Consider the following 114,337-nt stretch of genomic DNA (forward strand, 5'->3'; position numbering starts at 1 on the left):
CTCAGCGGCTTTCGTCGCGCTCGTGGCCTCCCTCGCCCTGCCCCTGCGTGCTCTGGTCGTGGCTCGCCGTCCGCGGATCGAGCAGCGGGCGGACCTGGTAGCGGTGCTGCCGTCGCGACGGCGGACCGTGGCCGAGCTGACCGTCGCCGTCGTCGTGGCCGGCGCGGTGGTCACTTTGCGCCAGCGAGGCACCGCCGCCGGCGGCGCGGACGTGCTCACAGCGGCGGCCCCGGTCCTGATGGCGGTGATCGCCGCGCTGGTACTGCTGCGCGTGTATCCGCTGCCCCTGCGCTTCCTGGGCCGCCCCGCCGCACGCCTGAAGGGTGCCGTACTGCAGATCGGTGTGGCCCGCGCCGGCCGTGCCCCCTCGACCGCCGCGCTGCCGCTGCTGGCCGTGTTGACCGCGCTGACCGTGACGTCCTTCGGAGGCTCGGTCCTCGCGGGCGTCGAGAGCGGACGCGACCACGCCGCCGTGGTCAAGGTGGGAGCGGACGCGCGGGTGCAGTCCACCGTGGGCGTCGCCCTGCCGAAGGGACTGGAGGAGCGCGTCCGACAGGTCCCGGGTGTCCGCGGCACCCTGGGTGTCCGCGTCGAGACAGGGCAGCTGCTGCAGGCGACCGGCACCAGGTACGACGCCCTGATCGTGGATCCCGAACGCTACGCACGTCTGGCCGAGGACACCGGTGTGGGTTCGCCGTTCCCGGCCGCGGCACTGGCCGATCCGGGCAGGGGCCCGGCGCCGGTCATCGCCTCACCACGCCTCGCACGGCAGATCGGGGACGGCACGCTGACCGTCTACACGGCCGCGAGTGCCTTCGAGGGGCGTGTGGCGGCCACGGTGACCGAGACACCGGCGGTCGCGGGTCGTGAGTTCATCATCGTCTCGGAGGCGTCGGTGCACCGTGCGCACCCTGGTGCGGTGCCCGCGGCGACTCGTCCACTGACACTTCTGATCAGCGGCGAGCACATCGACGGCAGGGCGTTGCGTGCCGCCGTCCACGCTTCCGGGGCACGCGGCGTCCAGGTCCTGCTCCGCTCGGAGGAGCGGGCCGCGTTCGGGAACACGACGGCGCTGCAATCCGGTGCGCGCGGTGTGTATCTGGCGGCGGTGGCGGCCGGCGCGGGTTACAGCGCGCTCGCGTTGCTGCTGTCGTTGCTGCACAACGCACCGCAACGGCGGGCCCTGCTGGCCCGGCTGCGCACCATGGGAATGACCAGCCGGCAGCGGCAGAGCCTGGCCGTCCTGGAGATGCTGCCGCAGGTCCTGCTGGGCGCGGTCGGCGGCATCCTGGTCAGCGTCGCCACGGTGCCGCTGCTGCGGCCGGGCGTCGACCTGACGGCACTCGCCTTCAGCACCAGCACACCCGCCACCGACGTCTCGGCAGCGGTACTGCGCACCGACCCCGCCTCCCTGCTCCTGCCGTCGGCCGCGCTTGTCGCGCTGGCCTGCGCGGTGCTGGCGGTACAGGCATGGGTCACCGGACGGCGCGGCGAAGGAACGGAACTGCGGATCGGGGACCGATCATGACCGACAACACAACCCAGACCAGTAGCACCACTGCGGCCGGGGGCGGCGTCTCCCTGGCGGAACTCGAACGGCGCGCCACTGCGCACCGCGAGCGTCCCGCCTACGGACAGGACGCGCTCATCGCCTGCGACCGCCTGGTGCGCATCTTCACGGCCCAGGGGGTCGAGGTCCAGGCCCTGCAAGGACTGGACCTGCTCGTCGAACGGGGTGAACTCATGGCCCTGGTCGGCGCGTCCGGCTCCGGAAAGTCCACCTTGCTGAACATCCTGGCCGGGCTGGACACGCCCACCGCGGGAGCGGCCTCCGTCGCCGGCTTCGACCTGCTCGCCCTGGACGGCAGTGCCCGCCTGCGCTACCAGCGCGAGGTCGTCGGCTTCGTCTGGCAGCAGACCTCCCGCAACCTGCTGCCCTATCTCACCGCCCTGCAGAACGTCGTCCTGCCCATGCAGCTCGCCGGAAGCGTCAAGCGCCGCAAGGAACGCGCCACTCGCGCAGCCGAACTCCTGGAGCTGGTCGGCGTCGCCCACTGCGCCGACCGCCGCCCCCAGCAGATGTCCGGCGGCGAACAGCAGCGCACCGCCATCGCCGTCGCCCTGGCCAATCACCCCGCGCTCGTCCTGGCCGACGAGCCCACCGGCCAACTCGACTCCGCCACCGCGGATCAGGTCTTCGGCGCCTTCCGCGCCATCAACCAGGAACTGGGCACCACCGTCGTCATCGTCACCCACGACCAGGCCGTCGCCCAGGCCGTCGACCGCACCGTCGCCATCCGCGACGGCCGCACCGCCTCCGAGGTCCTGCGCCACACCACCGTCGACGACGAGGGCAACACCACCACTCACGCCCGCGAGTACGCCACCGTCGACCGTGCCGGGCGCCTTCAGTTGCCCCGGGACTTCACCACCGCCCTCGACATCCAGCACCGCGTCCTGCTCGACCTCGAACCCGACCACATCGAAGTCCGTCCCGACCGCCACGACACCCCCTGACGGGGCGTCCGCCTGTCACAACGCTCCGCTCTGTCCGGTCGTCCTGGTGACGAACCGAAAACAGAGGAAACCATGCGTGAGATCCTGATCGTCGGTGGTGGCTATGCGGGCTTTTACACCGCTTGGGGCCTTGAGAAGAGATTGCGCGCCGGGGAAGCGAGGATCACGGTTGTCGACCCGCGCCCGTACATGACCTACCAGCCCTTCCTGCCGGAGGTGACGGCCGGTTCTGTCGAGGCCCGCCACGCGGCCGTGTCGCTGCGCCGGCACCTGAAGAAGAGCCGGCTGATCGCGGGGAGCGTGACCGAGATCCGCAGTGCGGAGCGGACGGTCACCGTCCGGCCGGTGAACGGGGCCGACCACGAACTGCGGTACGACGTCCTCGTGGTCACCGCCGGTGCCGTGACCCGCACGTTCCCCATAGCCGGCCTGGCGGAGCACGCGATCGGCCTGAAGCACGTGGAGGAGGCGGTGGCCATCCGCGACCGGCTGCTCACCGCGTTCGACCAGGCCGCGTCACTGCCCCCCGGTCCCGAGCGGCGCAAGCTGCTGACCGTCACGGTCGTGGGCGGCGGGTTCTCCGGAGTCGAGGGCTTCGGTGAACTGCTGTCCCTGGCGACCGCGATGCTCAAGGCGTATCCCGAACTGAGCTTCGACGAGCTGTCCTTCCATCTGGTCGAGGCCCGGGGCCGCATCCTGCCGGAGGTGACCGACAAGCCCGGCGCCTGGGTCGTGCGCTCCTTGGAACGCCGTGGTGCGCACGTGCACCTGAACACGCAGCTCACCTCGGTCAAGAACGGGCACGTGGTGCTGTCCAGCGGGGAGGAGTTCGACTCGGAACTGGTCGTCTGGACCGCAGGCAACGCCTCCAATCCCGTGGTGCACAACCACACGGACCTGCCGGTCGACGAGCGCGGCCTGATCACCGTCCGCGCCGACCTGCGGGTGGGCACCGACGCCGACCCGCTGCCCGACGTGTGGGCGGCCGGGGACGACGCGGCGGTACCCGACCTGGCGTCGCCGGTGCCGGGCGCCCGGACAGTGCCCAACGCCCAGCACGCGGTGCGGCAGGGCAGGCGCCTGGCGAAGAACATCCTCGCCGACCTGCGCGGGGGCACCGTGCGGGACTATCGCCACAGCAGCCTTGGAGTGGTGGCCACGCTCGGTCTGGGACGGGGCATCTTCCAGTACAAGGGGATCGTCATCAAGGGACTCCCCGCCTGGCTGATGCACCGGGGCTACCACGTACTGGCCGTGCCCACCTGGGAGCGGAAGGTCCGGGTGCTCACCGTCTGGCTGACCGCGGCCGCCTTCGGCCGGGATCTGGTCTCCCTGGCCTCCGTGCAGCACCCGCGGGACGCGTTCGTCACCGGCAGTGATCCGCGGCGCGCCGTGGAGCACCCGGCAGGCGATCGCACGACCGTCTGAGCACTCCACCCCACCGCGTTCCACGACATCCCCGGCCACGCACCTGCCGGCCGCTCCGGCGGCCCGCAGGTGCGTGTCGCCGCCCCGGCCCGAAGCCGTCACGGGGCAGGGGCGGGGGACTGGTTCCAGGGGCGGAGTTTGTCGGGGTTGAGGACGACCCAGACCTGTCCGACGCGGTCGCCGGTGAGGCCGAGGCTGATGACCGCGGCGACCTGGTCGTCGTGGCGCACCACGAGTCCGGTCCGGCCGTTGACGGACTGGTTCCGCACTGTCGTGCGCGGCCGTCCGGCCAGGAGCGCGACCAGGCTGCGTGCGACCTGCCCGCTCCCGTGCACGGGTCTGACGAGTGCCCTGACCTTGCCGCCGCCGTCGAAGACCGCCGTGGCATCAGGGCACAGCAAGGACATCAGCAGCCTGACATCCTCCGCCGCGCAGGCCTGACGGACAGCGGTGGCGAGCGCGTCGTGCCGCAGGGGCGACCCGGGACGCGCACGCCACAACCGGCGCCACCGGCGCGCGCGAGCGGTGAGTACGACGCACTCCGGACGCCCTCGCCCCACGACCTCCGCCACCGCGGGGGGCGCCACCCCGAAGGCGTTGTCGCCCACGAACGCCGGCGTCCGCTCGGAGTCCGGGCCGGCACCCTTCTCCCTGCCGGGCTGAGCCAGCCGGGCCAGGCAGATGCCATCCGCGGTCGTCGCGAGCCAGGCACGCGGGGTCGTGATCCCGGCACGCACCGTGTCCGACAGCGCGTACCACCGGCGGTAGGTCTCGACGACGACGTCTTCCGCCTGGTCGCCGCCCATCATCCGGTGTGCGACGTCCAGCAGATGCCGGCGCTCGTCGAGCAACTCCGCGATCGGCACCGCGTCACCGGCGTAGTCCATACCGCATCCTCCCTCGAGTACGGCACCACACAGCGCGGCCGCGGGCTCGACCTCGTCGAAGTGCAGGAGGTCTGCTCACAAGGGCACATCGCGCTTGCAAGCACTCTTCGGCTCCGAAGATGAGACCGGACAGGCACGGATCCTGTGACGTGGCGTCCGTGATCCACCGCCTGATGTCACATTTGCGCCGTTCCATCGGTCCTAGTGGTGCAGGCATGGGCGATCCACGAATGGTGGTAGGAAAATGGACAGCGAAGGCCGGCCGGACGCACCGCGACGAGATTCCAAGGGGAGCACCTTCGCCACATGGGCCGGCGGGCGGCTGGGCATCAGCGGCCTGCTCAAGGACAGCAGACGCAAGGTGTTCCCGGACCACTGGTCCTTCATGCTGGGGGAGATATCCCTGTACAGCTTCCTCGTGCTCGTCCTCACGGGCGTGTACCTGACGCTGTACTTCCACCCGTCGATGGAGCAGGTGCCGTACCAGGGAAGTTACGCACCGCTGCGGGGGCAGACGGTGTCGGAGGCGTTCAACTCGACCCTGCACATCTCCTTCGACGTGCGCGGCGGACTGCTGATCCGGCAGGCCCATCACTGGGCGGCGCTGATCTTCGTCGCGAGCCTGTTCGCCCACATGATGCGGATGTTCTTCACCGGTGCCTTCCGCAGGCCGCGGGAGCTCCACTGGGTGATCGGCTTCCTGCTGCTGGTGCTGGGCATGTTCGAGGGGCTGACGGGATACGACCTCCCGGACGACCTGCTCTCCGGGACCGGGCTCATGGTCGTGCACGGCACCATTCTCTCCGTTCCGATCGTCGGCACCTACCTGTCGATGTTCCTGTTCGGAGGCGAGTTCCCCGGGAGCGAGCTGATCTCGCGCTTCAACACGATCCACGTGGTGGTGCTCCCCGCCCTGATGGCGGGGCTCTTCGCCTACCTGGCGTTCCTGACGTTCCGTCATAACCGGGCACAGTACCCGGGACCCGGGCGCACCGAGCGGAACGTCGTCGGCATCCCCCTCCGGTCGTACGCCGTGCGGGCGGGAGGCTACTTCTTCCTGGTCTCCGGGGTGATCCTGATCATCGCCTCGATCGCCCAGATCAACCCCGTCTGGCTGTACGGCCCCTACCGCCCCGACCAGGTCACGGCGGGTTCGCAGCCCGACTGGTACATGGGCGTGGCCGACGGACTCCTGCGGGTCATGCCCGGCTGGGAGATCGTGATTCGGGGCCACACCCTCGCCCTCGACAACCTGATTCCCCTGGCGGTGGGCGGCGGCCTCTTCCTGGTCATGGGGGCGTACCCCTTCATCGAGGCCTGGGTCACCGACGACGACCGGGAGCACCATCTCCTCGACCGGCCGCGGAACCGGCCGGTGCGGACGGCGCTCGGCGCAGCGTGGATCAGCGTGTACGCCGTGGCACTGCTCGGTGCGGCCAACGACGTGATAGCGACCCGTTTCCACGTCTCCGTCAACGCGGTGACATGGGCCGTGCGGGCCGGGCTCTTCGTCGTGCCTTTCGTCGTCTACGCGGTGACGAAACGCTGGGCTCTGGGCCTCCAGCTCGGCGACCGCGAGAAGGTGTTGCACGGTCGCGAGACCGGCATCATCAAACGCATGCCGAACGGTGAGTACGTCGAGGTCCACGAGGCGCTCGGCCCGGAGCAGCTCCGCGTCCTGACCGAGCACGAGCAGTACCGGCCGCTGAGCGCCGACACGGCGGGCCCCGCCCGGCGGCTGCGGGCCAGGCTCAGCCGGGGTCTGTACGGCGAGGGCACCCAGATCCCCAAGCCCGTCGTCCACGAGCACGAGGAGATCACCGACCAGCCGCGTCACGCGGCGGGCAAGGGGCCGTGTCCTCCGGTCGGCAGGCTCGGGAGTGGAACCGCGGACAGCCGTCAGGCGACGGACGGCTGACGGGATCGCCGTCGGCTGCCCCTGGCGCCCTCGGCATCGGATGGTCTTCTCGGCCGGTGGCGCTCGGCGGCGGTCGGCACTACGGACACGCCACCATTCTGCACCCGAGGTTGTGTCCGAATGTGTCATGGCAATCGGCCGGGTGTGGTTCGCTGCCGGGGTGACTCAGGACTTGGAAACCGTTGCATTCGAATCCGCCGAGGCATTCCAGGCATGGCTCGGCACGAACCACGCCGTCTCGTCCGGTATCTGGCTCAAGCTTCGCAAGAAGGGCCCCGGAATCGTCGCGCTGGACTACGCCCAGGCGCTCGACGTGGCACTCTGCTACGGCTGGATCGACGGCCAGAAGGCCGCGTTCGACGACCAGTGGTGGCTCCAGCGGTTCACCCCGCGCAAGCCGCGCAGCAAGTGGTCCAAGGTCAACCGGGACAAGGTGGCCGCCCTGATCGAGCAGGGCCGGATGCATCCGCCGGGGCAGGCCGAGGTCGACCGTGCCAAGGCGGACGGCCGCTGGGAAGCGGCCTACGACGGCGCGAAGACCGCCACGGTGCCGGACGACCTCACGGCGGCGCTGACCGCGGACCCGGCCGCGGCGGCGTTCTTCGAGACATTGGACCGGCAGAACCGCTACGCGATCCTGTACCGGGTCCAAGACGCCAAGAAGGCCGAGACCCGGGCGCGCCGGATCGAGAAGTACGTAGCGATGCTGGCGAAGGGCGAGAAGCTGTACCCGTAGTCACGGAGAGGGACCGTGGCCGTGTGGCGCCCTGGAATCCCGGCACGTCGACGGGCCCCGGCAGCAGTCACCAGGTGCCCGGATTGAGCGTAACGAGACGTCAGAGGGACCGAGCAGGCGCACCGCTCAGGATCGGGAGACCCCCCGAGAGCGGGGAGCGATCCCGTACGACCCCTCATCAGCACTGGGCAGCGACCAAGGTCGCTGCCCAGACTGCAAGTGGCCCTGCACAGCCACACCGATCACGTCAGCCAGCGAAGGACTTCGAGTGCAGACCACCGGGGCCTGTCCGGGGAGGGGATGCCCTCACGTCTCGGTGCGGCGGAACTTACGGTTTGTGGGTGACCCAGAGCAGTTCCGCCGGCCAGCGGTGTGCCCAGTCGGGTGGGTCGGTTTCGTTGTAGCCGTTGGTTGTTCCGAGTTCGGGCCGTGGCTCGATGAGGTCGTCGATGATGAGACCCGCGCCGCGCAGGACCTTGACCCAGTCGCCGTAGGTGAGCTGATAGCTGGTCGCGCCGTCGCCTTCGCCGATGGTGTTCAGCCCGAAGTAGTCCTGCTGCAGCGTCGTGGTGACGCGGCCGGCGGCTTCGTCGTAGCAGGCTTCGAACCATGGGCTGGCGACGTTGAACACCAGGCGCCCGCCTCGGCCCAAGACGCGTGCGGCCTGCGGGACAGCCAGATGCGGGGGCGCCCAGCTGAGCCCACCGAAGTCGCAGAACACCAGGTCGAAGCTGTCGGCGGCGAAGGGGAGTCGTTCGGCGGCGCCTTGCACCAGCGGGTAGCGGGCGGCTCCCATCGCCCCGGCCGCTGCGGCGAGTTGGGCTTCGGACAGGTCGAGCCCGACCACGGTGGCGCCCTCGGCGGCGAGCGCCCTGGACCACTGGCCGGCGCCGCAGCCGAGTTCGAGGACGCGCTTGCCGGTGACGCCGCCCAGGGCGTGCAGGTGCGCGTCGGGGATGGAGTACATGCCCCACAGCCGGGGTGTGGCGCCGATTTGCGGGTCGTGCTCGTGCTGGTAGGCGCTGCTGATCCGGTTCCAGAGCCGCCGGTTGGCGGAGATGCTGTCCACGTGCCGACTCCAGCACTACGTGCCGGGGGCGGTCAACACCTTTAGGACACTGGCCGGCCCGCGCCTCGGTCCGGCCCTGGCTCGGCTCATGATCCGCGGGACGAACCCTGAGCCGGCACGCGGCCCCAGGCGAGGGCGTACGCGCGGGCCGCGGCACGGGGGTCCTCGGCGGCGCAGATGCCGGACACCACGGCCGCCCCCGCGGCCCCGGCCTCCCTCAAGCGGGGGAGGTCGTCCGGGGTGACGCCGCCGATGGCCACGGCGGGCAGCGTGCTGAGCCGGGCGAGGCGGGCGAAGCCGTCGAGGCCGAGCGAGGGCGGAGCGTCCGCCTTGGTCCGGGTCGCGTGCAGCGCGCCGATGCCGACGTGGTGGACGCCCGCCGGATCCCGGGCGGCGGCGCGCAGTTCCTCGGGGGTGGCGGCGCTGAGGCCCAGAACCGCGTGCTCCCCGATCAGTTCGCGGACCGCGGCAGGAGGCAGATCCGACTGGCCGATGTGGACGCCCGACACACGCACACCGGCGGAGCGAGCGGCCAGGAACACATCCACCCGGTCGTTGACGATCAACGCCACGTGCTCCGGGAGGACCGCGGCCACCTCTGTGACCGTCCGCAGGAAGTCCCCGCCGTCCGCGTGCTTCTCACGGATCTGCACCGCGGTGACGCCCCCCGCCACCGCCGCGGCGACGGTCCCGGCCACGCCGCGGCCCCGGGACCCGCACTGGGCCGCGTCCGTGACCAGGTAGACCGACAGATCGACCGGGGCCGGTGTCACGACAGCGCCGCCCGCTCGGTGATGTCCGATTCCCGGAGCGCGGCGAGCGCGTCCAGGAAGGCCACGGCGAAGCTGCCGGGCCCGGAGGCCGCCTTCGCGGCCGGCTCGGCGGCGACCGTGTACGCGGTCACGGCGGCCACCGTCGAGGCGAACCGGTCCTCGTCCACCGCCGCGAAGGCCGCCATTACGGCGCCCAGCGCACAGCCACCACCCGTCACGCGGGTCAGCAAGGCGTCACCGTTGGCGATACGGACCGTGCGCCCGCCGTCGGTGATGAGGTCCACGGGCCCGGAGACGGCGACCACGCCGCCGGTCGCACCGGCCAGGCGCCGCGCCGCTTCCTCCGCGGCCTCGACGCCGTCGGAGGAGTCCACCCCACGGCCGCCGCCACCCGCTCCCGCGAGCGCGATGATCTCCGAGGCGTTGCCGCGTACGACCGTCGGCCGCAGTTCCAGGAGCTCTCGCGCCAGCGCGGTGCGCACCGGCAGCGCGCCGACGGCCACCGGGTCGAGCACCCACGGAGTGCCGGCCGCTACGGCCGCCTGCGCGGCCTCGACCATGGCGGACCGCTGCTCGGCGTGCGGGGTGCCCAGGTTGACCAGGACGCCCGAGGCGATCCCGGCGAACGGACCGGCCTCCCCGGGAATGTCGACCATGGCGGGCGAAGCGCCCAGCGCCAGCAGGACGTTGGCGGTGAACCCCGTCACCACCGAGTTGGTCAGGCAATGGACCAGCGGGGAGTGGGCCCGTACACGCGTCAGTGCCTGCGCGGCGAAGGCGATGTGATCGGCGGCGGAAGTCGGCGGCATGGGGTGTCGCTCCTTGGGGGGACGGACGATGGCGCGTACGCGGTCGGCGGCCGCTTCGGGCGCCGGCTCGTGAGGGGGCGCGGGCGAGCGGGCGGCTCAGCGTTTCGGGCGGTGGCGCAGCCGCAGCGGCGCGTACACCGCGAGGGCCACGAGGAACGCCACGTAATACGAGAGGTCCGCGCCGTGCAGGGACTCCGCCACCGGGCCGACGTACAGGCTGGTGTCCATGAACGGCACGGCCGCGGCGAAGGCGGCGGCGAACGCGAGCACGGCCGGCAGGCCCGGCTGCGGACGGTCGGTCTCGGCGGCGAGGTCGATGTCGGCGCCTTCCCGTGCCCGTGCCCGGGCCAGCCAGTCGACGATGACGATTGCCACGAACCCGGGAATCCAGTAGCCGACGAACAGCAGCACGTTCTGGAAGCGGGCGGTGGTGTCCGCGGCGTGCATCCACAGCACCAGGGGGAAACCGAGGGCGGCGGCGAAAGCGGCCGCCACGGGGCGCGGAACGCGCACTCCGACGGTCTGGAGGGCCAGGGATCCGCTGTAGTCGTTCATGGCGTTGCTGCACAGGGCCGCCAGGGCCACGGCGAGCAGTCCGAACGCGCCCAGCGGTCCACCGCCCAGCAGTTCGGCCACGCCCGCGGCGGTCTGGTCGGTCAGGACGGACGCGCCCCACAGCCCGAGGGCCTGGACGGCCACGAAGGACACCACCAAGCCGGTCACGGTGTACCAGAACATGCGCGGGCGGGAGGTGGCGCGTGGCAGGTAGCGGCTGAAGTCACTGGCGTACGGAGCCCAGGACAGGGCCAGACTCAGCGCGATGGTGCTGGTCAGGACGAACGCGCCGCCCCGGTCCGCACCGTGGGCGGAGCCGGTGGCAGCCGGGTGGACGCCGTCGAGCAGCTTCCAGGCGATCAGCGCGAACGCGGCGGCGAGCACGAAGGTCATGACGATCTGGAGCCGGTGGATGGCCTCGTAGCCCAGGACGCCGAGAGCGCCCTGCCCGAGCATCATGACCAGGACCCCGAGCCAGAACGGCAGGCCGCACAGCCGGGCCAGCGCGTCACCGCCGAAGAGCCCGATCAGCGCGTCCCAGGCGACCGAGGACAGCCACTGCAGGATGCCGGGCAGCGCGACGGCCCGGCCGAAGGCGAGCCGGGCCAGCGGCAGCTGGCCCGCACCGGTCCGGCTGCCCCAGGTGCCCAGGTAGGCCGTGGGTACCGCGCCGATCACGGTGCCGAGCACGACGGCGGCGAGCGCGGTGGCGAAGTCCAGGCCGAGGGCTATGCCGATGGTGCCGGTGAACACACCGGTCATCGTGAGATTGGGTGCGAACCACACGGTGAACAGGCGTCCCGGGCCGCCGTAGCGGTTGCTCTCGGGGACCGGCCGTATGCCGTGCGCTTCGATGCGGAGATCGCCGGCGGCCGCCGGCATGCGTCCGTCGAAGACGGTCTGCCGGCTGTCGGCGGGCAGACCGCCGGGAACATGCGTCAAAGGCATGGAAGACATCCCTCCGCCAGTGCGAACTGGTTCAGGTTCGACGGGTGTGATCTCAGCCCTGGATGGGGCACCCCGTGTCCGGTACGACGGACAGACTAACCCGATCACGCTGCTCAGCGCGTTGATAGGAGGGCATGACAACAGAAGGGCCAACGGTCAAAGCGGTCGTATGCCGTCACATCGCAGCGGCAGGCCGGCACGGCGGGCGGCCGCGATCCTCGTCAAAGGGCGTCCGGCAGCTCGGGTCGCACCGCGCAGATGCCGAGGGTCAGCGTGACCGTGTCGCCGATCAGCAGGTCCCGCGCGCCCAGTGACGTGTTCCGGTTGAGTCCCCAGTCGGAACGCCGCAGCGTCGCCGTCCCCTGGAAGCCGACGCGGTGCGTCCCGTAGGCGTCCCTGCCGACCCTGCCGGATGCGAGGTCGATGTGCAGGGGCAGGACGACGTCCTTGATCCGCAGGCTGCCGGACATACGGAACCGGTCCTCACCGAGGTGCACGATGCCGGTGGACCGGAACGCCATGAGGGGGAACATCGCGGAGTCGAGGTAGTCGGGGCCGGTGAGCTGCGCGTCCCGCTCGCGCATGCCCGTGCTCAGGCTGCCGGTCTGCACGCTCATGTAGGCCCTCGACCGGTGGGGACGGCGTCCGTCGAGCGCGAGGAGCCCCTCGAAATCGGTGAACCTTCCGCGCAGGTTCGCGATCATCGCGCGCCGGACGGAGAAACCGATCGTGGTCCTGAGGGGGTCGATCAGGTAGACGCCGCTCAGCGCGTCGTGCGGACCCCTGCCGGAAATACGCCATTCCACGAGGTTCCCGGGCAGGGCGGGCCGGGTCCGGGGCCATCGTGCCGTGGGCGCCCCGTCGGCACACCGCCCGGGCCTGCCGGTGGGGACGCGCACGTGCCGCGGGGTGAAGCCGCGGCCCAGATGCCGGTGGCCCCTGCCTCCCGGCGGGCAGGGGCCATCCGTGAACGTCACTTCTGCTGCGCGAACCAGTCGGCGAACCGGGTCTCGGCGAGCTGCGCGCCGGCACCGGGCACGAGCGAGGCATCCTCCAGCTCGGACCCGAAGTACGGGGCGTGCGGGTCCGCGACGACCTTGCGGGGGTCGTTCTGGGCGGTAAGCACGTCGCGGACCAGCTCGTCGAACCGGAACGTGTCGGGGCCGGCGATCTCCACCATGCCGTCGAGGGGGGTGCCGGCCGCTGTGCGGGCGACGGCGGCGGCCACGTCGTCGGAGTGGATGGGCTGGAACTTGACGGGAGCGACGCGCACCGTGTCACCTTCGGTCGCCGAGTCCGCGATGCCGTTCATGAACTCGAAGAACTGCGTGGCGTGGACGACGGAGTACGGGAGGCCCGACGCCTTGATCAGCTCCTCCTGGGCCAGCTTGGCACGGAAGTAGCCGTTCTCCGGGAGCCGGTCCGTACCGACGATGGAGAGTGCGACGTAGTGGGTGACACCGGCCTCCGCAGCCGCCCTCAGGAGGTTGGTGGTGGCGGTGCGGAAGAAGTTCATCACGGCCTCGTCCTCGAACGAGGGCGAGTTGGAGACGTCGATCACGGTCTGCGCGCCCTGGAGAGCCTCGGCGAGGCCCTCTCCCGTCAGTGTGTTGACGCCCGTGTTGGGCGAGGCCGCGACGGCTTCGTGCCCGTGTTCGCCGAGCTTGCGGACGACCTTCGAGCCGATGAGCCCGGTACCGCCGATGACGACGACCTTCATGGGGGATCCTCTCGGAGAAATCTGTGGCTAGGGAAAAGACCGGGCGGGAACCCTGCCTGTGACAGGTGCCCGGCGGGCTCGCGCGGGAACCCGCGCGAGCCGGGCGTCACTCGGCGAGCTTGCCCTCGGTCGAGACGTCCTCCATCAGGGAGGCGATCTCCTCCGGGATGGCCGGAATGCTCTCGCGGGTGACTCCCGTGGTCGGGGACCAGACGAGATTCACCTGGAAGGCGGCGTCCAGGTGCGGGTAGTCGCTGCGGTTGTGACAGCCGCGGGTCTCGCGGCGTTCGAGCGCCGATTCGAGGGTGGCCCGCGCCGCCAGGGCGGCGGCCTTCATGTCGAAGGCGTGCGCGAGGTCCTGGAAGCCGGCGATGTCGGGGTGGACGCCGACGTCCGCCATCCGCTTCTCGATCGCGGAGAGTTCCTCCAGCCCGGCGAGGAGTCCCTGTTCGTCGCGGACGACTCCCGCGTGCTCGGTCATGGTGTTGCGGATGGCGCGCTGGAGTGCGCGGACGTTCTCGGGGCCGTCCGCCGCCAAAAGGCCGTCGATCTCGGCACGGGCATGCGCCACGGCGGACGCCGACCGCGGCTGCGAGGTCAGCGCCTGGGAGTAGGCGGCGGCCGCCTGACCCGTGAGACGCCCGAAGACCAGCAACTCGATGAGACTGTTTCCGCCCAGCCGGTTGGCACCGTGCAGCCCGCTCGAGGCCTCGCCGATGGCGTACAGACCGCGGACGTCCGTGCTGTGGTCCTCGGGCCGCACCCAGACACCGCCCATCGAGTAGTGGGCGGTGGGCGCGATCTCGATGGGTTCGCGGGTGATGTCCAGCATCTGAAGGTCCAGCAGGGTCTGGTAGACCCGGGGGAGCCGCGTCATGATCGTCTGCCGCGGCAGGTGCGAGACGTCGAGCCACACGCCGCCCTTGGGGGTCCCGCGGCCTTCCTTGATCTCCGTGTAGGAGGCCAGTGCCACACGGTCGCGCGTGGACAGTTCCATGCGTTCGGGGTCGTAGCGGGTCATGAAGCGCTCGCCGAGCGCGTTGCGGAGGATGCCGCCCTCTCCGCGCGCCGCCTCGCTGACGAGCGTCCCGGCCGCGTTCTCCGGTTCGATGATGCCGGAGGGGTGGAACTGCACCAGCTCGGCGTCGCGGAGGCGGGCACCGGCCTCCACGGCCAGGCGGAACGAGTCGCCGGTGTTCTCGTCGCGACGAGAGGACGTGCGACGCCAGATCCGCGTGTGGCCACCCGCCGCGAGAATGACGGCGTCGGCGTGGATGAGGTAGCGCTTCCCCGTGCCGACGTCGAACCCGTACGCGCCGAAGACGGCGCCGTCGTGCACCAGGAGCCGGGTGATGTAGACACCGTCGAGCACCGGTATGTCGAGCTGGTCCGCGCGCCTGATCAGCGTGCGCTGGATCTCCAGGCCGGTGTAGTCGCCGGCGAAGGCGGTGCGCCGGAACTTGTGTGCGCCGAAGAAGCGCTGCGAGATCCGGCCGTCCTCCTCCCTGGCGAACGCCATGCCGTACCGCTCCAGGTCGTCGATGCCGAGGGCGGCACCGTGGGTGACGGTCCGTACGGTGCGGGGATCGGCCAGCAGATAGCTCTCCTTGAGGGTGTCGGCGGCGTGCTGCTGCCAGCTGTCCTCGGGGTCCATCGTGGCCAGCGCCGCGTTGATGCCTCCGGCGGCGAGTGCCGTGTGGGCGTCCTCCTTGGGCCGCTTGCCGACGGCGAGGACGTCGACACCGGCCTCGGCCAGTTCGATCGCCGCTCGCAGTCCGGCTCCACCGGTGCCGATCACCAGCACCATGGTGGAGATGCGCTGTTCAGTGAGTGCCACGGTCCGCTCCGATCACCTTGGTTGTCACTCACTACGACCACGCGCTCCAGCCGTGTGTGACACCGCGTCGTCGCCGGCCAGGGCTTTCGCACCGGCTGCGGACAGCACGACGGGCGGGGGACGGCCGGTGGTCCGGCCGTCCCCCGCCCACGCGGAGGGTGTCAGGAAAGGACGCGGCCCAGGGGCACGTCCGGGTCGGCGAGACGCGCGTCGTCGACCTCGGCGCGGGAGGTGATCAGCGACCGGACCGGCTCGACCACGTCCCACACGTTGACGTTCATGCCCGCCAGCACCCGGTTCCTGTCGCATGCGGCAAGGCGCGGCGTGCGAGTCACTCCCCGGACCGGGCGGTGCCCGGGCGGGGTGGGGCACGCGTCACTGCCGCAACACTGCGCGTCCCCCGGTCATAGCACCGGCCGTGCGAACGACGCGCGGCAACGTGCGTGTCGCGGCGGCAGCTTGTCCTTCGCATGCGCATGCGCACGCGGGGTCGTGAACCGGCCGCCCGTCCGCCGGGGTCCCGGCGGGTTCCGGCGGGGCGTTCCCGGTCCGGCTACTCCACGAAGTACGAGTCGTGCTCGTCGAGGAACCTGGCGCGCTGCTCATCCGTGGCGTGGGCCAGATGCGACAGCCCCTCGAAGTACTTCTCGCGCGGTGCGCCCGGCGCGAAGAGCAGCAGCATCTGGGCCGGCGCGTCGGAGTCGTTGCGGTAGGCGTGAAGTCCGCCCTGCGGCACGTGCAGGAAGTCGCCCTTCCGCGCCTCGACCCACTCCTCGCCGTTGAACAGGCGCACGGTCCCGTCGAGAATGAAGAACGACTCCGAGATGGAACGGTGGAAATGCGTCTTGGGACCGCCCGCCCTCGGACTCATCTCGACCCGGTAGAGTCCGAATTCGCCTCGTGTGGTGGCTGTGGTCGCCAGATAGTGGATGGCGTCCTTGCCGGCCTCGCCGAGATCCGGTCCGTTGCTCTCCGGCCGGAAATTCGCGCTGACCTCGCCGCCCTCTCCGAAATACACCTGCTTCGGGTACGACATGTACACCATCCCCTATGTGTGCTCGGCGCAACGATGCATGGAGGGGCATGCGCAAGCCCCTCACATGACCGACCGGATACGACCACCATCTGTGACACATCGCGCCCTCATGTGTCCGGGAACTCGCACGCGAAGCCGCTTGTGCCGCTGCGTGGGCGGTCGTCGGCGGCACTTGTCACAAAAACGGTGTGTCCCCGGTCCTCCCTGTACAGCAGTCATGCAAGCCTGGGACGGACGAGTACGGCCATAACGGACGGAGGCAGTCGGTGCTCCCGCTCGACGGGCGGCGCTCCGACGTCACGCGGTCGATCCGGGCCGATCTACGGAGGTGCAGCGCAATGTCGGACAAGGACTCAGCGGGCAAGGCCGGCGGGCAGGCGCAGTCCGGGACGTGGCAGACGGCGATCACGATGCTCCAGAACGTCACGCCGCCCCACATCCCGGAGGGGGCCTCGGGGATGACCATCCTCGTCGAGTGGCCGCCGGGGGACCCGGGGACTCCGCCGCACCGCCACACGGGCCCCGCCTTCGGGTACGTGCTCGAAGGCGCGGTGCGTTTCGAGCTGGAAGGCGAGCCCGAGCGCGTGGTCAGGGTCGGTGAGACCTTCTGGGAGCCGGGCGGGGACGTCATCCACTATCAGGACGGCAACGCGCTCACGGATGCGCGGACCCGTTTCGTCGTCACCATGCTCTGCGAGCCGGGCCGGCCGATGCTCACGCTGGTCGACCAGGAGGAGCTGGCGCAGCGGACCCATCTGCGTGCGCCGCGTCCCGCCGAGAGGTGACCTGAGGTTGCCGGAGCGGTGGAGGCTCCGCGGCCCGTCAGGGCAGCGCCGCGGCATAATTTTGACATTGAACATCCAGGATATGTAGCGTCCTGAATAGGTCGACGAATGCTGCCGGGCGCGCCGACTTCTCCGGGGGTAACTTCGGTGCCGTAGGGGCATACCGGACATCACTATCGAAAGATGGGTCGTGTTATGAAGCTCGCGGTCGTCGGTGGTACTGGGCTCATCGGCTCGAAGGTCGTGGAGAAGCTCAACGCGGCCGGTCACGAAGCCGTCCCGCACTCCCTGTCCACGGGTGTGGACCTCCTGACCGGCAAGGGCCTCGACGAGGCGGTGGCCGGAGCCGACGTCGTGATCAACCTGACGAACTCTCCGACCTTCGACGAGGCCTCGGCGGCCTTCTTCCGGACGTCGATGGACAACCTCCTCGCGGCGAGCGAGACGGCGGGCGTCCGGCACTTCATCATCCTCTCCATCGTCGGCGTGGACCAGGTGCCCGACCTCGACTACTACCGGGCCAAGGTGCTTCAGGAGGAGATCCTCAAGGCCGGTCCGGTCCCGTACTCCATCGTGCGCGCGACGCAGTTCATGGAGTTCATGGAGGCGACCATGTCGTGGACGACCGACGGCGACACCGTCCGGCTGCCCGTGACACCGATCCAGCCGATCGCCGCCGCGGATGTCGCCGGCGCTGTCGCCGACGTCGCCGTCGGCAGCCCGCTCGGTGGTGTCCTCGACGTCGCGGGCCCCGACGTCTACTCCCTCGACGAGATCGGCCGGCTGACCATCGCCGCCAACGGTGACGGGCGCTCCGTCGTCGTCGACGACACCGCCGGCATGTTCGCCGCCGTCCACGGCGACGTCCTCACCCCCGGGGCGGGCGCCCGCATCGCCCCCACCCGCTACACCGACTGGCTGGCGCGGGCCTGAGCCGGCCCGGCGCGGTCCCCGGCGGGGTTCGAACGGATCGGTGAGCTGCCGCCGGCCCTCGGTGGCGGCGCGCCGAGCAGCGAGAATAGGCAAGGAATGCCGTCGAAGAACAATCCAGCGGATGACTCCCGAAGTCTTCAGGAGGCCGAAGAGGCATTCCGTGAGGCCCGCGGCAGCATGTTCGGCATTGCCTATCGCATTCTCGGCAGCGCCAGTGACGCGGAGGACATCATCCAGGAAGCCTGGATCCGCTGGCAGACCTACGACCGGTCGAAGGTGAAGAACACGCAGGCATTTCTCGCCACGACCGTGACGAGGCTCGCGATCAACGTGTTGCAGTCGGCCCGGGTTCGCCGTGAGACCTATGTCGGACCCTGGCTGCCGGAGCCGGTCGACACCACGAGCGACCCCGCGCTGGGGGCGGTCAACGGGGAGGCGCTGGAAGTCGCGGTGCTCATGCTGCTGGAAAAGCTCACGCCGACCGAACGTGCCGCCTATGTGCTCCGGGAGGCGTTCGACTACCCGTACCAGCAGATCGCGGAGATCATCGACCAGACGCAGGCCAATGCGCGGCAGTTGGTGAGCAGGGCGCGGAAGCATCTCGCCGCGGAGAAACGCGCGCGTGTGGAGACGGCCGAACACCGCCGGTTCCTGACGGCGTTCGTCGCGGCCGCGCAGTCGGGGAACGTGGCCGTGCTGGAGAAACTGTTCGCGGCGGACGTCATCTCGTACTCCGACGGCGGAGGAGTCGTCCGGGCGTCGAAGTTCCCCGTCGTGGGCCGGCAGCGGGTGGCCAAGTACTACCACGCCTTCGCCCCCCGCTTCTGGGCCGGTGTCACGGTGGAGCCGGCCGACATCAACGGACTGCCCGCGGTGCGCCTCTCCCACGACGGGGCCGTGTTCGCCGTCCTCTCGGTACGCGTCACCCCCGACGGCATCGACCGGCTGCTGTGGGTGATGAACCCGTCGAAGCTGGCCGGCGTGGCCGCCTGAGCGCGGCCTCGCCGGTGACGGTCCGGCATTCCGCGTGACCGTCAGCGGAGTTGGCGGGCCGGCGCCGCCGGTCCTGTGTTCAGGGCCACAGGAAGGGGTCGGCATTTTTTGTTATGTTCGACGTACGACGAACATCGAATAAAGGAGAGTCATGACCAACTCTGCGGACCAGCACTTCTCCGGTCGGGTCGCGATCGTCACGGGGGCGGGATCGGGCATCGGCCGCGCCACCGCCATCGCCCTGGCGGAGTCGGGGGCGCATGTGCTCGGCGTCGGGCGCCGCAAGGAAGCCCTGGAGGAGACCGCTCGCGCGCATTCGCTGATAGCGATCCTGCCGCTCGACATCCGCGAGGACGGCGCCGCGGCGACGATCGTCGCCGCTGCCGTGGAGCGGTGGGGGCGGCTCGACGTCCTCGTGAACAACGCGGGCGCCACGGCCGTCATGCCGCTGTCGGAGACGGACCGTTCGGTGATCACGGAGCTGTTCGAGCTCAACGTGACGGCGCCCAGTATGCTCGCCCACGCGGCACTCCCGCACCTGCGGGAGTCCTCCGGTTCCATCGTCAACGTGTCGAGCACCTACGGCCACCGCCCCTTGGCGGGCGGAGCCCACTACGCCGCGACCAAGAGCGCCATGGAGCAGCTCACGCGGAGCTGGGCCCTCGAAGTCGCCGCGGAGGGCGTGCGGGTGAACGCCATCGCCCCCGGCCCCACCACGACGGACGTCCTCGTCGCCGCGGGACTCGCCCCCGAGGCCGTCAACTCGATGCTCGCGTACGAGCGCGGACGCATTCCGACGGGCCGCCTCGCCGATCCCCAGGACATCGTGGAGTGGATCCTGCGCGTCGCCGATCCCGCCGTGACGCAGGTCACCGGTCAGGTCATCACGATCGACGGAGGACTGGAGCTCGTCTGACCGGCACGAGTGCGAAGTGACCGTATTGCCCGTCTGTGACGTCGATCGGGCCAAGGATTTCCACGAGGCCGTGGGATTCGGTCTGGATCTCGACAAGGCAGTGGGCGAGGAGTGGCGCTGTGTTCACTTCACGCCACCCGGTCCCGAGTGCTCGATCATGTTCGGCCGGCGGATCACCTCTCCCGCGCCGGGCTCGGCCCAGGGCCTGTACCTGATCGTCTCCGGCAACGAGCAGGCCCGCGCGGATCTGGTCGACCGTGGCATAGAGGTGGGCGAAGTGTTCCACGACGCCGGGGGGACTGCTCTACCACGGCCATGAGGCCGGAGAGATCACCCACCGGGTCGAGGGCCAGGGACGGCTTCACGGCTCGCATCCCGATCGTGCTTCCTACGGCTCCTTGCCTTCAGCGACCCGGACGGCAATGGCTGGGTAACTGCGGGAGACCACGCAGCGGTTCCCCGGACGCTGACGCGACGTCAGCAGTTCGCTCGGCCCCGCCCTTGCCCGGCCGCACCGGCGACGCCGCACTGTACCTGTGCGCTGCCGCCCGGTCGTGCCCGCGGCTGTTCCGCCGGAGAGGACGGACGATCGTGCTGTGACAGAGGCGGGCCGGTCCCGAAGGACCGGCCCGCCCCCTGGCCGCCGTCGACCGGCGGTTACTGCTTCTTGAGCGTGAAGTCGCCGGTGACGGTCGCCCCCTTCTTGATCTTCACGGTGGTGGCCACCGGCCGGTAGCCGTCCTTGGCGACGATGACGCTGAGCGGGTTGTTGCGGGAGTCGAGCCACAAGGAGTACGTGCCGTCCGCGGCCGTCCTCAGGGAGTAGCTCGCCGCCCAGCCGTCGATCTCGACGGTGGCGCCGGCCAGCGGCTTGGCCGTGCCGTCGCTCTGGATGCCCCGGACGGTGCCCGTGATCTTGCCCCAGGTCTTCGGCGGGTCGACGTGCAGGGACACCGCGACCTTCCGCATCCCGTACGGGGTGTCGTTGTCCAGGGCCAGTTGTGCGGTGAAGTCACCCGGCTGCGCGATCTCCGGCACCGAGGCGTCCAGCGTGACGGTGACCGTCGTGCTCGCCCCGGGCTGCAGGGTGAAGTGCTGGGTGCTCGTCCCCAGCCATGTGACGTCGGTCGAGCCGCCCTGGTCGTATCCGGGCAGTAGTTCCACGGTGCTGCTCGGGGTGTACGGCTCGCTTCCGCCGCCGATCTTGTAGAGGCCGAGGGCGGCGCCGCCGCGGTACGTGGCCACGTTGGCGTTGGGCAGGGCGGTCCAGGCGCCGGCCTGCGGGTCGTAGGCGAAGCCCTGGTTGGTGAGGGACTCGCGGCTGATGCCGCTGGAGATCACGAGCCGGTCGTTCGCCGCGGTGGACGACGCACTCCACAGCGGGATCGGCAGGTCGGGAAGCGCCGTCCAGGCGTCGGCGACCGGGTCGTAGACGTAGGCGTGCTTGCTCTCGCCGAGGGAGTCGGCCTCACCGCCGGCGCAGTAGAGCTTGCCGTTGACGCCACCGCACGACTCCCAGGAGACCCTCTCCGGGTAGTCGGCGATCCGGGACCACGCGTCGGTGTCCGGGTCATAGGCGTACGCCTCGACGGTGCCGCAGCGTTCGTCGCAGCCGCCGACGGTGTACAGCTTGCCGTCGAGTGCGGCGTTGCCCTGGCCCGCGTAGGCCGCGGGCGCAGGTGCGCCGGTGCTCCACCGGTCGGTGACGGGGTCGTAGATCTCCAGCTTGGGATCGGTGGTGTTGTCCGGCAGCCAGCCGCCGACGGTGTAGAACCTGCCGTCGACGAACTGGCCCGAGGGCGCCTCCCGGCGGTCCGCCGCACTGGCCACCTGGCTCCAGCTGCCGACGACGGGGTCCAGGGCGTACATCGCGTTGGTGACGTCGAAGCCGGTGTAGCCGAAGGCGGAGTAGACCTTGCCGTCGTAGCTGCCGACCGCGTTGCCGAGGACCGTCTCCGGGAGGTCGGGGGCGGTCTGCCAGGCGTCGCCCGACGGCGCGGCGGTGGGCTTCGCCCCGGCCGGGGCCGAGCCGGTCCTGCTCGCGTGCGGGGAGAAGTGCCCCTTGACGGTCTGGAGGGGTGCGCCGCCGAGGGCCTGGGAATGGAAACCGCCGGCCCGTTCGCCGACCGCCACGGTGACGGGCGCGCCCCCGGTGTTCTTGACCGTCAGGTTCCGGGTGGCGGACTTGCCCCAGCCGACGGTGGCGCCGACGGAGTCCGGCGTCACGGTCAGTTGCCCGGCCTTGAGCTTGTAGGAGGCGGAGACGGCGCTGTCGGCCGCGATGGTGACGGTCTTGGTCAGCTCCGTGTAGCGGGGACTCGCCGCGCCGACCTCGTGCTTGCCGAGACCGGGCGAGAACATGAGGTAGAGCCCGTCACCGAGCGAGGGGTCCTCGGGGGTGGCGACGGTCGTGGCGGTCGCCCCCGGCACGTCCTTGACGGTGACACCGGAGCCGACCAGACCCTTGCCGGTGTTGGCGTCGGAGACCGTACCGGTGACGAGGCCACCGGGGGTGGCCGTGTAGTCGCGGTTGCCGACGAAGACGTCGTCGACGCCCCACCACCAGGCGAACTCGGTGACGAAGTGGAAGCGCACCCGGACATCCCGCTTGCCGGCGAGGCCGGTGAGCGGGATCTCCGCCCTGGCGTGGTCCACGAAGCCCGCCGGCGCGGTCCACAGGTACTTCCACGTGGCGCCGTCGTCGGAACTGGCGTCGACCGAGATGGCCTTGCTGTCGGACACCCAGTACATGGCGTCGAAGGCGAGTTCCGGGTCGGACGCGTCGGTCAGGTCGAAGGCGGGGCTGATCAGCTGGGTGTCGTAGGCAGAGCCGATCGTGGGGTTGTCCGCGATCGCGAAGGCGCCGTCGCCGCCGGTCTGGTTGCCGCGCCCTCCCGGGTCGTCGAAGGTCCACCCGCCGGTCGTGCCGTCGGCGTTGACGACGCGCCAGCCCTCCGGGGCCGAGTCGGTCGAGGCGAAGTGCTCGGTGGCGCCGGACAGATGCGCGGCGTAGCCGGGCGCGGTCGCCTTCCAGGGGTCGGCGGGCAACGACAGTTTCAGCGACTGCGGGGCGTCGGTGACGGTGACCGACCTGGAGGCGGGTGTGTATCCGGGCAGTGAGGCCTCGGCGCGCAGGGTGTACCGGCGTCCCTGGGGGAGGGAGAGGGTGAAGGCGCCGGTGGCCGGGTCCGTCCACACCGGGCCGCCGGGGACACCGTCCACGGTGATCCTGGCGTACAGCGGCCAGCCGTGGCCGGAGCCGTCGGTCACCGCGCCGGTGACGGTCTGGCTGGGGACCGGGCTCAAGGAGAAGTCCCGCGTGAGGCCGCCGTCTTCGGTGACCGTCACGTCCTCGGCGGTGCCGGTGGCGTAGCCGTAGGCGTCGACGGCGACGTCGTAGGTGGCCACCGGGAGGCCGATGGTGTAGCGGCCGTCGGCGCCGCTGTGCGTGACGTTGTCACTTCCCGCGCTGATGGTGGCACCGGCAAGGGGCTTGCCGGTGGCCTGGTCTGTGACGGTGCCGGACAGCGTCCCGTGCGGGCCGGTGCGGAAGGCGCGCAGGCCGTCGGGGGTGCCCAGACCGGTCGGGCCGTCGTAGCCGGCGGCGCCGGTGCACAGGTAGGCCGGGGCGCAGGAGCCGTTGCTGCCGTCGGTCACGTCGTGGAGGCCCCCACCCGCGGCGTAGGGGTAGGAGTTGGGGTAGGTGCCCGCGACGGGGGCGCCGGCGTTGGCGTAGACCGCGGCGATGATGGGCGAACCCGCGCTGGTGCCGCCGAACTGCGCCCAGCCGTTGCCGCCGTAGGTCTGGTACACGGCGACCGGGGTGGCGGGGTCGGCCACCGCGGAGACGTCGGCGACGGACCGGTTCGCGCAGCCCGTGTCGGTCTGGAAGGCGGGCTTGGGCTCGTAGAGCGAGCATCCGGAACCGGCGCCGTCCCAGGCGGACTCGGACCAGCCGCGGCCCGTGCCGCCGTCGGCGGTCAGGGAGGTGCCGCCCACCGCGGTCACGTACGGCGAGGCGGCCGGGTAGGACACGCCGTAACCGTAGTCACCGGAGGAGGCGACCATCGCGACCCCGGGGTGGTTGTAGTGGACGTCGAGCCCCACCGTTCCGGAGGGGTCCTCGCCGCTGCCGAAGCGGTAGTCGGTGCCGTACGAGTTGGAGACGAACTTGGCCCCCATCGCCACCGCCCGGTCGACGGCGGCGCCGAGGTCGTCGAAGGCGGGGCTGTCGGCCTCGACGAGCAGGATGTGGGCGTTGGGAGCGATCGCGGAGACCATGTCGAGGTCGAGGGAGATCTCCCCGGCCCAACCCGGGTCGGGCTGCGGGTAGTCGGTGCCACCGCGCTGGTCGACCTTCTTGAAGCAGCCGCTGTCCGCGGTGCAGGCCGGCAGGCCGTACTGCTCGCGGTAGACCGCCAGGTCCTCCTCCGCGGTCGGATCGTCGAAGGCGTCGACGATGGCGACGGTCTGCCCGGCGCCGCCGCCCGCCGGGAGGTTGTAGGCCGAACGCAGGTCGTCCGGCCCGAACCCGCCCGGAGCCGCGGCCCTCCGCAGGCCCTTGGCCGCGGTGACATCGGTGCGGCGCAGGGCGTAGCAGGTGGCCTCGCCCTTCCTGGCGGCGCCGCAGGCGGCCTCGTAGGGCGCGTCGACGCCCGCCGTGGCGGCGGGTGAGGTCGCGGCGACGGCGGCGGGCGCCGCGGCCTGGGACGGTGTCTGGACACCCAGGACGGCCATCGCGGCCGCGCTGAGCACGGCCAGCACGGTGGACACCGGCCTCCGGAGTGGTGGACCGGATATGTGTGGTATGCGCAACGTCCGACTCCCCAGTCATCACAGGAAACGTCGACTCATGAAGGCTCGACGGGCGAACTTCTGCGGTCGCCGGGAGTCCATTAGCGGAGAGATCTTGTGTTCATGTCAACGCTGAGAGAGCGCAAAAGAGGTGCCGATTTGCATTCTCCGGTGAGTCCACCACGGATGTGTCCGGAATCCGGAGAGCCGCCGTGGATTTAATGGCGCCAGGTGTGACAGGTCGCACCATGAGGGGTGTTGGACCTATCATCACCCGATGTCCGGCCCCGTATCGCGCAGTTGGCGCCGGGCGGATCGCCGGCCACCGGCGTCATCGATTGCGGCTCCTTATGGTGGGACGTACTGGGGTATGTACCGGCAATGCCGGTAGCCTGCGGAACGTGGTCGAGTAGGTGCCGATCGCGCTGCGAGCGGCGGAGAGGGTGATGGTGCCCGCGCGGACGGTGTTCCCCAGCCTCGTCTCTACGCAGTGGTCACACCAGGCACGTTGAGATCATGTCATCGCGACCTCGCGGCCCTTGTGAGTGGTGGGACTACAACGTGATCCGCCCGGTCAGCCACCATTCGAGGTACTTGGTCAGGCTCGGAGCGACCCAGGTGCGGCTGTCGTCCTCGTGGTTCCAGGCGAAGACATGACCTGCAGGTCGTCCGGACAGTCCTCGACCTGCGCAAGGACCACCAACGGAACCTGCTGGGCCCCGGCCTCGGCGCCGGCTCGCGCACCGGCCCGGCAGGCCTGGGCGCCGGCCTGCCACCGGTAGAAGCGTGCGGAACTCGGCCATCGGCGGACTGCGGCCGCTGGGAGCCGACGACATCGCCAGGACCACCCGAGCGATCCGGGACGCACCCGAACACGCCATCTGGCTCTGGGCGTCACCAACAGCCCACTCCTATAGGGAACTTGAAGCTGCCCCGCGCCAGCGCGGGGCGCCGTGAAGACGCAGCCCGTTCACTCTCTGGACACCCCCGGAACCCGGCACGTTTGCCGGTTGCCGTATCGCCGGGTGAGCGCACGTCAACTTGCCTTGTTTCGCGCATGTTTCATATACATGCAGGGTTTGTTCGACATCTTGAGCGTGTGATCGAATCCGCCCATCACACATCGCAAGGAGGAAGAGTGTTCTTTCCCACGGCTCGAACAAGGAGCTGGGCGGCTCTGTGCGCCACCGCCGCCGTATTCGTCACTCTCCTGACCCCCGCCACAGCGGGGGCTACCGTGCCGGCCGGGCGGCTGGAGGGCCCGTCTGCCCGTTCCGGTGGTCCGGCGAAGACGGTGACGCTCATTACCGGCGACAAGGTCACCGTCACGCCTGACGCGGGAGGCGGACCCGACACGCTGAGCGTCGAACGCCGTCCCGGAGGCGCCGGTTCGGTGCGCATCGTCACCGAGGGGGGCGACACCTACGTCTACCCGGACGAGGCGCTCGCCTACCTGGCCGCGGACCGACTCGACAAACGCCTCTTCGACGTCACCGGCCTCATAGCCCAGGGCTACGACGACGCCCACGCCCCGCAGTTGCCCCTGATCCTCACCGGACGGGAGACCAAGGCTAAGCGCACCACGGCCACGCCCCTGCCCGGCGCGGAGAGCGTACGCGCACTGCCGTCCGTCGGCGGCGAGGCCGTCGCGGCCGACCGTTCGAAGGCGGCGGACGCCTGGACGGCGCTCACGGCGGGCGGCACCGGCACTTCCGCGCAGGCGGCGGCCGGGTCCCGGAAGGCCGCTGCCGAGCCGTCGTTCACCGGCGGCATCGACAAGATCTGGCTGGACGGCAAGACGAAGGCGACACTCGCCGACACCACCGCCCAGATAGGCGCCCCGCAGGTCTGGGAGTCGGGCGACACGGGTTCCGGGGTCAAGGTGGCGGTGCTCGACACCGGCGCCGACACCGCACACCCGGACCTGAAGAACCGTATCGTCAGCACCCAGAGTTTCGTCCCCGACCAGGACGTGCAGGACCGCGTCGGCCACGGGACGCACGTCGCCTCCACTGTCGCCGGGACCGGCGCCGCGTCGGGCGGTAAGGAGAAGGGCGTGGCCCCCGGCGCCGACCTGGTGGTCGGCAAGGTGCTCGGAGACGAGGGTGAGGGCCAGGAGTCCTGGGTCATCAGCGGTATGGAGTGGGCCGCGCGCACCCAGCACGCCCGGGTCGTCAACATGAGCCTCGGCAGTCCCGAAGCCAGTGACGGCACCGACCCGATGAGCCAGAGCCTCAACGCTCTGAGCGCTGAGACGGGGACGCTGTTCGTGGTCTCCGCAGGCAACACCAGCGCCGCCCACCCGCAGGTCGCGCCGTACACCATCGGTTCCCCCGCCGCCGCTGACGCCGCGCTGACCGTGGGCGCGGTCGACACCGCGGACCAGCTGGCGGTCTTCTCCCTCATCGGCCCGCTGGTCGGCAGCGAGGGTCTCAAGCCCGACCTGACGGCGCCCGGCGTGGGAGTCCTCGCGGCCCGGTCGCAGTACATGAGAACCGGCGAGGGCTCCTACACCACGATGAGCGGGACCTCGATGGCCTCCCCGCACGTCACCGGAGCCGCGGTCCTGCTCGCGCAGAAGCATCCCGACTGGACGGCTCGCCAGTTGAAGGACGCTCTGATGAGCACCAGCAAGCCCACGCCGTACCTCACCGCGTACCAGGGAGGCAGCGGACGCGTCGACGTGGCGGCCGCGGTCCGCTCCCAGGTCACCGCGACCGGCTCGGTCTTCCGCTTCCTGCCCTGGCCGAACGAGGCCACCGGCTCCGTCGAGCAGGAGATCACGTACACCAACTCCGGGGACGCGCCGGTGTCGCTGCGGCTCGCCGTAGAGCCGGACGCGTCCGGCGACCGCTCGTTCTCCCTGTCCGCCGGCCAGATCACCGTGCCCGCCCACGGCAGCGCGGGGGTGGAGGTCGGCGTGGACCTGTCCAGCCTCGCCCGGGGCAACCACACCGCCCAGGTCGTCGCCCGCGACGCCGACGGCGCAATTGTCGCCCACACGGTCGCCGGCGTGGGCATGGAGCCCGAGAGGTACAACCTCGACATCACCATGAAGGACCGCTCGGGCAAGCCGACGGCCGGCTGGATCCACCTCAAGGGCGCCCGCCTGTCCTCGACCCCGTACGAGATCCCCGAGAGCGGCAAGCTCTCCCTGCGCCTGCCGCCCGACACCTACACGGTGGTGTCCTACGCGGACGTCCAGGGCACCCACGGCCCGAACTCCCGGGGCATCGCGCTGCTCAGTGCCCCCGAGGTCGACCTCACCGCGGACCGGAAGGTCGACCTGGACGCGTCGAAGGCGCGCCAGGTGACGGCCGACACGCCGAAGGACACGACGCTGGTCGACACCCGGCTGGACTTCTTCCGGTCCTTCACCTCCGCGGAACCCAGCCCGGTTGACTACACCGCCGTCCGGGAGAACGTCATCGTCGGCAAGGGTTACGACAGCGTCTGGGCCCAGCCGACCGCCAAGGTGCGGCACGGCGGGTTCGTCTTCACCACCCGCCTGCGGGCGGTGGAGACGCCGCTCGAGCTGTCCTACGACGGCGAGCGGATCGACGACGCACTGGTGCAGGACGGAGGTGCCGTCCTCCCGGACGGCAAGACCAACCTGAGATCGGTGTTCGCCGGAACCGGTTCTTTCGAGGACTTCGCGAAGGTGTCCGCCCGCGGCAAGGTCGCGGTGGTGCGCCACAGCGACGAGGTCACGCCCGCGCTTCAGGCGCACGCCGCGAAGGCGGCCGGCGCGGAGCTGCTGATCGTGGTGAACGACGGGGTGGGACGACTGTCCACCTGGTACGGGGAGCCGGACAACCACACCCTCGTCGACGTGCCCGTGGTCTCCGTCAACAAGGACGAGGGCGAGGCGCTGATCGACCGGATCACCGCCAAGGGCAACGGCAACGGCAAGACGCGCGTGAAGGCGACGGCCCATCCGTATCCCTCGTACCTGTACGACCTGGTCAAGTACCACAAGGGTGCCGTGCCCGAGGACGTGACCTACCACGCGGAGAAGGAGGGCCTGGCCCGCATCGACCTCGACTTCGCCCAGCCGCAGGGCTTGATGGCCACGGAGCGTCGCACGGACTTCCCGGCGTACGAGTGGAGCACCGGGTACACCTTCGCCGAGGACCTGGCCGTCCCCGGAAAGCGCACGGACTGGGTGACCGCTGGGGACGACGTGCGCTGGCAGCAGGGCGTGAGTACCGACGGCTGGGTGGGAAACGGCAACACTCCCACGTCCTACCGGCCGGGCAGCACCCAGCAGGAGCGCTGGCTCGGCCCGGTTCTGCGGCCGCGCATGTCCGAGGCCGCCTCCGAGGTGCGTGACGAGACAGGGCTCTCGCTCTACGTCCCCGCCTGGGGCGACTCCGAGAGCTCGCACAGCGGTAACTCGGCGAGCGAGAGGATGACCGCGCACACGTCGCTGCTCCAGGGCGGCACCACGCTGGTCACGACCGACAGCCTGTACGTCAACCTCTGGGACCTGCCGACCGAGTCGCTGCCCTACCGGCTGGTCGTCGACGCGGCCGGCGACCCGGCGCTGAGCCCGTACTCCTCGAAGACCCACTCGGAGTGGGACTTCGTGTCGGGCAAGGCCCAGGTGGGGACCGTGCCGCTGGTGCAGCTCGACTACGGCACCGATCTCGACGCCGAAGGCAGGTCGCGCCGCAAGGGGGAGGTCTCCATCACCCCCTCGGTGCTCGGCAGCTCCGAGAAGGACGCGGTGTCCTCGGTCCGGCTCGAGGTCTCCTACGACGACGGGGCGTCCTGGAAGCAGCAGGACCTGAAGAACCGTAAGGGCACCTGGAGCACCACCCTGAACGCCCCCTCCTCGGCCGCGTTCGTGTCGCTGCGCACCACCGCCACGGCACTCACCGGGGGTTCGGTCTCGCAGACCGTCATCCGGGCCTTCGGCCTGAAGTGACGCCCTGGGAGCCGGTGCCACGGCGTGCGCGTGGCACCGGCTCCCGGGAGCATCCGCCGGCAGTTCCCCCAGCACGATCGAACGAACGCCCGGCGGCGCCATACGGCGGTGCATCCCGGTCTGTCGTGCGCGGCTTACGGTTTCGGGGGAAATCGAGCTCCGGGCGTGCCGACCTGGCGGTCCGGCCGGCGGGGGATCAGAGGGCGTTGTCGCGGACGCGGCCCGGTCCGCCGCTCGCCGGGCGGCGGGTGGGCCGCTGCTCGGTCGGTCGGAGACGAGTGAGGCGATCGCGAGATGGGCCTCGCCCCAGGCATCGCCCGTCCCTGCGACCCTTCTCATGGCACGGCCCGACCGGGACGACCATCGTGTCCGCCGGGGCCGTAAAGCAGTGGACAGCCCTCCGGCGATGCGTGAACATCTCCGCGATGAACAACGAACCTCTCCCCGTACCCAAACGCGTCCGTTTCGTCGAGCTCAGCGCGAAGGCACTGCGGGCGCTTGCCGACGGTGACCTCGCCGGCGGAAGCGCCGAGGCCGGGGTCGCCCTTGACGAATACTTCGTCTGCGACCGGGCCCGCTCAATCTTCGGCTATCGGGCCGACCAGCTCGCCGAAGACCCGTCTGCCGCGCCCTGGGTCACCCGGGCCGCGGTGTCCGAGCCGGACGGGGCCGTCGTCGGGGACGCCGGCTTCCACGGACCGCCGGACGAGGCCGGCATGGTCGAGGTCGGCTACACAGTGGTGCCGGGGTACCGCCGCCAGGGCTATGCCCGCGCCATGTTGAGGGCGCTGCTCGCCCGGGCCGCCGCCGAACCGGGTGTCAGGACCGTGCGGGCCACTGTCCGATCCGACAACAACGCCTCTTTGGCCACCGTCACGGGCTTCGGTTTCACACGCGTTGGCGAGCAGGGCAACGAGCGCGACGGGCTCGTGATCGTCTTCGAGGTTCCAGCAGACGCGATTCTGGCCGAGTAGCCGACGACCTCGGCGGACCTGGTGATGGGTGCGAGGGTCGCCCTGACGGACCAGACCGACGCGGCGAGCGCGGGCGCCGCCGGCAGCAGCCGGCTGAAGGGGACGTCCTGCGGGGTGAACACCGCGAGGAGGCCGATCACCACGGTGAGGGCCACTGGAGACAGGAGCACCGGGTCGCGCCGCCCGTAGAGGCCCCCATGCATCCGAAACCGTCTCAAAACGTGCATGGGCGGATCGTACGGGATGTGTGATCGGCTTCCCGGGCGCGCGCTGCGGTGCGGCCTGGGCCCCGCTCGGGGCCGTCCGGTGCGGCGGCGGATCAGGTCAGCGCGTCCAGGAGCCCCTGGACCGCCTCGACGTAGGCCGCGTTGTCGAGTTCGGGGTCCCAGGCGGTCTGCAGCGCCAGGCCCTGGTAGACGGCGATGAGGACGCGCGCCAGCCCGTCGGGCGGCAGGTTCGACGGCAGGTCGCCGCGTTCCCGCGCGGCGTGGAGGAGGCCGGTGATGGTTTCGCGGGGCGCGTCCACGCCCTGACGTGCCACCGCGTGGACCTTTGGTGAGCGCAGCGCCTCCGCCCAGATCTGGACGCCGAGTTGCACGCGTTCCCGTTCGGCCGGGCCGGCGAGCGCGCGCAGGAGGTCCAGGTATCCGGAGGTCACGCGGCCGAGGGCGTCGGCGTCGCGGTGGCCGGGTTCGTCCAAGTGCAGTTGCCGGGTCTGCCGTTCGTGCCACTGGTCCGAGATGGCGACGACCATGGCGTCCTTGTCGGCGAAGTAGCGGTAGATCAGGCCCGCGCTGAAACCGGATTCCTTGGCGATGTCCTGGATGGTGGTGCGATGGAAGCCCGCACGGGCGAAACAGCGGGCCGCGGCGTCGAGGATGTCGGCGCGCCGGTTGCGGAGGTGCTCCTCGCTGACCTTGGGCATCACTTCACCTCCGCCTGGGCGATCCGGTAGAAGGGCGCGGCCGGCTCGTGGCGCCCCAGTGGTTCGAGGTAGCGGGCTGCGGCGTCCCGTGCGGAGAGATCCAGGGTGAGGGTGAGCCCGCGGGCCGTGAGGTAGCCGGGGAGCTCGTCCGGGAGGAATCCGAAGGTGAACGGTTCGCCCGCAGCGCGCACGCTGGCCGCCCACTCCTCCACTCCGGCGAAGTCGCCCGTGCCGTCGAGGGCGCGGCGGTCCATGTACGTGAAGACGATCCTGCTCCCGGGTGCCGTTGTGGCGGCGAGTGCGGTGAGCGTGGTGTGCACCGAGGCCGCGTCGAGGTAGTTCGTGACGCCCTCCCACACCACCACCGTGGGGTCGTCCCGCAGGCCGGCGCGGCGCAGGGCCTGGCCCAGGTCCTGCCGCATCAGGTCGGCGGGTACGAAGCGGATGTCGTCGTGGGGGCGGCCGGTCCTGGCCCAGCCGGTGACCAGCGCGTGTTTGACCGTCTGGGTCGCCGGGTGGTCGACCTCGAACACGGTGGCGGTCCGTGCCGCGTCGAGGCGGAAGGCGCGGCTGTCGTATCCCGCGCCCAGGAGCACCAGCTGGCGGGTGTCGTGGGTGAGGGCGTCCCGCACCAGGTCGTCGATCAGCCGGGTGCGGACCACGGCCGAGGCGCGCGGTCCGGCGGGCCAGCTCTTGTCGATCCGCCGTTCGAGGGCGTTCGTCAGCCCGGTGTGCCGGGCGAGCGCGACGGCCAGTCGGTAGCCGGGGCCGAGCGACGAGGCGGCGTAGGGATCGGTGAACAGCCGCGGTCCCCGGCGTACCGACTCCAGGGCCCGGAAGAGCGCGACGTGCTGCGCGGTGCGGCTGGGTGTGTTCTGCATGCCGCCCATCATAATGAATGGACATCCATTTTTTATCCCGGCCATGGCCGGCCGTGGATCCTCACCCGACCGCTCCCGCGCTGCCTGGTGTGGGTGCCGTCGCGCCTTCTCGGACGTATGGTCCCGTTATGGGTGGCAGGCGCTGTGGCCGGGCGGCGTGGCACGCCCCTGCAGCCGCTTCGAAGCGGGGCCCGGGGGTGAGGCCCGGTGCACCGCGATGACGTACGGACCGCCACGGGCATGGGACCCCTCGTCGGGCTCTTCGGCCGCCTGGGGCGGGACCTCGACGCGTCGGTGGGCATGCTCTACGTCCTGCCGCAGGGGGAACGGGTCCTGCAGCTCCTGGCCCTGTCCGGGACGTCCCGGCGGATCGCCGCTCCGTGGGTACGGGTCGGGGTGGAGGACGCGGCGCCGGGAGCGGAGGCGATACGCGAGCGGCGCCTGGTGTGGGTGAACAGCCCCACCGAGCTGGCCCGCCGCTACCCCCGGATCGGGCTCCTGGCCCCTTACGACATCCTCCTGGCGGCCGCTCCCCTCACCACCGAGGAGTCGGCGTGGGGCGCCATCTGCATGGTGTGGCCCATCTGGCACCCGCCGCAGTTGAGTGCCGCCGAGCGCGAGACGATCGCCACATTCTGCCGCCGGGCCGGCCGGCTGCTGGACCGGGCAGCCCGGCGCGGCAGGCCGCTGCTGCCCGGTGCCGAGCCGCTGGTGGTGCCGGCCGTCCGCACCCGCACCCCGGACCCGGCCGAAGCGGTGGCTGCCTACGACTTCGCCGAGCGGCTCCCGACCGGATGCGCGTCGCTGGACCTGGAGGGCAGGATCACCTTCCTCAACAGCGCCGCCGCCGAGCTCCTGGGCACCGGGACCGCCGACCTGCTCGGCGCCCGTCCCTGGGAGCGGCTGCCGTGGCTCGACGACCCCACGTTCGAGGACAGCTACCGGGCCGCTGTGATCAGCCGCCAGCCCACCGCGTTCGTCGCCGTGCGGCCACCGGACCGGCGGCTGTCCTTCCAACTCCAGCCCGCGGCCGACGGAATCAGCGTCCGGATCGCACCGGTCGCCGAGGCGAAGGCCAGGGAGACCCGCGTGGCACCGCCGCGCGGCCAGGGCCCGATGGGTGCGTCGACCCTCTATCAACTGATGCATCTGGCGGCGACGTTGAGCGAGGCCGTCGGGGTCAGGGATGTCGTCGACCAGGTCGCGGACCAACTCGTCCCCGCCTTCGAGGCTCAGGGACTGGGCCTGCTGATGGCCGAGGACGGCCGCCTGCACGTCGCCGCCCACCGGGGTTACACCGCCGAGTTCATGGCCCGGTTCGAGGGCATCCCGTTGACCGCGGCCACCCCGCCCACCCAGGCCCTGGCCACCGGGACGCCCAGGTTCTTCGCCAGCTTCAGCGACTTCCAGCGCGCCTACCCCGAGGCTCCGCGCTACAGCGGCCGGGACGCCTGGGCCTTCCTCCCGCTGATCGCCTCCGGCCGGCCCGTCGGACTCCTCACCCTGTCCTACGACCATCCGCGCCCCTTCCCCTTGGCGGAGCGCGCCATCCTCACCTCACTGGCCGGGCTGATCGCGCAGGCACTGGACCGCGCCCATGTCTACGACGCCACGCGCCACCTCGCCCGTACGCTCCAGACGGGCCTGCTCCCTCAGGAACTCCCCCAGATCCCCGGCCTCGAGGTCGCCGCACGCTACCGTCCCGCCGGTCACGGTCAGGACGCCGGCGGGGACTTCTACGACCTCATCCACTGCGGCACCACCTGCGCCGCCCTCACCATCGGCGACGTCCAGGGCCACAACGTCCAGGCCGCCGCCCTCATGGGACAGGTGCGCACCGCCGTCCACGCCCACGCCACCGCCCACACGACTCCGAGCAGGACCCTCACCCGCACCAACCGGCTCCTTGTCGACCTCAACCCGGGACTGTTCACCAGCTGCCTGTACGCCCACCTCGACCTGAACCGTCACCGCGCGCGCCTGGCCACGGCGGGACACCCCCCGCCCCTGATCCGCCATCCCGACGGACGCGCCGAGGTCCTGCGCATGCCGCCCGGTCTCCTGCTCGGTATCGCCCCGGGCGGCGACTACCCCATGACGCAGATCCCGCTCTCAACGGGAACGGTGCTGGTCCTGTACACCGACGGCCTGGTCGAGGCCCCGGGGGCCGACATCGAGCACAGCACCCTCGCCCTCGCGCAGCACCTCGTCCCGGCCGGCGACCAGAGCCTGGACGACCTCGCCGACACCCTCGTGGACCACGCCCTGCGGACCACGCCCGGCACCGATGACATCGCGCTCCTTGTCGCCCGCGTCACGGGGTAGCTACCCGGCGGGGCTCCTCGGCCGGAGGCCAGGACGAGGACGTCGCTGTCACGAGTGTGAGGTCCGGGATCCGGCCCGCCGGTCCCGTGCCCGCCAGCATCTTCGGTCAGCCCTGACTGCCACGCCCTCCGTGACCCGGGTGCGCGACTCGTGCGGGGATCACGTGGAGCGTCAGGTGCGCAGGACCGCGGCGATCCTGGCCGCCGTGCAGGCGGGGTCGAGGAGGACGTTGGGCAGGGCGACGGCGTCCCCTGTCACCAAGGCCGAGCGAGAGGGCTTGGCCGCGGCGGTACCGTGCGGGTGCGGCGAGCGGCATCCTGGACGCCTGTGGACGCAACCTTGCGGGGGAGGCCGGCGTGGTCACGTTTGCCAGGTGCGAGCAGGAAGCGGACGACATCCTCGCGGAGTGCCTGCGGGACGCGGCGTTCCACCGGCGGCTGATGAACAGCAGTTCGACGTGGGGCTGGGAGTTCACGTCCTTCCTGCGACGCGTGCGACTCGTCGTCGCGATAGCCCTGTTCTGCGCCTGTCGCAGCCGAGCGGAACAGACGCCCGCCGAGGCCGCCGCGGCCGGGTTGCGCATCCTGCGGGAGGGTGATGCCGTCGCGCTGTTCGGTGTTCTTCCCGCAGCCGAGGGGCTGGGGGAGTCCGCTGCCCTGGTCCAGTGGCTGCGGCTGATCTCGATCGGACTGACGGGACGCTCCGCCATCTCGTGGGAGCGGCTGGCCGTGACCGCGACCTCCGTGCTGGATCCCGATTCGCGCAGCCGCCCCGAATGGCTGCTCATCACCGGCGTGCAGAAAAGACCCTCCCGTTGGGAACGCGAGGCGGGCGGGATATCCGGGGAGGTCACCGTGCGCCTGGAGGATCCTTCGCCCGGCGGCCGCCCGGACAGCGAGGGGCCCCGCGCATGTGCCGCGCGGGGCCCGGAAGGCTCAGGTGGTGAGCAGGCGGTTGAAGAATGAACGGTACTGCCGCAGCGCCGTCCGCAGGTCCTCGGTGTTCACCTGCTCTCCGCGGTCCCACTGGCCCTCCAGTTCCTGCTTGTGGTGGGCGAACGTCGCCGCCAGCTTCTGCATGACGTCGGCTACCAGGGCGTCGGCGGTGTGGACGGCGTCCCGGGGGTCGTCCACGAACTCGCTCTGGATCTCCTGCCAGCGGGCGCGGAAGCTCTCCTCGTCCTGCGTGGTCAGCAGTTGCGGAGCCTTGTCCGCGCGGGCGTTCTCCACCGGGGCGCCGGCGGCCGTCTCCGCCGGGGGTTCGGACGGCTTGCGGGCCGGTGCGGTGCCCTCGCCGGGGTAGGCGGGGGCGCGGGACGACGGGTCCGGCCGGTCGGGGGGTGCGTCGAGGCGTTCGCGTGGCTGTGCGAGTTCCTCGGTGGTCAAGGCGCTCTCGCGGGAGTGTCGTGCGCGGTCGCGTTCCATTGTTCCCCTGCCTCGTATCGTGGTTGCGGCGCGGTGGCCGGAACTCCGGTCAGGCCCGGACGTGGCGCGATTCGCCGCCGTCGGTGAGCAGTTCGTCGAACAGGGCGCGGTAGTGCACCATGGCACCGCGCAGTTGCTCGGTCGTGGCCTGATGCCGGGAGCTGAGGGCGTTGACCTCATGGGCGTCCCGGTAGTGCTCCAGTGTGTGACCGTGCTCCACCGAAAGGTCCTTGAGCTGCTGGTCGAAGTCCTCGGTCGGGTACCCGCGCTCGTGCATGAGGGAGGTCACCAGGCCGTCCGCGTCGTGGACGGCATCCTCCGGGCGGTCCACGAACTCTTCCTGGACGCCGGTCCATTCCCGCGCGTAGCGGTCGCGGACGCCGCTCGGCAGCGGCTTGATGTCCAGGGAGTCGTGCCGCTTCGCGCGGGCGTCGAGATCCCGTTCGGCTTCCCTCCGGCTGCCGGTGCCTTCGACGGTCCGGTCGTACTCCGGGCCGAATTGCCGGCGCAAGCGCCGGCGCCGCGAGATCAGTACGGCTGCCACCGCGATGATGGCAAGCACCACCACGATGGGAATGATGATCGCCAGAAGTGTCCCTGTCGACATGGGGCCGGACTCCCTTGCAACTTCGGGAACCCCCCTCGTCCGACCCCTGCCCTCTGCTCTCGGCCTGAAACACCCACCTCAGCGGCCGCATGTCAGGCGGCCCGACGCGCCTCGTGCTTCCAGAAGCCGGAGAACATGATGCGGTCCTTGGGGAGGCCGGCGCGGTGGAGGTGCCGCCGGCCCTTGGTGGAGAGGCCGGATTCGCCGACGACGAAGGCGTAGGCGGTGGTGGCGACGGTGGTGCGCCGGCGGAGTTCCTCGAGCGCGGCGCGGCCGGGTACGGCGTGTGCGTCCTCGCGGACGACCCAGGTCACGGTCATCGCGGCGGGGGCGTCGAGGCCGCGCCGGTCGCCCTCGGTGGGGATCTCCTGGATCACATGGCCGACGCTGTCGCGGCGGAGTGAGCGCAGGATGCCGGTGACGGCGGGCAGACCGCTCTCCTCGGCCACCACGACGACTTCGGACGCGTCCTGCGGTGGGTCGAACATGATGCCCTGGTCGAGTACCGCGAGGCCGTCCCCGGGTCGGGCCGCGCAGGCCCAGATCGCGGCGCGGCCTTCGAGTTCGCCGGTGGGGCCGCGGTGGACGACGAAGTCGATGTCCATCTCGGCGGCCTCGGGGCGGTGGCCGGCCACGGTGTAGTTCGCGTAGTGCGGCCGCTCGTGCTCGGGGATGGCCAGGTAGGGGTGCCACCACCGGTCTCCGGTGAACTCCGGCAGGCGCAGGGTGGATTGGTGCGGCAGTTGCATGAAGAGGCGGAACCAGTGGTCGTAGCCCCGCCACGGGAACCCGGCGAGATCCGCGCCCGTCACGGTCACGCGCTGCATGGAGGGGGAGACCCGCTCCGTGCGGACGACCTCGGCCCGGAACAGTCGGGGGTTCTGCGGCATGAGCCGCGAGATCTTCGCCATAAGGGAAGGCTAGCCTAAGTTTACCGAGCTACCGGGAGGTGGTCGGGGGCATAGCGCCGTGGCCGTCACCGCAACGACCTCCGCCACCCGTCCGCACGCGGCCACCTCCAAGGCGGGCGCGGCCGCGGTGACGGCCATGCTCGTGCTCCTGGTCGCGGTCCTCGCGGTCGTCGACATCACCCAGGGCACGGCATCCGTCGGTCCGGCCGAGGTGTGGAAGGCACTCGCCGGCCGGGCCGACCCCGCCGACGCGTCCGTCGTGATCGCCTCGCGCCTGCCCCGGGCGGCCGCGGGCCTCCTGGTCGGTGCCGCACTGGGCACGGCCGGGGCGGCCCTTCCGGCCGTCAGCCGCAACGTGCTCGCCGCGCCCGACACCCTGGCCGTGAACGCCGGTTCCTCTCTGCTGCGCGCCCGGCGGTAGGCCGGGCGGCGGGCGGGGAGGCCGCCCGCCGCCCGGTGGTCACCCCGTGGGTGCCAGAGCGGTCGTCCGTCCTCCGAGTGCGACGGAGAAGCGGTCGGTGACCTGGACCAGGGCTTCGGCTGCGGCGGGTGCGACGGTCAGGGTGCCGTCGTCGGCGACGGTGATGTCCTTGTCGAGCGTGAACCAGCCCGGCACGATGTGCGCGGCGCCCATGGAACTCAGCACCGGACGCAGCGCGTAGTCGATGGCCAGGACGTGGGCCGTGGTGCCGCCCGTGGCCAGGGGCAGCACGGTCTTGTCGGCCAGCGCGTACTGCGGGAGCAGGTCGAGCAGCGACTTGAGCAGTCCCGAGTAGGCGGCCTTGTAGACGGGGGTGCCGATCACCACGCCGTCGGACCGCTGGAACAGGGCCGCGGCCCCGGTGATGGCAGGGTGGCGGACGTCGGCGCCGAGCAGCGCCTCGGCCGGCAGGGTGCGTACCTCCAGGGAGACCACGTCATGGCCCTGGAGCCGCAACCGGTCGTCCAGATGACGCAGCAGTCGTGCGGTGCGGGAGGTGGCGGAGGGGCTTCCGGAGACGGAGAGAATGACGGCCATGCGGACCTTCCGGGTTCGGGGTACGGACGTACCGGGGGCGGGGCAGTTCGCCGGCGGGGCGGGAGGCCGGTCTCCACGGCGCCTGCGGGCACCGGGTGTTGAGCCGGTGGTCGTCACCAGGCGCTCGACTCCACCGTGATCACGGGCACCAGGTGGCCGCGGAGTGCCTCCAGGAACGTGACGACCTCGGCCGCGACCGAGCGGTGCTGAAGGTCGTTGAGGACGTCGTGGTGGGCGCCGCGGACCACCGCCAGGCGGGCTCGCGGCAGGGACTTGGCGGTACGGGCGAGTGCGCCCCTGTCAGCGAGCGGATCGGCGTCGCCGACGAGGAGCAGTGCCGGGACGTCGGCTTCGTTGTCGTAGGCCGCTGTGAGCAGGGCATCCGGAATCGGGTCGCCGAGCGAGCCCCGGCGCACCCGCTGGTCCTGGGTGAGCGTGCCCCGGTGCGCGGGGCAGGAGGTGCGGACGTCCAGCTCGTCCGCCCAGCTGCCGGGGGCGGTGGCCGCCCGGCCCGGCAGGCCCGCCAGGACGACGGCGTCTGGCCGCCGCCCGCCGGTCTGTTCGGCGTTGCCGAGGAACGCGGCGACCGCAGCGGCGCCCGAGTCGGCTCCCACCAGGACGAGCGGACCGACGACGCCGTCCTCGGCGGCGGTGCCCTCGACGGCCGCGGTGAGACGCCGGCCGAACGCGGCCGACGAACCGGTCGCTTCGTCGGTGCCGACGGCCGGGGCGTCGATCACGCGGACGCGATAGGCGTCGGCGGCCAGGCGCCTGCCGAACCGGGCATAGGTCGCCCGTGTCTCCCCGCGGCCGGGCACCACGACGACCGTGCCGCGGGTGCGGAGGCCTTCGGGGGCGTGATGGTCGGTGTATTCGGTCATGTCAGACTCCCGCGGGCTCTGGCTGGGGTGCGCCGGCGCGCTGCCATCCCAGGGCGGGCGCGACCTGCGTCGCGATGAGTTCCAGGGCGCGGAGCGCCGCGTCGTGGTCGGGGACGGCGGGGTTGAACTGCGTGATCAGATCGGTTGCGACGGGCAGCACCTGCTCCTGCCGCAGGGCGGCGACGATCTCCTCGGGCGCACCGTGGAACGAGTGGAAGCGACGCAGTGCCTCGTTGACGTCCAGGCCCTTGGGGAAGGCGCCGCTGTCCGCCATGCGCAGCGCCGCCCGGTGGACGTCGTCGCCGATCTGCCGGAGCGCGGTGCGTTTGTCCTTCGCGGGGAACACGAACCGCGAGAGGCCGATCCGCGGGCGGCGCGGCCCGTCCCAGGCGGCGAGGAAGGCGTCCGCCCACGGGCGCTGCACGGCGTCGGTCGGGGCGTCGAACCCGTACGCGGCCCGGTTGAGCAGCAGGTTCGAGCCGGCGGCCGCGGCGTACGCGGCTCCCTGCGCGCTGAAGACGCCCTGCCAGAGGCGGTCGGTGAAGTCGCCCGCGGTCGGCTGGACCCGGAAGCCGGGCGCCCGTACCTCCTCGCCGGCCAGGGCCCGGCGCAGGAGGTCGAGGTGCTCGCTGGTCAGTTCGCGCTTGCGGGAGACGTCCTTGCCGAACGCGGCGTACTCAAGGCCGTTGTACCCGCTGCCCACGCCGATCTCGACGCGGCCGCCGCTGAGCGTGTCGACGGTGGCGACGTCCTCGGCCAGTCGCACTGGGTCCTCCAGGGGGAGGACGGTGATGGCGGTGCCGAGCCGGATGCGGGTGGTCCTGGCCGCGGCGTGGGCGAGGAACGTCCACGGCGAGGACAGTCCGCCCCCGCCGGCGGGGACGTGGTGCTGGGCGACCCAGCCGACGTCGAAGCCGAGTTCGTCGGCGGCGACGAAGAGTTCCTGGGCGTTGCGGTAGGTGCGGGCCGGGTCGTGGTCGCGGCTCTGGACGTGGGTGAGGAAGCCGAGTCTGAAGCGCGGTGTCGCGGAGGTCATGGGCGGGTCCTCAGGAGTTGACGAGGTCGTCGAGAAGGCCGCCGGCGAGCCGGCCTTCGGCGGTGTGGCGGTTGGCCGGGACCGGCAGGCCGAGGTTGCCGCGCAGGGTGTCGGCCTCGTACTCGGTGCGGAACAGGCCGCGCTTCTGCAGGAGCGGGACGACGCCGTCGACGAAGAGCTCGAGTTCGTCGGTGGTGCGGAAGGCCAGGTTGATGCCGTCGAAGGTGTCGGCCCGGAACCACCGCTCAATGGTCCCGGCGACGGTCCCCGGCGCCCCGACGAAGGGTGAGGTGCGGAACTCGTTGGCGGAATCGGCCACTTGACGCAGGGTGAGGTTCTCGGTCCTGGCGCGCTCGACGATCCGCGCGGCGCCGGTCCTGCCGCCCTTCTCGGCGAGGTGGGCGACGTCGGGGAACGGCGCGTCCAGGTCGTGCCCGCTGAAGTCGTACGCGCCGAAAGCGCGGCCGAGCAGCGCGAGGTTGCGGTCGAAGTCGTTGTCCTCCTCGAAGATCTCCCGCTCGCGGCGCCGGGCGGCCTCGTCGGTGGCGGCGACGACGGGACTGCCGTGAATGAAGATCTTGATGTGGCCGGGGTCGCGGCCGTAGGACGCCGTGCGCCTCTTGATGTCGGCGTAGTAGTCGTGGGCCTGCTCCAGCGAGCCGCCGGGCGCGTAGATGCCCTCGGCCACCCGCGCCGCCAGGTCGCGGCCCTCCTCGGAGACACCGGCCTGGAAGATCACGGGCTGGCCCTGCGGCGATCGCGAGAGGTTGAGGGGGCCGGCGACCTTGAAGTGCTCGCCCACGTGGTCGAGCGCGTGCAGCTTGGCCGGGTCGAGGAAGAGGTTGCGGTCCACGTCGGCCGGGAACGCGTCGTCCTCGTAGGAGTCCCACAGCCCGCGGGCCACCTGGACGAACTCCAGGGCCCGGCCGTACCGGGTGGCGTAGTCGAGGTGCTCGTCGAACCCGAAGTTCCTGGAGGTGCCGGTGTCGAAGCTGGTCACGACGTTCCAGCCGGCGCGGCCCCCGCTGATGTGGTCGAGGGAGGCGAAGCGGCGGGCCAGGTTGAACGGGGAGTTGTACGTCGAGCTGGCGGTTCCGACCAGGCCGATGTGCCGGGTGTGCGTGGCGACCGCCGACAGCAGGGTGAGCGGTTCCAGCCGGTTGAGGTAGTGGGCCGGGTAGGTGGCGTTGATGAACTGGCTGTCGACGATGAAGAGGGCGTCGAAGAGGGCGTGTTCCGCCGCCTTGGCCTGTGCGATGTAGTAGTTGACGTCGATGCTGGCGTTCTTGGCGACCCGCGCGTCCCTCCACAGGCCGTGCTGGCCGGGGCCGCCGACGCCGTAGGGGTGGAGCGCGAGGTGGATCCTGCGGGACATGGTGGCTTCTTTCTGTCTGTCGGGGGCTCAGGCGTGGAGCAGGGCGCGCAGGGCTTCGCGTTCGGCACGGTCCGCGGGGGAGGAGTGCAGCGTGGGCGCGGAGCCGACGAGCAGGCGCGTGTAGAGGTGCCGCGGGCGGCCCACGACGTCGCGGGCGGCACCGACCTCGACCAGTTCACCCTGGTAGAGCACGGCGATGCGGTCGCAGACGCCGGCCACCGAGCCGAGGTCGTGGGAGATGAAGACCAGGGCCACGCCGGAGGCACGCAGCTCCTTCAGGATCTCCAGGACCTGCACGCGGTTGGCCGAGTCCAGGGCGCTGACCGGCTCGTCCAGGATGACCAGCCGCGGGTCGGTGACCAGGGCCCGGGCCACCGCGACCCGCTGGCGCTGGCCGCCGGAGAGCTCCCCGGGCAACCGGTCCAGGAGCTCCTCGTCCAGGCGGACGCGGGGCAGGAACGCGCGTACCCGCTCGGCCGCTGCGACGCGGGCGACTCCTTGCAGGAGCAGCGGTTCGGTCAGCGAGTCCTCGATGCTGACGTCCGGGTCGAGGCTGCGCAGGGGGTCCTGGAAGACGTACTGGACGACGCCGCGGCGGCGCAGGTCCCGCCATTGCCGCCGGCTGTAGGTCCTGACGTCCTCGCCGTCGACGAGGATCGAACCCGCCGAGGCGTGCACCAGGCCGAGCACGGCCCGGGCGAAGGTGGTCTTGCCCGATCCGGTCTCGCCGATGACGCCGACGGTCTCGCCGGGTGCGACCGTCAGCGAGACCTCGTGCAGGGCCCGGCGGCGCCGGCGGCGGGAACCGTAGTGGACCTGGAGTCCGGTGACCTCCAGGACAGGACTCGCGGAGCCCCGGGTGCCGGAGGAGTGCACCGCGGGCGGTTCTGTGGTCACGCTTCCTCCTTGGGCGTGAGGAACTTCTCCAGGCCGTACTGCTGGTGCTCGGCGATGAGCAGCCGGGTGTACTCGTGCTGCGGGTCGTGGAGCACCGCGCGCGTCGGGCCCTGTTCGACCACCTCCCCCTGGCGCAGGACGAGCACCTCGTCGCACAGCTGGGCGACGACGGCCAGGTCGTGGGAGACCAGGACGAGGGCCAGTCCGGCCCGTTCGCGCAGTGCGGCGAGGACGTCGAGGATCTCGGCCTGGACGGTGACGTCGAGGGCCGTCGTGGCCTCGTCGGCGATGAGGATCCGCGGGTCCGCGGCGATCGCCGCCGCGATCAGGACCCGCTGGAGCATGCCTCCGGAGAGCTCGTGGGCGTACAGGCTGTAGACGAGTTCCGGGTCGCGCAGTTGCGCCGCCCGCAGCAGTTCGACGGCACGGTGGCGTGCTTCGCGCCGCTTCAGCCTCTTCTTGGCCCGGACGACCTCGGCGATCTGGGGACCGACCCGGATCGAGGGGTTGAGGTAGGAGGCGGGGTCCTGGAAGACCGCGCTGATCGTGGCACCGCGAAGGGCCGTCCACTGCGGGGGCGTCAGGGTCGCGATGTCGGTGCCGAGGATCTCGATCGAACCACCGGTCACCTCGAAGTGCGGGGGCAGGATGCCCAGCGCGGCACGGCAGGTGAGGGTCTTTCCGCTGCCGGACTCGCCGACGATGCCGACCGCCCTGCCGGGGGTGAGCTCGAAGCTGACACCGCGGACGATCTCGCGGTCCCCGGCCTGGTCCCTGATGCGCACGTCGCGGACGGACAGCACCGGTGTCGCCGGGCCGGTCTCGTTGCCGGCCGTGTCGTCGGGCGCGGCCCGTCGGGCCTGCCCGGGGACGAGGTTCTCGGACACGGTCGTCATCGCGCACCTCCGGCGGCGTCGCCCTGGTCGAGACGGTCGAGACGGTCGAGGCGCTTGGCCCGGTTGAAGCGCGCCTTGCGGCTGTTGACCAGCGCGCGGCCCGCCTCGCCCGAGACGTCGCGGATCGCGTCGGCGAGCTGGTTGCCGGCCCACACGGCGACCATGATCAGCAGGGCGGGTGCCAGCGGCGCCCACGGCTGGTGGCTGAGGTAGCCGAGGTCGTAGGCGAGCAGCCCGCCCCAGGTCGGTGCGGGCGGCTGGACGCCGATGCCGAGGAACGTCAGGCTCGACACGATGACGAACCCGAGACCGACGGTCTGGGCGAGCGCGACCGCGATGGGCGGGAGGACCTTGACCCAGACGTGGCGGCGGACGATCCAGCCGGTGGACGCGCCGGAGATGAGCGCCGCCTCCACGTACGGCGAGCGGGCCACGGCGAGGGTGGCCGCGCGGGACACCCGGTAGAACAGCGGCGACACCAGAGCACCTGTCACCAGCATGGCCTGGGTGATGCCGTTGCCGAGGAGGGCGATCACGGCGACGGCGAACAACAGGAACGGCAGGGCGACGAGCGTGTCCGCCAGGCGGAGGGTGATCCACTCGAAGACCCGGCCGAGGTGTACGGACAGGATGCCGGGGATCGCACCGACCACCAGGGCGGTGAGTGCGACCTCCAGTGCGCCGAGCACGCTGACGCGGGAGCCGTCGAGGAGCCGGCTCAGCACGTCACGGCCGAGGTAGTCGGTGCCCAGCCAGTGGGCGAACGAGGCGCCGGCGAGCGTGTTGTCGCTGGTGGCCAGGGGATCGCGGGGAGCGAGGACCGGGCCGAGGATCGCCAGAGCTGCGATCACGGCGAGGACGGTCACGGCGACCCGTCCGGAGGGGAGAGCGAGGACGCGGCGCACCATGGTCAGACCCCCCGCTGGGCCGCCGGCGTCACACGCGCCAGGACCAGGTTGACGATGAGGTTGAAGGCGACGACCAGGACGATCGACACCACGAGGACTCCCTGCACGGCGGGCACGTCGCCCGCCTGGGCGGAGTCGTTGGCGAACCTGCCGAAGCCCTGCAGGCCGAAGATCCACTCCGTGACGACGGAGGCACCGACCAGAGCGGGGAACTTCAGGCCGAGGGTGGCGAGTGCGGGCCCGATGCCGTTGCGCAGGACGTGTCCGAAGAAGACGCGCCGTGGGCTCAGTCCCCGTACCACCGCGCCCGTCACGTAGTTCTCGCGATAGGCGGCGATGAGGCTGGTGCGCAGTTGGCGGGCGACGTCGGCGACGACGTCGAAGCTCAGGGCGACGGCGGGCAGGGTGATGTGCGCGAGCCAGGGGCCGATGCCCTGTTCCGCCGGGATGTAACCGGCGGAGGGGAGAAGCCGCAGTCCGACGGCGAAGACGGCGACCAGCACGATACCCACCACGAAGGCGGGCATCACCGAGATCACCGTGACGAAGCCCGTGATCGCGCGGTCGATCCAGGTGGTGCTGCGGAGCGCCGCCACTGTGCCGAGGGTGAACCCCACGGTCACACCGATGATCAGCGCGAAGGTTGCGACCGAGAGGCTGACGCCCAGGCCGAGGCCGATGAGGGTGGAGATGTCGGCGCCGTTGGTCCAGCTGGTGCCGAGCCGGCCGTGCAGGATGCCGGTGAACCAGTCCCCGTACTGCACGAGGAAGGGCCGGTTGAGACCCCAGTGGGCCTCGACCCTGGCGATCGCCTCGGGAGTCGCCTCCTCGCCCAGCTGGATCCGCGCCGGGCTGAGGCCGCTCAGCGACCGCAGCGCGAACGTCACGAACGTCGCGACCAGGAACACGGGCACGAAGATCGCGATCGAGCGGGCGAGGGTGATCAGGATGCGGCTCGCTGTCCGCCGCACCCTGATCGCGGCGACCCCGCGACGGCGGGCAGAGCTGACCGGTGGAGCGGTCGTCGTCATGAGGTTGCCCCCTGTATGCCGTGGACGGAGGTCAGTTGCGGCCGGAGATGGTGACGCCGGTCCAGTCGAGATGGGCCGGGTTCTTCGGCAGGTCCGATATCGACATGCTTTTGGCGAAGAGGTTCGGCGAGGAGTAGGTGAAGACCAGCGCCTTGGTCCGCAGGCCGGCCCTGGTCGCCGCCTGCAGGGTCCGGGCGTAGTCCGGCGCGTCCAGCGGGGTCCGGCGGACCTTGGCGATGGCCGCCTCGAAGCCGGAGGGCTCATGGGGCGAACCGAGGTTGAGCGGGCCGTTGGGGCCGAAATGGGCGGTGAGGGTCTGCGCCGCGGAGTCTCGTCCGGTGGTGCCGTAGAGCGAGAACGTCAGGTCCTTGGCGAAGAACGGGGTGGCCCAGTTCTTGTCGATCTTGATGTTGACGGTGATGCCGACGGCCTTCAACTGCGACTGGACGATCTCGGCTTGCGGGTCCTCGGCGGGGATGACCAGGTCGAGCTTGATGTCGCCCGGCTTGTGGCCTGCCTCGGCGAGGAGCTTCCTGGACTTGGCCGGGTCGTAGGCGTAGGCGTTCTCCGACTGCGGGTCGTAGGCCACGTACCCCTTCGGGAACGGCTGGTTGGTCGCCTGGCCGTAGCCGAAGGTCAGCTTGTCCACGAACTCCTCGCGGTTGACCGCGTAGCGGACGGCGTCGACGACCTTGTCGTTGTCGAACGGCGCCTTGTTGACGTTCAGGCTGATGTTCGACGCGTTGAACCCCGGCTGGACGAAGACGTCCAGCCCGGCCTTCTTGGCGGCCTCCGCCTGGCTGGGCTCGATGTCGGCGAAGTTGTAGACGCCGGTCTGCAGACCGGAGACGACCGTCGACGCGTCGGGGGCGGAGATCAGCTCCACGTTGCCGATGTGGATGTTCTTCGCGTCCCAGTAGTCCGGGTTCTTCTTCAGCAGGACCTTGGTGCCGGGGATCAACTGCTCGACGACGAAGGGCCCGGCGCCGACGGGGTCCTGGTCGAGCTTCTCCGGATGCGCGGCCGCCTTGGGGCTGGCGATCTGCAGGACGCGCTGCCCGAGCAGTTGCGGGATCTGGTAGTCGACCTGGGTGAGGTGGACGACGACGTCGAGTCCCTCGGCGTCCACCGACCTGATCGAGGTCAGGTCGCCGAAGAGCGCCGAGTTCTGCTGCTTCTTCGCCCGCTCGACAGCCACCTTGACCGCGGACGCGTCGACCGGCTCGCCGTCGCTGAACTTCAGGCCGGGGCGCAGATGGAAGGTGATCCGATCGCCCCTGTCGTTGTACTCCCAGCTCTTCGCGAGGTCCGGGACGGCCTTGCCGTTCTCGTCTGTGCGTGTCAATGAGGCGTAGACCAGGGCGAGTTCGCGGAACTGGGCACCGCTGCCCGACACCACCGGGTCCCAGTGGGCGGGGAAGTAGGAGGAAGCCCACTTCAGCGTGGTGCCGCCGGCCGCGGCGCCGGTGCCGTCGCCGCATGCACTGACGCCGGGGGCGAGTACGCAGACGAGGGTGGTGCCGAGGGCGGCGGCACGCAGCCGGCCCGGTACTCGGGGGGATCGCGGGTCGGGTCCTGGGCGGCGGATCGTGAGTCGTCCGGGCATCTCATGGCTTTCTGCGAGGGGCCCCGGCCCGTCTCAGGGCGGGCGGGAGCACGGCGGCGGGCGCGGTTCGCACCCGCGCCGTACGCCGGCTCGTGCCCGTACGGACGTGACGACATGGGCTCGGATGCTCACGTCGGGCACGCCTCGCTCAGGGCAGGGCGTCGGCGGGTACGCGGGGGCTCACCTGGAGGCGGATGAGGGGAGGCGGCGAAGCGCGAAGGCGGCGGCGCGGGCGGCGGTCGCCCGCAACGGCGGAGCGGCGCGGCGGCCGGCGCCGACGGGAACGGTCAGGCGCCTGTGGGCCGTGGGCGGCCGGTCAGCGACAGAGAGCGCTGGAGGTGCGCCGCAGGTCCACGTAGCGGCACACCACACCGGGGTGCGTCGTGAGCATGCTGCACATCCTGGCGACCGCCGCGAACGGCTGTCAATAGACACCAATTGGTGTCTCATTGGGCGGGACGAAGTCCTGATCGCCCGTCAGGAGGAGGTCAGGGCAGAGTACGTGCGCCGCCGCAGGTCGCCGGGTGCACCGCGGCTTCTTCGGGGTGCAGCCACAAGGGGCCGTTCCCGGTGTCCACCCGGACCGCCTCCCGCGGCGGCCACGGGCCCTCCGTCAGCACTGTCCGCTCCGGATCGGTCAGGCTCCGGTAGCGACGCAGGGCTTGCGACGGCGACAGCGGGGCAGCGGCGGCCGGCAGCCCTGGGTGCAGCTCCGCCACGGCCGCGGCGTACTCCTCGTAGGTCCGCCAGCCCGGCACCACGCGGTGTCCCGCCGGGGCGCGGACGAGCAGCGTCGGCAGGGCGTACCGGTGCCCGCCGTCGCCGGTCTCCTTGGCCGTGCCCGGGTGCGGCGAGCGGTCCGCCACCGACAGGACCTCGCGCACCGGGCGACGTGCCTCGGCCCGGTCGGCGCGTACCCGTTCCCGTACGTCGGTGGACGCCGCGTCGGCCGACAGCCGCTCCAGGTCCAGACCCGGCACGCCCCTCACCGCGGCCAGCGCGAGCGCGGGCGAGTCGGCCGGTTCCCCCAGGACGAACACGGTCTCCCGCAGCCGGCGCAGCACCCTCTCCGCCACGTCGCGGCCCTGGACCTCCGCAGCCTTGGCCGCCAGCGAGGACGGCCAGGAACTCGCCGCGACCCGGCTCAGCCGGTGCGCCCGCGGCGCCCGGGTGTGGGCACTGATCCCCTCGACGTATCCCGCGTACCAGGCGGTCTCCGCTGCGGAGTCCGGCGCCGGATCGTCGTCGAGGTCGAACAGGAGGCAGTACACCCGGCGCCACCGGACCCGCCCGGCCAGCGCCGCCCGCAGCCGGCGGAAGACGGGCTCCGAACCCCAGGCCCACGGACACAGCGGATCGGTGTACTCGACCACCTCCACCGTGGGCAAGGGGCGTTCGTCCGTCACGCGGCCCCCTTCCGGGCCGGTTGTTCCCGGGCGCCCGCCGGCAGCAGCGACAGCAGGGTCACTCCGCCGAGGACCGCCGCCGCACTCGCCTCGATCTGGCGCCACACACCGGGCAGTCCTGAAGCGGCGCCGGGGTAGTCGAGCCCGGCCGGCGACTCGCCCCGTAGGGTTATCAACTCGCCGTCGACGGCCAGCGCGACGTCCAGGAGGGTGATGTCCTCAGCGGGGCGGCCGAGCCAGTAACCACCCTCGCAACCGCGCTGACTGCGCACGAGCCCGGCCTTGCGCAGCTCGCCCACCACGGACTTCAGGAACCGGAACGGAATCTGCTGCGAGGAGGCGATCGCTTCGCAGGTCAGTGGACGGGAGGGCTCACGGGCGAGCTCCAGAAGAGCCCGCGCGGCGTAGTCCGCCTTCGCGGAGATATGCATGGGCACATCATGCCCGACCTGGCTCCGCCGACCGGGGCCCGCACGGTTGGCTCTCCCTGTTGCGGCAGTATTGCCGCAGGTGACGGGCAATGGACACTTCTTGACATCCTTTTCCGGGCAGCTCTACCGTCCCGGCATGAGCGAGCCGTCGACGACCCCCGGTGAGGGCTTCCACCCCCATCTCCACGACACCTCCGAGCAGCGGGCGACACCCCTGCGCACCCGGCTCCACCACGTCCGTGCGGACTCCCTGGACGACGGGACGGCGCAGACCGGCGGTATGCGCAGGTTCGCCGCCGTCAGCGGGAAGACGGTGGGCTCCGAGAAGCTGTGGATGGGGCAGACCCACGTGGCCCCCGCGACATCGTCCTCCGACCACCACCACGGCGAGTCCGAGACCGCCATCTACGTGGTGAGCGGGCACCCCGAGTTCGTCTTCCTCGACGACTCCGGCGAGGAGCCCGGTGAGGTGCGGCTGCGGGCCTCACCGGGCGACTACATCTTCGTCCCCCCGTTCGTGCCGCACCGGGAGGAGAACCCCGACCCCGCGGAGGAGGCCGTGGTCGTCATCGCCCGCAGCACCCAGGAGGCGATCGTGGTCAACCTCCCCGGGCTGTACGCCCTTCCGGCCGAGGAGGCCTGAGACACCGGGCGCCGCGTGGTGACATGGGCACCCGGGACTCAGCGGCCCGGGTGAACTTGCCGGGTACGGAAGCCCGGGTGCCGGGCGAGCCGGTGCACATAGGCCGTGAGCGGCCCCGGCACCGTGCTGGGGGCCGCGGATGGTTACCGAGCCGCGCTCCAGCTGTCGGAGGTGCTCGACAAGCCGTACATCAGCGTCTCCGCCGATGTTGTCGTCGCCGAGGACGACGCGACCGCCCGCGAGCTCGCCACCGGCTGCGCTCCCTGGGTCCGCAGCATCCGTACCGCCGAGGGTGCCATCGAGTTCCCCACCCCGGGACAGGCTCGCGCCCAGGTCTGGACGGAGGAGGACCGGGCCCTGGTGGCCGACCGGCTGGAGACCCGGTTCGCCGGCGCCCCGCGGCGCGTCGCCGACCGGCTCGAACAACTCCAGGAGGCCACCGGGGCCGACGAGCTGATCGTCACCACCATCAGGCACGGACACGACGACCGGGTGCGTTCCCTTCCGGCTCCTCGCCGAGGAGTGGCCCGCCGCTGAGCGGAGCCGTGACGGGAGCACTCCGGACGACCCGGGCCGCGCCGCCCGGCGTCAGCCGCCGGACGGGTTGCCGAGGCGTTCGAGCAGCAGCCCCTCGCGGGTGGACCAGGGGCAGATCGTCACGCTGCCCGCTTCGCAGGCTTCCATCAGCGCCTCGGCCACGAGGGCTCCGGCCAGGGACTGTCCGGAGCGGTGCGCGGAGATGCCGGGCAGCTTGTCGGGCCCGCCCGGGGTCGCGGCCGCCAGCAGCGGGATCGCGTCACGCAGTGCGGGCAGCGTCAGTCGCTCGGGCGTGCGCGTGGGCTTGTTCTGGCCGGTGGCGAGCCGGGCGAGCTGCATGAAGGTCTTGGAGCAGGCGAGCACTTGTCCGCCCGGTTCGGCGCGGGGCAGTCCGGGCACGGTGCTCAGCTGCCGGCGCAGTTCCTGCCGTACCTCGGCCAGTTGTCCCTCGGAAGGAGCGGTGCCGTCGGGCAGGTGCTTCCGGGTGACCGTGCGGGCGCCCAGCGGCAGCGAGTGCACCGTGCTGGGCCGGGCGTCGGTACCGGAGGCGATCTCCACGGTGCCGCCGCCGATGTCCAGGACGAGCAGCGGGCCGGTGACCGGGCCCGCCCAGCGGCGGGCGGCCGCATAGGCGAGCCGCGCCTCCTCCTTGCCGGACAGCACCCGCAGACGCACGCCGGTGCTGTCCGCCACCCGTTCGATGACGTCGTCACAGTTGGGCGCGTCCCGGATCACGGACGTGGCGAACGCGAAGACCTCCGGCAGCCGCAGCATCGGGTGCGCGGCGACCACCTCGGCCACCGCCTCCTCCACGGTCCTGACCCCCGACTGACGCAACCGGCCCTCCGGGCCGAGGCTCTGGTGGAGTCCCAACCGCACCTTGTGGGAGAACACCGGCTCCAGCACGCCGTCCTCCGACCGCCGCACCACCGTCAACAGGGCGCTGTGGCAGCCTACGTCGAGGACCGCCGCCTGCCGCATCCCACCATTTTCCCGCACCACGAGCCTTTCCGTTCCCGGGGCCGAAGCGTTGTCCCCGGCCCCCTGCCCGGGGCGGTAGCCAGGGGCGGTGACCAGCGTATCGGGGCACCGCGTAGCCATCATGTCACCGCAGGTGTCCCTCATGGCCCGGCGCGCCCCTCCGGTACGCTTCCCTGTCGCCCGGCGCACGGACTCTGACGCCGCCCTGCCCTGCCGCACGGTCCGGGGGACCGGGTCTCGGCGACACCGTGGGTCAAAGGACGAATTCGAGAACGCCCCGGGCTATTTCTCCGGGGTGCGTGATGATGCCGTCGTGAGGGCCGGGGACCATGACCGGCCGCATACCGAGCCGCGCGGCGCACCCCCCACCGGGCCGGGCCAGTGCCCAGTCATCGGTGCTGAGGAGACAGCGCAAGCGGATGCCGAGCGATGTCGGATCAGGAGCGTCGAAGGCCTCGGTTTCGTACGGTTCCGGAGAACTGCTTGCGGCAGGAGATTTGATGCCGCCTTGTCGCCGCGCCCTTGTCGCCGCGGCGCCGGCTCCGGGCCGCCGGTCGGCGGGCAGCCGGACGGCCCGGCCGGGATCGGTCCAATCCCGGCGCGGCGTCGTGACGAATGCCTCGTGTGGAGGGCGGGTACGCCGGCCTCCCACTGTGCGGAGGGTTCTCATGCTGACGTTGATTCCGATCGGTCTGCTCGGTGGGCTGATCACCGCTGTCTCGCCGTGCATCCTGCCGGTGCTCCCGGTGGTCTTCCTGGCCGGCGGGACCGGTGCGGCAGCGGCGTCCGGACAGACGGGGACGGGCCCTCCACCGCCTGCCGGCGCAGGGCGGCCCGGTGCGGGAAGGGGCACGCCGGCGGCGCCGCGCAATCTGCGCCCGCACGCGGTGGTCGCCGGGCTCGTCCTCAGCTTCAGCTTCTTCACCCTGCTCGGGGTGACGCTGATCTCCGCCCTCGGACTGCCCGACGACATCCTGCGGTACGTGGGGCTCACGCTCCTCGTGACGATCGCGCTCGGTCTGGTCTTCCCACCCGTCGAGCGACTGCTGGAGAAACCGTTCTCGCGGATTCCGCAGCGTCAGGTCAACAAGGAGGGCAGCGCCTTCGCGCTCGGTCTGGGTCTGGGCCTGCTGTACGTGCCCTGCGCCGGGCCGGTCCTGGCGGCGATCACCGTCGCCGGGGCGCGCGGTGAGGTCAGCGCCGACATCGTCGCGCTGACCCTCTCCTTCGCCGGGGGCACCGCGCTGCCCCTGCTGGCGTTCGCCCTGGCCGGACGCCGGGTCGCCCAGCGCGTGACCGCGTTCCGCGCCAGGGCGCGCAAGCTGCGGATCGCCGCCGGAGGCCTCATGGTCGTGCTGGCCTGCGCGCTGGCGTTCAACGCCACCGACGCCGTCCAGCGCGCGCTGCCCGACTGGACCTCCGCCGCCCAGAAGAAGATCGAGGACAACGGCACGGCGCGCCGGCGGCTGTCCGGACTGTACGACGACTCCAACAAGGACCTCTCCCGCTGCGAGGACGGCGTGAACCAACTGCGCTCCTGCGGCAAGGCGCCGGCCATCGACGGCATCACGAAGTGGCTGAACACGCCCGACGGCAAACCCGTGAGCCTCGCCGCGCTGCGCGGTCACGTCGTCCTGATCGACTTCTGGACCTACTCCTGCGTCAACTGCCAGCGCAGCCTGCCCCACATCAAGGCATGGGACCGCGCGTACCGGGAGGCCGGGCTGCGGGTGATCGGGGTCCACTCACCGGAGTTCGCCTTCGAGAAGGACCCGGGCAACGTCGCCGACCAGGCCAGGAAGCTGGGCGTCGGCTATCCGGTGGCCCTCGACAACAAGCTGACCACCTGGAACAACTACCGCAACCGCTTCTGGCCCGCCAAGTACCTGATCGACGCGCACGGCACCGTGCGCTACTTCACGTTCGGCGAAGGACGCTACGACCGGACCGAGGATTTCATCCGGAACCTGCTGCGGCAGGCCCGCCCCACCGTCCGGCTGCCCGAACGCACCAGCGCCGCCACCGCCGACCTCACCGCGCAGCGCACCCCCGAGACCTACCTCAGCAACCTGCGCATCCGCGGCTACGTCGGAGACCCCCTCGTCGACGACCGCGCCAAGGTCTACCACTACCCCTCGGCCGTTCCTCAGGACGGGATCGCCCTGAACGGCACCTGGACCGCGGGCTACGAGCACTTCACCGCCGGGAAGGACGCGAGCCTGGCCCTGAACTACCGTGCGAAGAAGGTCTATCTCGTCCTGGGCGGCAACGGCCCCGTGCGGGTGACGGAGGACGGGAAGCCCGTCAGGACGGTCCAGGTCCACGGGACCCCCACGCTCTACACCCTGGTCGACCGGGACCGGACACACCAGGCGCGCCTGGAGATCCGGCCGGCCCCGGGGATCGCGGCCTTCGCCTTCACCTTCGGGTAGATCGCCCCTCGCCCGCTGGTCCGCCGCCTGTCTGCCTTGCCCTTCCTTGACCAGCTCCTTGCCCTTCCTCGCGCCTAACGCGGCATGTCCCACCGGCAGGCCCACACAGAAGAGGCGCACCGAGCAGCACGCCGAATAGCCGCTCGCCGCCGCTCCGCTGACCCCGCGCCCCGGGATGCCGTACCGACGGTGTTCCGGGGGCGCCGTGCCCGCCCTACCATGGTCCGGGGCCGAGGCGCGCACGGTGGGGGCGGAAGATGAGGCGCATGGTCGGGAGATCCGCGGCAGTGGCGTATGTGCTGTTGACCGGGAGTCTCGCCGTGGCGGGGGCTGTCCATGAGCAAGCGTTCTACTACCTGGCGGCGGTCGCACTGACCCTGCCGTCGGGTGCCGTGGCGCTGCCGGCGATGTACGGAGGCTACGCGCTGATCTCGGCGATCGGCGGGATCTGGTTCCCCGTCGCCGGGCCGGGCGGTGACGAAGCGGAGTGGCTGAGCACCGGCAGTGCGACGCTGAACGTGGTGGTGCTGACGTGTGCCGCGATCGTCAACGTCTTCCTGGCGGAACGGGTGATGCGCAGACGGCGGCTGTCCCACCGCTGACCCGGTAGGCGGGTCTCTTTCGGGGGACGCGGTCCCATGCGGGACACGAAAACGCGAAGGGCCCGCGGATGGTCTCCGCGGGCCCTCTCGAGCGGTGGGACCTCAGTTCGCCGCAGGCACCGCCCGGCCGGGCGCGGACGGAGCGGAACGGGGGGCCAGCAGGCGTTGTGCGAGCTCGCCGAAGAGGAGGCCGAAGCCGCCCCACAGCGTCACCTGCATGGCCAGGGCGGACAGGCGGAACCGCCACAGCAGGGCGGCCGGGAAGTCCGCGGGCACCTCGTTGACGACCGGCAGGAAGGCGTAGGCCAGTCCGATGGCGACGACGAACGCCGCGACCACGGCGACCGTGGCGTACCAGGTGCCCAGACGGGGCGCGAGCCGCTTGCCGAGGATCACGGCGGCGATCGCCAGCAGCACGCTGAGCAGCATCATCAGGAAGTACAAGGTCGTGCGCTTGCCGATGGTGTCGGCGTCACCCACCGACGGCGGGTTGGCCGGGTACTTGAGGAACGGGACGACGTACACCGCCAGCAGAGCGCAGCCCGACAGCAGCAGGGCGGTCGCACGGGCCGAGAAGCGGCCGACGCGGCCGAGCGCGAAGCAGTAGGCCAGTGCGGCGATCCCGCCGAAGGCGACGCCGTAGAGGAGGACGCCGGTGGCCAGGCCCGCGGTGGACTGCAGGTGTCGGCTGACGAGTTCGACCTCGTGCTCGTGTGCCGGGGCGTGCGCCTCCTCGAAGCCGATGGCGTTGTCGACACTGGGTTCGCCGAGGAAGTAGCCGACAAGGAGCGCGAGTACACCCGCCGTCAGACCGGCGAGCATGCCGCGGACGAGGAGATTTCTCACGGTTGCGGAGTTCATGGGAGCGCGGGGTCCTCGTCAGTGGCAGGGGAAGCCGAGCAGGTGGCGGGCGTCGTGGACCCACTCGTGGACGTCCGCGCCGTTGACGACGGAGGTGGCGCCCTGCTCGGCGCCGACGAAGTAGAGGAGGATCAGCATGAGAACGCCGATGAAGACCGCCCACGGGGCGATGTCCTTCAACGGCAGTTTGGCCGGGATGACGGGGGTGGTGACTGGCGGCTGGGCGACAGGCTGCGCCATGGCAGGTCCTCCTCGGGAGTTCGCGTCCCATCTCGGTGGTGCACAGGACGTCGGCTGCGGGTCTGACTCACCAGACGTTCCGCCCCTGAGGGCTTGCCTGGTTCACAGTGGCGCGACCGTCCCGGGTTCTCACCGGCTTCCGCCATGCCGTCGTCGTATCCGGCAAACCGTACCGCGCCGTGGCGGCGCGGCCAAGACCGCACCCCTGCCGGGAGTTGCCGCCGGCGCGTCTGCCCGGGTCATTCTGCCGACGGGAGGACGAGCAACTCGTGCGGTAGCGAAGTGACCTGATCCCTCCTCACCTGGCGCGGCAGGCCGGCCGACACGCACCCCGGGCCGGGCCGCCGACCCGGGCTTGCGGTCAGTTGCCCCGGCGGATCCGGGCGGCCTCACGGGCGGCGGCCATCTGGCGGGCCTCGGTGGTCTTGCGCGACTCCCGGCCGGGGCGCGAACCCAGGCCGCGGAAGGGGGCACCGCCACGAGCCGGCGCGTTCACGGGCTGGGCGCCGGGGACGGGGACACCGGACGGTGCCTGGGCCCCGGTGATCCGGCTCAGCGCCGCCTCACCGGAACGTACCTGGGTGATCGTGGGGCGGATGCCCGCGTCGGACATGAGCCTGGTCATGTCACTGCGCTGGTGGGAGGTGACGAGAGTCACCACCGTGCCGGACCGGCCGGCGCGGGCGGTCCGGCCACCGCGGTGGAGGTAGTCCTTGGCCTCGGCGGGGGGATCGACGTTCACCACGAGGTCCAGATCGTCGATGTGGATGCCGCGGGCGGCGACGTCGGTGGCCACCAGGGTCGTCACCTCGCCTGCCTTGAACCGGGCGAGGGCCCGCGTGCGCTGCGGCTGGGACTTCCCGCTGTGCAGGCCCACCGCCGGCACCCCGGAACCCTCCAGGTGCCGGGTGAACTGGTCGACCGCGTGCTTGGTGTCCAGGAACATGATCACCCGGCCGTCCCGGGCGGCGATCTCCGTGGCGGCGGCGAACTTGTCGGCGGCGTGGACGTACAGCACGTGGTGCTCCATGGCGACGACGGTCGCGGCCGCCGGGTCGACCGAGTGCACCACCGGATCGGCCAGGTAGCGGCGGACCAGGAGGTCGATGTTGCGGTCGAGGGTCGCGGAGAACAGCATCCGCTGGCCACCGGGGCGCACCAGGTCCAGGAGCTCGGTCACCTGCGGCATGAAGCCCATGTCGGCCATCTGGTCGGCCTCGTCCAGGACCGTGATCCGCACCTGGTCCAGATGGGCGTCACGGCGTGCGACGAGGTCGCTCAGGCGCCCCGGCGTGGCGACGACGACCTCTGCCCCGGCCCTGATCGCGCTGACCTGCCGGCCGATCGACAGGCCGCCGACCACGGTGGCGAGCCTGAGGTCCAGCGACCGGGCGTAAGGGGTGAGCGCCTCCGTGACCTGCTGGGCCAGCTCCCGCGTGGGCACCAGGACCAGGGCACGGGGCCGCTTGGGCTCGGCACGCTGTCCGGCGGTGCGGGCCAGCAGTGCCAGGCCGAAGGCCAGGGTCTTGCCGGAGCCGGTGCGCCCCCGGCCCAGGACGTCCCGGCCGGCCAGCGCGTTCGGCAGCGTGGCCGCCTGGATGGGGAACGGTTCGTCCACGCCGAGGTCGGCCAGGGTCTTGAGCAGGGGCGACGGGAGTCCCAGCTCCGTGAACGCCGCGACCGGCGGCAGGCCGGGGGTGACCGTCTGGGGCGCCGCGAATTCGCCTTGCACAGCCGCGGGGCGGCCCGTGCCGCCGGAGCGGCCGGGGACCTGCGGGCGGGAACGCCCCGACTGGCCGGAGCGGTGGTCGTTGCGGGGCGAACGGTCCATGGGGAACCTTTCCTCGACGGGGCGCATCGAGGCATTCCCGGATGGACGGTGCGGCCGGGGAGTCGCCAGAACGAGCCGAAGACAAGACGGTGATCGGCAGCGGGCGGCCCCGTCCCTTCGGCGCGGGTCCCGGGTGCTTCGTGCGTGCCGGCGCCGGGCGCCGGCGCCCGGGCGATGGCGCTGCTCGCCAAGAGTTTACCTGCCGGCTCCGCTTCCCCGGGCAGAGCGGCAGCGGCAGTGGCCGTGTGACGGGGACCACCGTGCCGGCGTCGTGTGCCGCGGCGCGGGCGGCCGGCTTCGTGCGCTCCGTACGCAGGGCCTCCCGGGGTGCTCGACGACCCCGAGCCGCACGGGAGGCCCTACTGGTGACGCGTGTCCGGCCGGAGGGCCGCCCGGCCGGCGGGCGGCATGCGAAGCCCGGCAGGTTCTCTGCCCTGAAATAACGTCAGGAGGGCAGTGCCCACTGCTGGTTGGCGGAGCCGGCACAGCTCCAGATCTGCAGGCGGGTTCCGTTGGCCGAGCTCGGCCCGGTGGCGTCCAGGCACTTGCCGGACTGCGGGTTCACCAGCGTGCTGCCGGACTTCTGCCAGACCTGCGACCCGGTGCCGTTGCAGTCGTACAGGTCCACCTTGGTGCCGTTGGCGGTGCCGGCGGCGACCACGTCCATGCACTTGCCGAGCGCCCGCAAGGTGCCGTCACTGCCGACGGTCCAGTTCTGGGCGCCGGTGCCGTTGCAGTCGTAGAGCTGGACCGCGGTGCCGTTGGTGGTGGCCGCGCCTGCGATGTCCACGCACTTGCCGGCGTACCCGGAACGGATCGGCCCGGTGCCGCCGGGGGGAGGCGTGGTGCCGCCGACCCAGGTGGTGGCCGCGGACGAGCCCACGTTGTCGATCGCGGTGTTGCTCTCGATCGGGCCGGCCACCTTTCCGGGGAACACGATGAACGTCACGGGGCCCGCGGTGCCGCCGGTGGCGGGGTTGGGGTCGATGCCGAGCGCCGTGGCCAGCGCGTACGAACCCTCGCCGATGATGTTGTCCGGGCCCTCGTCGGCGAAGGTGGCGTAGACGACGTTGCCGTTGTAGACCACGGCCGCCACGCTGCCCGGCGAGATGCCCGCGGACTGGTAGTTGAAGCGGCTGCTCGGCAGCGGCACGACGTAGTAGTGGGTGGTCTCCGAGGTGAAGGACTGACCGGTGGAGGTCTCGAAGGACGTCTGCGGCTGGTACCAGGGGTCGGTCGCCGCGTTGCAGTGCGTCGTGCCGATGCCGTCGCAGTCGATGTCCATGTCCGACGTCCAGGTGTACGCGGAACCGTTCTTGCAGATCTGCACGGTCGCGGCTTCGCCGTCGTCGGTGGCGTATTTGCCGTTCGAGGCCGGTGTACAGCTCTGTGCCTTGGCCAGCAGCTGGGCCGCGGTCGGGCCCGCGGCCGCCACGGCCTGCGCGGCTCCGGCGGCGTTCGATGCGGTCGCGCCGACGCCGACCGTCGCGGTCAGCGTGGCCGCGGCGACGCCGAGGGCCGCGAGGCCCAGCCGAAAACGAGTACGCGTCATGGGTCACCTCTTCCGATCGTTGGAGAAAGTCCGAACGTGTGGGACAGGGGTGGCCACCGGATTGAAAGGAAACCTTACTGTCGCATACCTGTCAATGCTCGGAACATGGAACTCCGGCGTCCGCGTTGTGCGTGTCTGTACACCTTGAGACGTTTCAGTCAGACGAAGGGGTCGAGTGCATGCCCTTCGGTAACCTCGATCGAGTGAACCTATGCTTACTGATGAATGAATGATTGCCGTACGCGGATTGATCGGGAGTGTTGCGGTGGGGGCACGAGGGGGTCGGGCCGCGCTGTGCGGCCGGGGCCGGCGGCGCGGGGGTGCCGATGGGGCAGGCGGGACAAGCGGGTTAGGTGGTGAGGAGGGGCAAGGCGTTGATCGCGCCGGTGGTATGACGACGGGAGGAGCACTTCCTGTTCGGGGCGGTCCTGGTGGGTCGCGCCGCTGCCGGGCGGTTGAGCGTGTCGCAGGTCACCGAGGCGTCAGGGGAGGCGTGTTGGGCGACCCGGCGATGCCGGCGCCGCGATATCCGGTCTCCGGCGGACATGCCGAGTTGCCCCGGCTCAGGAGGTCCTCGTGATCCGGATACTTGTCGTCGAGGACGACGAGGCGATCAGCGAAGCCCTGTCCCTCGTGCTGCGCATGGAGGGATTCGACGTTGCCGTCGCGGACACCGGCCCGGACGCGCTGAGCCAGTTCGGCAGCGACGGCGCCGATATGATCCTCCTGGACTGGATTCTCCCGGAATTCCCGGGACTCGAGGTCTGCCGCAGACTTCGTCAGACCTCGAATGTGCCAGTGATCATGGTCACCGCCAAGGACAGTGAGATAGACAAGGTCGTGGCACTGGAAATGGGCGCGGACGACTACGTCACCAAGCCGTTCTCCAGTCGCGAACTCATTGCCCGCATCCGCGCCGTGCTGCGTGGCCGAGGCAAACTGGAGCAGGTCCACGAGAACGTTCTCGAGGCGGGGCCTGTCCGGATGGACGTCGAACAGCACCTCACCGTGGTCAACGGAAAGGAGCTCTACTTTCCGTTGAAGGAGTTCGACCTCCTGCGTTTTCTGTTGCAGAACGTCGGACGCGTTCTCACCAAGCAGCAGATCCTGGACCAGGTGTGGGGTGCGGACCATTTCGGCGACGGCAAGACCGTCGATGTCCACATGCGGCGCCTGCGCGTCAAGATCGAGTCGGACCCGGGAAGGCCGCGGCATCTCCTCACCGTCCGAGGGGTCGGCTACAAGTTCCAGAAATGAACGCCGGCTCGCGGGAGGCGTCCTGCAGTGTGACGCCTCCCGCAACCTCGCCATCGAGTTCGCCTGCCACGAGGCTCTGCCCACCCTGCCGTCCAGCGAAGGTCTGCTCGACACACCCGCCGGCCGGGAGCTGATCAGGCACTGTGAGGACTTCGGCGCCGAAGTGGTCGGGGCACCGCGGTGGTTGAACACGACCGGGTACTGACCTGCCGACGTCGAACCGGCTTCCCGGACACGGGACCGCGGGCGCGCCTGCGTCCTTCGCTGTCCGAGCGTCGTGGCAGGGTGGGGGTATGTGCGGCCGCTACGTCTCGACACGACGTCCCGAAGACCTGGTCCAGCAGTTCCAGGTCACCGAGTGGAACCCGGAAGCCCTGGTGGCGCCGAACTGGAACGTGGCGCCGACCAATGACGTGTGGGCCGTCCTGGAGGGCGTAGACCGGGGGACCGGTGTGCTGGAGCGGCAGTTGCGGGCGCTGCGGTGGGGGCTGGTGCCGTCCTGGGCGAAGGGCCTGAGCGTCGGCTCCAAGATGATCAACGCGCGGGTGGAGACGGTGCACGAGAAGCCCGCCTACCGCCGGGCCTTCGCCAAGCGCCGCTGCCTTCTGCCGGCCGACGGCTTCTACGAGTGGCAGGCCGTCCCGGCAACCGACACGACCAAGGCCCACAAGCAGCCGTACTTCATCAGCCCGGAGGGCGGGCACGGGCGCGGCATGGCTTTCGCGGGGCTGTACGAGTTCTGGCGCGACCGCGAGATCGCCGGAGACGACGAGCCCGGCGCGTGGTGGACGACCTGCACCATCATCACGACCGAGGCCACCGATGCCGCCGGCCGAGTCCATCCGCGGATGCCGCTGACCATCGGCGCCGCCGACTACGACGCCTGGCTGGACCCCGAGCACCAGGACCTCGACGAACTCCGCGCCCTTCTCACCGCCCCCGCCGACGGCCACCTGGCCACCCGCCCGGTCTCCACCGCGGTCAACAACGTCCGCAACAACGGGCCCCACCTGCTGGACGACGCCGCCTCCTGATCCCAAGGCGTCCTCCGGAGAGCGGTCTCCCGCGCGGTCCGACCGTGACCTGAATGGGAGGTCGTGGCAGGACGCATGCGGGCGGTTCACGGGTGGGACCCCGGCGCCTTTCCCAACGCCGGGCAGAGCAGCGGCGGATTGCGACACCCACTGCTGAACGTCTTGGGCGGGGGACTGTTCTTCCTCATCGGCGTGACGCTGCTGACCATGAGGGTGCGGGACACCCTTGAATTCCGGAACGGTGTGCACACGGTGGGAGTCGTCCGGGAGCGTGGCGAGTCCACCGGGAACAATCGCCTGTGGGTGGCCTTCACCACGGCGCGTGGGGAGGTCTCCGGCCGATTGCCCGCGACCACGAACGTGAAGATGCTCGGTGACGGCGACCGCATGGCCGTCGTCTACCAGGCTGATCATCCCGAGAGGGTCGTCGCTGAGCGTGACATCGGAAGCGAGGCGCTGTTGCTGCCGTCGGGCTTCACCGCTGTCGGCCTGGGACTTGCCGGCTACGGGAGCCTGACGCTGCGTTCCGAAAAGAAGCAACGGGTACGTGGCGACGCAGAGTCAGGGACCCTCGGCCGGGCCTGACGAAGGCCCGCGCACCGGCGCGGGCCAACGTCGTTGTCGTTCAAGGGCCGTGGCGTGCAACAGCCGGCCCGGGCGGTCGCCGGGTCAGAAGCCGCAGTACACGTTCGACCCGTTGTAGGGGAGCAGGGAGTCCTTCACCCACCCGAGGCGGTCGTCGTGCTGGTCGTACAGGAAGGTCCAGGTCCCGTTCTGGCCCGATGTCCAGCAGTAGTAGATCAGGACGTCCTGGTTGTCCGCCCAGCCGACGACCGAGCAGGCGGTACTGGAGCCATTGCGGATGTTCGCGCTGACGCCGGCCGGCATCCTGACGTCGGTGCCGTCGGCGATGATTCCCGACCGGCCGCAGGAGGCGTTCGCCGACGCCGCTCCTGCCGTGCCCACCACCAGCCCTGCCGGTACGGCGAGTACGCCGACCGCCAGTGCCGCCAGCTTTGCCCGTTGCGTGGTTCGCATCTCTCGTCCCCCTCGGTGCTCAGAAGCCGGACGGCGGCGTGACGTTGGTGCTGATCTTGCCGTACGTGGAGCTGGAGCCGTAGGCGATCCGGATGAAGATGTTCGTCGCCCGGCCGTTGAAGTTCGCGGTCTTCGTCGTCCAGACACCGTTGCACTCGCTGGCCTGCGCGCTGGCCCCGGTGGGTGACAGGATGACGTTCGACTGGGCGCAGACGCCGTCGGTCCGGGCGTCGAGCAGCTGGAACTTCACGGTCTGCCAGTAGGAGCCGTCGAAGATGTTCTTCCCCCACGTGACCGTGCAGCTCTGTGTCCGGGCGTGGGTGGCTCCCGCCGAGTCGTTGACGTACAGCGAGGCGCAGCTGACGGTCGACGTGCGGTCGCCGGTGTCGGCGGCGGCGGTGCTCGGCGCGATCGCGGCACCCGCGAACATCGTGGCCAGGGCGAGGCCGGAGGCGGCGGTAGCGGTGGCCAGAGATTTTCGCAGTGGACCTGCGTACATGGTTCCCCCTTGGTGATTGGCGCGTACAGTGATCAGTGACCCGTGGTTCAACCGGCAGGCGCGACTACGGCGGCCTCAGGGCCGCCGAGTCGAGCCTGTGTGCGAAGCGCCGCAAGCTTGTTCCAGACGCCACCGGACGGCAAGCGACCGTGTACCGCACATTGACGCGTTGTCATCACCGAAGCCCGTTCGGTCGGGCGTCACGCGGTGACCGGGTCCCGTCCCCGCTTCCCGCTGCCGCGCCCCGGATTCGTGTCGGCCGCGGCGACGCCGGACCGGGTGCGACGACCGGTGTCTCCGTCCCACGGAACCGTCCGGGCCCGTCGCCGAGCGCCCGCCCGCCCCTCCCCGCCGGAGCCTTCGGCGTCCGCTGCCGCCGCTCTCGCCGCGGCGCGGGGCGCCGAACTTGATGGCTCGTTCTCACCGCAGCGGCACGCGGCACGCGCCACGCCCGCGGCACGCGCGCCGGCCGGCTCGGGCCGGGGGGCCTGACGCTTCCGGGCCCGCCCCCGCAGGGGACGGGCCCGGACGTCACCTCGTGCTACGGCAGTTCGATGCCGGTCACCATGCCGTTCTGGTTGCCGACGACCAGGACGTCCCCGGCGATCGCCGGGGTGCTGAAGCAGTACACCAGGCTGTGCTGCAGCCGGCCCTGCGGGGTGCCGTCGTCCAGCTTGACCCCGAGCAGCTTGCCGTCCGCCGACTGGGCCCAGGCCACGCCGCCGGCGACGACCACTCCGGCGTTGAAGACGCGGACCGCCAGGTTGGTCTGCCAGCGCACCTTCCCGGTCGCCAGCTCGACGCGGGACATGACCCCGGTCTCCGTCGTGAACAGCGCGGTGCCGTCGCCGAGGATCAGCGCCGGCGCGTACATGGCACTGCCCGCCAGCTTCCAGCGCAGCGCACCGGTGGCCGCGTCCAGCCCCCAGGAGCTGGAGACCGAGCCGACGACCACGACGCCGTCGCCGACCGCGACCACGTTGTCCCAGCCGCTGTAGAGCGCGATGTGGTTCTCGGTGCCGGTGGCCATGGAGAACGACCACAGGGCCGCGCCGGTCACCGCGTCGTGGGCGCGGGCAAAGCCGTCGTCGGCCGCGGTGTAGACGCGGCTGCCGTCGCTCGCGGCACGTCCGGAGGAGAAGCCGCGGCCGGGCACCGACCAGAGGGCGCCTCCGCTCGCGGCGTCCAGCGCGAACAGCGTGCGGCCGGCCGAGACGAACACCCGCTCCTGGGCGCCGACTTCGGTCACCAGGGGAGCGCTCAGTACCGGAGCCCCGGCGTCGAAAGCCCACTTCTGGCGGCCGTCGGCGGCGTCGAGGGCGTAGAGCCGGTGGTCGGCCGACGGGACGAAGACCGTCCGGGAGTCGGCGTCGACCGCGGGCCGGCGGTAGACCGGTCCGACCTGCGCGTGCCACAGGCGGGTCGCGGAGGAGCGGTGCCGCGGACGCAGGGCCACCACGTCGCCGCTGCTGGACGCGACGACCGCGGTCTGCTCGTCGCCCGAGCCGAACGTGGCGATGCCGCCCTGGACCGAGCCGGGCAGCTGGTACTCCCAGCGGGCCTTCGGGTCGGCGTCGCCGCGCGCCACCTCGAACAGGGCGGTGTCCTCCCACCAGGTGCCGTCCGCCGCGGTCACCTGAAGGCGCAGCCGCTGGGTGCCGGGGACCACCGAGGAGACGTCCACGGTGCCTTCCCAACGCCGGTCCGAACCGGGTTCGGGGGCGAGGGGCTTCCAGACGGGGGTGGCGGCGCCGCCGAAGATCGTCTGCGGGTAGAGGTCGACGGCGACCTGGGCGGGGCGGGCATCCCCGTCCAGCCGGACGGACACCGGGAGCAGACCGGCGGCGACGGTGCCCAGGCGGACGCCGCGCGGGCGCTGCGGGCGGCCGAGGCCGTCGCCGGCCAGCGGCATGTCCGCGACGGGCACCTCGGTCTCGGTCCCGTCGGCGGCCACGTTGACCCGGCTCACCCGCAGCACGGGAGTGCCGTCGGCGGCCACGGTGCGCTCGACCCAGTAGTACAGGGCGCCGTTGCGCACCGCGTTGAGGCCGATCTGGGTGAGGCCGTTGAAGCGGCTCACGACCTCCTTGTGGATGTGGCCGGCGAAGATGCCGCGGACGTCGTAGTCGGCGAGCAGGTCGAGGACGGCCGGCTGGTCGTCGACGTAGTAGAAGGTGTTGCCCATCGGGAAGTGCTGGAAGAGCACCGCGGGCGTGCCCGGGCGCAGGCGCTTGAGGTCGGCCTCCAGCCACTCCAGGCCGCCGGGGCCGAAGTGCCCGGGCTCCTGCAGGACCTGGGTGGGGTCGAAACCGACGAAGTGCACGCCGCCCGCGTCGAAGGAGAAGGGCGACGGGCCGAAGTGGCTGTGGTACTGCTCCTTGGCGGACGGGTCCCACCGTACGTCGTGGTTGCCGGGGGAGTAGTGCATCTTGCCGTGGAGGGCCGCGGGCAGCACCTCGGCGTAGCGCTCGAACTCGTCGGGACGGCCCGTGTCGGTGATGTCGCCGCAGTGCAGGACGAGATCCGGGGTGCGGGCGGCGATCGAGGCCCACACCTGGGTCAGCCACACGGTCGTCTGCGGCGAGTCGACGTTCACGTGAGTGTCGGTCACGAGCGCGAAGCGCAGGGGCGCGTCGGGGGTGACGGACGGTGCGGCGTTCGCAGGCGCGGCACCCAGCAGGGAGGCGAGTCCGGCGGTCGCGAGCGTGCCGCCGGCGAGACCGAGGAACCCGCGGCGGCCGATGCCGGCGTGGTGGCAGGCGTCGTGCGTGGTGCCGGACGACTCAGGCAGATCAGACATGTAAGTCCCGATGGTGCGAGGCGCGAGTGCGCCAAGGTGCAAGATCGGGCACACGTTGGTCCGTCCCGGTAACACCGTCCTTGATGTAAATGGTCCTTACATGGAACATCGGATGTCCGGAGTGGGGCACCGGTCGGGGCAGTTGTTGCGCCCGCCGGGATCGGGGGGCGACGAAGCCGCCGCCCCCGGTACCCCCGGGGCCCCGTCCGGTTCGCCGCGGATGTCAGGAAAGGCAGCCGACGTGCGCCAGGGCCTGCTTGAGGAGAACTCCCTGGCCGCCCGGCATTTCCTGCTGGAGGTGGGGTGACGACGCTTCCTGGGGGGTGAACCAGACCAGGTCGAGAGCGTCCTGCCGCGGGTGGCAGTCGCCCACCACCGGGACGACATAGGCCAGGGAGACGGCGTGCTGCCGTGAGTCGTGGAAGTGGGTCACCCCGTGCGTCGGGAAGTACTCGGCGATGGTGAAGGGCTGGGGGGAGGCCGGGATCCGTGGCAGCGCCATCGGGCCGAGGTCCTTCTCCAAATGGCGGATGAGCGCCTCACGGACCCGCTCGTGGTGCAGGACCCTGCCGGAGACGAGAGCACGGCTGACGGTCCCGTCCGGCCCGATGCGGAGCAGGAGGCCGACGTGTGTGACTTCTCCGCTGTCGTCGACCCGGACGGGCACGGCGTCGACGTACAGGATCGGCATACGTGCGCGGGTCAGCTCCAGATCCTCGGGAGACAGCCAGCCGGGCGTGGTTTCGGTCTTGTCGGCCATCGGGTGATCGTACGTGGAGAACCGGCCGATCGGGGAGACTGTCGGCGTGCCGCGGTGCCCCGTGTATCGGCTGCCCAAATGAGGTGGTAGCCGTGCACCGAACGGCGTCGTCACGGGGAGGGGGACGGAGGCGTCCTTCTGGGCCGGCGTCAGCCGCCGTCGCCGGGGAACCGGACGTGTCGCCGCCGGCTATGCGGGAGGGGCGAAGGGGTTGTCGCCGGGTGCCAACGAGCCACCGTGCCATGCCGCCCGAGGCGGGGAGGGAGCCCAGTCCGGTCCGCGGTGATCGAGCCACCATCTGCCGATGGTGTGCAACTTCTCCTCGAAGTTCCGGTCCCAGCTGAAAAATCCGGTGACCGGTGCCCGCAGGCGGGTGCGCCGGCCGCCCGCTTCATGGATCACGACGAAGCGGGCGCCGAAGACCCACTCGGTCCCGATGGCCTGTATGCCGGCCCACGGGATGGTCCGACGGGACAGGTTGTGCACGACGGCTGCGGGCCGAGTGAGGGTGATCCCGAAGGGACGCGAGAAGACCGGCATCGCGAACGCCAGAACGATCAGCCCGATGAGAGGACCGGCCGGTCCTCCTTCCCACCAGATCAGGAGTTGAAAGAGCCCGCCGAGCAAGGTGACCGGCAACACGGGCAGTACGCGCTGGAGAAGCGTCAACCGGTAGCGGATGCGCTCCGGTGACACCGTCTTGTCCTGCGACTGCCCCACGGCGTCATCCCCCGACTGGCCGCGCGGCCGCAGCCGCGCATGATCGTCCCCGAAGTGTGGCGATCGTGCACCGCGTTGTCCATCCCCGCGGCTTGCCGGCCCCGTGCGCGCACACCCCGGGTACCGCTCCGCGAAGCGGTACCCGGGGTGTACGCCGACCCGCTGTGCCGTCAGTGGTACTGGCCGACCTGGTAGTCGCCGGCGGGCTGCTGGGTGATGACGTTTCCGCGGTTGAAGGCGTTGATGACGGCGATCTGGGTCACCAGGACGGCGAGCTGGTCCTCGTCGTAGTGCTTGGCCGCGTTGGCCCACACATCGTCCGGGACGCCGCCGGCCGCGTCCGCAATGCGGGTGCCCTGCTCCGTCAGCTCCAGCGCGGCGCGCTCGGCGTCGGTGAACACCGTGGCCTCGCGCCACACCGCGACCATGTTGAGGCGTACCGCGGTCTCGCCCGCCGCGGCGGCGTCCTTGGTGTGCATGTCGATGCATCCGGCGCAGCCGTTGATCTGACTGGCGCGGATGTTGACCAGTTCGCGCGTCGCGGCCGGCAGTGTCGATTCGGCGAGCGCCTGACCCGCGGCGATGATGTGCTTGATGGCCTTGGCCGCGACGGGGCTGGCCATGACGTTCAACCGGGCTTCCATGGTGCACTCCTGTGTCGTTGCTGGCGGTTACACCTCATGGACGGAACAGCCCGGCGGACTGTGACATGGACGCAGCTGACCCCCGTCTCAGGATGTGGCCGGTGGCCGGTGGCCGGTGGCCGGTGGCCCGGACGGCCGACGCGACGGCCGGTCAGGACAGGAAGTCGCCGAGGAGTTCGGCGAACTCCTGCTCGGCGAGCACCCGGACGTCCAGCTCCTTGGCCTTGGCGAGTTTCGAGCCGGCCTTCTCCCCGGCGACGAGCAGCGTGGTCTTCCTCGAGACGGTGCCCGACGAAGTGCCGCCGGCCGCGAGGATCAGATCGCTCACCTCGGTGCGGTTCTTTCCGGCCAATGCGCCCGTCATTCCGCCGGTGACGACCACGGTCTCGCCGGTCAGCGGACCTCCCGCGGCCACGGCGGGAGCGGGCGGCTCGGTCATGTTCACACCGGCCGTGACCAGCTTCTCGACGACCGGACCGAGTGCGGCGATGTGCGCGGCGATCTTCGGTGCGTTGGCGGCGGGGAGCTTCGGCACCCTGGCCAGCGTGTCGGCGTCCGCGGCGCGGATCGCGTCCATCGTGCCGAAGTACCGTGCGATCTCCCGGGACAGCGTGCGGCCGGTACGGACCACGCCGAGGGCGCAGAAGACACGGTTGAGGGGCTTGGTCCTGGCCGCCTCGATCTGTGCCAGCACGGTGTCGGCACGCTTCTCGCTCCTGGTCGCGTCGACCAGCTGCTCACGGCTGAGCGTGAACAGGTCGCCGACGTCGGCGACCGCTCCGCTGTCGGCCAGGGCCTCGATGTAGGTGGTGCCGAGGCCGTCGATGTCGAGCTGGTCGCGGCCCACGGCGTACCGCAGTGCGGCAAGCAGCCCGCAGCCGCCGCCCGTGCCGTCGGCGCATTCCCAGCGCTCACCGGAGGTGTCGATGTCGCCACCGCACTTCGGGCAGGCCTCGGGCAGCTCGATCGGTGTCTCCGCGCCGGTGCGGAGGTCCACCACGGGGGCCTCGACGCGGGGGATGATGTCCCCCGCCTTGAAGACGCTGACGGTGTCGCCGATCATCAGTCCGCTGTCGCGGATGAACCTGGGGTTGTGCAGTGTGGCGTAGCGGACGATGCTGCCGTCCACTTCCACGGGCTCGAGTTCGGCGCGCGGGGCGATGATCCCGGTGCGGCCGACGTTCCACTCGACGGCCAGGAGCTTCGTCCGGCGCTCCATGGCCGGAAGTTTGTAGGCCGTGGCCCAGTGGGGGTGGCGGGTGGCCAGACCGGCCTTCTCCTGCTCGGCGACGGCGTTGGCCTTGATGACGACGCCGTCGATGCCGAACGGCAGTTCGGCACGCAGGGCGGCTATCTGTTCGACGCGGCGCTGGACCTCCTCCAGCGTGGCGCACACCTGGAGCCCCACCGGCGTCGCCGAGGTGGTCTGCACCCCGGCCGCCGCCACCGCGGCCATCATGGCCTCGTGCGTGTCGCCCGCCAGGCCGACGACGCCGTAGGCGTAGAAGGTCGTCTCGATCACGTACGGACGGTCCTTCGCGCGAAGCGTCCCGGCGGTGCCGTTGCGCGGGTTGGAGAAGACCTTCGCGCCGTGGGCCTGACGCGTGGCGTTGGCCTTGTCGAACTGCTCCCGTGTGAGCAGGACTTCGCCACGGACCTCGAACGACACCGGCGATGCGAGCCGTGCGGGCAGACCCACGAGGGTGCCGATCGCGTGGGAGATGTCCTCGCCGTGCGTGCCGTCGCCCCGGGTCACGAGCCGAGTCAGCCGCCCGTCCACGTAGCGCGCGGCGATGGCCGCCCCGTCCAGCTTGGGTTCGGTGACGTAGCCGCCTTGCACCGGCCTGCCGAGCCGGCGTTCCACTGACGCGCCCCACTTGGTGAGGTCCTCGGCGCTGAAGACGTTGTCGAGCGAGAGCATGGGCACCACGTGCGCGACGTCGCCGGTCGGGGCCGCCCCACCGCCCACCTTGCCCGTGGGGGAGTCGGCCCGCACATGGTCCGGGTGCTCCTGCTCGTACACACGGATGCTGCCCGCCAGCAGATCGTAGCCGGCGTCGTCGAGGGGGCTCGTCCCGTCACGGTAGTAGGCGGCGCACGCCAGCAGAGCCGTGTCCACGGCGGAGTGGTAGTCGTCGCGCGAGGCCGGCGGTGCGGCGATCACTGTGGTCATGGGCTGCATCATGTCCCGGGGGTCTGACACTCGGTCCGCGCGCGGGTGGTGAGCGCACGGAAAACTGGGCAGGATGAGGCGATTGGAGCGTCACGAGGCTTGTCAAACGATTTTCGGTCCCGCGACGTTCACACCCTGGACATCGGCGACGACCTGCGAGGATGCCGCCTGGTGGGATTCTGTGCCGTGGGCCGGCGCGTGCGCTCGAACGCGCGCGCCGTCGCGCACGATCCCGTCGGTCCCGCATCACCCCCGAACTGGCTCGAACAACGGCGAGGAACCCATGAACCCGAGCGACGCTGAGCGCGCTGAACAGGCGGTCGCCGAACGCGACGCCGAGACCGCGGCCGGGGCCAAGCCGCTGCTCGACGCCCCGCAGTCGGCCGCGGCGGGGGTGGCGATGTGGCTCTTCGTCGTCGGCCCGCCGGTCGCCCTGATCGCCGTGGTGCCGTTCGTGTGGGGATGGGGCCTGTCCACCCTGGACGTCGGCATGGCGGTGGTCGCCTACCTCGTGTCCGGCTTCGGTCTCACGGTCGGTTTTCACCGCCTCTTCACGCACCGATCGTTCAAGGCGCGGCGCGGCCTGCGGATCGCCCTGGCCGTCGCGGGGTCGCTGGGGGTCGAGGGCTCGCCGGTCCAGTGGGTGGCGAACCACCGCCGCCACCACGCCTTCGCCGACCGCGAGGGTGACCCGCACTCGCCCTGGCGCTACGGGTCCGACACCCGCGCACTGCTCAAGGGCCTTCTGCACGCCCACATCGGCTGGATGCTGAAGCGCGAGCTGAGCAACCGCGCCCGGTTCGCGCCGGACATCGCCGCCGACCCCGACATGCGGCTCGTCGGCCGGCTCTTCGGACTGCTGACCGCCGTCTCTCTGCTGGTGCCCGCGCTGATCGGCGGGCTCGTCACCGGCACCTGGACCGGCGCGCTGACCGGGTTCTTCTGGGCCGGAGTGATCCGGATGGCGGTGCTGCACCACGTCACCTGGTCGGTCAACTCGGTCTGCCACGTCGCGGGCAACCGCCCGTTCGTCAGCCGGGACAAGGCCACCAACTTCTGGCCGCTCGCCCTGCTCTCCTTCGGTGAGAGCTGGCACAACTCGCATCACGCCGACCCCACGGGCGCGCGCCACGGCGTCCTGCCCGGCCAGCTCGACCCGTCGGCGCGCCTCATCTGGATCTTCGAGAAGCTGGGCTGGGTCCACGACGTGCGCTGGCCGAGGCCGGACCGTGTCAACGCCCGGCTGCTGTCCGGACCGGTCGGCTCGCACGAGCCCGCTGCCTGACATCTCGCGCGGCCGGTTCTCCACGATCCGCCCGGGCCCTTGGCGGCCGCAGGTCCGGCGGCCGCAGGTCCGGCCGCCGGAGGGATGATGACGGGACCGGCGGTCAGATGAACGCGCGCTTGTCGGCGTCCAGGCGGTGCGAGAGCCGGATGGTGATGAACGCGTTGTCGTCCGCCTTGCCCGCGGTGCGGCCGGACGAGAGCGGGACCACGTCCTCGATCGCGGTGAACGGGAAGCGGAAGGTCGTCCCGAAGCCGCCGAGGTCCTTGGGGTTCGCGATGTCCAGCAGGTCGGCAACCAGCGTCTTGTCCCTGGCTCCGTCGCCGTTGCGGTCGCGGGTGTCCGCCAGGTGGATGCGCGTGCCGGGCGTCGTCGCCGTGCCCGCCGGCGGCTCCGGGCGGTAGATCCATCGCTTGCCGGTGTACGGGCCCGCACGCGGGTCGAAGTCGTTGAAGCGCAGGTCGCCGGGGGTGTCGCCGTTGACCGTGCCCTCCATGCCCTCGAAGCCCTTGCTGCTCATGGTGGCGGGCTGCTCGCCGTTCAGATACGGGCTCTCCTGCGCCTTCGCACCGGCCGGCGGGATCGGGGCCCGCAGGAGGCGCCCGGCCGGCAGTGCTCGGTCCCGCCGCGCGGCTGCGGCCCTCTGCCGCCGTTGCCTTGCCGCTGCATCGGAACAGGAATGGACCCGCCAATCCGGCGAACCCTCCCGGGCGCAGCGTTGGGGCCGGTATAGGTTGAGAGGCGCCCGAAAGCGGCCGGCGGCCCAGGGAGCCATCCATGACGCGGTACCTGATCTCGTTCGATGACGGTGCGATGAACCTCACCGAGGAGGAGTTGTACGAGGCGGCCGAGGCCTCGCACGCGGTGGTGCGGGAGGCCCAGGACGCCGCTGTGTGGGTCTTCGGCGGTGGACTGGAAAGGCAGCGGGCGAGCGTCGTGGCCGCCGACGGGGCCGTCACCGACGGCCCGTATCCGGAGACCAAGGCGGTGCTGGGCGGGTTCTCGGTCATCGATGTGCCCTCCCGTGAGGACGCGCTGAAGTGGGCTGCCAAGATCGCTGCCGCGTGCCGCTGCGTGCAAGAGGTCCGGGAGATCATGGCCGACCCGGCCGTCTGATCGAAGACGACCTGTCGCGGTGGGGCGGCGTGATCCGACGGACGAGGCGTCGGCGGTACTCGAGGCGTTGCGCCGAGTGCCTGCTCAGGGCAGGACCCGGGACCGATGACTTTTGGGGCCGGCTCGCGTCTACCGTGCGACAACCTGACAAGAACGAGACAGGGAGCATGAGATGACCACGGAACAGACGGCGGCCGAGGGTTTCGCCTACACGTTGGAGCGGACGCTGGAGGCTCCGGTGGCGGCGGTGTGGACCGCCTGGACCACCGCGGAGTCCTACGCACAGTGGGCCTACGCCGTTCCCGGATCCGTCGAGATGGACGTGCGGCCGGGTGGGACGTGGAAGGCGACGGTGGTCACCCCGGACGGTGGGCAGTTCCCGTTGACCGGCTCGTACGCCGAGGTGGACGAGAACCGGCGGCTGGTGGTCGGCATGGACGTTCCCGGGGAGGACGAGCCGGCGCTCATGACCGTGGAACTCGCCGAACAGAGTGCCCGGCGGACCCGCATCGTGGTGACCCAGAGCTGCGACACCGCCGACAAGCGCGACCTCGCGGAGCAGGGCACCACCATGCTCCTGGACAGCCTGACTGGCTTCCTCAAGACCGTGAACTGACCCCCCCCGTAAACCCCGTCGGGGCCGGACCGCTCTCTCCCAGGTGAAGCAGCGGTACGGCCCCGACGCGGGGCAATCGGCCGGTGGATGCCTAGCCGGTCGGGATCCGGCCGCAGAGCCAGTTGCCCGGTTCCACCGGGTTGTCGCTGATCCAGAACTGGCGCCACAGCAGGGCGAACTCCTCGCGGCTCAGGTGGCCGTCGCCGTTCAGGTCGAGCAGTTCGAAGATGCCCGCCATCTCCACGGGCCGCCCGTTCCAGGTCTCGACGAGCCGGTGGTGCTCCTCCGGTGAGATGCGGCCGTCGCCATTGGCGTCCACGGCGTCGAAGACGGTGTCCGCCGTGGCGGTCACGTCCGCGGTCATCGCGGGCAACCTGTCGACCAGCGACAGCAGTTCCTGCATGTCGACAGCGCCGTCGCCGTTGGCGTCACCGACTTCCAGCAGCGCCGCCCACCACCCCATCAACAGCGTTTCGACTCGCGTTCGCAGCTCGGTACCGGGGCCCACGCCCGGCAGCCGGCTCCAACGCTCGACGAGCGCCCTGAAGTCCTCCTCGCGCAGATAGCCGTCGCTGTCCGCGTCGAACGCGGCGAACATCCCCTTGAGCTTGCGCTCCTGAAACCCACTGGCCACGAGCGGCCTCCTTCGACGCCGAACCGAACCGTCACTCGCCGGCGACCGCCCAGGAAGATGGCGGGCACATGAAAACTGTAGGCCGCGACGCGCTTCGGCCTCCACGAGCACGTGTGCACGAACGATCACTCACAGGCGTTGCGGGGAACGGTGACGCGCGACGGCGCACCAGTCCCGGAGAGCCTCAGGGCGACGGCGCCGGCGGGGACGATGGCGATCGTCAGCACACCGCAGCCGACGAGGATTGTGGGGGTGCTCGTCCGGTCGAGGAGAAGGCCTCCGAGCGCCGCACCCGTGGGCGAGGCCGTCAGGAGCACGGCGCCGCGTGCGGCCAGGACCGTGGTGAGCGAGCCGGCGGGTACGCGGTCCTGGACCAGGGTGAAGGCGAACGGGAGCATGCCGACGCCGTGGCCCGCGATGATGCCCAGCATCGCGGGCCACAAGGGAAGACGTCTGGCCGCGCCCAGCGCGAGAGCCCCGATGACGGCTCCGATTCCGAAGGCCGCCGAGTAGGAGCCGAGCAGCCCCGCGCCGGAGTCGAGGTCGCCGGATACGAACAGGGGAGGGGCGACCTCGACGGGGCCGAAGACGAGGTTGAACACCCAGGTCACGAGGAGCAGGCCGAGGAGTTCCGGTTGTCGCCACAGGATGCCCGGCCCACGCGTGGTGGCGGCGGTCACTGGCGCAGCTTCCGGCCCTGGTGCCGGTGACCCGCGGAGGATGGTGCGGCCCGCGAGTGCGTACCGCTCGACGCCCCGGATGCGACCTCGCGGTGAGCCGCGATGTCCGGAGGGGGGCCCGCACCCCTGTCACAGGGGCAGGGAGAACCGGCGGCACACGTGGACGCGAGCGAACTCGCTCCGCAGCCGTGCCGCGTCGGCGAGCGCCGCGTGCGAGAAGGAGGCCATCGGGATCAGGCCTGGGCGACGTTCGGTGATGGCGCGGTCGGGTTCCCCGCGGTCGGTGTAGTAGCTGGCGTAGACATGCAGATAGTGGTCGCTCTCGACGAAGCCCGTGGCGCGATACCAGCGCAGCGTCTCCTCGTCGTCCCGCGTCCACGCGTCCAGGGTCGAAGCGCCCGCTCGGCGGGCCTGGTCGCGGGTCAGCCCGAGCAGCCCCCGCCCGAGCCCCCGGCGCCGGTGGTCGGGGTGGATCGCCACGGTGGCGATGGTCGCCAGCTCGCCTTCGACGGTGGTGTCCATGATCCCGACGACGGAGCCGGCGCCGTCCACCACGACGAGATCCAGGGCGGGAAGCGCGGAGGCGCGCTTGGAGGGCTGGACGTCGTCGAAGTAGGCCGTGCCCAGGAAGGACAGCACCCGGCAGCGCAGCCAGGAAGTCTGGTCAGCAGGGGTGTACGCGCGGACGGTGTAGGTCACATCGGTTCCTCAGTGACGTGATGGGGAGGGGGTGGGGCCGGCGCCCGGTTCTCGCTACTGGCCCACCCTTCCGTCGACGCATTCGCGCAGCAGGTCGGCGTGTCCGCAGTGCCGGGCGTACTCGTCGATCCTGTGCACCAGGAGCTCCCGGACCGCGATCTTGTCCTTCCCGAGCCGGCTGCCCAGGTCCGCGTGTTCGGCCAGCGCGGCGTCCGTCGCCGCCTGCTCCCGCTCCAGATCGGCGAACGCGCCGTCGATCACGGCCTGATCGGCGACAGCACCGTGGAAGTCGGCGTCCCTCGCGCCGTACAGCTTCGGCAGCGGTTCGCCGTCGCTGACCCAGTTGCGCCAGTCCCGTTCCACCTCCGCCAGGTGCCGGAGCAGACCGAGCAACGACATCGTGGAGGGCGGGACCGCCCGGCGGGCCAATTGCTCCGCGTCCAGGCCCTCGCACTTCATCCGCAGGGTCAGGCGGTAGTTGGCCAGGAAGTCCTGGAGCGTCGCGAGCTCGCCCTCCGGGCTGTCCTGGTGGTTACGGGGGTCGGCGTCCGGGTCGGCCCACATGTCGGGATACACGGTTGCCTGGGTCCATCGCGCGGGCTGCTCGCTCATGCCCTGCATGGTGAGCCGCCACGGCCCGACTCCGCCACTGGGTTTTGCTCATGGCTCGAGGAGTGTCGCGTGCCAGGTGGTCGCGGCCGCGTCGTGTGCCCCGGGGGTGCAGGCCAGCAGCCGCCACGAGGCCGGTGACCAGGCGAAGACGGCGTCCTGGCCGAAGCGCCTGCCCAGGGACCGGGCCTGGGTGTCGTCCAAGCCGACGACGGCCGCGCTGAGTTCGTCGTGGGTACCGGCGCGGTCGCCGCCGACGGCCGGCCACCACTGCCGGACGGCGACGCGGATGTGGTCGTGCAGCGCGTGTTGCGCACGGAGGTTGGCGTCCGCGGCCGCCGTGCGTCCGGCGGGGTTGAAGGCGGTCACGATGTGGATCGCCTGACCGCCGGTGAGCGGGTAGGGCAGACCCGGCACGCCGTGCGGGGCGGGGCCCGGTGCGACACGGACGGTGTGGGCGGGGAAGGCGATGTCCACGACCGCGCGCAGGTAGAAGGGCCACTGAACGGGATGAGGGGCCGCGGGGTGAGCGGCAGGGAGAACGGCAGCAGGCACGAGGGTCTCCTTCGGGAGGGACCCCCTTACCTGCCGGCAGGGAGATCTGCGGCCCCGCCGACGCGGGGGAGATCGAGGCTGTCAGGCGGCGATGTTTGCACGGGGGCGTACGCGAAGTCCAGGTCGGCCAGAAGTCGGTGATCTTACGTAACACGCTCAATTATTTGCGTCCTTCATGAGGTCAAGTGAAGGGAGCGTCGCCTGCCACCGTGGCCCTCCGGGGGATCGTCCATGCTCAACGCGGTAACCGGGTGTCGAGGGGTGAACGCAAGCGGAAGATGCTCCGCGTAAGGCGGTTGCCGCAGTAACTGCCGTGATATTACGAGCCGTTGACAAATCAGAGACGTACTAGAAACCTGATGACGCAGTTTCCGCAAGAAGTTGACTGTCTGACTCAATTGACGTACACGGCCGACTCCCACCTCCAGGGACGGCACGCAAGCTCCCGCATCCCGGCTCCTCCTCGCCCTCCTGCCGCGCTCCCCCCTCCACGGAATAGAGGACCCCATGAGATGGAGACCCCTTGGCCGACGGTCGCTCTCCGGCGCCGTCCTGGCCGGGCTCATGACCGTCGGACTGTTACCGCTGCCCTTCGCGTCCACCGCCCAGGCCGCCGCCCCGACCGCTCGGGCGGCGGCCGCCGACGTCAACCTTGCGCTCGGGCGGCCCGCCACGGCGGGCGGCTCCCTCGCTGCGTACCCGGCCGGGAACACCACCGACGGCACCCAGGCCTCCTACTGGGAGGGCCCGGCCGGCTCCTTCCCTCAGTGGGTCCAGGTGGATCTCGGTGCCACGCGTGCCGTCGACCGGGTCGTACTCAAGCTGCCCTCGGGATGGGAGACCCGCACCCAGACCCTCTCCCTCCAGGGCAGCACCGACGGCTCCGCCTTCGGCACGCTCTCCGCGTCGGCCGGACGGGTGTTCAACCCGGCACAGGCCAACACCGTCACCGTCGGCCTGACGTCCCCCACCGACGCCCGGTACGTCCGCGTCAACGTCTCCGGCAACACCGGCTGGAACGCCGCGCAGCTCTCGGAGCTGGAGGTGTACGGCGAGGACGGCGGCGGTACCGACCCGCCGCCCACCGGTACCAACCTGGCCCGCAACAAGCCTGTCGAGGCCACTTCGTCGACGCAGACCTACGTCGCCGCCAACGCCACCGACGACTCCACCTCCACCTACTGGGAGGCGGCCGGCAACCCCGCGGACCTCACCGTCAAGCTCGGCGCCGCCGCCGATGTGACCGCCGTCGTGGTCAAGCTCAACCCGGACCCGGTGTGGGGTGCCAGGACCCAGGGCATCCAGGTGCTGGGCCGTGCCGCGTCGGACACCGGCTTCACCTCGCTCCGTGACCGCGCCGACTACGCCTTCAGCCCCGGGAGCGGCAACTCGGTGACCATCCCCGTCAGCGGCCGCTGGGCCGACGTGCGGCTCCGGTTCTTCTCCAACACCGGCGCGTCCGGCGGGCAGGTGGCCGAGTTCCAGGTGGTCGGGACCGCCGCGCCCGCGCCCGACCTCACCGTCACGAGCCTGGACTGGTCGCCGTCCGCCCCGTCCGAGCGGGACGCGGTCACCGTGAACGCCGGTGTCCGCAACGCCGGCACCGCGCGTTCGGCGGCGACGACCCTGGATGTCAGCGTGGAGGGGACGGTCGCCGGCAGTGCCGCCGTGCCCGCCCTCGACCCGGGTGCCTCGGCGACCGTCGCCGTCTCCACCGGCACCCGCGCGGCCGGCAGCTACGCGGTCGCCGCGGTGGCCGACCCCGGCAACACGGTCGCCGAATTGGACGACACCAACAACAGCCGCAACGCCGCGAGCCGGCTGGTCGTGAGCCAGGCCCCCGGCCCCGACCTCGAGGTCACCGCGATCACCACGAGCCCGGCGAATCCGGCCGTGGGCTCGCCCGTCTCCTTCACCGTCGCCGTGCACAACCGCGGCACGACCGCCGCGCCCGCGGGTTCGGTGACCCGGCTCCAGGCCGGCACCACCACCCTGGACGGTACGACCGGCCAGGTCGCGGCCGGCGCCACGGTGAACGTGGCGATCAGCGGCACATGGACGGCGACCACGGGCGGCGCCGCGCTCACCGCCACCGCGGACGCCACCGGCGTCGTCACCGAGACCAACGAGAACAACAACGTGTTCGCCAAGTCGCTCGTCGTCGGACGCGGCGCCGCCGTGCCGTACACCGAGTACGAGGCGGAGGACGGCCGGTACCAGGGCACCCTGCTCGCCGCGGACGCCAAGCGGACCTTCGGGCACACCGACTTCGCCACCGAGTCCTCGGGCCGCAAGTCCGTCCGTCTCGACTCCGGCGGCCAGTACGTCGAGTTCACCTCCACCACGTCCACCAACTCGATCGTGGTGCGCAACTCCATCCCCGACGCCTCCGCCGGCGGCGGAGCCGACGCCACCATCAGCCTCTACGCCGACGGCACGTTCGTGCAGAAGCTGAACCTCTCCTCCAAGCACAGCTGGCTGTACGGAAGCACCGACGACCCGGAGGGGCTGACCAACCGGCCCGGCGGTGACGCCCGGCGGCTCTTCGACGAGTCCCACGCGCTGCTGTCGCGGACGTACCCGCAGGGCACGACCTTCCGTCTGCAGCGGGACGCGAACGACTCGGCGGCCTACTACGTCATCGACCTGATCGACCTGGAGCAGGTCGCCCCCGCGGCGGCCAAGCCGGCGAACTGCACCTCGATCACCGATTACGGGGCCGTCCCGGGCGACGGGCTCGACGACACCGACGCCATCCAGCGGGCGGTCACCGCCGACCAGAACGGCCAGATCTCCTGCGTGTGGATCCCGGCCGGTCAGTGGCGCCAGGAACAGAAGATCCTCACCGACGACCCGCTCAACCGCGGCCAGTTCAACCAGGTCGGCATCCGGGACGTCACCATCCGCGGCGCGGGGATGTGGCACTCCCAGCTCTACACCCTGACCCCGCCGCAGAACGCCGGCGGCATCAACCACCCGCACGAGGGCAACTTCGGCTTCGACATCGACGACAACACCCAGATCTCCGACATCGCCATCTTCGGCTCCGGCACCATCCGCGGCGGCGACGGCAACGCCGAGGGCGGCGTCGGCCTCAACGGGCGCTTCGGCAAGAACACGAAGATCACCAACGTCTGGATCGAACACGCGAACGTCGGTGTCTGGGTCGGCCGCGACTACTCGAACATCCCCGAGCTGTGGGGCCCCGGCGACGGCCTGGAGTTCACCGGTGTCCGGATCCGCGACACCTACGCCGACGGCATCAACTTCGCCAACGGCACCCGCAATTCCACCGTCTACAACTCCTCGTTCCGCAACACCGGCGACGACTCGCTGGCGGTGTGGGCGAGCAAGTACGTGAAGGACACCTCCGTCGACGTCGGCCACGACAACCACTTCCGCAACAACACCATCCAGCTGCCGTGGCGGGCCAACGGCATCGCGGTGTACGGCGGATACGGCAACACCATCGAGAACAACATCGTCTCCGACACGATGAACTACCCGGGCATCATGCTCGCCACCGACCACGACCCGATCCCCTTCTCCGGCCAGACCACCATCTCGGGCAACGCCCTCTACCGGACGGGCGGCGCGTTCTGGGGCGAGGCGCAGGAGTTCGGCGCCATCACGCTCTTCGCCCAGGCCACGGACATCCCGGGCGTGACCATCCGGGACACCGAGATCCACGACTCCACCTACGACGGCATCCAGTTCAAGACGGGCGGCGGCACGATGCCCGGCGTCAAGGTCACCGACGTCCGCATCGACAGGTCCGTCAACGGCTCCGGCATCCTCGCGATGAGCGGCGCCCGCGGCAGCGCGGCCCTGACCAACGTCACGATCACGAACTCGGCCCAGGGCGACGTACTCATCGAACCGGGCTCCCAGTTCACCCTCACCGGCACACCGGCCGGCCTGACCGCCCAGCGCAAGGCGGACTGACCCCGGCAGGGTCTCCGGTTCCCGCCCGGGAGCCGGAGACCCGATCCGCCACCCCGGGATCTGTTGCCGAACGGGTGTCATCCCTACAGTGGGTGGCCGGGCGTGGGGGGCGGATGAAGCTGTGGGCGGGCCGGGCGAAGAGGCGGCAGGCGCTGGATGAGGACGCCGCCACGGCGGCTCGGCTCATCGAGGTCTGGCTGGCCGGGCTGAAGCCCGGCGCGGCGGCGGAGCCCGCGCGGCGGTGGCGGGAGTCGGGGCGCCTTGCCCCCGGACACGTCCGCCGCTTCGCGGCCTGGCACCGGAAGCGCATCCGACTCCACATGCTCGGGCCGGCATCCGGCGAAGGGGTATCGGTGCGGCCCGGATCGCCGGAGGACGCCGAGAGGGTCCGCGCCGAGACGCTGTCGCTGACCCGGGACGCCCTCGCCCTCGGCAGGTGGCTGAAGGCCGAGGGCTACGAGTAGCCGGGCGCGGGAGCCCGTCCGGGCGGCCGGGCGGTCAGAACAGACCGACGCCGGGGTCCATGCCCAGGCGGACGCGGCCCGCGGCCTCCATGGGGAACGCGGAGTGGTTGGCGTGCTGCAGCGCGGCCATGCCGTCGCGGAACAGGCGCTCCAGCCGGTTGCCGCGGTAGAGCGGGGTGGAACTCGCCAGTTCGTACATCGTCACCAGCACCTCGCGGCTCACCTGCGCGGCGTGCGTCATGGCGGCACGCAGGGCCGCCCGCTGCTCGAGCGTGGGAGTGTCCCCGCGCTCGGCCGCGTCCTCCAGTGCCTGCGCGGCGGAGCCGAGCAGCAACCGGGCGGCCTGAAGCGCCGTCTCGGAGTCGGCCAGGGCGTACTGGGTGCGCGGGGAATCGGCCAACGTCGCGCCGGTGGAGTTCTTCTTGGTCAGGACGAGCGCGACCGTCTCGTCGATGGCCGCCTGCGCGACGCCGAGGACGATCGCGGTGCACCCGGGCAGCACCAGCGAGGGGAGGAAGCCCCGGTAAAGGGGCTCGTCGATCCTGAGGGGCGCGTCCAGGGGCGACAGGAAGCCGGCGGGCACGAAGGCGTCCTCGACCACCACGTCGTTGCTTCCGGTGCCGCGCATGCCGCTGACGTCCCAGGTCTCCTTCACCGACCACTGGTCCCTGCGCAGGACGCACATCTGCACGTCGGGCGCGCCCGCGGCGGTCATGCGCGGTGCGCCGTCCTCCATCACGACGACGACGGCCACCAGCCACTGCGCCGCGTTGATGCCGCTGACGATCCTCCAGTGGCCGGAGACCCGGTAGCCGCCCTCGGCGGGCGCGGCCGTCCCCGGCATCCCGGAGTTCGCGAAGGCGGGCTCCCGCTCCTGGCCCCAGATCCGCCCGTTCGCGGACTCGTCCAGCAGCGCTCCGACGAAGCCGAAGTTGGCGTTCCAGACCAGCCATGCCACGGAGGCGTCGATGCGGCCGAACTCCTCGTACACCTTCAGCACCGTGGTCAGGGGCGTCTGTGATCCGCCGAGTGCCCGGGGTGTGAGCAGGCGGAACGCTCCCGCGTCGCGGAGCGTCGCATACAGCTGATCGGGGATGTCGGCCCGGCGGTCGGACTCCTCGATCGTGGCCTCGATGGCGGGCCGCAGCAGGGCGGGAAGAGCGAGCGGGTCGACGGCCGGCGAGCCCGACGCGGTCCCGGAGGTCCCGGAGGTCTCGACGGTCTCGTGGGTCTCGGACAAGGTGTCTCCTCGTGTTGCCCGGGCGCGGCGCGCCGGGCGCCCCGGTGGCGCGGTGTCGCGGTGTCGCGGTGTCGCCGACAGGACGACGGAGGCGTGGAGAAGTTCGATTCCCCGCCTATGGTCCGCGTCACACTCCGCCGGACTGCTTGCCGACCGGCTCGGGGGGTGTGGTCGGTGCCGCACCGGAATCGGCCGGGGCCGCTGCGGGCAGGCCGTGGGGCAGGCGGCGCACGGCGGCGGACGCCAGAGGTGCCACGGCCGCCGCGGCGTAGACGACGCCGGCCGCCGCGGCCACGTGGAATCCCCCGAACCGGTCGGCGAGCGGGGCCACACTCAGCTGCCCGACGGGGATCGCGACGTAGGACAGCAGGTCGTCGAAGGACGACACGCGCGACAGGGCGTGCGGGGGGACGTGCTCCTGCAGCGAGGTGTCCCAGCCGACGGACGCGACGGAGGACCCCAGTCCCGCGACGAAGGCGGCGGCGATCAGCCAGGGGGCGTGCAGGCGGGCGCCCAGCACGAGGAGGGGGAGTGCTCCCAACGCGGCGGCCAGTTGGCCCACGCGCAGCAGGTGCCGCATCGCCAGCCGGTACATCAGCGCGCTCATCACGAGCAGTCCGGCGCCGCGGGCGCTGAGCACGAAGCCCCAGGCCGCTTCGCCGTCGACGCGCCGGGTGAGCACGGGGCCCAGGATCTGCCAGGTGCCGACCTGCACGAGGTTGATCACGCAGAAGGCGAGAGACACCGTCCAGACCCAGCGGATCCGGCGGTACTCGGCCCAGCCGCCGCGGATGTCGGCGAGCAGGCCCGAGGAGCGGTGAGCGGTGGGCGGACCCGTCAGGGGGGACAACCGGGTGAGGCACGCCGCGGCGAGGAGGTAGGTCAGCGCGTCGAAGGCGATGGCCGGGCCGCCGCCCATGGCCGCGACCAGCGCGCCCGACAGGCTCGGTCCGAGGATCTTCGTGGCGTTGCCGACCGATCCCAGCAGCGCGTTCGCCTGCCGGGTCCCGTCCCTCGGCACGAGCTGGGGCACGATGCCGCGCAGAGCCGGCGTGGTGAACGCGGCGAGGACGCCGTTGAGGAACCCCAGGGCGGCCACCGGCACCAGCGCGTAGTGACCGGTCAGGAGAAGAGCGGCGACGCCGCCCTGGGTGAGGGCCGAGCCCAGGTTCGCGGCGGTCAGTACCGCGCGGCGCGGGAGGCGGTCGGCCGTGGCCCCGCCCACCAGGAGGAACACGAGCAAGGGCACCATGTGCGCGGTGAGGACGATGCCGAGGTCACCCGGACTCCCCGAGGCGTCGAGCACCGCGAAGGCCAGCGCGACCGGGGCCATCGCACTGCCGAGCAGGGACACCGACCGCGCTGTGAGGAACCAGCGGAAGTCCTTGTGCAGGAGGAGGGGTGAGAACACCCACCGAAGTCTGCGGCAACGGCCCGTGCGCCCACTGCCGTTTCGGCGGATGCGTCCATGCCGGGCGAGCGGACGGGAACGACACGGTGGGGGACCGGCTCAGGACGTCCTGAGGGTGTTCACGTAGCCGGTACCGCTGCCGGCGAGGTCGCTGACGGCCTTCTGCACCTGGGAGAGCGACTGGGCCTTCCCGGCGTTGTGGTAGAACCAGGCGACCTGCATGTCCCAGGTGCGCTTCCCGGTGAACGGCAGATCCACGAACCACGTGTTGAAGTTCACGGACATGTTCTCCGTCGGGTAGTACTCGCCACTGGTGCGGAACAGTACCTTGCCGTCGAGGCTGTAGGTGACGACCCCGTTCGCCGCCGTGGTCACCATCGTGTGCCACCCGTCGAGGCCGGCCGTCGTGGCGCGGGTGACCCGGTCGCCCTCCGCGGCGCTGCGCCAGGTCGTCGTGTCGAGCCTCGGGCCCGAAGCGCCCCAGCCTCCGTTCGGCTGGTACTCGTTGTCGAGTTCGCTGTACCGGGCGCGGTGGTGGGGCGAGATCATGTAGAAGCTCTCGTTGATGTGATCGCCGTTGCTTCCGCTCGTGGGGCTGTCCGTGAAGTGGATCCGGGCGGCGAAGGTCCCCGTCATGAACTTCATGCCGGTGGTGTGCACCTCGGCCTGGGTGGTGCCCTGCTTCGTCCCGTCGGTCGTGGCCCGCAGTTGCAGGACCTGACCGCCCAGGGAGTCCTTGTCCGTGGGGAAGCTGACGCCGTTGGCCGACCAGGTGTTCCGGATGCCGGGGCCGCCCTCGCTGGTGCGGACCAGCCAGCCGTGCGCGTGCAGCGCCGGATCGCGGGGGCCGCTGTAGTGGAAGTCGTCGAACACGACCCCGGAGGGGGGCGCGGGCCGGGCGGCGGGGGCGGGAGAGCCCTGGCCGGAGTCGGACGCGGACGCAGTGGCCGACGCCGACGTGGACGTGGACGGAGAGGCTGCGGGACCACCGCCGGGTTCGTCGCCCCAGACGTGCCTGCCGTCCAGGTAGCCGGTCACCAGCGTCGATGCCTGGAAGGTGTCGTGGGCGGGGCTGAAGGACCGGTCGTTGCCCTGGTTCAGCCGCCCGCCGTCGGCACGGTACAGCTGGAGCCCGATGGCTCCGCTCTTCGCGCCCGGGGCCAGCGTGCCCGCGGCCTTCGTGAAGGTGATCTCCAGGTAGTGGTCGGCGGTCGGGGTGGGAGCGTCCATCGCGACGGACCTTCCGACGATGTCGGAGCAGCCCACCGAGGCCTGGACACAGTTGAAGGCGTACGGAGAGGGACCGTCCGCCGTGTAGTAGTACCGCAGCGCCACATCGCCCAGCCGGATCTGCCGGCCGGAGGTGTTCACGATCTCCAGCCACGGCCGTGCCGTCGCGGAGGCCGCAGGCGCACCCGCCTTGTACCGGACGGTCAGCTCGGGGGGCGGCTGATGCGCGTCACGCCACGCCGGGTAGAGCGCCGTGCCGCCCGCGGCCACGACGATCACCAGGAGGAGTACCTTCACCGCTGCCCAGGCCCGGCGGCGCGGGCTCTGCCGGCCGGGGCTCACGGGACGGGTGGGGCGGGTCGGACGAGTGGGACGAGTGGGACGGCCGGGACGGCCTGAACCGGGGGAGGGGCTGGCAGAACCCACGGAGGCTCCTTGCACGGGGGAGGGGCGATGCCGGGGGATGTCTCGCGTCCTTCGGTCTCTGTCACCGGGCAGCGGGGGCGCCTGCGCCGGCTAGGAGGCGCCCCGCGGCGCGTACCAGTCCTCACGGGGCTTCCCCGCCCAGCTGCCGAGCGGGGTCTGCGGGGCGGTGTCGCCGGGCAGGGGCGCGCTCCAGGGGGCCTCGGCGTCGCTCCTCCGCTGTTCCGGGAAGGCGGTCATGTCGGGGGCGTCGGCTCCGAGCCCACCGACCTCGATCTTGGCCCGGGTGCCCCAGTTCGTGCTCCTCAGGGTCGCCAGGGACCACAGCCGAAGCGGCAGCAGCAGCCCGAGGTTGAGCAGCGCGTAGAGCGGGGCGGCGAGGAACGTCAGTGTGCGGTCGACGATGCCGACCTGCGCGGCGCCGCGCAGGTAGTGGACGGAGCGGACCCACGCCATGACGCACATGTAGGCGACGTAGCCGGCCAGCAGCGTCCAGCCGTGCGGGTGCATGACGATCGCGACGAGCGAGGCGAACAGCGCGGTGGTGAAGGCCACCCAGGAGGCGAGCTCGACGAGGTTGAGCCACCAGTACATGCGCCGCACCCGGAACTTGCCGAACAGCAGGAACCCCTCGCGGATGAACGACTTGCCCCAGCGGACCTGCTGCCGGACGTAGTGACCGAGGCGCTCGGGGACGTCGGTGTAGCCGACGGCGGAGGGCTGGATGAGGGACAGGCCCTCGGTGAGGCAGTAGTACGTCAGGCGCCGGTCGTCGCCGAAGGTCGCGGGGCGCCGGAGGAACCGCTGGTCGAGGAAGTCGTCGAGATGCTTCCGGACGACCCACCCGCGGTACATCGCCAGGGACCCGCAGGCGCACAGCACTGAGCCGAGACGCGAGTAGGCGACCCGCTCGCCGAGGAAGGCGTTGACGTACCGCATGTCGATGAGGCGGGTGAGGAGGTTGGTGCCGCGGTTGTGGGCGAGCACCAGACCGGTGACGCATTGCACACGGCGCTTGGAGAAGGGCTCGGCGAGCTCGGCGACGGCGTGCTGGTCGAGCACGGTGTCGGAGTCGACGCACAGGTACGCGTCCGCGTGCGGTTCCTGCTGGAAGCCCGCGGCGAGGCCGTGCCGCTTGCCGCGGTTGGCGGGGAAGCGGATGAAGTCGAGTCGCACCCCGACACGCTGGAACTGGGGGCGCATCTCCTCGATGAGGGCACTGGCGGAGTGGTCCGCGGAGCAGTCGTCGACGACGGTCAGGGAGTGCGGCGGCAGGGTCTGCGCCAGGATCGATTCCAGGCAGCGGCGGAGCATGGCGGGGGCCTCGTTGTAGGCGGTGACCACGCCGTGGATGCGAAGACGGTCGGCCGGCTCCTGGAACGTCAGTTCCGGGCGGCGGCGGCGGCGTATGGACAGCAGCAGCTTCATGGCCAGGAGGGAGCCGACGGCCACTCCGTACCAGTGCAAATGACCCAGGGACCACGACATGTGATCCCAGGAACCCGCGAGATTGTGCATGTAGAGCGAAGACCTCCCTGCGAGCACCCTTGCCCATCGGCTCGATCCGATGGCGAACACATGTACTTCGCAAGAAGGTAACTCGCGTCAAGGAAGCGCGAAAGGTGCATCCGCTATTAATTCCCCTCGGGGAATGTCAATTGGTCCTCTACGGACGTCTTGTGGGCCAAGCGGGCATGAGGTGTGAAAGTCCTCACATCGACCGCGTCCATGAAGTGGCCGGGCGTGATGATCCGCTTGAGGTGAGGGGCGAGGGCCTGCGTGCTGCGGCTCGGGCGACGCCGGGCCTTCGGGGGTGCCGCGCGTTGACGCCCCGTCAGGGGTCGGCGTTCGCGGACCGGTTCCGCGTGGCGTCCGGAGCGCCCGCGGGTGCGCCGGCCCGGCCTGCTGCGGACGGCCTCGCGCGCCGACGGCGACTGGTGTCGCACCAGGGGTGGCTGCGACCGCGACGGTGAGAAGTGGAGAGCGGCACCTACGACGAGGACCGCGGGAACCAGGCTCGCGACGACCAGTGGCGCTGGATCGAGGGGTGTGGTCGGGGCTGACCTTGTCGGCAGCCGAGTTCGTGCCGGGCGCGGTGGAGGTGCTGTCTGCGTTGCTGCCCGTCCCGGCATGGGCCTCATTGGGCGTTCCGGCAGGGGCATGGGTGACCTTCGCCGATATTCCGGTGAAGGCGGACTCGGCCGCACCGGGCTCAGCGACCGGGCCGACGTTCGTGCAGGCGAGGGCGGCGGTCGTCTTCATGTCGGCGACCGAGCTGTTGGTCAGCCGGCGAATTGCTCCTCGCGTGGAACCGGGTCAGGCGGTCGGTGTCGCCTGCCGACTCGTGGCTACCGGACTCCATGGTCAGCTTGTCTGTCGGCGGTGCGTGGCCCTCGTCACACCGGCTCCCTGTGGCGCCGGATTTGCGGGTCGTCCCGGCGGGGGTCGAGGCCCCGTCCACCACCTCCGCTTGGAACTAGCCGATCGGTCGTCTATTTTGTAGTGGACTGAACGTCTATTCATGGAGACACGGACACATGCGCGTCGAAATCTGGACCGACATCGCCTGCCCCTGGTGCTACATCGGCAACGCGCGCTTCGAGCGGGCACTCGCCGCCTTCGAACACCGCGACGAGGTCGAGGTGGTGCACCGGTCGTTCGAGCTCAATCCGGACGCCGAGAACCGCGCGACCCCCATCATCGACGCGGTGGCCGCCCGGTACGGACGCACCCGCGAGCAGCAGATCGCCCGGGAGGAGCACGCCGCGTCCGAGGCGCGTGCCGAAGGGCTCGGCTTCCGGATCGGCGGCCGTGTCGACGGCAACACCTTCGACCTCCACCGCCTGCTGCACTTCGCCAAGGCCCGCGGCCGCCAGGCCGAGCTGCGGGACCTCGCCTTCAAGGTCAACTTCGCGGACGAGCGCTCGGTCCACGACACCGAGACCCTGGTGGGCCTCGCCACCGAAGTGGGACTCGACGGAACCGAGGCGCGCAAGGTGCTCGGCGACCCGGACGCGTACGCCGAGGACGTCCGTTCCGACGAGCGGCTCGCGGCCGAACTCGGTGCGGGAGGGGTGCCCTTCTTCGTCCTGGACCGGAAGTACGGGGTCACGGGCCTGCAGCCCGTGGAGCTGTTCGCCCGGGCGCTGGAGCAGGCGTGGGAGAACCGGCCGGCGACCCGGGTCTGATCCCGGATCGCGGGGGGACCCGGCGCCCGACCCGTCACGTTCAAGCCGTCGCTGTTGAGCTCAACGCGTGGCTGGACAGGCCCAGTCGGCGCATGAAGGCACATGCGTGCGGCAAGCGATGGCCGGTGCGACCGTGGTGGACGTCGTCCCGGCCACCTCCGGCAGCCCGGCCGAGTTCCCCGTCCCGCTCAACGCCGCGGCCGGCAACCGGATCGTGCTGCGGATCACCAGCCCCGACCCCGGGCCACGCCCGAAGGCCCGCCGGGCGCCCACCCGCCGTCGCGCGGTGTTCCGCGACGGCTACCGGGCGTTCGGGATCAGTGGCACACTCGGTTGGCCATCGTTGTCAGCCACCGAGTGCCGCCGGGTTGCCACCAGGAATACGGCATCACTCAAGGGTGCCCAGCGGCAGTGCTCTCACAGAAACGGAGAATCGTGTTCGCCGCCTACGTCACGGTCACCATCCTCGGCGCGGTCTTCAACGGTGCGGCTGCCGTCACCTACTTGATCGGCCACGAATACCCCAAGACCCAGGCGGACATGAAGGGCCTGCACCGCAAGTGGGTGCCGGTGCTGGGCGCGCTGCTGGCGGCGGGCACCGTGGGGCTGCTGGCCGGGCTCGCGGTGCCTGTCCTGGGAACCCTCGCCGCGTCCGGCCTCGTGCTCTACTTCGTCGGCGCGATCATCGCCCACCTGCGGGTGGGCTCCCGCAACATCGTGGGCGGCATCGTGTTCCTCGCCACCGCCCTGGCCGCACTGATCCTGGGCCTGCTCCACCACGGCGCCTGGTAGTCCACCGAAGCGCCCGGCGCCAGGGCGTGTCGAGCGATCGGCGTCGGCACGGACGGCACGCAGGATGCGGAAGTGCCCACAGAACCTTTGGCCACGGTTACTCTCGGGCGATGTCGAATCAGTCAGTGGCGGCGGGAGTCGGTCTCGCCGGTGTGATGGCGCACTGCGGCGGAAGCCCGGTCGCCGCCGTGGAGCTTCTGGTGGGGGCCATAGCCTCGGCACCGGCGGCTCCGGAGCCGTACGCGGCCCTCGCCGAGTTGTGGCGGGACCGGCGCCCGGAACTGGAGGAGAGCCTCGCGGGGGAGGGCTCCTTGAGCTCCCTGCCGGCGCGGGCGTACTTCTTCTTCCTCGAAGGGGGCATGGACGACGCGGCGATGGCCCTTGGTTCGGTCACGGGTGTGCGGCCCGACGTGGCATGGGGCGCCGCACCCTGGTTCGGCGATGCGCGTTTTCTCGGCGCGGTGAGTGCCGAGGCGCTGGCCGAGGCGTGTCTGCGAACGTTGGACTACGGCCACGACCTGGACACCGACGAGATGCGGGAGCGGTTCGCGCCCTGGTTCCACGCCGTCGACGTGGTGTCCGAGCAAAGTCCCGTGCCGGAGTCGCTGGCCGCCATGGCCCGGCTGCCCCGGGCCTGCGGTCGCTACGAGTTGTCCTTCGCCCTCTGCGACCGTGCCGATGCCGTCGAACGGGTCATGTGGACCGCGGTCGCACGAGCGGCCACGTGGCGCATGATGGGCGACCTGGACCAGGCTGCGACCGCCTTCGAATGTGCCTTGACCCTCGACCCCGCCAACTGGTCCCTCCACCTCGACCTGGCGGACGTACGCGCCGAGCAGGGCGACTTCGCCGCGGCCGCGAGCCTTGCCGAACGAGGCCTGGAGCACGAACCTCACGAGATCTCCCTGCGCGCGGCGGGCGCCGCCTACCGGACGCGCCTGTCCGGCTCGTCCGACGACCTGAGGGCCCTGATCGCCCTGGCGCCGGAACTCGCGAACACCACCTACCGGGATCTGCTGATCGACTACGCATGCGCAGGGCCGAAACTGCCTCGAAGACTCGTGGCCGAGGCCCACCGCCTCCGTGAGAACTGAAAGGGCCGTCGTGTCAACCGGTGCCGGTCGGCAGATGCCTAGAGGCGAACGGTCATCTCCACGGTCACGTCGTCGCCGGCGAAGAGGCCCTGCGGCCGGCGAACGGCGTTCTTGAGGGGCAGGAGGTAACCGCCGTCCTTGGGGAAGAGCGACGTCGTGAAGGTGACCTCACCGATACGTGCCTCGACCGGAATCACGCCCCAGCCGTAGGTGGCCATCGCGGCCACCTCACGGATGTGCCCGCACTCGTCGTCCGGCACGACGGCGAAGTAGTACGGTGCCGGCCCACGCCACTCGATGACACGTCCGGCGAAGACAAGTTCCACGACGTCAGTCCCGTTCCTCCAGAAGGGCCAGATCGCCTCAGGCTACAGGCCGCACCACGCTCCTGACGGCCCGTATACCTGGTCATCCGGTGGTGACCGGGGGGTCTCGCAGAGTGCCGTGCCGAGAAAAGCAGAAGGGCCTCGCTCCCGTGGGCGCTTTCCAGGGGCCTTCCCGGCGCGGTAGGGCGGGCGGCGTCAGTTGTGGAAGCCCCACCACTCGTACCGCGGGACCTCGACGCCGTCGAGGTAGGGCTCGGTGGTGTACACGGCGTCACCGTTGCCGGAGCTGCGGAGGTACTTCGCGTTCAGGTTCCAGAGCCAGTTGTTGTCGGCGTTCCACCACTGGTCGGGAGCGTTTCCGCAGGGGCTCGTCCAGACGGCGTTGTTCTGGCTCTTGGCGTCCGTGGTGAGGCAGTGGCCGTTGACCCTGCTGATCAGACGGCGGAAGGTGTATCCGCGCGGATCGGTGTACGACTCCCCCCACCACCAGTTCTGGTTGGCGGACGATTCGTCGCAGGTGGTGGTCCAGACGTTGGCGGTCGTGGGGGACGCGGTGAGGCAGTTGCCCTCCCAGCTGTTCTGGTAGCGCCAGTAGGTCGTCGCCGACGCGGTGGACAGGGAGCCCGCGACGGAGAGCACGAGGGCGGCGAGCACCATGGGCAGGGTCACGCGCAGGCTCTTGGGAGATCTCATGATCGCGAGGATCGACGCCTGAGGCGTTGGTCATGCGAATTGAATGTGAACATGCCATGTCGTGATGGTCATGCTCTCGTCATGCCCGCGGCGGCGAACCATGTGATCCCCTTGTGTGCGCCGATCCGGTGAACGTCCTCGCGCGGTGAGGGCGCGGCGTAGGCAAGCCGGGTGGCGTGCGGCGCGAGCCGAAAGGGGGGCGGTTAGCCTGAGCCGGCCAGGGACCTGGTCGAGTCGGGAGCGATGCGTGACAAGTCCGGGTGCATGGGACTGGGTCGGGAGGCGGAGCCGCCTGCTGCCGGCTGTCCTGATTCTCCTCGCCGCGCTGATCGACATCAGTACGCCGCCCACCGTCAGCGCCGCCGCCCTCTACGCGGCAGCGGTCCTGGCTGCCGCGTCCTTGCTGTCCCTGCGCGGCACCATCCTCACCGGGGCGAGCGCCTTCGTGGTCGACTGGTTGATGTTCCGGCACTTCGGTTACCGCTGGAGTGGGATCGAGTTCAGCGAATTGGTCATGGTCGCGACGGTGACCGGGGTCGCGGTCCTCCTCAATCGGCTTCTGCACTACCGGACAACGCAGCTGCAGTCCGTACGCGACATCGCCGCCGCCGTTCAGCACGCGGTCCTGCCGTCGCCGCCGGAGCGAATCGGGCCGTTGCGCTTCGCGGGACGCTACGAGGCGGCTCAGACGGATGCACAGATCGGCGGTGACCTCTACGCCGTGGCCGAAACGCCGTTCGGTGTGCGTTGCGTGATCGGCGATGTGCGCGGCAAGGGGATGGGGGCGGTCAGAGCGGTCGCGGTCGGCATCGGTACGTTCCGGGAAGCGGCCTTGCAGGAGCCCAGCCTGGTGGGACTCGTGAAACGCCTGGAGCGGGCCATCACCCTGGAGGCTCGGCAGTCGGGCAGCCTGATCGAGCTGGAGGGGTTCGTCACCGGCGTACTGGTGGAATTCTCCCGGCGCGGAGACGAAGTCCGGATCGTGAACCGCGGCCACCCGGCGCCTCTTCTGCTGTCGGGAGACACGGTCCGGTACCTCGAACCCGGCCGGCCGACGTTGCCACTCGGCCTGGCGGCCCTCCGCGCCGACCCCGAATGCGTCGACACCGTGAGCTTTCCCGAGGGGGCGAGTCTGCTGCTCTACACCGATGGACTCACCGAAGGCCGCGATGAAGAGGGCAGTTTCTACGACCCCGTCGGCGGGTGCGCGAAACCCCGCTCTCCCGGCCCGGACGCTCTGCTTGACGCCTTGCTCGCCGACCACCACCGGCACACCGGCGGCAGGCGGACGGACGACATGGCGCTGCTGGCCATCACCCGCACGCGCGACGACGCCTGACCGGGCGCGGGCACTCGATGCTCCACTCCCGGGAGACACAGCCCGAAGTGCGCGCGCCCGAGGAGGCCCTTACGGTGGGAGGGCAACTCGCCGACTTGTGTGGGACTCCCATGTGAGGGTGCGGCGCGTGTCGGCTCCTGCGAACACAGGAAGGCGATCCGGACATGACCACTGCGTCTGACGCTCCCGTTCTCGACACGATCACTGCCATGACCATCGACTCCCTCGAGCGCTGCGGTATGGACGAGCACACACTCATCCTCACCCGCATCGCCGCGCTCGTGGCCATGGATGCACCAGCGATCTCCTACCTCGCTCACATCGATCCGGCCATCGAGACGGATTTGACGGTCGAGCAGGTACAGGACGTTCTGATTGCCATCGCCCCCGTCGTGGGTACCGCACGCGTCATGTCGGCCGCGGGCCATATCGCCGAGGCGTTCGGCTTCGCCATCGCACTGGCCGACTCAGAGGCCGCGTCCATTGCCCAGGCCGAAACCCGGAGCCGGAGCAAGTCCTAGCCTCTGCCTCTGGTGGTGCGGTGCTGCCGGAGAAGCAGGTGGCGCGTGCAGCGATCCGTGGCGGTTGCCGACATACGGCGACCGCCATGACCGTTATCGCTCGACAGAGGCGTCGGCGGCTCCTGCGCACCGACCGAAGCGGATGTCCGGCAGGCTGAGGAGAAGACGGCTGGCACGGATCATGCGCCCGTCAGGGAGCCGACTTGCCGGCGAGACGGCCCCTGGGCAGGTGGCGGGTAAACGCAAACCCGGTGAGCGTGATGCCGGCGGCGGCCAGGATGGCGGCCTTGAGGCTGTCCAGCTGCGCGGTGGCATAGGAGTCGACGATCGCGTCGGCCTCGGGCCGGGGCAATCCGGCGCTCTCGGCGGCGGCGCGTACCTGATCGGTGCTGACGAAGCTGACACCGGCTTCGATGGCGATTCCCGTCTTTTGCCGGGCGGCTTCGGAGATCAGCGGGTTGTCGGCGACCCGGGTCGTGAACGCCTGCACCAGGGCGCCGACGAGGATGGCGCCGATGAGGGCGGTACCCAACGACGACCCCAGGTTCTGGGCGGTGTACTGGAGACCACCCGCCTCACTGCGTTCGGATTCTCCGACGGCGGACTGGACCACGTTGCCGAGCTGGGACGCGAGCAGGCCCATACCGAGTCCCAGGACGGCCATCGCCCATCCGAAGGAGACATCGTCGATGCGGGGCTCGACGGTGGCGAGCAGCCACAGGATCGCGACGAGCAACACCAGCAGACCGAGACGCACCACCGCGCGGGGGCCGGCGAGCCGGCCGAGGAACGGACCGCTCATGGAGGACACCAGCATGGTGACCGAGACGGGCAGCAGCCGCAGGCCCGTCTCGAAGGCGTCGAAGCCCTGGACGACCTGAAGGTACAAGGGGATGACGAAGAACAGGCCGAGCAGGATGAGGTTCTGGACGAGCAGCATGAGCAGTCCGGCCCGCAGGGGCGGGACGGCGAACAACGAGATCCGGACCAGCGGGTCGCCCCCCCGGGCCTCCTGGTGCCGCTCCCAGGCCAGGAACAGGCCCAGGACCACGGCTCCGGCCGCGATGACGAAGACCGTGAGGGAGAAGCCGAAGACCGTGACGGGGGAGTTGCGGGGTTTCAGCCAGCCCCATGAGCTGCTCTGCAGAACACCCAGAACGACCAGGGCCAGGCCGAGGGCGGACAGGAGTGTCCCGCCTACGTCGAGCCGGGGCCTGGGCTCGGGGTGTGGGCGATCGTCGAGCAGCCGTACGAAGAAGAGGAGGGCCACCACGACGACGACCTCGGCGGCAAAGACGAGTCGCCAGGTGAGGTACGTGGTGACCCATCCGCCGAGCAGCGGGCCGACCGCGATGCCCGCCCCGGCCAGACCGCCGATGACACCGTAGGCAACGGCCCGGTCCCGGCCGGTGTACGCGCCGGCGACAAGGGCCGCCAGCGCCGGCAGGACCAGAGCCGCGCCGAGCCCCTCGATCACCGACCAGCCGAGTGCGAGCACCCACAGGGTCGGTGCAGCCGCGGTGAGCGCGGACCCCGTGGCGTACACGACAAGCCCGACGCCGAAGGCCCGGCGGCGCCCGAACATGTCGCCGACCGCCCCACCAGTGATCATGAAGGCGGCCATGACCAGGGTGTAGAGGGTGATGACCGCCTGGATCGCGGTGACCTCGGTGTCGAAGTCCTCGACCAGTTGACTGATCGACACGTTCATCACCGAGGTGTCCAGCACCATGAGGAACTGGGCCGTGCCGAGAATGAAGAGAGCCCGCCAGCGTCCCACCGCGTGCACCTCCGTCGTTCGGACCTGCCCACGGAGGCGTGAGCGGCAGACAACAAAGCCAGCATAGGGTGATAAGGGTGCATTTCGTCGCAAGTGGCAGGCAGGTCACGTGGACGTGCGGAGCGGGAGTGCCGACGGCGCCGCTACGGCGTCAACACCTGGCTGCCCAGCGTGATGCGCGGCCGGGGCTGCGCACCGGGATCCGCCCCAGCAGCTTCGGGGCCGCGCGGATCGCCTACGAGGGCTCCTGGAGTCCGGGCAGGCGGACGGTGAGTTCGTACAGGCGAGTGGTCTGGTTCGCGCTCTGGTTGTCGTCCGTCACCATCAACAGCTTCAGGCGGCCGTCGTGGGTGCGCCCCGTGACCGTCATCCCCTCGATGTTGCCCAGCAGCGGGTTGGCCTGCGGCTGCGGGTTGGTCGCGCCGAGCGGAGGGCAGTTCACCATGTCGACCAGCAAGGTCTTCCGCATGAGCCGGAGGTCGTCCCGGCGGGTCAGGTTCTCGACACCGCTCACGTCGCTCACACCGCGCGGGTCGGCGAGATAGAGCCGGATGATGTTGCCGACGCTCTTGTCGAAGCCCCGCTCCACGACCAGCAGTCTGCCGTCGCCGGACGCGTTGATGTCCGATATCGCCAGACCCGCGTCACGCTCGTAGCCGTACTGCGCGGCGATACGGAACTCGGCGTCGAGCCCGCCGCGTTCCCAGGTCTGGAAGCGTACGCATCGGTGGTCGTCACCCAGCAGCGAGCCCTCCATGGAGGCCACCAGTGTGAGACCACCGGGCTGCAGCGCGAGTCCTTCGAACGTCTCGTTGACCCTGGCTCGCCCGGCCGGAGTGACCCTGAGGCTGTCCGGCGCCGGCAGCACGCGGACGAACGTCCCCTCCCGCGTGTACCGCCGGATGTCCGAGCCCTCGGAGGCGACCAGCAGCGAACCGTCGCGGTCGAAGACCAGGCCCTCGAAATCCGCTTCCCTCCCGTTCTCGTCCAGCAGCCTCATGACACGCACGGGCGCACGGGTCGCGGCGTCCAGGGTGAAGAGTGTCGAGCGGTCCGAGAGGGCGGCGATGTGCCCCTCGGGGTCGAGGGCCAGAGCCGACAGGTTCCCGACGAACACCCCCTGGAAGTACGTCTTGTCGAGGGCATCCGAGAACGAGTCGATGACCGCCCAGGCCGAGCAGGCATTCGACTCCGCGGCATCAATGACAACGTCCACACTGAACCCCTCGCACAAGAACGGCAATCGCCCGCGGTAGATCTACCAGATCCACCTCGCCGGCCCGGCATCGCCTCCCGCAAGGGCGGCCCTACTGCCGCTGTGCCAGGGCTACTTTCATAATGCCGGGCGCTGCTTACGAGGGCCTCCGGCTGTTCTCGAGCGTCCGGCGCGCAATCCGCCGCACCGGATGGCGTCCCGCGTCCCGCGTCGCCTGGCGCCGGTCGTGGCGGCCGCATCAGGCCCACCGTCAATGACGGGAACGACGTGCCGGCCGGTCGTCGCGCGGGAGAGGGAGCCGCCACCCGTACTGCAGGGCGAGGGCTATGCAGCGGGCGTCGCGCCGGTTGTATCCGGTGGACTGCCGAACGTGGTCGACGGCGTCGTTCACGCGGCCGGCGTGGATGAGGCCACGGGCGGTGTCCTGGACGGGGGAGGGGACGGGCAGCCGCAGCGCTCTCACGATGTCCGGGTCCCAGCCTTGTCTGCGTGCCTGCCACGCGTGCCAGACGGCTGCGATCGACCAGGTCATGACGGGTCCCCCGGGTGGCTCCATATGTGGATCAGGTGTGGGGATCATACGGAGGTCATGTGGACGGGCGCGAGGGCTGGTCGCCGTCGCGGTGGGGCGCGGTCGATTCCTCCGGTCCAGTGGCATGTTGCGCACCGCCGGCAGGACGTGCCACCACCCCGCGTTCGCGAGCGGCGCTGTCAGTGATCGCAAGGAGGTTCAGTCGTGTCCCGCCGGTGCGGCGTGGATTCCCCCTCGGTGCACAGGAGATGGGCGTTGTCAGATCGGGAGAGGTCGGGCACGGCACCGGTGACAGCACCCGCACGGCCGCGCAAGCTCGCCGAGGTCCCGTTCGTCGAGCCGGCCGACGGGTGCTTGCAGGGTGTGGTGTCCAGCGGCTCGGACGTCGAGCGGGTGTACGTCTCGTCGGTCGCGGCCGGCAGCTACGCGTTCGCCTTCAGCATCAACAGCAACCGGCCCTGCGGCGGCGCGCAGCCCGCGTCGGAGGCCGTACCTCGCGCGCTGCCCGCGGGCGGCACCGGTGCCGGCACGCTGCCGGCCGCCCATCGGATCCCGGCGCGTCGGGCGCGGTGCTGGTCGCTCGGCATCCGGGCGCGGCTGTGGCGCTGGAGGTACTGCTGGGCGGCGCATGAGCGCGGTGCGACGAAAGCCCACGCAGAGTCACTGCTATTATCGAAGTCGCACGGCTGTCCTCTCGGCCGCGCGACGCACACCCCGATCCTTCGTATGGAGCGGGGAGAACCGAAAGGACCGCCCCGGTGCCGCTCGCGGAAGAACTGCTGGGTCACGCCGCCGCGGCGGGACTCGGTGTCTGCCTGGAAAGGGCCAATGGGCCCCGAGGCGCGGGTGCGGTGCGCTCCGCTGCGACGCGTCTCGACGGCCTGGCCCTGCGGGAACGCAGTGACCTGCTGCGCGACGCCCTGCTGATCGATCTGCCCGACGGCTACCCTCGCGCGGAGGCGGTCGTACGCACTGCGCTCAAGGACCCGCAGTTCACCGGATGGATGATCTGGCCCGTCACGGAAGCCGTCGTCTCCCGCGCCCTGGATGCGGCGGAGCCCGACGCCTTTGACTCCGCCCTCGCGCTGCTGGCCGACCTCACTCCGCGCCTGACGGCCGAATTCGCCATCCGGCGTGTGCTCGTCGCCGACCTGGAACGCGCCCTCAAGATCGTGGAGCGGTGGGTGCGGCACCCGGACGAGCATGTGCGGCGTCTCGCCAGCGAAGGGACCCGGCCCAGGCTGCCCTGGGCGATCCGCGTCCCGGGGATCACCGCCCGGCCTCAGGCGACCCTGCCCCTCCTCGACGCCCTCTACCGCGACCCCTCCGAATACGTACGGCGCTCGGTGGCCAATCACGTCAACGACATCAGCCACGGCGACCCCGATCTGGCCGTCGACGTGGTCACACGCTGGGCGGCGGCCCCCGACGACCACACCCCCCGGCTGATCCGGCACGCCCTGCGCACCGCGGTCAAGAAGGGCCACCCGGGCGCCCTGGCTCTGCTGGGATTCGAACCCGCCGCCGACGTCGCCCTCACCGGGCTCGAACTGACCGCGGCGCGGGTCACCGTGGGGGACGAGCTGAGCTTCACCTTCCATCTGGAGAACACGGGTGACGCCCCGGCCAAGCTGGCGATCGACTACGTCATCCACTACCAGAAGGCCAACGGCCGTACCGCCCCCAAGGTCTTCAAGCTGACGACCAGGACGCTGGGGGCGGGGGAGCGGCTGTCCATCAGCCGACGGCACTCCTTCAAACGGATCAGCACCCGTGTGTTCCATCCGGGAAGCCACGAACTGGAGCTGCAGATCAACGGAGTGGCTCAGGGGAAGGCCGGGTTCGATCTGGTCGTCCCCGCGCCCTGATCACGCCGGCCCCGTGTCCTCCATTCGGTTGAGCGGCCCGGCAACGTGGCCTGGTGCGCCGACATCTGCGGCGGCGATCCGTGACTGTAGGGCGATGAGAATCCTCCGCCTTGCCGCTGCGGTCACCATGCTGATCACCGTCTGCGCATGCGGCGCGGATACCACGCGTACCGAACCGGCATCCACGAACACCAGGGTTTCCGAGGAGGTCCTCGCGGATGCGGCGGCCGACGGCAACATCCCCTCGTACCTCGGCCCCGCGCATCGCGACGCCTACCTCAAGGCCATCGGTGACATCGATCCCGCGCTGGACTCGAGAGGCATGGACCCGGCCGTCTGGGCAGGCCGGGACATCTGCGTGCTCCTCGCGGCCGAGGTCAGCCGCGGCACCGTGATCGCCCGGGCCGTCGACAGTTTCAGCCACTCGAACCACCAGGTGGCCACGACGGAGGCACGGCGCATCGTCAGCGCCGCGGAGAGGTACATCTGCCCCGATCTGCGGTGAGGCGCTACCCGACGGGGTCCGCGGCGGAGCCGGCGGACCGGGCCTCGGCGACGGCGCGGCCGCGGTCGGTCTCCGGGAAACGGGCGAGCATCGCGGTGAGTGCGCGGCTGTCGACGTTGGCGCCGAAGGGCTCGGTCCCCGGTTCGAGGCGGACGCCCCGGGCGAGCGGGCCGGCGACGACAGGGTCGAACCCGAGCGCGTCGACGAGGCGCGCGACCTCGGCCAGGTCGTCGGGGCCGTCGCCGGCGATGGCGATCGCCTTGCGCCCGGGCGCACCCGCGGGCCGTGCCCCGTCCTCCAGGTCGTGGTACCCCATGTGGTTGAACGCCTTCACCACCCGCGACCCGGACAGGAACGCCTGGACGGTCTCGCTCGACGAGGTGCGGGGGTCGGTCAGGTCGTCGCGTATGCCGTCGACCTCCCACCAGTAGTTCATCGCGTCGATCACGAGCTTGCCCCGCAGCGCCTCGGCCGGGACGCTGCGGTACTTGCCCAGCGGCAGCGCCAGGACGGCGACATCGGAGCGGGCCGCGGCCTCGGCGGCGGTGACCGCGACCGCACCCGGGGTGAGAACCTCCACCGTCAGCGCGATGGCGGCCGGGTCGCCCGACCCGGCGATGAGCACCCGGTGCCCGGCGGCCAGGGCCAGCCGGCCCAGCACGGTGCCGACCTTCCCCGCGCCCAGGATGCCGATCGTGCGCACGCCCTCGGTGTCCATGTCGTCTCCGTTCTCTGCGTCGCGTTCGGGCGTCAGCCGGCGAGGATGTCGCGGACCATGGGGATCACCTTGGTGCCGTAGAGCTCCACGGCACGCATGCGGGCCCCGGCGGGCTGCGGGCCCACGGTGTAGATGAGGTCGAACCGGCCGACGCCGAGGTCGCCGACGGCTCGTGCGATCTTGCGGGCGACCGTCTCGGGCGACCCGACGTAGAGGGAGCCGTGCTCGATCTCGGCGTCGAACTCCTCGCGGCGGATCGGCGGCCAGCCGCGCAGCTTGCCGATGCGATCGCGCATCACCTTGTAGCCGGGCCAGAACCCCTCCCTGGCCTCCTCGTCGGTGTCCGCGACGAAACCGGGGGAGTGCATGCCCACCGGGAGGGCGGTCGTGCCGAACTGCTCCGTCGCGCGCCGGTAGAGGTCGATGTAGGGCGCGAAGCGCGTGGGGGCCCCGCCGATGATGGCGAGCATGAGCGGGAAGCCGTAGCGCGCGGTGCGGACGACCGACTGGGGCGAACCGCCCACGCCGACCCAGGTCTTCAGCCGGCCGGACTCGGTCTTGGGGAAGACGTCCGCGTCCTTCAGCGGCGCCCGCGTGGTGCCGCTCCAGGTCACCGGCTTCTCCTCGAGGAGCTTCGCGAAGAGCTCGATCTTCTCCTCGAACAGCACGTCGTAGTCGCTGAGGTCGTACCCGAACAGCGGGAAGGACTCGGTGAAGGACCCGCGGCCGAGGATCACCTCGGCGCGGCCGTGGGAGAGCGCGTCCACCGTCGCGAAGCGCTGGAAGACGCGGACGGGGTCGTCGGAGCTGAGGACGGTCACGCCGGAGCCGAGCCGGATCCGCTCCGTGCGGGTGGCGATGCCGGCGAGCACGGTCTCCGGGGTCGACACCGAGTACTCGGGGCGGTGGTGCTCACCGAGGGCGATGGCGTCGACGCCGATCCCGTCCGCCACGACGGCCTCGTCGAGGACCTGCCGGATCGCGGCCGCATGGGAGACGGGGGCACCGGTGTCGTCCACCGGCACGTCGCCGAACGTGTCGAGGCCGAAGAGGAGATCAGACATCAGCGGGTTCCTTCGTGAGCAGTTCACGTACCAGCGGGGCCACTTCGCGGCCGAGGAGTTCGATGGTGCGGGCGCGGGCCTGCCGGGGCAGGTGGAGGATGTCGTACTTCAGGTCGAAGCGGCTCAGGTGCAGGTCGCGGGCCGTCCGGGCGATCTTGTGCGCCACGGTCTCGGGAGAGCCGACGTACAGCGCGCCGTCACGGATCTCCGCCTCGTAGCGCTCTCGCGTGGGCTTGTAGAAGCCGCGCTCCTCGGCGAGTGCGGTCACGACCGGCTCCCAGTAGCGCCACCAGGTGTCGGCCGCCTCCTCGTCGGTGTCCGCGACAAGGCCCAGCGAGTGCTGGCCGATGGGCAGGGCGGGGTGCCCGAACTCCGTCAGTGCCCGCTGGTAGAGCTCCACGTGGCCGGCGAAGCGCTGCGGGCGGCCCCCGATGATGGCCAGCATCAGCGGCAGGCCGTACCGGGCGGCCCGGATCGTGGAGTTGGGGCTTCCGCCCACGCCGATCCAGGTGGGGATCCCGCCGCTGCGCATCCGGGGGCGCAGGTGCTGGTCGAGCAGCGGCGAGCGGACGGTGCCGGACCACGTCACCGTCTCCTCCCGCTGGAGGCGCATGAACAGGTCCAGGTTCTCGTCGAAGAGCCGGTCGTAGTCGGCGACGTCGTGGCCGAACAGGGCGAAGGACTCGGTGACCGAGGCCCGGCCGAGGACCAGTTGGGCCCGGCCGTCGGACACGGCGTCCAGAGTGGAGAACGCGTGGTAGAGCCGCACCGGGTCGTTGGTGCTGAGCACGGTGACGGAGGTGCCGAGCCCGATGCGCTCGGTGGCGGTGGCCATCGCGGAGAGCAGCACGGGGGTGGCGGTGTCGACGTGTCCTGGGCGGTAGTGCTCGCCGATGCTGAAGACGTCGAGTCCCGCGGCCTCGGCCAGGGCGGCTTCCTCGACGAGCAGCCGGACGGTCTCGGCGTCGCTGAGCACGCGACCGCTGTCCGTCGCGACCTCGCCGAACGAGTTCAGACCCAGTTCGAAGGCAGTGGCCGACATGATCCTCTCCTCCCCGCCCCGGAACGGCTGTGCGCCCGGCGGCCAAGTGATTGACGTGTCAAGCATGCATGGATATGATTGACGTGTCAAACAGAGGGGCGATCATGGAACGGCGACACGGGCGGTTGCCCACCACGGAAGAACTGCGGATCTGGCGCGACTTCGTCGAGACGACCGAGCGGCTCCGCGCGGAGCTGGCATCACGACTCCAGGGCGACTCGGGGCTCTCGACCGGGGACTATGCGGTGCTCCTGGCACTGCAGGAGGCGGACGGGCACCGACTGCGCTCGTCCGAGCTCGCGGCGGCCGTCGGCTGGGAACGCAGCCGCCTGTCGCACCACCTCGGACGCATGGAACGCCGCGGCCTGATCCGGCGCGTGGAGTGCGCCACCGACAACCGGGGTGCCGAGGTCCTGCTCACCGCCGAGGGCGCCCAGGGCTTCCGGCGTGCCACGCTCCCGCACCTCCGGGCTGTCCGGGAACTGTTCGTCGATCCCCTCACGGCGCGGCAGATGGCCGCCGCCCGCGAGATCGCCGAGGCTCTGCGCACCCGGCTGGACGCCCCCGACACCGACGCATCCGGCGCTTCCTGAGCCGGGGCGGCGCTTCCCGGGCCGGGCGGGGCTAGCGCGGAGGGCGCCGGCCGGTGAGTGCCTGCCACTGGTCGCGGGCGGTCTCGAGCCTGTCGAGCGCTTCGTCGAGCGCCTTGTCACGGCTCTGGCGGGCGGTCACCGCGCCCAGATGCCGCCGGGCCTGCTCGGCGGGCCGGGTGTCGGCCCGTGCCTCCTTGAGCTCCTCCTCGGCCTTCTTGACCGACGCGGCGAGCTCCGCCAGAAGCCGGTTCTCCTTGGCGACGAGATTCTCGATGCGCACGCTGAAGCGGCGCACGCTGTCCTCGCTGTGCTCACCGCTCGTGTAGGGCTCCCAATGCACGCCGTCCGCGCCCCTGAGGTAGATATGGTTGGCCATCGGGCTGCGCTCGAACTGCACCTGCACGCCGCCCAGCGGCAGCACCTTCGTCTCCGGCCCGGATATCACCACCACGTGCTCGTGCAGGGACAAGTGACCCAGTGTCGCGACCAAGGCGCCGTGGCCGTGCCGACGCAGCCCCCGCAGCTGCCGCTCGGCGCCGCTGATGCGACTCCGGTAGGCGTGATCGGCGCGGACCACCCGGCCCTCCGCGACCGCCAGTTCCCGTCGGGCCTTGTTCCGCAGCGCCCGAACGGCCCGCCGCTCGCGGTCCAGGCTGTCGCGGTGCTTGTCGTGACTGCCGGAGAAAGCGAAGTGCCGGCCGCCGGGATAACGGTGGAGCCGCCACACCATGCCCACCAGGAGAAGGGCCAAGACGGCCAGGATCACATGGACGATGCCCACCTGCCCACCCCTCCCAGTGACAGCCGCCACGTGCGCTGAGCGCGGGACGACGGAACCAGCCGAAGGTGCCGACTCTGACGAATATCTGTAGATATGCCCGGTTGAGTCGAGGTGGATGCGTGAGGCTTGTGTGATATTGCGACACGATTCGACGCGTGTGCCGTGAGGGGGCGTCAACCGACCGAGTGATTCGGGTCATCGCTCGAGGTTTGGGACGCCCGCCGGTCGTCATGGGCCCGTTGGGGCCGCACGAGAGCAATCCGGCCTGGCGGGGGCGGCGGCGGTGCCTACGCCTTGTGCGTGTCGTAGTCGTTCTGGTGGTGCCGGATCTCCGTGTGCCTCTCGGCGGACCAGGCGGTCAGTTCCAGCACGGTGGACAGCAGTGAGGTGCCGAGCCCGGTCAGGGAGTGCTACGGACCCGGCGCACCCCAGCACGGCAAGGACTTCCTGGTCCCGGCGCTGCGGACGATTCTCGGCGACGCGAACCTCCTGGCTCTGGACGTCCGCCCCATCACGCCCGAACTGACCTACGCCCCCACCGTGGAGCCGCTCCGTCACCTGCTCCCGCAGCACCGTGCCTCACTGGAGGAGGCGCATACGCAGGCACGCCGCCACGCGGTGGAGATCGCCGGAGTCACGGCCGCCGCCGGGCCCGAGTCGCCCCGTACGTGATGACAACCGTGGTGGCGCTCAGAGAGCGGCGAGCACCGGCAGCAGGTCGGCCGCCGCCGTCACGTCCGCCGTCAGCGGGCGGTCCTCGGTCCCGGCCGGGAGCACCGCGTCGGCCACGGTGAACGCGGGCACGGCCGGCGGCGCCGGATGCAGCCGCAGCGCCCGCACCGCGGTGACGAGTTCGCAGGCCAGCACGGTGGTGTAGGCGTCGCCGGCGCGCAGCGACTGGCGGGCGGCCTGGGAGGCGAAGCTCGCTGCCTCCTCCAGGCCGTGGGAGAGCACCGCGTGGCCGGCCGAGGCGGGCGTGGCACATGAGCGCAGGTCCGCCAGGGCCGAGTTGGCGGTGTACTCCAGGATCATCGCGCCCGAACTGCTCGCCGGGCCCGTGGCCAGGAAGGCGGGCAGGCCGGTGATGTCGGGGCGGCCGAGGGCGGTCAGCCGGGCCGCGGACAACTGGGCCGTCTGCAGGACGGCCAGGTTCAGCCCGTCCAGGGCGAGTCCGAGCGGGGCCGCGTAGAAGGCTCCGTGGTGATGGGCCGCGGTGCCGTCGGAGGAGATCAGAGGGTTCTCCGACGGGCAGTTGATCTCGACCTCCACGATCCGGCGCAGGGCGTCGGCGGCGTCCAGGGCGGGTCCGTGTGCCTGCGGGAAGGCACGGAAACCGAACGGGTCCTGGATCCGGCGGCCGGCGCCGTACGGCCTGCCGGGCACGCCCAGCAGCCTGCGCACCTCGGCGGCCGCGCGGGTGACTCCGGGATAGGGACGCAGGGCGTGCACTTCGGGCGCGTACGCCTCCAGCGACCCGGAGACCGCCGCGAGCGACAGCGCGGCGACGGCGTGCGTGGCGCGGAGCAGCAGGTCGAGGTGGTGGCAGGCGAGTGCTGCCTGGCCCAGGGTGAGCGCGTTGCTGCTGAGCAGCGCGAGCGCGTCGCCGGGTTGCGGCACCACGGGCGCGGGCAGTCGCGACGACGGATCGGCGGGACCGAGGCCCGCGTCTCCCGGCTCCGTCCGGGCGCCGCCGCGCCGCTGCACGGGGAATCCGGACGGCAGGACACCGGGCAGGGCATCCGCCGACACCCGGCCGTCGTCGACGCCCGGCGGCCCGGACCCGTCCGGGCGGGGGCGGCCGGTCAGCCAGGGGCGTTCGCCGATCAGGGTGAGGCCGGTCTGGGCGAGGGCGGTGAGGTCACCGGTGCCGAGACCGCCGTACTCGTTGACCGCCGGGTGTACGCCGAGCCGCAGTGCGTCGGTGAGGGCGGTGATGAAGGCGGGCTGGATACCGGAGCCGCCGGAGAGCAGCTGGTTGGCGCGGACGGCCAGCATGGCCCGGACCTGGCGGGCCGGCAGCAGCGCCCCGGCGCCGCCCGCGTGGCTGCGCAGGAGACGCAGACCGTGCTCGGCCTCGTCCTGCTCGGTGACCGGCACCGAGCGGTGCGCGCCCACGCCGGTCCCGCGGCCGTACAGCCGTCCGGTGGCGGCGAGCCTGCCGGCCGCCTGCCAGGAGCGCAGGGCCCGGTCGAGAGCGTCGGGGGGTACGGCCGGCGCGGCGGCCGCGTCGGCCAGCCGGACCACGTCCGGCACGGTGAGGCCACGCCCGTCCAGCTCGACGCCGGTGCCCTCGGGATCCGGGGGCACCCGCGTCGAGCCGTTCAGAGTCGTGTCCATGGAGCCGTGGATCAGCCGAGGCCGACGGACTTCAGCCAGGCCTGCGCGACGTCCAGCGGGTCCTTGCTCTGCGTCTGCACCTGGGTGTCCAGGTCGAGCAGGGCCGCCGTGTCGAGCTTGGCCGAGACCGCGTTGAGGGCGTCGACGCCCTTCTGGTCCAGTCCGGACTTGTAGACGAGCGGCTGCACGTTCTCGAACCCGAAGAGGTTCTTCGGGTCCTGGAGGACCACGAACTTCTCCTTGGCGATGGTCGGGTCCGTGGTGAAGATGTCGGCCACCTGCACGGTGTTCTTCGTCAGCGCCGCCGCGGTCAGCGGGCCGCCCGCGTCCAGCGCCTTGAAGGACTTGAAGTCCAGCCCGTACACGTCCTTCAGGCCCACCAGACCCTGCTGCCGGGTCTGGAACTCGGGCGAGGCTCCGAGGGCCAGGTCCTTGGCGATGTCCTTGAGGTCCGCGATCGAGGACGTGCCGGTGAGCTTGTACTTCGCGGCCGTCGCCGCGTTCACGGTGACCGAGTCCTTGTCCTGCGCGGGCGCCGGCTCCAGCAGCGTCAGCTTGGGGTCGAGCTTGATGCCGATGGCGGCTGTGGTCTCCTCGATCGTCTTCGGCGTGGCGTCCTTGTCGAGGTAGGCCAGCAGGGCGCCGTTGTACTCCGGCAGGACGGTGATCGAGCCGTTCTTGAGCAGGCCGTACGTGGTCTCGCGGCTGCCGATGTTGGGCTTGTACGTGACGTTGACACCCTTCGCCTTGAGGGCCTCGCCGTAGATGTCGGCCAGCAGGATGCTCTCGGCGAAGTTGTTGGAGCCTACGACGACGGTGTCACCCCCGGCTTTGTCTCCCGAGAGCGGGTTGTCGGACTTGCCGTCGGAGGACGACCCACACCCGGCGACGAGTGCCGTGGCGGCCGCGAGTGCGAGGGCGGCCACGCTGCGGCTGCTCGTGCTTGACCTGGTGCTCTTCGCGTAAGAAGTCACAATTCTCGTTCCGGACTCGGCGATTGGTGGGGGCTGGGTCTGGCAGGGCGTGTGGCGTGCGGGCACACGTACGATCCTGATCCAACCCAGCCGGTTCCCAGTCAGTCAAGAGCACTCGGGTCACCGATTAGCCTCCTTGATGCGCAAATGTGGAGAGTGGGCGGTCGCCTTGTAACGAACTCTTGACATGAGGCGTGGCGAACGCAGCTTCGAAGGCGCGATAGATTCACCGCTGTTGCATCGGCCACAGCTGTGTGCGGGGGCCGCTTGGATGCCTTCGCGCATCATCGACCACACCCCCATGAAGGAGGCCAGGTGCCCACGGTGCAGGTGGACGAGCCCACCCGCCGGGCTGCCCCGCCGCCGGGCGACGGGCCCCTGGGGTTCGCCGACCGCTGGCCGTTCCGGCGCAAGCTCAACGTCCTGGTAGGTGTCCCGCTGGCCGTGGTGGCCCTGCTGCTCACCTATCTCATCGCCGACCAGGCGGGGCGGGCGCGGGAGGCGGCGTCCGCGGCCCAACTGGTCCGCGACAGCACCCAGGTGGCGACCCTGGCCGACCGCGTGGAGGCCGAGCACCAGCAGGCCATCCTGCTCTCGGTGCGCTTCGAGGCGGCCGGCCGCGGCGCACGGCCCTCGACCGACGCGTACCGCAGGGCGCAGCGGTCGGTGGACGCCCAGGTGGCGAAGGTGCGTCAGGCTTTCGGGGACGGGCTACCGGAGTCCGAGGCGCAGTCCCTGAGGGAGATCGAGGGCCTGACCAGCCTCCGTGAGACGGTGGAGCAGAGCTATCTGCCCGCCGACAACATCGACCCCGCCTACACGGGCGTCGTCAAGGGGCTGATCGACGGTCTCGGCCTGGACCGGAACGCGGCCCTCGCGGCCACCTTCACCGGCAATCTGCTGGACTCCCTGCTGCGGGCGGACGTCGCGCACAGCTCCTTCGAGACAAGCGTGTTCTCGGCGACGACCGGTGACGCCAACGCCCTCATCGAGTTCAACGCGGCGGTCGGCTCCTACCAGCTGTACACCTACCAGGCGGACCGCTTCGCCCGGTTCGCCACCGAGCAGCAGGCCGACGAGCTCTCCGGCATCGAGCGCACCGAGCCCCAGCGCCGGATCGCGCAGGCGTACGCCGAGCTCCAGATCGACCCCAGTTCCCTGCAGGCGGACACCCCGGCGGAGATCCACCGGGCGTTCAGCGGCGCGCTGGCCGACTACCCGGCCTATCCCGCGCAGGCGGCCGGCCGGCTGAGGATCACCTCCTCGCTCATCGACCAGATCGCCGACACCGCCGACGACGCTTCCGGCGACGCGTGGTGGCGGGCCGCCCTGCTGCTGGCCGTTGCGCTGTTCGGCTTCCTGGTGTGGCTGGCCCTGTCGGTCGTGGTCCGCCGGTCGGTGGTCCGCCCGGTGCACGCGCTCACCGTGGCCGCGCAGGAGATGTCGGCCGCCACCAGTCGCGAGCTGGCCCGGGTGGCCGACGACGACACCGAGGATGCCGGCCCGCCGCGCGTGCGCGATGTGCCCGTCACGGCGCGGGACGAGATCGGCGATCTCGCCCAGGCGTTCAACCAGGTGCAGACGACCGCCGCCGCGCTGCTGGAGCGCCAGGTGCTCAGCCGCCGCAACGTCGCCGAGATGTTCGGCAACGTGGGACGCCGGGTCAGTAACCTGACAACACGTCAGCTCGCGTTGATCGACGCGGTCGAACGGGGCGAGACCGACCCGGCATTGCTGGAGCGGCTCTACTCCATCGACCACATCGCCGTGCGCCTGCGACGCAACGCCGACAGCCTGATGCTGCTGGCGGACATCCGGGAGACCGTCCTGGACTCGGGTCCCACCGCGCTCACCAACGTGGTGCGGGCGGCACTGGGCCAGATCGAGGGCTACCAGCGGGTGCGGCTCTACGCCGAGACCGAGGCCATGGTCGAGCCGGACATCATCGGCGACCTCACGCTGATGGTGGCGGAACTCGTGGAGAACGCCGTCTCGTTCTCCCCGGCGGGCAGCCCCGTCGAGGTGACCGTGCGCTCCGGCGACGGGGACGCCCTGATCGCCGTGGCCGACCACGGCCTCGGCATGAGCGCCGAGCGCCTTGCGGAGGAGAACGCCCGGCTGATCCGTCGCGAGCGCCTGGACCTCGTCCCGACGAAGGTGCTCGGCCTGTTCGTGGTCGGCACGCTGGCGCGCCGCTGGGAGGTGGGGGTGACGCTGTCCCGCACTCCTGGCGGTGGTGTGACCGCCGAGGTCGCGATCCCCTCGACCCTGCTCCTGAGCATGAGCGCGGTGGACTCCGGCGGCCCGGCGACACGTCTTGCGGCGAGCGCCCCCCTGCCCTCGACGGCCGCGCCGGGCGCCGGGACCGCCGTTGCCGACGCGGCCGCGGACACCGTCCGGTCCACGGGTCCCCACGCCGCTGTGCCGGTGAGGACGAGCGAGAGCACCGTGCCGCCCGCCACCGCGGAAGGGGCGCCGCTCCCACGCCGTGTGCCGCGCAGGGAGACGAACGGAGCCGCCGAACGGCGGCCGCTGGTGCCCGGGCCCCGTAAGGAGGCACCGGCCGACGACCCCGCGGGCCAGCCCTCCTTGCGCCGCCGGGTCCGCGGGGCCACCTTGAGGACGACTACCGGAGCGGTTCCGGAGCCGGCCGGCCTCCAGGCCGCTCAGCCCATGCAACCGGGTGACGCCGAGGCCGTTCGGTCCGCGCTGGAGGAGTTCGAGGCCGCCGTCGAGCGTGCCCACCGCGACAGCGACACCGGCACCCACTTGGTAGTCGACGACAGCACCGCCGCCACGGGTGCGGACCCCGGAACCGAGGCCGCCCCCCTTACGCATCGCCCGAACCACCTCCCAGAAGGAGCCGAGCAGTGAGCACGCCGACAGGTGACACTCCGACGACCGACCTGCAGGCCGCCGCAGCCGACTTCAACTGGCTGCTGAACCGTTTCGCCACCGAGACCGCGGGCGTTGTCGACGCCATCGCCGTCTCTTCCGACGGGCTGCTCATCGCCGTGTCGGAGCTGCGTGAACGCGCCCACTCCGAGCGGCTGGCCGCCATCGTCTCCGGCATCACGAGCCTGGCCGCGGGCGCCTCCGGCAACTACGGCCTCGGCGGTCTCAACAAGGTGATCATCGACCTGGAGGGCGGCCACGTCATCGTCTCCGCGATCGGCAGCGGCGCCGTGCTCGGCGTCGTCACCGACAAGGAGGCCAAGCTCGGCAACATCGCCTACGAGATGACGCTGTTCGCCAACCGGGCCGGCACCGCGCTCAGTCCGCAGTTGGTGCTGGAGCTGAAGAACACCGTCGGCGCCGCCTCGGCACGCTGACCGGCGACGGCCCGGTGCGGAGAGGAAGACACGACTTATGGCGGACGGTCGCACACCGGCCGGCGAGGACGGCGTGACGCCCCCGGGCCCCGAGCCGGTCGGCCCTGCCTCGGCCGTACGCCCGTTCCTCCTCACGGCCGGCCGGGTGGCGCCCGCGACCGGCCGGCCGATTCCGGTGGAGACCCAGGTGGTGGCCACCGCCGCCGGGCTCAAGACGCTCGACAAGCTCGCCTTCGAGCAGTACGACATCGTTGCCGCCTGCCGGCAGCCGCAGTCCATCGCCGAGATCGCGGCCCGGCTGCGGCTGCACCTGAACGTGGTGCGGGTCCTCGCCGAGGACTTGCGCGCCGCGGGACAGCTCACGGTCCATGTGCCCGACTTCGGTGCCACCCATGACGCATCCGTCCTGCGAAGGGTTATCGACGGCCTGCGGGCCGTCTCCGACTCCCGGGGGAGTACTCCGTGACACCGACTCAACCGCTGCTCCGCGGCGGCACGGCCGCACAAGCCGTCGTACGACCGCCGCTGCCGGTCAAGATGGTGATAGCGGGCGGCTTCGGCGTCGGCAAGACCACGGCCGTCGGTTCCATCTCCGAGATAGAGCCGCTGACCACCGAGGCCGCCATCACCGAGGTGGCGGCCGGCGTGGACGACCTCAGCCAGACGCCGCGCAAGACCACGACCACGGTGGCCATGGACTTCGGCTGCCTGACCATCGACCCCACCTTGAAGCTCTATCTGTTCGGGACACCCGGGCAGGAGCGGTTCGGCTTCATGTGGGACGACATCGTGGAGGGCGCGGTCGGCGGTCTCGTCATCGTCGACAGCCGCCGCCTGGACGACTGCTACGCGGCCGTCGACTACTTCGAGCACCGGCAGATCCCGTTCGCCGTCGCGCTCAACGCCTTCGACGGAACCGTCGAGCACTCGCTGGACGAGGTCCGCTGGGCGCTGGACGTCGCCGAGCACGTGCCGGTGGTGGTGTTCGACGCCCGCGAGCGCGGCTCGGTGCGGGACGCGCTGCTGGTGGTACTGGAACTGGCGCTGGAGCGCACCGGCGGCTGAGCACTGACGCGCGGGGCCCGGGGCGATGGAGAACCGCCCCGGGCCCGGCCGTGTTTCGTGCCGCCGCGGGTGTCAGGCGGGGCGGCGCACTCCCGCGGACACCGTGAGCCGTGCGATCGCCCAGAAGATCGCGAGCGTCGCCAGCGCCATCACGGCCACCAGGGTGGCGCCGCCCACGACCTTCTCGTAGTTGCGCTGGTAGAGGCCGTCGATGATGTAGCGGCCGAGGCCGCCGAGGCCCACGTAAGCGGCGATGGTGGCCGTGGAGACGATCTGGATGGCGGCCGAGCGCAGGCCGCTGAGGATCAGCGGGAGCGCGGCCGGGAGTTCCACCAGGAAGAGGATGCGTGACTCGGGCATGCCCATGCCCCGCGCCGCGTCGACGGACGAGGCATCGACCGTGCGTACCGCCTCGTAGGTGGTGACCAGGATCGGCGGGACGGCGAGCACGACCAGCGGGATCATCACCGGCCCCAGGCCGAAGCCCAGCCAGGTGACGACCAGGACGAGCAGGCCGAAGGTGGGCAGTGCGCGGCCGGCCGTGGCGGTCATCGCCAGGGTGTTGCCGCCGCGTCCGTAGTGACCGGTGACCAGGCCGATCGGCAGTCCGATGACGGCGGCCAGCGCGAGCGCCTCCAGGGAGTACTGGATGTGCTCGACGACGCGGGTGGGGATGCCGTCGTAGCCGTGCCAGTGCGCGCTGTCGCTGAAGAAGACGTTGATGAAGTGCAGTACGTTCACCGGGCCGCGCTCTCCTTCGGCATCCAGGGGGTCAGCAGCAGGCGCAGGGCGACGAGCACCGCGTCGACGACCACCGCCAGCACGGCCGTCGTCACCACGGAGTTCACCGCGAGCACCGGCCGGTGGTAGATCTGCGCGTCGTTGAGCAGGTTGCCCAGCGCGCCCTGGTTGCCGATCAGCATGCCGACGCTGACGAGGCTGATGCTGGAAACGGTCGCCACCCGCAGGCCGGCGATGATCGCCGGAACCGCGATGGGCAGCTGCACCTGGACGTAGCGGCGTACGGGGCCGAAGCCCATGGCCGTGGCCGCCGCCAGGGTCTCCTGCGGCACCGAGCGGACGCCGTCGACGATCGCCGGGACCAGAACGACCAGGCTGTAGACGGCGAGCGGGATCATCACGGTGAGTTCGGTCTGGCCGGTGTAGTCGATGAGGACGACGAAGAAGGCCAGCGACGGGATGGCGTACAGCACGGTCGTCACGCCCAGCGTGGGGGCGTAGACCCAGCGGTACCGCACGCACAGCTGCGCGATGGGCAGGCTGATCACCAGCGCGGCCAGCACCGGCAGCAGGGCCTCGCGCAGATGCAGTCCGATCAGGCCGAACCAGCTGTGCTGGAGGTCGCTCGGGATGTCGAAGAAGCCGCTCATCCGGCGACCTCGGCGTCGGCGCGGGCCGTACGGTCCCCGGCGTGGGCGCCGCGGATGGCCTCGCTGATGGCCTGCTGCGAGACGACGCCGACGACCCGGCCGGTGCCGTCCACGCCGACGGACCAGCCGGTCGGCGACAGCACGGCGCCGTCGAGCGCGGCCCGCAGCGACTCCTTGCCGTGCTCGAACGGCCGCCCGTAGGGCAGGAGGCGGCCGGGATCGATCGTCCCCGCGGTCAGCAGCCCGGGCTCGCTCCAGCCCAGCGGCCTGCCGTCCAGGTCGGTGACGAGGAGGTAGGGCACGTCCGCGGTGGTGCGGGCGGCGATCTGCCGCGCGTCCGCGTCCAGGGCGACGACGGGCCCGGTCCTCAGCTTCAGCCCCGAGGAGGAGAAGAAGGACAGCCGCCGGATCCCGCGGTCGGTGCCGAGGAAGTCCTCGACGAACTCGTCCACGGGTGCGGACAGCAGCTCGGCTGGCGGCGCGAACTGGGCGAGCCTGCCGCCGGTGCGCAGGACCGCGACCGTCGTGCCGAGCTTGATGGCCTCGTCGATGTCGTGGGTGACGAAGACGATGGTCTTGCCCAGCTCTTCCTGGATCCGCAGCAGCTCGTCCTGAAGGCCCTTGCGGACCACGGGGTCGACGGCGGAGAAGGGCTCGTCCATCAGCAGCACCGGCGGGTCCGCGGCGAGCGCCCGCGCCACGCCGACGCGCTGCTGCTGACCGCCCGACAGCTGATACGGGTAGCGCTTGGCGAGCGCGCTGTCGAGCCCGACCCGCTCCATCAGCTCCGCCGCCCGCGCCCGCGCGCGCCGCTTGTCCCAGCCGAGCAGCCGGGGGACGGTGGCGATGTTGTCCAGGATGGTGCGGTGCTGGAAGAGACCGGCGTTCTGGATGACGTAACCCATCGACCGGCGCAGGGTGTTGACCGGTTGCTTCTGGATGTCGACGCCGTCGAGGAGAATCGTTCCCTCGCTGGGCTCGACCATCCGGTTGATCATCCGGAGCGTGGTCGTCTTGCCGCAGCCCGACGGTCCCACGAGGACGGTGATCGCGCGGTCCGGTATCTCGAGTGAGAGCCGGTCGACTGCCACCGTGCCGTCCGGGTACCGCTTGGTAACTGACTCTATCCGTATCAAAACGCCGAATACCCTTCGGGTTTGGCAGAAGCTGCCCGCTCTCGGCCACGGTCGCGCGGGCCGTTGCGGGGAGAGTGTAGACGCCTATTGTTGCGGCGCCTTGTCGCGGATACCCTTGCGGGCCGTCCGCATGCCCGCGGCGGGAACCGCGGTGCTTCCTCGCCGATCGGCGGCGAGGTCGCCGCCCACTACGTGGACGTCTACCTCACGTGGGGAGAGCCGCCCGCGCAGGTCGCCCAGAAGATCGCGTGGATCCGGGGACGCGCTGCGGAACAGGGGCGCACCCTGAGCTTCGGCATCCGGCTGCACGTCATCACGCGTGACACCTCAGAGCAGGCCTGGGCCGCCATCCAGGCGGGGCCGGCCCGCGGCGAGTCCGGGGGCCGGCGGCGCATGTTCGCCCTGCACCACGGTGGAAGCCGCGAGTGCCTGGAGATCCGTCCCGACCTGTGGGCGGGCATCGGCCTGGTGCGCGGCGGCGCGGGCACCGCGCCGGTCGGCAGCCACGACGAGGACGCCGAACGGACCAAGGAGTACCAGGCCCTCGGCGTCGAGGAGTTCGTGCGGAGTTGTGCTCTCCGGCTATCCGCACCTGGAGGAGGCGTACTGGTTCGGAGAGGGCGTTCCGCCGAGGCTTCAGGCACAGGGTCTGTGGCAGCACCCCGTCGTAACGCGGACGGCCCATGCGGCGCACGTTCCCTTCGCGGGCGCCGGCAACCCCCGATGACCCGTGTGATCGCCGGCGATGCCGGGGCTTCACGATGCGGGCGCCGGTCCGTGGTCGTCCCGCGTGGCGGTAAGCGCGTCCAGAAGTTGCTGCAGGGTGCGGCAGGCCGCCGTGAACTGCTCGGGTCCGACCGCGTCGGACCAGTGTTGCTCGATCTCGGCGACCCGCCCGCCGGCGTCGTTGAGAGCCTGGCGTCCGCGCCCTGTGGGGAAGATCAGTTTCGCCCGCCGGTCGCTGGGGTCGGGACGGCGCTCGAGGTAGCCGAGTTCCTGAAGCTCGTTCACCAGTTCCGAGGCCGCCGCCAGGCTCAGATGCGCCCGCGCGGCGAGCTCGGTCAGGCGGATCCCGTCGATACCGACGTTGCCGAAGACCTGCAGGTGAGGTTCGCGGAGATCGGCATAGCCCCGTGCCGCGGCGGGCGCGAACATCTCGGTCCTGAACTCCCGGAGCAGGCGGACCAGGAGCTGGCCGACGGCGAGGCGGTCGGCCGGGAGATCACTTGACGAGGGCATAGCCCGGAAGGATACTTCGGGTACCGAAGCTTCGGCTACCGAAACGTTTTTGGAGGGCACCATGGACCGGCCTTCGCCCGGGGCAGGCGCGTCCGTTCCCACCCGGCTCGGGCCACTCAGCGTCGAGACGATCGGATCCGGCCCGCCGGCGCTGCTGTGGCACAGCCTCTTCGTCGACTCGACC

General features: G+C 71.1%; 99 protein-coding genes, 8 pseudogenes and 1 riboswitch (2 of these 108 only partly in view). Of the genes and pseudogenes, 43 read left to right on the forward strand and 64 right to left on the reverse strand.

Annotation, left to right across the window (positions count from 1 at the left end; translation table 11 throughout):
* The 3 genes from RV983_RS35305 to RV983_RS35315 form a co-directional block, all read left to right on the forward strand.
* A protein-coding gene (locus RV983_RS35305; protein WP_475989788.1) for an FtsX-like permease family protein crosses the window boundary here: on the forward strand, window positions 1-1,528 show its 3' portion. The gene continues 1,253 nt to the left of window position 1, outside the view; the window shows 1,528 of its 2,781 coding nt (coding positions 1,254-2,781); the start codon falls outside the window, past its left edge; its stop codon occupies window positions 1,526-1,528.
* Window positions 1,525-2,517 (forward strand): ABC transporter ATP-binding protein, encoded by a 993-nt coding sequence (locus tag RV983_RS35310; protein ID WP_475989789.1) that lies wholly within the window; start codon window positions 1,525-1,527, stop codon window positions 2,515-2,517. Before RV983_RS35305 ends, RV983_RS35310 begins: the two co-directional genes overlap by 4 nt.
* Window positions 2,518-2,589: 72 nt before the next feature.
* On the forward strand, window positions 2,590-3,945 hold the full coding sequence (locus tag RV983_RS35315; RefSeq protein WP_475989790.1) for an NAD(P)/FAD-dependent oxidoreductase: 1,356 nt from the start codon (window positions 2,590-2,592) through the stop codon (window positions 3,943-3,945).
* Between the two features lie 98 nt (window positions 3,946-4,043).
* Here RV983_RS35315 and RV983_RS35320 read toward each other — a convergent pair whose 3' ends face one another.
* The gene (locus RV983_RS35320) at window positions 4,044-4,832 is read right to left on the reverse strand and encodes a sigma factor (protein WP_475989791.1); all 789 of its coding nucleotides are present in this window, start codon (window positions 4,830-4,832) and stop codon (window positions 4,044-4,046) included.
* Between the two features lie 244 nt (window positions 4,833-5,076).
* Between RV983_RS35320 and qcrB the strand changes: the two are divergent.
* A pseudogene (qcrB, locus tag RV983_RS35325) lies at window positions 5,077-6,669 on the forward strand (cytochrome bc1 complex cytochrome b subunit); the annotation flags it as partial.
* A gap of 208 nt (window positions 6,670-6,877) precedes the next feature.
* Window positions 6,878-7,486, forward strand: a complete 609-nt coding sequence (locus RV983_RS35330; RefSeq protein WP_475989792.1) for a YdeI/OmpD-associated family protein — start codon at window positions 6,878-6,880, stop codon at window positions 7,484-7,486.
* A 328-nt stretch (window positions 7,487-7,814) separates the two neighbouring features.
* Here RV983_RS35330 and RV983_RS35335 read toward each other — a convergent pair whose 3' ends face one another.
* The 9 genes and pseudogenes from RV983_RS35335 to RV983_RS35375 all read right to left on the reverse strand — a co-directional run bounded on the left by RV983_RS35335 (window position 7,815) and on the right by RV983_RS35375 (window position 16,233).
* A complete protein-coding gene (locus tag RV983_RS35335; RefSeq protein WP_475989793.1) occupies window positions 7,815-8,555 on the reverse strand; it encodes a class I SAM-dependent methyltransferase in 741 nt (246 codons plus the stop codon).
* Between the two features lie 86 nt (window positions 8,556-8,641).
* Entirely contained in the window at window positions 8,642-9,328 is a 687-nt protein-coding gene (thiE, locus tag RV983_RS35340; RefSeq protein WP_475989794.1) for a thiamine phosphate synthase, read from the reverse strand.
* Window positions 9,325-10,137 (reverse strand): hydroxyethylthiazole kinase, encoded by an 813-nt coding sequence (gene thiM / locus RV983_RS35345; protein WP_475989795.1) that lies wholly within the window; start codon window positions 10,135-10,137, stop codon window positions 9,325-9,327. Before thiM ends, thiE begins: the two co-directional genes overlap by 4 nt.
* A gap of 96 nt (window positions 10,138-10,233) precedes the next feature.
* Window positions 10,234-11,640, reverse strand: coding sequence for a purine-cytosine permease family protein (locus RV983_RS35350; protein WP_475989796.1), 1,407 nt, complete (start codon window positions 11,638-11,640; stop codon window positions 10,234-10,236).
* Window positions 11,632-11,725, reverse strand: a riboswitch (TPP riboswitch). (Overlaps the previous gene by 9 nt.)
* A gap of 136 nt (window positions 11,726-11,861) precedes the next feature.
* Window positions 11,862-12,446 (reverse strand): YceI family protein, encoded by a 585-nt coding sequence (locus RV983_RS35355; protein ID WP_475989797.1) that lies wholly within the window; start codon window positions 12,444-12,446, stop codon window positions 11,862-11,864.
* A 167-nt stretch (window positions 12,447-12,613) separates the two neighbouring features.
* On the reverse strand, window positions 12,614-13,360 hold the full coding sequence (locus RV983_RS35360; protein WP_475989798.1) for an SDR family oxidoreductase: 747 nt from the start codon (window positions 13,358-13,360) through the stop codon (window positions 12,614-12,616).
* 106 nt (window positions 13,361-13,466) lie between these two features.
* Complete coding sequence (locus RV983_RS35365; protein WP_475990551.1) at window positions 13,467-15,167, reverse strand: FAD-binding protein; 1,701 nt, start codon at window positions 15,165-15,167, stop codon at window positions 13,467-13,469.
* Window positions 15,168-15,358: 191 nt separating this feature from the next.
* Window positions 15,359-15,496, reverse strand: a pseudogene (locus tag RV983_RS35370) (NAD(P)/FAD-dependent oxidoreductase); the annotation flags it as partial.
* 254 nt (window positions 15,497-15,750) lie between these two features.
* Window positions 15,751-16,233 (reverse strand): cupin domain-containing protein, encoded by a 483-nt coding sequence (locus RV983_RS35375; protein ID WP_475989799.1) that lies wholly within the window; start codon window positions 16,231-16,233, stop codon window positions 15,751-15,753.
* Between the two features lie 338 nt (window positions 16,234-16,571).
* Between RV983_RS35375 and RV983_RS35380 the strand changes: the two genes are divergently transcribed.
* From RV983_RS35380 to RV983_RS35400, 5 genes and pseudogenes are all read left to right on the forward strand, one after another.
* Window positions 16,572-17,018 carry a cupin domain-containing protein gene (locus RV983_RS35380; protein ID WP_475989800.1) on the forward strand — a complete coding sequence of 149 codons (447 nt, stop codon included), beginning with the start codon at window positions 16,572-16,574 and terminating at the stop codon, window positions 17,016-17,018.
* 195 nt (window positions 17,019-17,213) lie between these two features.
* Window positions 17,214-17,951, forward strand: coding sequence for an SDR family oxidoreductase (locus RV983_RS35385; protein ID WP_475990552.1), 738 nt, complete (start codon window positions 17,214-17,216; stop codon window positions 17,949-17,951).
* Window positions 17,952-18,047: 96 nt separating this feature from the next.
* On the forward strand, window positions 18,048-18,944 hold the full coding sequence (locus tag RV983_RS35390; RefSeq protein WP_475989801.1) for an RNA polymerase sigma-70 factor: 897 nt from the start codon (window positions 18,048-18,050) through the stop codon (window positions 18,942-18,944).
* Between the two features lie 151 nt (window positions 18,945-19,095).
* Complete coding sequence (locus RV983_RS35395) at window positions 19,096-19,860, forward strand: SDR family NAD(P)-dependent oxidoreductase (protein ID WP_475989802.1); 765 nt, start codon at window positions 19,096-19,098, stop codon at window positions 19,858-19,860.
* Window positions 19,861-19,876: 16 nt separating this feature from the next.
* Window positions 19,877-20,330, forward strand: a pseudogene (locus RV983_RS35400) (VOC family protein).
* 187 nt (window positions 20,331-20,517) lie between these two features.
* Here the strand turns inward: RV983_RS35400 and RV983_RS35405 are convergent.
* Complete coding sequence (locus RV983_RS35405; protein ID WP_475990553.1) at window positions 20,518-24,597, reverse strand: carboxypeptidase regulatory-like domain-containing protein; 4,080 nt, start codon at window positions 24,595-24,597, stop codon at window positions 20,518-20,520.
* Between the two features lie 1,351 nt (window positions 24,598-25,948).
* On the opposite strand from RV983_RS35405, the gene RV983_RS35410 reads away from it, so the two are divergent.
* Together RV983_RS35410 and RV983_RS35415 are read left to right on the forward strand one after the other, a co-directional pair.
* A complete protein-coding gene (locus RV983_RS35410) occupies window positions 25,949-29,584 on the forward strand; it encodes a S8 family serine peptidase (RefSeq protein WP_475989803.1) in 3,636 nt (1,211 codons plus the stop codon).
* A 425-nt stretch (window positions 29,585-30,009) separates the two neighbouring features.
* Entirely contained in the window at window positions 30,010-30,558 is a 549-nt protein-coding gene (locus tag RV983_RS35415) for a GNAT family N-acetyltransferase (RefSeq protein ID WP_475989804.1), read from the forward strand.
* Between the two features lie 319 nt (window positions 30,559-30,877).
* On the opposite strand, the gene RV983_RS35420 is transcribed toward RV983_RS35415, so the two are convergent.
* Both RV983_RS35420 and RV983_RS35425 read right to left on the reverse strand, forming a co-directional pair.
* Complete coding sequence (locus tag RV983_RS35420; RefSeq protein WP_475989805.1) at window positions 30,878-31,483, reverse strand: TetR/AcrR family transcriptional regulator; 606 nt, start codon at window positions 31,481-31,483, stop codon at window positions 30,878-30,880.
* On the reverse strand, window positions 31,483-32,364 hold the full coding sequence (locus RV983_RS35425; protein WP_475989806.1) for a class I SAM-dependent methyltransferase: 882 nt from the start codon (window positions 32,362-32,364) through the stop codon (window positions 31,483-31,485). The genes RV983_RS35420 and RV983_RS35425 overlap by 1 nt, the downstream gene beginning before the upstream one ends.
* A 240-nt stretch (window positions 32,365-32,604) precedes the next feature.
* Here RV983_RS35425 and RV983_RS35430 point away from each other — a divergent pair, with 240 nt between their 5' ends.
* The gene (locus RV983_RS35430; protein ID WP_475989807.1) at window positions 32,605-34,689 is read left to right on the forward strand and encodes a PP2C family protein-serine/threonine phosphatase; all 2,085 of its coding nucleotides are present in this window, start codon (window positions 32,605-32,607) and stop codon (window positions 34,687-34,689) included.
* Window positions 34,690-35,045: 356 nt separating this feature from the next.
* Entirely contained in the window at window positions 35,046-35,654 is a 609-nt protein-coding gene (locus tag RV983_RS35435; RefSeq protein WP_475989808.1) for a hypothetical protein, read from the forward strand.
* Here the strand turns inward: RV983_RS35435 and RV983_RS35440 are convergent.
* From RV983_RS35440 to RV983_RS35450, 3 genes are all read right to left on the reverse strand, one after another.
* Window positions 35,625-36,113 (reverse strand): hypothetical protein, encoded by a 489-nt coding sequence (locus RV983_RS35440; RefSeq protein WP_475989809.1) that lies wholly within the window; start codon window positions 36,111-36,113, stop codon window positions 35,625-35,627. The genes RV983_RS35435 and RV983_RS35440 overlap by 30 nt on opposite strands.
* Before the next feature lie 49 nt (window positions 36,114-36,162).
* Complete coding sequence (locus RV983_RS35445) at window positions 36,163-36,720, reverse strand: hypothetical protein (protein ID WP_475989810.1); 558 nt, start codon at window positions 36,718-36,720, stop codon at window positions 36,163-36,165.
* 92 nt (window positions 36,721-36,812) lie between these two features.
* A complete protein-coding gene (locus RV983_RS35450) occupies window positions 36,813-37,631 on the reverse strand; it encodes a siderophore-interacting protein (protein WP_475989811.1) in 819 nt (272 codons plus the stop codon).
* 58 nt (window positions 37,632-37,689) lie between these two features.
* Between RV983_RS35450 and RV983_RS35455 the strand changes: the two are divergent.
* Window positions 37,690-38,028 (forward strand): annotated as a pseudogene (locus RV983_RS35455) (iron chelate uptake ABC transporter family permease subunit); the annotation flags it as partial.
* 63 nt (window positions 38,029-38,091) lie between these two features.
* Here the strand turns inward: RV983_RS35455 and ssuE are convergent.
* The 11 genes from ssuE to RV983_RS35510 form a co-directional block, all read right to left on the reverse strand.
* A complete protein-coding gene (gene ssuE / locus RV983_RS35460; RefSeq protein ID WP_475989812.1) occupies window positions 38,092-38,649 on the reverse strand; it encodes an NADPH-dependent FMN reductase in 558 nt (185 codons plus the stop codon).
* Window positions 38,650-38,762: 113 nt separating this feature from the next.
* On the reverse strand, window positions 38,763-39,530 hold the full coding sequence (locus RV983_RS35465; protein ID WP_475989813.1) for an alpha/beta hydrolase: 768 nt from the start codon (window positions 39,528-39,530) through the stop codon (window positions 38,763-38,765).
* 1 nt (window position 39,531) lies between these two features.
* Complete coding sequence (locus tag RV983_RS35470) at window positions 39,532-40,566, reverse strand: LLM class flavin-dependent oxidoreductase (RefSeq protein WP_475989814.1); 1,035 nt, start codon at window positions 40,564-40,566, stop codon at window positions 39,532-39,534.
* Window positions 40,567-40,576: 10 nt separating this feature from the next.
* Entirely contained in the window at window positions 40,577-41,941 is a 1,365-nt protein-coding gene (locus RV983_RS35475) for an NtaA/DmoA family FMN-dependent monooxygenase (protein ID WP_475989815.1), read from the reverse strand.
* Window positions 41,942-41,968: 27 nt separating this feature from the next.
* Window positions 41,969-42,838 carry an ABC transporter ATP-binding protein gene (locus tag RV983_RS35480; protein ID WP_475989816.1) on the reverse strand — a complete coding sequence of 290 codons (870 nt, stop codon included), beginning with the start codon at window positions 42,836-42,838 and terminating at the stop codon, window positions 41,969-41,971.
* On the reverse strand, window positions 42,835-43,734 hold the full coding sequence (locus tag RV983_RS35485) for an ABC transporter ATP-binding protein (protein WP_475989817.1): 900 nt from the start codon (window positions 43,732-43,734) through the stop codon (window positions 42,835-42,837). Before RV983_RS35485 ends, RV983_RS35480 begins: the two co-directional genes overlap by 4 nt.
* A complete protein-coding gene (locus RV983_RS35490; RefSeq protein WP_475989818.1) occupies window positions 43,731-44,642 on the reverse strand; it encodes an ABC transporter permease in 912 nt (303 codons plus the stop codon). Before RV983_RS35490 ends, RV983_RS35485 begins: the two co-directional genes overlap by 4 nt.
* 2 nt (window positions 44,643-44,644) lie before the next feature.
* Complete coding sequence (locus tag RV983_RS35495) at window positions 44,645-45,673, reverse strand: ABC transporter permease (protein ID WP_475989819.1); 1,029 nt, start codon at window positions 45,671-45,673, stop codon at window positions 44,645-44,647.
* Between the two features lie 31 nt (window positions 45,674-45,704).
* The gene (locus RV983_RS35500) at window positions 45,705-47,279 is read right to left on the reverse strand and encodes an ABC transporter substrate-binding protein (RefSeq protein ID WP_475989820.1); all 1,575 of its coding nucleotides are present in this window, start codon (window positions 47,277-47,279) and stop codon (window positions 45,705-45,707) included.
* A gap of 488 nt (window positions 47,280-47,767) precedes the next feature.
* Window positions 47,768-48,685, reverse strand: a complete 918-nt coding sequence (locus RV983_RS35505; RefSeq protein WP_475989821.1) for a DsbA family oxidoreductase — start codon at window positions 48,683-48,685, stop codon at window positions 47,768-47,770.
* Window positions 48,682-49,116 (reverse strand): RrF2 family transcriptional regulator, encoded by a 435-nt coding sequence (locus RV983_RS35510; RefSeq protein ID WP_475989822.1) that lies wholly within the window; start codon window positions 49,114-49,116, stop codon window positions 48,682-48,684. The genes RV983_RS35505 and RV983_RS35510 overlap by 4 nt, the downstream gene beginning before the upstream one ends.
* Before the next feature lie 136 nt (window positions 49,117-49,252).
* Here RV983_RS35510 and RV983_RS35515 point away from each other — a divergent pair, with 136 nt between their 5' ends.
* Window positions 49,253-49,759: a cupin domain-containing protein gene (locus RV983_RS35515; RefSeq protein ID WP_475989823.1), complete on the forward strand. Its 507-nt coding sequence runs from the start codon at window positions 49,253-49,255 to the stop codon at window positions 49,757-49,759.
* Window positions 49,760-49,873: 114 nt separating this feature from the next.
* Window positions 49,874-50,285: pseudogene (locus RV983_RS35520) on the forward strand (LLM class flavin-dependent oxidoreductase); the annotation flags it as partial.
* Between the two features lie 62 nt (window positions 50,286-50,347).
* Here the strand turns inward: RV983_RS35520 and RV983_RS35525 are convergent.
* Entirely contained in the window at window positions 50,348-51,277 is a 930-nt protein-coding gene (locus RV983_RS35525) for a Ppx/GppA phosphatase family protein (RefSeq protein WP_475989824.1), read from the reverse strand.
* Window positions 51,278-51,945: 668 nt separating this feature from the next.
* On the opposite strand from RV983_RS35525, the gene RV983_RS35530 reads away from it, so the two are divergent.
* Both RV983_RS35530 and RV983_RS35535 read left to right on the forward strand, forming a co-directional pair.
* Complete coding sequence (locus tag RV983_RS35530) at window positions 51,946-53,709, forward strand: redoxin domain-containing protein (RefSeq protein ID WP_475989825.1); 1,764 nt, start codon at window positions 51,946-51,948, stop codon at window positions 53,707-53,709.
* Window positions 53,710-53,975: 266 nt separating this feature from the next.
* On the forward strand, window positions 53,976-54,311 hold the full coding sequence (locus RV983_RS35535) for a hypothetical protein (protein WP_475989826.1): 336 nt from the start codon (window positions 53,976-53,978) through the stop codon (window positions 54,309-54,311).
* Between the two features lie 102 nt (window positions 54,312-54,413).
* On the opposite strand, the gene RV983_RS35540 is transcribed toward RV983_RS35535, so the two are convergent.
* The 4 genes from RV983_RS35540 to RV983_RS35555 all read right to left on the reverse strand — a co-directional run bounded on the left by RV983_RS35540 (window position 54,414) and on the right by RV983_RS35555 (window position 58,795).
* Window positions 54,414-55,172 carry a CbtA family protein gene (locus RV983_RS35540; protein WP_475989827.1) on the reverse strand — a complete coding sequence of 253 codons (759 nt, stop codon included), beginning with the start codon at window positions 55,170-55,172 and terminating at the stop codon, window positions 54,414-54,416.
* A gap of 18 nt (window positions 55,173-55,190) precedes the next feature.
* Complete coding sequence (locus RV983_RS35545) at window positions 55,191-55,412, reverse strand: CbtB domain-containing protein (protein WP_389255346.1); 222 nt, start codon at window positions 55,410-55,412, stop codon at window positions 55,191-55,193.
* Window positions 55,413-55,773: 361 nt separating this feature from the next.
* Window positions 55,774-57,243 (reverse strand): DEAD/DEAH box helicase, encoded by a 1,470-nt coding sequence (locus tag RV983_RS35550; protein WP_475989828.1) that lies wholly within the window; start codon window positions 57,241-57,243, stop codon window positions 55,774-55,776.
* A gap of 445 nt (window positions 57,244-57,688) precedes the next feature.
* On the reverse strand, window positions 57,689-58,795 hold the full coding sequence (locus RV983_RS35555; protein WP_475989829.1) for a ricin-type beta-trefoil lectin domain protein: 1,107 nt from the start codon (window positions 58,793-58,795) through the stop codon (window positions 57,689-57,691).
* A 576-nt stretch (window positions 58,796-59,371) separates the two neighbouring features.
* On the opposite strand from RV983_RS35555, the gene RV983_RS35560 reads away from it, so the two are divergent.
* The 3 genes from RV983_RS35560 (at window position 59,372) to RV983_RS35570 (ending at window position 61,671) form a co-directional block, all read left to right on the forward strand.
* The gene (locus RV983_RS35560) at window positions 59,372-60,052 is read left to right on the forward strand and encodes a response regulator (protein WP_475989830.1); all 681 of its coding nucleotides are present in this window, start codon (window positions 59,372-59,374) and stop codon (window positions 60,050-60,052) included.
* A 293-nt stretch (window positions 60,053-60,345) separates the two neighbouring features.
* The gene (locus tag RV983_RS35565) at window positions 60,346-61,086 is read left to right on the forward strand and encodes an SOS response-associated peptidase (protein ID WP_475989831.1); all 741 of its coding nucleotides are present in this window, start codon (window positions 60,346-60,348) and stop codon (window positions 61,084-61,086) included.
* A gap of 63 nt (window positions 61,087-61,149) precedes the next feature.
* Window positions 61,150-61,671 (forward strand): hypothetical protein, encoded by a 522-nt coding sequence (locus tag RV983_RS35570; protein ID WP_475989832.1) that lies wholly within the window; start codon window positions 61,150-61,152, stop codon window positions 61,669-61,671.
* An 84-nt stretch (window positions 61,672-61,755) separates the two neighbouring features.
* Here RV983_RS35570 and RV983_RS35575 read toward each other — a convergent pair whose 3' ends face one another.
* The 7 genes from RV983_RS35575 to ligA form a co-directional block, all read right to left on the reverse strand.
* Window positions 61,756-62,124 (reverse strand): SH3 domain-containing protein, encoded by a 369-nt coding sequence (locus tag RV983_RS35575; RefSeq protein WP_475989833.1) that lies wholly within the window; start codon window positions 62,122-62,124, stop codon window positions 61,756-61,758.
* Window positions 62,125-62,143: 19 nt separating this feature from the next.
* Window positions 62,144-62,623: a hypothetical protein gene (locus RV983_RS35580; RefSeq protein ID WP_475989834.1), complete on the reverse strand. Its 480-nt coding sequence runs from the start codon at window positions 62,621-62,623 to the stop codon at window positions 62,144-62,146.
* Window positions 62,624-63,164: 541 nt separating this feature from the next.
* Window positions 63,165-65,423, reverse strand: a complete 2,259-nt coding sequence (locus RV983_RS35585; protein WP_475989835.1) for an outer membrane protein assembly factor BamB family protein — start codon at window positions 65,421-65,423, stop codon at window positions 63,165-63,167.
* Between the two features lie 223 nt (window positions 65,424-65,646).
* A complete protein-coding gene (locus tag RV983_RS35590) occupies window positions 65,647-66,183 on the reverse strand; it encodes an NUDIX hydrolase family protein (protein ID WP_475989836.1) in 537 nt (178 codons plus the stop codon).
* A 189-nt stretch (window positions 66,184-66,372) separates the two neighbouring features.
* Entirely contained in the window at window positions 66,373-66,903 is a 531-nt protein-coding gene (locus RV983_RS35595) for a hypothetical protein (protein WP_475989837.1), read from the reverse strand.
* A gap of 170 nt (window positions 66,904-67,073) precedes the next feature.
* On the reverse strand, window positions 67,074-67,547 hold the full coding sequence (locus RV983_RS35600) for a carboxymuconolactone decarboxylase family protein (protein ID WP_475989838.1): 474 nt from the start codon (window positions 67,545-67,547) through the stop codon (window positions 67,074-67,076).
* A 151-nt stretch (window positions 67,548-67,698) separates the two neighbouring features.
* The gene (gene ligA / locus RV983_RS35605) at window positions 67,699-69,720 is read right to left on the reverse strand and encodes an NAD-dependent DNA ligase LigA (protein ID WP_475989839.1); all 2,022 of its coding nucleotides are present in this window, start codon (window positions 69,718-69,720) and stop codon (window positions 67,699-67,701) included.
* A 283-nt stretch (window positions 69,721-70,003) separates the two neighbouring features.
* On the opposite strand from ligA, the gene RV983_RS35610 reads away from it, so the two are divergent.
* A complete protein-coding gene (locus RV983_RS35610) occupies window positions 70,004-71,005 on the forward strand; it encodes an acyl-CoA desaturase (protein WP_475989840.1) in 1,002 nt (333 codons plus the stop codon).
* Window positions 71,006-71,108: 103 nt separating this feature from the next.
* Here RV983_RS35610 and RV983_RS35615 read toward each other — a convergent pair whose 3' ends face one another.
* Window positions 71,109-71,525: an SdiA-regulated/phytase-like domain-containing protein gene (locus RV983_RS35615; RefSeq protein WP_475989841.1), complete on the reverse strand. Its 417-nt coding sequence runs from the start codon at window positions 71,523-71,525 to the stop codon at window positions 71,109-71,111.
* A 257-nt stretch (window positions 71,526-71,782) separates the two neighbouring features.
* Between RV983_RS35615 and RV983_RS35620 the strand changes: the two genes are divergently transcribed.
* Both RV983_RS35620 and RV983_RS35625 read left to right on the forward strand, forming a co-directional pair.
* Window positions 71,783-72,121: a YciI family protein gene (locus RV983_RS35620; protein WP_475989842.1), complete on the forward strand. Its 339-nt coding sequence runs from the start codon at window positions 71,783-71,785 to the stop codon at window positions 72,119-72,121.
* Window positions 72,122-72,293: 172 nt separating this feature from the next.
* Entirely contained in the window at window positions 72,294-72,737 is a 444-nt protein-coding gene (locus RV983_RS35625) for an SRPBCC family protein (RefSeq protein WP_475989843.1), read from the forward strand.
* A 91-nt stretch (window positions 72,738-72,828) separates the two neighbouring features.
* On the opposite strand, the gene RV983_RS35630 is transcribed toward RV983_RS35625, so the two are convergent.
* From RV983_RS35630 to RV983_RS35650, 5 genes are all read right to left on the reverse strand, one after another.
* The gene (locus tag RV983_RS35630) at window positions 72,829-73,371 is read right to left on the reverse strand and encodes an EF-hand domain-containing protein (RefSeq protein ID WP_475989844.1); all 543 of its coding nucleotides are present in this window, start codon (window positions 73,369-73,371) and stop codon (window positions 72,829-72,831) included.
* Window positions 73,372-73,496: 125 nt separating this feature from the next.
* Window positions 73,497-74,051: an MFS transporter gene (locus tag RV983_RS35635; protein WP_475989845.1), complete on the reverse strand. Its 555-nt coding sequence runs from the start codon at window positions 74,049-74,051 to the stop codon at window positions 73,497-73,499.
* Between the two features lie 129 nt (window positions 74,052-74,180).
* Complete coding sequence (locus RV983_RS35640) at window positions 74,181-74,750, reverse strand: GNAT family N-acetyltransferase (RefSeq protein WP_475989846.1); 570 nt, start codon at window positions 74,748-74,750, stop codon at window positions 74,181-74,183.
* 54 nt (window positions 74,751-74,804) lie between these two features.
* A complete protein-coding gene (locus tag RV983_RS35645; RefSeq protein WP_475989847.1) occupies window positions 74,805-75,371 on the reverse strand; it encodes a DinB family protein in 567 nt (188 codons plus the stop codon).
* A gap of 39 nt (window positions 75,372-75,410) precedes the next feature.
* Window positions 75,411-75,914, reverse strand: a complete 504-nt coding sequence (locus RV983_RS35650; RefSeq protein ID WP_475989848.1) for a DUF3293 domain-containing protein — start codon at window positions 75,912-75,914, stop codon at window positions 75,411-75,413.
* Between the two features lie 507 nt (window positions 75,915-76,421).
* Between RV983_RS35650 and RV983_RS35655 the strand changes: the two genes are divergently transcribed.
* Together RV983_RS35655 and RV983_RS35660 are read left to right on the forward strand one after the other, a co-directional pair.
* Window positions 76,422-79,859: a CARDB domain-containing protein gene (locus tag RV983_RS35655; protein ID WP_475989849.1), complete on the forward strand. Its 3,438-nt coding sequence runs from the start codon at window positions 76,422-76,424 to the stop codon at window positions 79,857-79,859.
* A 113-nt stretch (window positions 79,860-79,972) separates the two neighbouring features.
* Window positions 79,973-80,323, forward strand: coding sequence for a basic helix-loop-helix domain-containing protein (locus RV983_RS35660; protein ID WP_475989850.1), 351 nt, complete (start codon window positions 79,973-79,975; stop codon window positions 80,321-80,323).
* Window positions 80,324-80,357: 34 nt separating this feature from the next.
* Here the strand turns inward: RV983_RS35660 and RV983_RS35665 are convergent, their stop codons facing one another.
* From RV983_RS35665 to RV983_RS35680, 4 genes are all read right to left on the reverse strand, one after another.
* A complete protein-coding gene (locus RV983_RS35665) occupies window positions 80,358-81,563 on the reverse strand; it encodes an acyl-CoA dehydrogenase family protein (protein WP_475989851.1) in 1,206 nt (401 codons plus the stop codon).
* A 127-nt stretch (window positions 81,564-81,690) separates the two neighbouring features.
* A complete protein-coding gene (locus RV983_RS35670; protein ID WP_475989852.1) occupies window positions 81,691-82,974 on the reverse strand; it encodes an MFS transporter in 1,284 nt (427 codons plus the stop codon).
* A gap of 99 nt (window positions 82,975-83,073) precedes the next feature.
* A complete protein-coding gene (locus RV983_RS35675) occupies window positions 83,074-84,501 on the reverse strand; it encodes a cellulose binding domain-containing protein (protein WP_475989853.1) in 1,428 nt (475 codons plus the stop codon).
* Between the two features lie 219 nt (window positions 84,502-84,720).
* A complete protein-coding gene (locus RV983_RS35680) occupies window positions 84,721-86,115 on the reverse strand; it encodes a glycosyltransferase family 2 protein (protein ID WP_475989854.1) in 1,395 nt (464 codons plus the stop codon).
* 1,049 nt (window positions 86,116-87,164) lie between these two features.
* On the opposite strand from RV983_RS35680, the gene RV983_RS35685 reads away from it, so the two are divergent.
* The 3 genes from RV983_RS35685 (at window position 87,165) to RV983_RS35695 (ending at window position 89,701) form a co-directional block, all read left to right on the forward strand.
* Entirely contained in the window at window positions 87,165-87,815 is a 651-nt protein-coding gene (locus RV983_RS35685) for a DsbA family oxidoreductase (RefSeq protein WP_475989855.1), read from the forward strand.
* Window positions 87,816-88,250: 435 nt separating this feature from the next.
* Window positions 88,251-88,607 (forward strand): DoxX family protein, encoded by a 357-nt coding sequence (locus tag RV983_RS35690; protein ID WP_475989856.1) that lies wholly within the window; start codon window positions 88,251-88,253, stop codon window positions 88,605-88,607.
* Between the two features lie 110 nt (window positions 88,608-88,717).
* Window positions 88,718-89,701: a tetratricopeptide repeat protein gene (locus RV983_RS35695; protein ID WP_475989857.1), complete on the forward strand. Its 984-nt coding sequence runs from the start codon at window positions 88,718-88,720 to the stop codon at window positions 89,699-89,701.
* Between the two features lie 38 nt (window positions 89,702-89,739).
* Here the strand turns inward: RV983_RS35695 and RV983_RS35700 are convergent, their stop codons facing one another.
* Together RV983_RS35700 and RV983_RS35705 are read right to left on the reverse strand one after the other, a co-directional pair.
* Window positions 89,740-90,027: a DUF1905 domain-containing protein gene (locus RV983_RS35700; RefSeq protein ID WP_475989858.1), complete on the reverse strand. Its 288-nt coding sequence runs from the start codon at window positions 90,025-90,027 to the stop codon at window positions 89,740-89,742.
* A gap of 195 nt (window positions 90,028-90,222) precedes the next feature.
* A complete protein-coding gene (locus RV983_RS35705; RefSeq protein WP_475989859.1) occupies window positions 90,223-90,720 on the reverse strand; it encodes a hypothetical protein in 498 nt (165 codons plus the stop codon).
* Between the two features lie 400 nt (window positions 90,721-91,120).
* Between RV983_RS35705 and RV983_RS35710 the strand changes: the two genes are divergently transcribed.
* Window positions 91,121-92,059, forward strand: a complete 939-nt coding sequence (locus tag RV983_RS35710; protein ID WP_475989860.1) for a PP2C family protein-serine/threonine phosphatase — start codon at window positions 91,121-91,123, stop codon at window positions 92,057-92,059.
* Window positions 92,060-92,223: 164 nt separating this feature from the next.
* Window positions 92,224-92,580: a carboxymuconolactone decarboxylase gene (locus tag RV983_RS35715; RefSeq protein WP_475989861.1), complete on the forward strand. Its 357-nt coding sequence runs from the start codon at window positions 92,224-92,226 to the stop codon at window positions 92,578-92,580.
* Between the two features lie 190 nt (window positions 92,581-92,770).
* Here RV983_RS35715 and RV983_RS35720 read toward each other — a convergent pair whose 3' ends face one another.
* The 3 genes from RV983_RS35720 to RV983_RS35730 form a co-directional block, all read right to left on the reverse strand.
* Window positions 92,771-94,360: an MFS transporter gene (locus RV983_RS35720; protein WP_475989862.1), complete on the reverse strand. Its 1,590-nt coding sequence runs from the start codon at window positions 94,358-94,360 to the stop codon at window positions 92,771-92,773.
* A gap of 235 nt (window positions 94,361-94,595) precedes the next feature.
* Window positions 94,596-95,576: an esterase-like activity of phytase family protein gene (locus RV983_RS35725; RefSeq protein WP_475989863.1), complete on the reverse strand. Its 981-nt coding sequence runs from the start codon at window positions 95,574-95,576 to the stop codon at window positions 94,596-94,598.
* A gap of 250 nt (window positions 95,577-95,826) precedes the next feature.
* A complete protein-coding gene (locus tag RV983_RS35730; protein WP_475989864.1) occupies window positions 95,827-96,108 on the reverse strand; it encodes a hypothetical protein in 282 nt (93 codons plus the stop codon).
* Window positions 96,109-96,363: 255 nt separating this feature from the next.
* On the opposite strand from RV983_RS35730, the pseudogene RV983_RS35735 reads away from it, so the two are divergent.
* The 3 genes and pseudogenes from RV983_RS35735 to RV983_RS35745 all read left to right on the forward strand — a co-directional run.
* Window positions 96,364-96,582, forward strand: a pseudogene (locus tag RV983_RS35735) (hypothetical protein); the annotation flags it as partial.
* A gap of 284 nt (window positions 96,583-96,866) precedes the next feature.
* Window positions 96,867-97,976 (forward strand): DNA alkylation repair protein, encoded by a 1,110-nt coding sequence (locus RV983_RS35740; protein ID WP_475989865.1) that lies wholly within the window; start codon window positions 96,867-96,869, stop codon window positions 97,974-97,976.
* Between the two features lie 94 nt (window positions 97,977-98,070).
* Window positions 98,071-98,481 (forward strand): DUF732 domain-containing protein, encoded by a 411-nt coding sequence (locus RV983_RS35745; RefSeq protein ID WP_475989866.1) that lies wholly within the window; start codon window positions 98,071-98,073, stop codon window positions 98,479-98,481.
* 4 nt (window positions 98,482-98,485) lie between these two features.
* On the opposite strand, the gene RV983_RS35750 is transcribed toward RV983_RS35745, so the two are convergent.
* Genes RV983_RS35750 through RV983_RS35760 form a run of 3 tightly spaced genes read right to left on the reverse strand, consistent with a single transcriptional unit; the run spans window position 98,486 to window position 101,305 of the window.
* Complete coding sequence (locus tag RV983_RS35750; RefSeq protein WP_475989867.1) at window positions 98,486-99,199, reverse strand: NADPH-dependent F420 reductase; 714 nt, start codon at window positions 99,197-99,199, stop codon at window positions 98,486-98,488.
* Between the two features lie 32 nt (window positions 99,200-99,231).
* The gene (locus tag RV983_RS35755) at window positions 99,232-100,263 is read right to left on the reverse strand and encodes an LLM class flavin-dependent oxidoreductase (RefSeq protein ID WP_475989868.1); all 1,032 of its coding nucleotides are present in this window, start codon (window positions 100,261-100,263) and stop codon (window positions 99,232-99,234) included.
* Complete coding sequence (locus tag RV983_RS35760; RefSeq protein WP_475989869.1) at window positions 100,256-101,305, reverse strand: LLM class flavin-dependent oxidoreductase; 1,050 nt, start codon at window positions 101,303-101,305, stop codon at window positions 100,256-100,258. Before RV983_RS35760 ends, RV983_RS35755 begins: the two co-directional genes overlap by 8 nt.
* Window positions 101,306-101,409: 104 nt before the next feature.
* On the opposite strand from RV983_RS35760, the gene RV983_RS35765 reads away from it, so the two are divergent.
* Window positions 101,410-101,898 carry a MarR family winged helix-turn-helix transcriptional regulator gene (locus tag RV983_RS35765; RefSeq protein WP_475989870.1) on the forward strand — a complete coding sequence of 163 codons (489 nt, stop codon included), beginning with the start codon at window positions 101,410-101,412 and terminating at the stop codon, window positions 101,896-101,898.
* Window positions 101,899-101,929: 31 nt separating this feature from the next.
* Here the strand turns inward: RV983_RS35765 and RV983_RS35770 are convergent, their stop codons facing one another.
* Window positions 101,930-102,679: a hypothetical protein gene (locus RV983_RS35770; RefSeq protein WP_475989871.1), complete on the reverse strand. Its 750-nt coding sequence runs from the start codon at window positions 102,677-102,679 to the stop codon at window positions 101,930-101,932.
* A gap of 333 nt (window positions 102,680-103,012) precedes the next feature.
* Between RV983_RS35770 and RV983_RS35775 the strand changes: the two genes are divergently transcribed.
* Window positions 103,013-103,351: a hypothetical protein gene (locus RV983_RS35775; protein WP_475989872.1), complete on the forward strand. Its 339-nt coding sequence runs from the start codon at window positions 103,013-103,015 to the stop codon at window positions 103,349-103,351.
* Window positions 103,352-103,369: 18 nt separating this feature from the next.
* On the opposite strand, the gene RV983_RS35780 is transcribed toward RV983_RS35775, so the two are convergent.
* Both RV983_RS35780 and RV983_RS35785 read right to left on the reverse strand, forming a co-directional pair.
* Entirely contained in the window at window positions 103,370-105,016 is a 1,647-nt protein-coding gene (locus RV983_RS35780) for an aromatic amino acid ammonia-lyase (protein ID WP_475989873.1), read from the reverse strand.
* Between the two features lie 11 nt (window positions 105,017-105,027).
* Window positions 105,028-105,990: an ABC transporter substrate-binding protein gene (locus RV983_RS35785; RefSeq protein ID WP_475989874.1), complete on the reverse strand. Its 963-nt coding sequence runs from the start codon at window positions 105,988-105,990 to the stop codon at window positions 105,028-105,030.
* A gap of 315 nt (window positions 105,991-106,305) precedes the next feature.
* Here RV983_RS35785 and RV983_RS35790 point away from each other — a divergent pair, with 315 nt between their 5' ends.
* The 4 genes and pseudogenes from RV983_RS35790 to RV983_RS35805 all read left to right on the forward strand — a co-directional run bounded on the left by RV983_RS35790 (window position 106,306) and on the right by RV983_RS35805 (window position 110,387).
* A complete protein-coding gene (locus tag RV983_RS35790; RefSeq protein WP_475989875.1) occupies window positions 106,306-108,864 on the forward strand; it encodes a sensor histidine kinase in 2,559 nt (852 codons plus the stop codon).
* The gene (locus RV983_RS35795) at window positions 108,861-109,322 is read left to right on the forward strand and encodes a roadblock/LC7 domain-containing protein (protein ID WP_319662430.1); all 462 of its coding nucleotides are present in this window, start codon (window positions 108,861-108,863) and stop codon (window positions 109,320-109,322) included. Before RV983_RS35790 ends, RV983_RS35795 begins: the two co-directional genes overlap by 4 nt.
* Window positions 109,323-109,359: 37 nt before the next feature.
* Window positions 109,360-109,795, forward strand: a pseudogene (locus RV983_RS35800) (DUF742 domain-containing protein); the annotation flags it as partial.
* Window positions 109,785-110,387, forward strand: coding sequence for a GTP-binding protein (locus RV983_RS35805; RefSeq protein ID WP_475989876.1), 603 nt, complete (start codon window positions 109,785-109,787; stop codon window positions 110,385-110,387). The pseudogene RV983_RS35800 and the gene RV983_RS35805, both read left to right, overlap by 11 nt.
* Before the next feature lie 72 nt (window positions 110,388-110,459).
* Here the strand turns inward: RV983_RS35805 and RV983_RS35810 are convergent, their stop codons facing one another.
* Genes RV983_RS35810 through RV983_RS35820 form a run of 3 tightly spaced genes read right to left on the reverse strand, consistent with a single transcriptional unit; the run spans window position 110,460 to window position 112,914 of the window.
* Window positions 110,460-111,128, reverse strand: coding sequence for an ABC transporter permease (locus tag RV983_RS35810; protein WP_475989877.1), 669 nt, complete (start codon window positions 111,126-111,128; stop codon window positions 110,460-110,462).
* Window positions 111,125-111,778 (reverse strand): ABC transporter permease, encoded by a 654-nt coding sequence (locus tag RV983_RS35815; protein ID WP_475989878.1) that lies wholly within the window; start codon window positions 111,776-111,778, stop codon window positions 111,125-111,127. Before RV983_RS35815 ends, RV983_RS35810 begins: the two co-directional genes overlap by 4 nt.
* Entirely contained in the window at window positions 111,775-112,914 is a 1,140-nt protein-coding gene (locus RV983_RS35820) for an ABC transporter ATP-binding protein (RefSeq protein ID WP_475989879.1), read from the reverse strand. Before RV983_RS35820 ends, RV983_RS35815 begins: the two co-directional genes overlap by 4 nt.
* A 150-nt stretch (window positions 112,915-113,064) precedes the next feature.
* Between RV983_RS35820 and RV983_RS35825 the strand changes: the two are divergent.
* A pseudogene (locus RV983_RS35825) lies at window positions 113,065-113,641 on the forward strand (LLM class flavin-dependent oxidoreductase); the annotation flags it as partial.
* 29 nt (window positions 113,642-113,670) lie between these two features.
* On the opposite strand, the gene RV983_RS35830 reads toward RV983_RS35825, so the two are convergent.
* A complete protein-coding gene (locus RV983_RS35830; RefSeq protein WP_475989880.1) occupies window positions 113,671-114,153 on the reverse strand; it encodes a MarR family winged helix-turn-helix transcriptional regulator in 483 nt (160 codons plus the stop codon).
* Window positions 114,154-114,214: 61 nt separating this feature from the next.
* Between RV983_RS35830 and RV983_RS35835 the strand changes: the two genes are divergently transcribed.
* On the forward strand, window positions 114,215-114,337 hold the start of the coding sequence (locus tag RV983_RS35835) for an alpha/beta fold hydrolase (protein WP_475989881.1). Its footprint extends 765 nt past the window's final position; 123 of the gene's 888 nt are visible here — the first part of the coding sequence; the start codon lies at window positions 114,215-114,217; the stop codon falls past the right edge of the window.

It is taken from the genome of Streptomyces sp. RLA123, from assembly GCF_056270165.1.

Coding starts and splice junctions, on each gene's coding strand:
- RV983_RS35310 (WP_475989789.1), top strand. CDS start 1,525: ATGACCGACAACACAACCCAGACCAGTAGCACCACTGCGGCCGGGGGC.
- RV983_RS35315 (WP_475989790.1), top strand. CDS start 2,590: ATGCGTGAGATCCTGATCGTCGGTGGTGGCTATGCGGGCTTTTACACC.
- RV983_RS35320 (WP_475989791.1), bottom strand. CDS start 4,832: ATGGACTACGCCGGTGACGCGGTGCCGATCGCGGAGTTGCTCGACGAG.
- RV983_RS35330 (WP_475989792.1), top strand. CDS start 6,878: ATGGCAATCGGCCGGGTGTGGTTCGCTGCCGGGGTGACTCAGGACTTG.
- thiM (WP_475989795.1), bottom strand. CDS start 10,137: ATGCCGCCGACTTCCGCCGCCGATCACATCGCCTTCGCCGCGCAGGCA.
- RV983_RS35350 (WP_475989796.1), bottom strand. CDS start 11,640: ATGCCTTTGACGCATGTTCCCGGCGGTCTGCCCGCCGACAGCCGGCAG.
- RV983_RS35360 (WP_475989798.1), bottom strand. CDS start 13,360: ATGAAGGTCGTCGTCATCGGCGGTACCGGGCTCATCGGCTCGAAGGTC.
- RV983_RS35365 (WP_475990551.1), bottom strand. CDS start 15,167: ATGGTGCTGGTGATCGGCACCGGTGGAGCCGGACTGCGAGCGGCGATC.
- RV983_RS35375 (WP_475989799.1), bottom strand. CDS start 16,233: ATGTCGTACCCGAAGCAGGTGTATTTCGGAGAGGGCGGCGAGGTCAGC.
- RV983_RS35380 (WP_475989800.1), top strand. CDS start 16,572: ATGTCGGACAAGGACTCAGCGGGCAAGGCCGGCGGGCAGGCGCAGTCC.
- RV983_RS35385 (WP_475990552.1), top strand. CDS start 17,214: ATGAAGCTCGCGGTCGTCGGTGGTACTGGGCTCATCGGCTCGAAGGTC.
- RV983_RS35390 (WP_475989801.1), top strand. CDS start 18,048: ATGCCGTCGAAGAACAATCCAGCGGATGACTCCCGAAGTCTTCAGGAG.
- RV983_RS35395 (WP_475989802.1), top strand. CDS start 19,096: ATGACCAACTCTGCGGACCAGCACTTCTCCGGTCGGGTCGCGATCGTC.
- RV983_RS35405 (WP_475990553.1), bottom strand. CDS start 24,597: ATGGCCGTCCTGGGTGTCCAGACACCGTCCCAGGCCGCGGCGCCCGCC.
- RV983_RS35415 (WP_475989804.1), top strand. CDS start 30,010: ATGAACAACGAACCTCTCCCCGTACCCAAACGCGTCCGTTTCGTCGAG.
- RV983_RS35420 (WP_475989805.1), bottom strand. CDS start 31,483: ATGCCCAAGGTCAGCGAGGAGCACCTCCGCAACCGGCGCGCCGACATC.
- RV983_RS35425 (WP_475989806.1), bottom strand. CDS start 32,364: ATGCAGAACACACCCAGCCGCACCGCGCAGCACGTCGCGCTCTTCCGG.
- RV983_RS35430 (WP_475989807.1), top strand. CDS start 32,605: ATGGGACCCCTCGTCGGGCTCTTCGGCCGCCTGGGGCGGGACCTCGAC.
- RV983_RS35440 (WP_475989809.1), bottom strand. CDS start 36,113: ATGGAACGCGACCGCGCACGACACTCCCGCGAGAGCGCCTTGACCACC.
- RV983_RS35445 (WP_475989810.1), bottom strand. CDS start 36,720: ATGTCGACAGGGACACTTCTGGCGATCATCATTCCCATCGTGGTGGTG.
- RV983_RS35450 (WP_475989811.1), bottom strand. CDS start 37,631: ATGGCGAAGATCTCGCGGCTCATGCCGCAGAACCCCCGACTGTTCCGG.
- ssuE (WP_475989812.1), bottom strand. CDS start 38,649: ATGGCCGTCATTCTCTCCGTCTCCGGAAGCCCCTCCGCCACCTCCCGC.
- RV983_RS35465 (WP_475989813.1), bottom strand. CDS start 39,530: ATGACCGAATACACCGACCATCACGCCCCCGAAGGCCTCCGCACCCGC.
- RV983_RS35470 (WP_475989814.1), bottom strand. CDS start 40,566: ATGACCTCCGCGACACCGCGCTTCAGACTCGGCTTCCTCACCCACGTC.
- RV983_RS35475 (WP_475989815.1), bottom strand. CDS start 41,941: ATGTCCCGCAGGATCCACCTCGCGCTCCACCCCTACGGCGTCGGCGGC.
- RV983_RS35485 (WP_475989817.1), bottom strand. CDS start 43,734: ATGACGACCGTGTCCGAGAACCTCGTCCCCGGGCAGGCCCGACGGGCC.
- RV983_RS35490 (WP_475989818.1), bottom strand. CDS start 44,642: ATGGTGCGCCGCGTCCTCGCTCTCCCCTCCGGACGGGTCGCCGTGACC.
- RV983_RS35495 (WP_475989819.1), bottom strand. CDS start 45,673: ATGACGACGACCGCTCCACCGGTCAGCTCTGCCCGCCGTCGCGGGGTC.
- RV983_RS35500 (WP_475989820.1), bottom strand. CDS start 47,279: ATGCCCGGACGACTCACGATCCGCCGCCCAGGACCCGACCCGCGATCC.
- RV983_RS35510 (WP_475989822.1), bottom strand. CDS start 49,116: ATGCATATCTCCGCGAAGGCGGACTACGCCGCGCGGGCTCTTCTGGAG.
- RV983_RS35515 (WP_475989823.1), top strand. CDS start 49,253: ATGAGCGAGCCGTCGACGACCCCCGGTGAGGGCTTCCACCCCCATCTC.
- RV983_RS35525 (WP_475989824.1), bottom strand. CDS start 51,277: ATGCGGCAGGCGGCGGTCCTCGACGTAGGCTGCCACAGCGCCCTGTTG.
- RV983_RS35530 (WP_475989825.1), top strand. CDS start 51,946: ATGCTGACGTTGATTCCGATCGGTCTGCTCGGTGGGCTGATCACCGCT.
- RV983_RS35535 (WP_475989826.1), top strand. CDS start 53,976: ATGGTCGGGAGATCCGCGGCAGTGGCGTATGTGCTGTTGACCGGGAGT.
- RV983_RS35540 (WP_475989827.1), bottom strand. CDS start 55,172: ATGAACTCCGCAACCGTGAGAAATCTCCTCGTCCGCGGCATGCTCGCC.
- RV983_RS35545 (WP_389255346.1), bottom strand. CDS start 55,412: ATGGCGCAGCCTGTCGCCCAGCCGCCAGTCACCACCCCCGTCATCCCG.
- RV983_RS35550 (WP_475989828.1), bottom strand. CDS start 57,243: ATGGACCGTTCGCCCCGCAACGACCACCGCTCCGGCCAGTCGGGGCGT.
- RV983_RS35555 (WP_475989829.1), bottom strand. CDS start 58,795: ATGACGCGTACTCGTTTTCGGCTGGGCCTCGCGGCCCTCGGCGTCGCC.
- RV983_RS35565 (WP_475989831.1), top strand. CDS start 60,346: ATGTGCGGCCGCTACGTCTCGACACGACGTCCCGAAGACCTGGTCCAG.
- RV983_RS35575 (WP_475989833.1), bottom strand. CDS start 62,124: ATGCGAACCACGCAACGGGCAAAGCTGGCGGCACTGGCGGTCGGCGTA.
- RV983_RS35580 (WP_475989834.1), bottom strand. CDS start 62,623: ATGTACGCAGGTCCACTGCGAAAATCTCTGGCCACCGCTACCGCCGCC.
- RV983_RS35585 (WP_475989835.1), bottom strand. CDS start 65,423: ATGTCTGATCTGCCTGAGTCGTCCGGCACCACGCACGACGCCTGCCAC.
- RV983_RS35590 (WP_475989836.1), bottom strand. CDS start 66,183: ATGGCCGACAAGACCGAAACCACGCCCGGCTGGCTGTCTCCCGAGGAT.
- RV983_RS35600 (WP_475989838.1), bottom strand. CDS start 67,547: ATGGAAGCCCGGTTGAACGTCATGGCCAGCCCCGTCGCGGCCAAGGCC.
- ligA (WP_475989839.1), bottom strand. CDS start 69,720: ATGACCACAGTGATCGCCGCACCGCCGGCCTCGCGCGACGACTACCAC.
- RV983_RS35610 (WP_475989840.1), top strand. CDS start 70,004: ATGAACCCGAGCGACGCTGAGCGCGCTGAACAGGCGGTCGCCGAACGC.
- RV983_RS35615 (WP_475989841.1), bottom strand. CDS start 71,525: ATGAGCAGCAAGGGCTTCGAGGGCATGGAGGGCACGGTCAACGGCGAC.
- RV983_RS35620 (WP_475989842.1), top strand. CDS start 71,783: ATGACGCGGTACCTGATCTCGTTCGATGACGGTGCGATGAACCTCACC.
- RV983_RS35625 (WP_475989843.1), top strand. CDS start 72,294: ATGACCACGGAACAGACGGCGGCCGAGGGTTTCGCCTACACGTTGGAG.
- RV983_RS35645 (WP_475989847.1), bottom strand. CDS start 75,371: ATGCAGGGCATGAGCGAGCAGCCCGCGCGATGGACCCAGGCAACCGTG.
- RV983_RS35655 (WP_475989849.1), top strand. CDS start 76,422: ATGAGATGGAGACCCCTTGGCCGACGGTCGCTCTCCGGCGCCGTCCTG.
- RV983_RS35660 (WP_475989850.1), top strand. CDS start 79,973: ATGAAGCTGTGGGCGGGCCGGGCGAAGAGGCGGCAGGCGCTGGATGAG.
- RV983_RS35680 (WP_475989854.1), bottom strand. CDS start 86,115: ATGTCGTGGTCCCTGGGTCATTTGCACTGGTACGGAGTGGCCGTCGGC.
- RV983_RS35685 (WP_475989855.1), top strand. CDS start 87,165: ATGCGCGTCGAAATCTGGACCGACATCGCCTGCCCCTGGTGCTACATC.
- RV983_RS35695 (WP_475989857.1), top strand. CDS start 88,718: ATGTCGAATCAGTCAGTGGCGGCGGGAGTCGGTCTCGCCGGTGTGATG.
- RV983_RS35705 (WP_475989859.1), bottom strand. CDS start 90,720: ATGAGATCTCCCAAGAGCCTGCGCGTGACCCTGCCCATGGTGCTCGCC.
- RV983_RS35715 (WP_475989861.1), top strand. CDS start 92,224: ATGACCACTGCGTCTGACGCTCCCGTTCTCGACACGATCACTGCCATG.
- RV983_RS35730 (WP_475989864.1), bottom strand. CDS start 96,108: ATGACCTGGTCGATCGCAGCCGTCTGGCACGCGTGGCAGGCACGCAGA.
- RV983_RS35745 (WP_475989866.1), top strand. CDS start 98,071: ATGAGAATCCTCCGCCTTGCCGCTGCGGTCACCATGCTGATCACCGTC.
- RV983_RS35750 (WP_475989867.1), bottom strand. CDS start 99,199: ATGGACACCGAGGGCGTGCGCACGATCGGCATCCTGGGCGCGGGGAAG.
- RV983_RS35755 (WP_475989868.1), bottom strand. CDS start 100,263: ATGTCTGATCTCCTCTTCGGCCTCGACACGTTCGGCGACGTGCCGGTG.
- RV983_RS35760 (WP_475989869.1), bottom strand. CDS start 101,305: ATGTCGGCCACTGCCTTCGAACTGGGTCTGAACTCGTTCGGCGAGGTC.
- RV983_RS35765 (WP_475989870.1), top strand. CDS start 101,410: ATGGAACGGCGACACGGGCGGTTGCCCACCACGGAAGAACTGCGGATC.
- RV983_RS35780 (WP_475989873.1), bottom strand. CDS start 105,016: ATGGACACGACTCTGAACGGCTCGACGCGGGTGCCCCCGGATCCCGAG.
- RV983_RS35815 (WP_475989878.1), bottom strand. CDS start 111,778: ATGAGCGGCTTCTTCGACATCCCGAGCGACCTCCAGCACAGCTGGTTC.
- RV983_RS35830 (WP_475989880.1), bottom strand. CDS start 114,153: ATGCCCTCGTCAAGTGATCTCCCGGCCGACCGCCTCGCCGTCGGCCAG.